Origin of the sequence: Ulvibacter antarcticus, from assembly GCF_003688405.1 — a bacterium.
Classification (GTDB): Bacteria; Bacteroidota; Bacteroidia; order Flavobacteriales; family Flavobacteriaceae; genus Ulvibacter; species Ulvibacter antarcticus.
Window position 1 is genome coordinate 115,343 of the sequence record NZ_REFC01000012.1, and the last position, 115,343, is coordinate 230,685.

Sequence of the window (115,343 nt, forward strand, 5' to 3'; positions counted from 1 at the left end):
GTTTCCGTAAAAATAAAAACATACCACTGGGAACTCTCATAAAGTTTTTACAATTTTGCTGTTATTATCAACTTAAAAACTAAATGTCCGTTTGGCTTAGTTTTTGAAACGTCAAAATTAAGCATATTTTTTGGGCTTAGTTTTTTAAAATCAAATTTTTAAAATATCAACTTTCAACTTACGTTAATTCTATATGAAAACGAGATCATTACTAATTCTATTGTTTGTTTTTTTAACTCTTCCATCTGTTATCCTTTATGGACACGACAATAATACCACAAAACCTTTTGTAGTCGTTTTGGATGCAGGACATGGAGGTCACGATCCAGGGAATAGGGGAAATGGTTATAAGGAGGCTGATATAGCATTGAATATAGTTTTAAAAGTTGGAGCAATCCTCGAAAAGACTCCGGGTATAAAGGTAATTTACACTCGTAAGACCGATGTATTTGTCGAATTATTTGAACGTGGCGCTATTGCTAATCGGGCAGATGCCGATCTTTTTGTGTCAGTTCATTGCGATTCTCATACTTCTCAGGCCTATGGAGCAGGTACTTTTGTTTTAGGTCTGCATGCGAATAAGCGTAATATGGAGGTGGCAAAGAAAGAAAATGAAGTGATTCTTCTTGAAGACAACTATATGGAAAATTATGCAGGATACGATCCCAATTCTCCGGAGTCGTTTATCGGACTTACTTTAATGCAGGAAGAATATCTTGACCAGAGTATCATGTTAGCAAGTTTGATTCAAAATAATTTTATCAATAAGCTGCACCGAAAGGATCGTAGCGTAAAACAAGCTGGTTTTATAGTGTTACACCAAAGTTATATGCCAAGCGTCCTTATTGAGACGGGATTTCTTACAAATAAAACTGAAGGTGCTTATTTAAATTCCTCAAAAGGACAGAATGAAATGGCAATCTCCATCGCCAATGCTATTGCGAGCTACAAAGAGAATATATTGTTAGCAACACACGCTACACAAAACCCTGAAATAACACAGGATGAATTGGATAATGCCATTGAAAAGGCAGAAACTAAAATTTATAAGGATGTGACGTTCAAGGTTCAACTAGCTGCAAGTAGTAAAAAGTTAAAGCCTGAAGCCAACAACTTCAAAGGACTTAAAGAAATAAGTAGGTCTGAGGAAAACGGGCTTTATAAATATTATTATGGCGAAACCTCCGATTACAATAAAATTCAATTAATGAAGACTTTCGCACAAGAAAAAGGTTATACCTCTTGTTATATAGTTGCCTTTAAAAATGGGCAGAAATTAAAACTGTCAGATGTCTTGAAATAGGGGGTAAATAAAGAAAGATTTTCTATATTTATTTCTAAATTTGTGATCATCTTAAAATATACCCTTTGAAGTTTTCAAAAGAAGTAAAAACCGGAATTCTTGCCATTGGCGCTATTCTCCTGTTTATTTTTGGTTATAGTTTTTTAAAAGGCACTAACCTTTTAACAGATAGCAGAGTTTTTTATGTAAAGTATCAGAATGTAGAAGGCTTGGCAAAATCTGCGCCAGTTACTATAAATGGTTACACCGTTGGAAAAGTAAACGACATTTCATTTGCCAATAAAGCTGGTGGATTGGTAGTGAAATTTACAATGGACGACGACTTTGTGTTTTCCAGAAACAGCATAGTAAGAATATATAGTAGTGGACTTATTGGTGGTAAATCTTTGGGAGTCTATCCAGAGTATGATTCTTCCGATATTGCTAAGTCGGGTGACACATTAAAAGGAACCATCGAAGGTGGAATGCTTGATGCAGTGACAAAGGCGCTAGGCCCGCTTGAAAAGAAGGTGAATAGGACTCTTGGTGTTATCGATACTTTATTACTAAGTGTTACCGATATCATTGATGAAGAGACGAGGATAAACTTGAGAGAATCTATCAAGAACTTCAATGCTACCATGAGCTCTTTTAAAGGTGCTTCTTCACAATTAAATACCTTACTCGCAACAAACACAGACAAGCTGGACAGAACTTTTACAAATTTGGATGATATGTCGGCAAATTTTGTAAAGCTTTCCGATTCGTTATCACAGTTGGAAACAGGAAGATTAGTGACCGATCTTCAAAATGTAGTTTCACGATTTGATGCCATAGTCGCCGGACTTGAAAATGGAAATGGAACTGTTGGTAAACTACTTAAAGACGATCAGCTTTATAATAATTTGGAAGGGGCTTCAAAACAGTTGGAAGAACTTCTCCAGGACCTGAAATTGAATCCTAAGCGATATGTACATATTTCTGTCTTCGGAAAAAAAGGCACAGAATACGTATCGCCCGAAGATCCCAATAAATAAAATATGCAATACATTCCTAATATACTGTTTCTAATACTATTAGCAGCCGGAATTGGCTATTTTACGATGAATATCCGTAAGGTTATTCGCAATATTAAACTCGGGACCGATTTCGACGCTTCCGATCGTAAGGGAGAACGTTGGGGAAATGTGGTTCGCATAGCTATGGGGCAGTCTAAAATGGTGAAACGCCCAATTTCCGGATTGCTACACATTATTGTATACGTTGGATTTATCATTATCAACATTGAAGTTCTGGAAATTATTATTGACGGGATTCTGGGTACTCACCGAATTTTCGCACCTCTTGGAGCCATGTATGATGTGCTAATTGCAACTTTTGAAATCCTGGCGTTTTTAGTATTAGTGGGTGTAATAGTATTCTGGACAAGAAGAAATATTCAAAAGATTAAACGTTTTTGGAACCCTGAAATGAAAGGCTGGCCAAAGAATGATGCCAACTACATCCTTTATTTTGAAATGGTACTTATGGTATTATTTCTCACCATGAACGGGGCAGATCTACAGCTTCAGAATTTGGGCTCAGCGCATTATACTAAAGCCGGGATGTTTCCTATTAGTGGATTGTTAGCTCCTATATTCGAAAATTTTTCCGAAGCAACACTTATTTTCATAGAGCGAACCGCCTGGTGGTTGCATATTATTGGGATTCTCATATTCCTTAACTATTTGTATTTCTCTAAGCATTTACATATAATGTTGGCTTTTCCGAATGTTTACTTCGGAAGAGTGGAGCCAAAAGGAAAATTTAAAAATAACGAAGCGGTTACCAATGAGGTAAAATTGATGATGGACCCATCTGCAGATCCTTATGCTGCTCCGGCTGAAGGCGCAGAAGCTCCCGCTAAGTTTGGTGCGAGTGATGTTATGGATTTGAATCAGATTCAATTACTAAATGCATATACCTGTACCGAATGTGGGCGTTGTACAAGTGAATGTCCTGCAAATATTACTGGAAAAAAATTGTCGCCACGTAAGATCATGATGGACACCAGAGACCGTCTTGAAGAAGTTGGTAAGAATATTGACACTAATGGCGAATTTAAACCCGATGGAAAACAATTATTAGACGATTATATTACCAGAGAAGAGTTATGGGCATGTACTTCTTGTAATGCCTGTGTAGAAGCTTGTCCGGTAAGCATAGACCCACTTTCAATTATTATGGAAATGCGTCAATATCTGGTGATGGAGCAGTCTGCCGCGCCTAATGAACTAAACGTCACTATGACAAATATAGAGAACAATGGAGCGCCTTGGCCATTTAATCAGATGGATCGTTTAAATTGGAAAAATGAGGTTTAGTTATACGACATAAAATTATCAGTACATTAAAGTTAAATATAGAATGGAAAAAGAAGAAGTGGAGAAATTTTTACACGAAAAAGTAGAAAAAGGAGAGCATGTAAGTCCGGTATTACCAAAGGGTGTAAAAAATTATCTAATCGATATTGACGGGACAATTACTGAAGACATTCCAAATGAGGAGCCTGAACGAATGGCAACTTGTAAACCGTTTCCGGATGCCTTAAAAACATTGAACAAATGGTATGATGAGGGTCATATTATCTGCTTTTTTACTTCGAGAACGGAAGCACATCGTGAAGTGACAGAGAATTGGTTAAACGAACACGGATTTAAATTCCATTCGATGTTAATGGGGAAACCAAGAGGTGGTAATTACCATTGGGTGGATAATCACTTGGTTAAAGCCACTCGTTATAAAGGGAAATTTACTGATCTAGTAGACAAAAAAGTAACCATTCAGGTGTTTAAAGATTAACAATAAGACTTATGAGTGAGACAATAAAAGTTCCCACAATGGCCGAGTATATGGCAGAAGGTAAACAACCTGAAGTGTTGTTCTGGGTTGGATGTGCGGGTAGTTTTGACGATAGGGCGAAAAAAATAACCAAGGCTTTTGTTAAATTATTGAATAATGCTAAGGTTGATTTTGCGGTTCTTGGTACCGAAGAAAGTTGTACTGGTGATCCGGCGAAGCGTGCAGGTAATGAGTTCTTATTTCAAATGCAAGCCATGGGGAATATAGAAGTCATGAATGCCTATGAAGTAAAAAAGATTGTTACGGCATGTCCTCATTGTTTTAACACCATCAAAAATGAATACCCGGAATTAGGTGGTAATTACGAAGTAATGCATCATACACAATTTTTAAAGTCTCTTCTTTCTGAAGGGCGTTTAAAAGTGGAAGGCGGAAAATTTAAAGGAAAACGCATTACGTTTCACGACCCATGTTATTTGGGTAGAGCTAATGGCGAATATGAAGCACCTCGCGAATTACTTCAAAAACTGGAAGTTGAATTGGTGGAGATGAAGCGATGTAAAACCCGCGGACTCTGTTGCGGAGCTGGAGGAGCTCAGATGTTTAAAGAACCGGAACCTGGAAATAAAGACATTAATATAGAACGTACTGAAGAAGCCTTAGAAACCAAACCTGAAATCATTGCTGCAGGTTGTCCGTTTTGCAATACCATGCTTACCGATGGCGTTAAAGGAAAAGACAAGGAGGCAGATGTTACGGTTATGGACATAGCCGAAATGATCGCAAATGCTTCTGATCTTTAACTTCTATAATAAGTTCTGCATAATTTAATTGAGGAAGTGAAAATTAGACACATTATGGTCTAATATTTGGTGCTCTTCATTGTATTGAAACCAATTTTCTGCAAAAACAAAAAAAAATGCTAATAGAGTTTGAAAAATTACCTGATGATTCCCGTATATGGGTGTATCAGTGCAATCGAAAATTATCTGATGAAGAAGTTGCTGCCATAACGCCAAAAACGGAAGTATTCCTCGAAAAATGGACTGCCCATGGTTCGGATCTTGAAGCTGGTTTCGAGATAAAATATAACCGATTCATCGTTTTAGGTCTTAATCAGGCTAATGCTTCGGCATCTGGCTGCAGCATAGACGCATCCGTGCGGTTTATTCAATCTTTAGAGAAGGAATTGGAAGTTGATTTGTTAGATAAAATGAACGTGACTTTTTATAATGGGGAGTTTATTGCGCACAAATCTCTATCAGATTTCCGTAAAATGGCTAAAGCTCGATCCGTATCACCCAATACCGTAGTTTTTAATAATCTGATCAATACAAAGTCAGAATATTTAGAAAATTGGGAAGTACCAGCTAAAGAAAGCTGGCATAATAGGTTTTTATCTTAGTTTAGATTTTTCATTGTATGTATAGAATTGTTGTAAGCTTGTGTTTTATGGTGGTATGCGCTACCTCTTTATCACAACAGTTAAATCCACTTATAGTAGAACATGATCTTGCCCGACAACAAAAATGGGTAGATAGTATCTACGGTAATATGTCGCTGCAGGAAAAGGTTGGACAATTATTCATGCCGGTAATTTTTTCGAGCGATTCCAAAAAGAAAACTGATCAAATAAAGGATCTTATTGCAAACCAATATATTGGCGGATTAATCTTTTCTAAAGGCGGTCCGAAACAACAGATCAAACTAAATAATGAATACCAAGAGCTTTCGAACATCCCAATGTTAATGGCAATGGATGCCGAATGGGGCTTGGCAATGCGATTAGATTCTACCTATGCTTACCCATGGAATATGACTCTGGGCGCCATCACCGATAATAAGATCGTGGAAAAAGTAGGGCGTCGCATTGGTGAGCAAACCCGAAGAATGGGTATGAACATCAACTTTGCACCTGTAGTCGATATAAATACGAATCCAGCAAATCCAATTATAGGAAATCGCTCCTTTGGGGAAGATAAATATAATGTAGCCGAAAAATCACTCGCCTTTATGAAAGGTCTACAAAGCGTTGGTGTTCTTGCGAATGCTAAGCATTTTCCGGGACACGGTGATACAGATCAGGATTCACATAAAACATTACCAACGATAAATTTTTCTAAAGCGCGAATTGACAGCATAGAGCTTTATCCCTATAAACGTCTAATTCGAGAAGGATTAAGCAGCGTTATGGTAGCACACCTCAATGTACCTTCATTAGAGGATCGCCATAACTTCCCTTCATCTCTTTCAGAAAATATAGTTACCAACTTATTAAAGGGAAAACTTGGTTTTAATGGTCTGGTTTTTACAGATGCACTGAATATGAAAGGCGCATCAGATTACAAAGAACCCGGCGGAATTGATCTCGCAGCTTTTCTTGCTGGTAACGATGTGTTATTGATTTCTGAAGACATTCCTAAAGCGCATGCACTTATGGTAAACGCATATCGTGAAGGTGTAATTACGGAGGAGCGTTTGCTTCATTCAGTCAAGAAAATACTCTTTGCCAAGTACAAAGTGGGCTTAAACAAATATATACCTGTGAATCCTGCCTTTGTGGTTCAGGACCTCAATAGTGTTTATGATGACGTTTTGTATGAAGAGGTGATGGAAAATGCGCTTACAGTAATTAAGAACGAGGAAGAGTTGCTTCCGCTTAGAGATTTAAAAGATAATAAGTTTGCCTATGTTAACTTCGGAAATGATTCCGGTGCCGATTTCCTGGATCAATTACAAAAATATACTAAGGTCGATTGGGTAAAAGCCAATAGTCTGGATGATTATATTCAGAAGCTGAAATTTTACGATTACGTCATTATTGGTTTTCATAAATCAAATGAAGGCCCATGGAAAGATTATGAATTTACAGAAAAAGAACTAGTATGGTTATATGAAATAGCCAGATTGAACAAGGTTATTCTTGATGTGTTTGCGAGACCATATGCGATGCTAGACCTAAAAACCACTACTAATTTTGAAGGGATTATTATATCGTATCAGAATAGTAAAGTTTCTCAGGAGCTTTCAGCACAACTTATTTTTGGAGCACGTAGCGCGAAAGGAAGGTTGCCGGTTTCTTTGGGAGAGGATTTTCCAGTAGGGACAGGAGTTGATACAGAAAACTTAAAACGATTGCAGTACGGATCGCCGGAAAGCGTCGGAATGAGTACGTATCGATTGAAAAAAATAGATTCGCTGGCGAGAGTTGGTTTATGGGGAAATATGATGCCCGGGGCTCAGATTCTCGTAGCCAGAAAAGGAAAAGTAATTTATAGCAAGAATTTTGGGTACCATACTCAAAATCGAAAAAATAGTGTAAAAGATAATGACCTATACGATGTCGCATCACTAACTAAGATTCTATCGACTACTCCATTAGTCATGGAATTATTTGATAGAGATATTATCACAATGGATTCGCAATTGGGTGAATTATTGCCAGAATATAAAAACTCGAATAAAGCACACATTACCTTAAGAGATATGTTATCTCATTACGCACGATTGAAGGCATGGATTCCGTTTTATTCAGCAACTATCGATTCGGTTACCAAAAGACCAGCTTCTAAGTATTACTCAGAGAAGTCCAACAGTGATTTCAATATTAAAGTAGCCGATGATTTATATTTAAGGAAGGATTACAAAGATAGTATCTACGAACAGATAAGAGTGAGTGAATTACGCAGCCGTTTGAGTTATAAATATTCTGACCTACCATATTATATTATGAAAAAATATCTTGAGGAATTCTACGGAACACCTCTTGATGAATTAATACAGACACACCTTTACCAATCCCTTGGAGCTAATTATACGACTTATTTGCCCTTATCGAAATTTTCGAAAGTGGATATTGTTCCAACTGAAGAAGACAATTATTTCAGAATGCAAAAGGTACACGGTTACGTCCACGATCAAGGTGCTGCCATGATGGGCGGAGTAGGAGGTCATGCAGGTATTTTCAGTAATGCAAATGACGTAGCTAAAATTATGCAGTTGTATTTATGGGACGGATTTTATGGTGGTACACGATATTTCAGTCCTGAAACCATGCAGGCATTCAATACATGTTATTATTGTGAAGATAATGTAAGGAGAGGCGTAGGATTCGACAAACCTCAATTAGGAGAATCGGGTCCGACTTGCGGTTGTGTCTCAATGACTAGCTTTGGGCACAGTGGTTTTACAGGAACTTTTACCTGGGCAGATCCGGAGCAGGAGTTAGTATATGTCTTTTTGTCGAACCGAACCTATCCTTCTGCCGATAACCGAAAAATTATTGGCAGTAATCTTAGATCGAATATACAAGAGGCGATCTATGAAGCAATTAATACTTTAAACTAATTAAAATAGATGAAAATAGCCATTGTTTGTTATCCTACATTTGGAGGAAGTGGTGTTGTAGCTACCGAACTAGGAATTGCTTTGTCAAATCGAGGTCATGAAGTTCACTTTATAACCTATAAACAGCCTGTTCGCTTAGACTTATTTTCGCATAATATCCACTTTCATGAAGTTTCGGTACCGGATTATCCGTTATTTCATTATCAGCCGTACGAATTAGCACTATCAAGTAAGTTGGTCGATATGGTGAAGCTTCATAAAATAGAATTGCTTCATGTTCATTACGCAATTCCTCATGCATATGCCGGTTATATGGCTAAACAAATGCTGGCTTCAGAAAACATTCACATTCCAATGGTAACTACCTTGCATGGTACAGATATCACCTTGGTAGGAAGTCATCCTTTTTACAAACCTGCGGTTACTTTCAGTATTAACAATAGCGATGTGGTTACTTCTGTTTCCCAAAGCTTAAAAGATGATACCCTACGTCTTTTCGATATTGAGAAGGAAATATTTGTAGTTCCAAATTTTATAGATATTGAGAAGCATGCAAATCCTTATACCGAGTGCCAAAGGGATCTAATGGCAACTAAGGAAGAACGTATAATTACTCATATTAGCAACTTGAGACCAGTTAAACGTATAATGGATGTGGTTGAGATTTTTGATCGCATCCAAAAAGAGATGCCTGCGAAATTGCTAATGGTAGGTGAAGGTCCGGAAAAAGAGAAAGCAGAAGCACTTTGTAGATCTAAAGGCATTGAAAACAAAGTACTGTTCCTTGGTAATAGCAACGAGATTGATAAGATTTTGTGTTTTAGTGATTTATTCCTTCTTCCTTCGGAAAAAGAGAGCTTCGGATTGGCAGCATTAGAAGCAATGGCATGTGGCGTTCCGGTTATATCAAGCAATGCAGGAGGTCTTTCCGAAGTAAATAAACAAGGAATAAGTGGTTTCTTAAGTAATGTAGGTGATGTCAACGATATGGCTGCAAATGCTTTAAAAATTCTGCAAAATCAGGAAACATTAGCGATGTTTAAAGAACAAGCTAAAGATGAATCCAGAAATTTCGACACAGACAAGATTGTACCAATGTATGAAGAAGTCTACGAACACGCGAGAAATAGCGTTCATTGCTAATTTCTTTATATTACTTTCTGCGTTTTAATCCAGAATAAAAGTATTGCATTAATAGAAAATGCCTCCTCATATATAACGAGAAGGCATTTTCTTTAATTGAGAATTAATATAGTGTTTTAAAACTGATAGCGCGCAGCAATACCAATATTCAGATTCACGTCGTCAACGTATCTTCCAAAATTAGCTTCCGGCCTTAGATCAAATGAAACAAGAAGAGGAAAGTCAAAATCATACTCCAATCCTACAGTTCCAGTGGCATATCCATATACTTCAGCAGAACGATCGTTAAAATGTTTGTCGTCATAAATAACCTGTCCAACACCTACACCCGGGCCAGCATACCAATTTAGACCCCCGTCAATATTCCAAACCCACTCATAAAGCCCTGTTAGTTTAATGGCATCTGTTTTCTTACCACTTCGAGTCGCCAACCCAAGTTCAATCCGATTGTTGTTAGTTCCTACAGCCCGTTGATAATTCGCTTCAACACCAAAACCTCTACTATCCCCAAATCTTACCCCAATCGCATTTTTTGAAATTTCCTGCGCATACATCTCTGACGCAAAAACTGAAATCACAAGCAATAATAAAAATCGATTTTTCATAGTTTGTTATTTGTTTATAAATTAGGAAACCAAAGATAGCTTACTACAGAATCCCTTGATGTTAATAGCCTGCCAAGATTCTTAATTTTGTAAGAATGTTTTGTTAACGTTTTGTACTTTTGTGGAGTTCAAATGAAAGAGAAACTACTTCAGTTTAAGGAAATTTTCGACGGTGATTTTCATATAGACAAGTTGCATAAAACATTATATGCGACCGATGCTTCTGTATATCGAAAAATTCCATTAGCGGTAGCATATCCGTTGTCAGAAATTGGAATTAAACAACTTATTAAATTTGCTTCAGAGCATGGTACTTCGCTTGTTCCCAGAACAGCAGGAACATCTCTAGCCGGACAATGTGTTGGCGCTGGTATTATTGTTGATGTTTCCAAATACTTAAATAAAATACTCTCTTTAGATCTAAATAATCGAACCGTTACGGTTCAGCCCGGAGTGATTAGAGATGAATTAAACGCATACTTGGAGCCCCACGGACTTTTTTTCGGTCCAAACACTTCGACATCCAATCGTTGTATGATTGGGGGAATGGTTGGTAACAACTCCAGTGGTACGACTTCAATCCAATACGGCGTAACGCGTGACAAGGTTTTAAAACTCAAAACATTACTGTCTGATGGGGAAGAGGTTATATTCGATTCACTTTCCGAAGAAGATTTTAAAAATAAAATGAAACTCAATTCTCTGGAAGGGAAGATTTATAAAACGCTTTTCGCTGAGTTATCTTCGGAAACCATACAACAGGCGATTGAAGATGAATTTCCAAAGCCCGAAATTCATCGTAGAAATACGGGCTATGCGGTGGATAGTTTACTTGATAATTCAGTTTTCGGTACTTCTGAAGCTTCTATCAATGTATGTTCTTTGCTCTGTGGAAGCGAAGGCACCCTGGCTTTTTCTACCGAAATCACCTTGCAACTTGATTTGCTACCGCCTCCGCTCACGGCAATGGTAGTGGCTCATTACAATACATTAGAATCCTGTCTGAATGACGTTAGTATTGCAATGCAACATAATTTGCACACCTGCGAAATGATAGACGATGTAATTCTAGATTGTACTAAAAAGAATAAGAAGTACGAATCGTATCGCTTTTTCGTAGAAGGAAGTCCGAAAGCACTGCTATTGTTAGAATTGAAGTCAGATTCGGCTGAAGATCTACAACAACAGACCACAGATTTACTTAAATCATTACAAAAGTCGGGACATAGCTACAGTCTTCCTGTTTTAAAAGATGCCGAAATTGACATGGCAATGGAACTACGTAAGGCGGGTTTAGGCTTATTGGGGAATATGATAGGCGATAAAAAAGCCGTTGCCTGCATTGAAGATACAGCAGTCGCGCTAAGTGACTTACCGAATTATATAGGTGAGTTTACAAAGCTTATGAGCGATTATAACCAAAGTGCGGTGTATTATGCCCATGCAGGCGCAGGAGAGCTTCATTTACGGCCTATCCTTAATCTAAAAGACAATGCAGGGGTAGAATATTTCAGGAAGATTACTACAGATGTAGCTCATTTGGTAAAAAAATATAGAGGATCTTTTTCCGGAGAACATGGCGACGGAATCGTAAGATCCGAGTTTATCCCAATCATGGTAGGGAATTCGCTGTATGAGCTGTTTGGTAGAATTAAGAATGCTTTCGACCCACTTCAGATTTTTAATCCCGGAAAGATCATCAATGCCAATAAAATGGACGAATCTCTGCGATATGAAGCAGGGAGAGAAGAACCGGAGATAGAAACGCTCATGAATTTTAGTGATAGTGAGGGAATCTTACGTTTGGCCGAAAGCTGCAATGGAAGTGGCGACTGTAGAAAAACTGAAAAAGCCGGTGGTGCTATGTGCCCAAGTTATCACGCTACTCGCAATGAGAAAGATACGACAAGAGCTCGAGCAAATATATTACGGGAGATACTAACGACCAACGATAGCGTCAATAAATTCAATTCTAAGGAGCTCAAAGAAGTTTTTGATCTATGTATTAGCTGTAAAGCATGTGCAAGCGAATGCCCAAGTAATGTGGATATGGCAACAGCAAAGGCAGAATTTCTTTATCAGTATAACAAAGTAAACGGAGTCTCTTTTTCAGACAAATTGTTCGGGAAAAGTAGTCAGTATACAAAAAAGTCAGCACGTTTTGCGCGGATTTCCAATGCACTCTTTTCGAATAAAATTAGCTCAAGATTTATAAAAAATATAGCAGGAGTGGCTTCGGAAAGAACGCTACCTCATAACTCAATCAAAACTTTCAGTAAACTACTTCAAAATAAACAAAATGAGGTAGTTAATAGTGATTTTAAATTGAAAAAAGTATTGCTTTTTGTCGATGAATTCAGTAATTATCTCGATGCAGATATTGCTTCAGATGCTTATGATCTTTTGACTGGTTTGGGGTATCAAATAGTGGTGATTGATCACCTGGATAGTGCAAGAGCATTAATCTCGAAAGGATTTTTAGAAGAGGCAAAGAAACATGCAAATGATAATATTGAATATTTGAAACAATTGGTTTCAAAAGAAGTTCCTTTAATTGGCATAGAGCCTTCAGCAATCTTGTCATTTAGAGACGAGTACCTTCGTTTGGCAGACGATATTGCTTCAGCCAAAGAAATTGCAAGTAATACAATGTTAGTCGAGGAGTTTCTGGCTTCAGAGGTGGTTAATGGCAATATTACCGCATCATCGTTCACTTCCGAAGAGAAAAAAATAAAAATTCATGTGCATTGTCACCAAAAATCATTGAGCAATCAAAAGGTGACCTTCGATATTCTAAACCTTCCGAAAAATTATAAACCTACTATTATTCCTTCTGGTTGTTGTGGAATGGCAGGCAGTTTTGGGTATGAAAAGAAGCATTATAAAGTGAGTATGCAAATAGGGGAGCTACGACTTTTTCCGGCTGTTCGCAAAGCAGAGTCGGAAACGATTATTGCAGCAAACGGTACTAGTTGCAGACATCAGATCATGGATGGAACGGGGACTAAAGCCCAACACCCAGTTACAATTTTAAAAAATGCCTTGATTTAATTTTCGATCATATAAGTATCAAGATCCTGAAAAGCTTCTTCCGACCCTTCTGAAGGAATAGGCAATTCGATGGGAAGTCCAGACAGGTCTTCCAACTGGTAATTGATAGAAACATCCGAACTTGTTAATCCGACCTCAGATTCGAATAGATTTTCAGATACAATCACGTCTTGGGCAGCAAGTATAGGAATATCAAGTGTCACTCCGCCGAATACAATCTGTGCAGAAATTGCAAGATTTACAACAATATTTGTCTTAGGATAATATATTGTACCATTCGCACCTTCGTCCGACACAGTTAAAATGTGATTTGAAGAAATAACGTAATCGATCACGATTGGAATATCACTCACAACTTCCTCTAATCGCCCGCCTTCACTACTCATTGTTTCAGGAGCACTGGCGCTTAGATCGTAAATTACCATATTTGTGATAGGGATAGTAACATCTGGAAATCCATCAATGGGAGCTGATAAGACACCGTTGAGTAATAATTTACTCCCCGAAGTCGTAAGTGTACCGCTAGATAATAAATTTGTCATGAATCCTTCTGCAGCTCCTCCAAGGCCCAAAGTTACTGTAGCTTCATCATTAATTATTGATGAACTAACTATATAAAGTGAGTCTCTTGAGGCACCTTGAGAACTGGTATTATTATAATTCCAAAAAGAATCTTCTATCGATGGGAAATGAGTTCCAAAATTCTGAACCGGAGCAGTTTCGTCATCACTTTTACAAGATGCTAGTAAAGTAACCGCAATAAATACGTAAACAAGAGTTTTCATAAAATTAAATTTTGGCAAATATATACAAAACTTACAGATTGATGTAGTCTTTAATAATTGACAGATTGAAAAATTCAGAAAGCGGCATATTCTTCAATACCTGAATACTTCGGAAAGGATTAACAAAGCAGAATGTTTTTAATATTCAACTGTAAGATTTACATTTGTTGAAAATGATGTTATGGCAGGTAATTCCTTCGGAAAAAATTTCACGCTTACCACCTTTGGAGAGTCTCATGGTGAGGCGATTGGAGGAATAATTGATGGCTGTCCGGCAGGTATTACTATAGATCTAGAAGCCGTTGAAGCAGAAATGAAACGTCGCAAACCCGGACAATCAGACATAGTTACACAGAGAAAAGAACCAGACAGCGTTAAGTTTCTCTCCGGTATTTTTGAAGGTGTCACTACAGGAACACCGATCGGTTTTATCATCGAGAATACCAATCAGAAGTCTAAAGACTACTCCCATATTGAAAAGATTTATCGACCTTCTCATGCCGATTTTACCTACGATAAAAAGTATGGCAATCGTGATTATCGTGGGGGAGGAAGATCTTCAGCGCGTGAGACAGCATGTCGTGTGGCTGGAGGTGCGATCGCCAAACAAATGTTGACAGATATTACAATAAATGCCTTTGTATCATCGGTAGGCGAAATTTTTATAGACAAGCCTTATCAGGATTTAGATTTTTCAAAGACTGAGGAAACTGCAGTTCGTTGTCCGGACCTCCCAACCGCAGCGAAAATGATTAAGCGTATAAAAGAAATAAAGAAATCTGGCGATACGGTTGGTGGTACTGTTACCTGTGTAATTAAGAATGTCCCAATAGGACTAGGTGAGCCTGTTTTCGATAAACTACATGCCGATCTTGGAAAAGCGATGCTGTCGATAAATGCCGTGAAAGGCTTTGAATTTGGAAGTGGATTTTGTGGTGCCAAAATGAAAGGGAGTGAACATAATGATCTTTTTAATGAAGATGGAAGCACGCAAACGAATCTTTCGGGAGGAATTCAAGGCGGGATTAGCAATGGAATGGACATCTATTTTCGGGTCGCTTTTAAACCTGTTGCGACAATAATGCAAAAACAACAAACCATAGATTCTGATGGAAATACCGTCGAAATGCAAGGTAAAGGGAGACATGATCCATGTGTAGTCCCAAGAGCAGTCCCCATCGTTGAGGCAATGGCTGCTTTGGTTTTAGCCGATTTTTGGCTTCGCCTTAGATTATCAAAACTTTAAACTTAGGATACATTTAGATATGAAGAAATTAGCACTACACTGGCAGATACTTTTAGGAATGGTTCTAGGGGTCGTTTTCGCACTTATTTTCACCAATTTGGACTGGGGTGCTAAGTTTATTGGTGATTGGATAAAGCCTTTCGGAACGATTTTTATCAATGCCTTAAAGCTAATAGCAATTCCATTAATTCTGGCTGCATTAATAAAAGGGATAGCAGATCTAAAAGACATTTCGAGTTTGTCGAAAATGGGAATACGCACAATTTTAACCTATATCGTAACTACTGTATTGGCAGTTTCGATTGGATTAATGGTTGTAAGTGTGGTGCAACCGGGAAAAGCGATCAATGAAGATACAAGAAATGAGTTAGTAGAGGCCTATGGCGGGGAAGCAGAAATGAAACGACAGGATGCCTTAAAACAAAAGGATGCCGGACCATTACAGGCACTTGTTGATCTTGTACCGGAGAACATTTTTAGTGCTGCCTCTAGTAACCGAAATATGTTACAGGTAATTTTCTTCGCGGTTTTCTTCGGAATTGGCCTGATTCTTATTCCTGAAGAAAAAAGTAAAACAGTAAAAGATTTTTTCGACGGTTTCAACGAGGTGATCCTGAAAATGGTCGATCTTATAATGTTAGCCGCTCCTTATGGAGTATTTGCACTTTTGGCTGCTCTGGTCGTAGAAGCGCCTAGTGCCGACTTATTCGCGGCCTTGGCGATGTACGCTTTTTGTGTCGTTCTCGGTCTGGCACTTATGATAGGAATATATATTCTATTGGTGAAAATATTTACCAAAAGATCACCGGGATTCTTTTTAAATGGAATAGCACCCGCTCAGCTTCTTGCGTTTTCAACCAGTTCAAGCGCTGCAACGCTGCCGGTAACTATGGAAAGAGTAACCGAACATCTAGGAGTAGAGGAGGAGGTTTCCAGTTTTGTGCTACCTATTGGAGCTACAATTAATATGGATGGTACTAGTCTTTATCAGGCTGTAGCCGCCGTTTTTATTGCTCAAGCCTTCGGAATGGATCTTTCCTTCGGAACACAGTTGGGAATTATCGCAACAGCAACCTTGGCTTCGATAGGCTCTGCCGCGGTGCCGGGTGCCGGAATGGTAATGCTGGTTGGAGTTTTGGGCTATGCAGGTATTCCTGAAGCCGGACTAGCACTAATATTTGCTGTGGATAGACCATTAGATATGTGTCGAACGGTTGTAAATGTTACCGGTGATGCTACTGTATCTATGTTGGTAGCGAAATCACAAGGTAAATTAGGAGAACCAAAGGTGAAGGACTGGGACGACAACTATAAAAAAGTGAGCTAAGTTTACTTGTTTTTAATACGAATTGCTTATTTTTATAGATTGCTAATCTCCCACAGTTAATTACAACCTGAATCTATTCTTATATAACCCACTTGCTATGTAAAAAAACATAGTATGAAAAAGTATGTCCTAACCTTATGTAGTTTGTTGTTTTTTACCGTGGTGTTCGCACAGGTTGGTATCAATACAATAACACCTAGTCCAGCTTCCTCCCTAGACGTTTCAAGTTCTTCCGATAATATCATTTTTGGTGGATTAATGCCACCTAAAGTCAACTTGGCTGAACGCGCTTTAATCGCAGTCACGCCGGCAGATGACGGTTTGTTAATCTATTTAATTGATGGTACTCAAAGGTGTCTGCAAATTTATGATGGAAGCATGGCACAATGGCGTAATATTTATTGCATGCCTTTTAATAACCCGCCTGTCGCTACTCATGTTACAGCCAATAGTCCGGTTTTTGAACCTGGGGCAATTGTAAATGGCGCCTATGTTTATGGCGATGCTGAAGGTGATTTGGAAGGAGCCTCAACTTTTCAATGGTATTTGGCCGATGATGCTGCAGGAACTTTAAATTTACAACCTATTCTAGGCGCTACATCTCAAACATACACTATTGTAGTTGGAGATCTAGGGAAGTACGTTTCTTTTGCAGTTACTCCCATCGCACTCACGGGTACCCTGATTGGTGTGGAAAAATTTAGCGCATTCAGAGGACCAATACAGACCAATACACCACCAGTAGCTTCGGCAGTGGCGATTTCAGGATGTTTTAGCAATGGTGAGCTACTCTCAGGATCTTATACCTATACCGATGCAGATGGTGATCTGGAAGGTGCAACCACATTTCAATGGTATCGCGCAACTGATAATGCAGGCACAGGCGCTGTTAGTATCGCAGGTGCTACTTCAATAAATTACACCGTTCAATTGGCAGATGTTGGATTTTATCTTGCTTTGGCAGTAACTCCGGTTGCGCTTACAGGTACTTCTCCAGGAACAGCGGCATATTCGTCGTATGGTGGTGCGGTCTTAGCTTCTGGAGGTTGTCTTCCCTGGATCAACGAATTACATTACGACAATACGGGAGCCGATATCAATGAAGGGGTCGAAATAGCAGGTCTGGCAGGTTTGGATCTAAGTGATTTCAGAATATATTTTTATAATGGAGCCGATGGAACGTTCTACGATAATATTTCACTTTTAGGCATTATCGATAATGAGAGTAATAATTTCGGTGCTTTGTGGTTTCCAAGACCTGGAATTGACGATGGTCCTGATGGTTTGGCTTTGTTTCAAATTTCAACGAACACTATAATTCAGTTTTTAAGTTACGAAGGATCATTTATTGCTACTAATGGTCCGGCAAGCGGAATGGGCTCTATCGATATTGGGGTTGAAGAACTTTCGAATCAACCTGTTGGAGAATCTCTTCAATTAACCGGCACAGGTAATCAATACAACGACTTTTTATGGAGTAATTTTGCTGCTTCATCGCCCGGTGATCTGAATGCGTCTCAAGTGATAAATTAAGAGCTGTTTTTCTTTTTATTCTTCGGAAGTGTTTGTGAACAAATCAAATTTTGATTACTACGCCGCTGATCTAATAAGGTCATTCATGAATTCCGACTATTAATAAACATACATTTGTGAATATGTTTTTGAGAATTATAACATTTTCATAACTTTACAATCAGCAAACTTTCCTAAGTTTGTAGCCCCTAGAATCTGCATACCTTACCGAAATTGCTATGATCAAAAAAAAAATCATAGTATGAAAAATGTATTACTCGCCGTAATAGGCCTTTTTATTTCTACAAGTTTATTTTCTCAGGTTGGAATTGGGACCTTAACTCCTTCAGATGCTTCAATGCTCGATGTAAGTAGTACTTCCGATAGCGGAGTTACCTACAAAGGATTTATGCCACCAAGAGTTCCTTCAAACACCGAAAGAGATATGATTGCCCCAACGGTTACTGATGTTGGACTCCTAGTTTTTGTAGAAAGCACTTCTTGTTTACAAATTTGGAGTGGAACAGCATGGGAAAATGTATTTTGTAACGCCACAGGAGTGGCTGCTTCCGACTTATTTATTTCTGAATACGTTGAAGGTTCTTCAAATAACAAAGCGATAGAAATTGCTAACTTTACAGGAGCTACAGTCAATCTTGATAATTATCAGTTATTTTTAAGTAGGAATGGTGGTACTACATCGGATGTAATTACGTTTAACACGGGTTTTATGTTAGCTGATGGTGCAGTTTATGTAATAAAACATGCTTCGGCATCTGGAGCTATCATAGCAAATCAAACTGATTCTAATTTAAATTTCAATGGTAATGATGCGTTGGTGTTGCAAACATCAGCTGGCGTCAATATTGATGCGATTGGAACCGTTGGTGACGCGACTGTGTATGCGCAAGATGTAACTTTGCAAAAACAACCAACATTTGGACCTTCTTCGACCTATACTCCAGCTAATTTTGATTCTTTTCCAGTAGATACTTTTACCGGTTTAGGATCTCATACATATTAAGAAACTTAAAATATTATCGATCACAAATCTTGATTGATAGGATAAAAATTTTAAGTGTTATTATTACTAAAAAGCCTTCAATATTAATTGGAGGCTTTTTTTATCTTACTTTTTTAACAAAAGCATTATATTTATTTCTTAAAACCAACCAAATGAATGTTTGCTTCATAATGTATCCCTGGGAACAGATGGATCCCGAAAATGATTCTACGCTCGCCCTGATACACGAATTTGTGAAACGTGGGCATGGTCTTGCGATCACAACCCCCGCCAATCTTACTATTAGAGACAGTGTTGCTATTGCCTTTTCTAAGGTGATAAAACGAAAAGAAAAAATTTCGGCAGCGTTAAAGTCTTTTCACACAAAATCTGAGTTTTACGATGAGATGTTGCCCTTGGCAGGATTTGATGTGATAATTCTTCGCTCTAATCCGCCATTGGACATGATAATGCTTAATTTTCTCGATTCGGTAAAGGATGATGTTTTTATCATGAATGATCTTGATGGCATCCGAAGAGCAAATAACAAGCTATATACTGCCGTTTTTGAAGATGAAAACAACGAGATACTTCCGCGAACACATGTTACTAAAAATAAGGAATACCTTAAAAAAACAATCAAAGAAGGCCCTGATAAAATGATATTAAAGCCGCTCAATGGTTATGGTGGCTCGGGAGTTATCCTCATTGAAAAAAGAGCCATGCTAAGTATCAATTCGTTATTAGATTTTTATATCGATAATGCCGATGGTACTTCAAACTATGTAATTCTTCAAGAATACATCGAGGGAGCAGAACAGGGAGACGTGCGTATTCTTATGCTAAATGGACGTCCTATAGGATCAATGAAAAGGGTTCCCGGAGATGAAGATCACCGTTCAAATGTGAGTGCTGGGGGGTCTGTACAGAGACATTCTTTAACTAATCAGGAAAAGGAATTATGTCGTCGTATTGGTCCGAAGTTGGTAAAAGATGGTTTGTATTTTGTTGGTATCGATGTAATCAATGGAATGTTGGTGGAAGTGAATGTGATGTCACCCGGAGGGATTACTTATATCAATAAAGTGTATAAAGTGAGGCTTCAGGAAAAAATAATCGACTTTGTAGAAGATAAGGTGCTCGAAAGAGTCGCCGCATTCGAAAGAAGAAAGAAGCTTCGAAAGCATGTGGATGACGCATAATACACAATTTAACTCTTTTTTATAATTCAATTTTAACCCAGATTCTATGGAACGATTAAGCGTTTCAGAAATAATTAATAAAATTACGACGGAAGAAACCTTCGAAGCAGTTGCCGAGGATTATTCGTTTACCTTGAAAATAGACGCTTACGTGCCTTATGTTTGCGCTGCTGTTCATGACGGACATCAATTCCGAAGTGAACTTTGGGAAAAATGTTTACACACTGAATACGATCGTTGGTTTGAAGAAGATCCGTGTACTAAGGAGTTTGTTAAATCTCACCCAATTGTAATTGCCGGTTGTGACAGCCGATTCGAGTACGATCTAAATCGGGATCCGGAGAATGCCATTTATGAGGATGCCTGGGGCAAAAAGTTATGGAAAACTCCGCTAAGCGACGAAGAACATTCCAAAAGTTTGGATAAGCATCACGCGTTTTACAGTGTGGTTCATGCTCTAATTTCGGTCCTTGAAGCAAAATTCGGTGCTTTAGTGGTGTATGATATGCATTCATATAATTGGAGACGGTGGGATAGAGAAGTTCCGGTAGTCAATTTGGGCACGTCTAATATCGACAATAATCGTTTTGGAAATTGGGCAGAATCCTGGAGGGAATCTCTTTCGCAATTGGTTTTACCAAATAGGGTAGAAGCGACATCAAAAATTAACGACACCTTTCAGGGAAATGGTTATTTTCTGAAATATATTACCAATAACTTTAAAAATACCTTAGTTTTGGCGACTGAGTTTAAGAAGATCTATTGTGATGAATTAAAAGAGCTTATTTTTCCTGAAGTAGTTGCTGCTATTGAGAAACAGCTTCAGAAAAAACTCCAATCACATGCCGAAGCCTTCTACCAGACGTTCAAAAAAGAGTAGCATGCAGTCCGAAATCCCTATTGAAACAAATCCAAATTTATTCAGAATAGATAATCATTTGAACAATTTAGTTCAGAAGATCGAACTGCTCAATTATGTGAATCCTATCAATATTGAACAGGAAAAACGAAACTTTTTCTCTTCCAAATACAATGTCAATCCTAATTTCAAGTACCGAAAAATAGATTTTAATCCGCATAAACTGCAGCAAGAACTATTTTCGCAGGATATAGATTCTATATTAGATGATGATTCCAGAGCCTTTTATCAGGATGTTATTTACGATTATTCAGGATTAATACAGTGTATTGAGGCGATAGGACAAGGACGTAAGTTTTATTATAATTCGTTGAAATCATTCGGAACGCCTACACAAAAGGATGTTGAAAATGCTCAGTTTATACTTCATTTTAAAGATGAAGAGTTTAACCAGGAAATGTTCCCGGTTTTTAATGTAGATGAAGCGGAAGCCTATTTTAGAGAGTTTGTGAAACGCTATGATTTTGAGCTTAAAATCAAGCCTTCAACCAAATTGGCGGCAGCCGCAATGGTTTTAAATAATTCGCAGACCTTATTACTCAAAAAGAATCATAGGTTTAGTGCAAATCAATTAAAAGTATTGGCCAATCACGAGATTGGAGTACACCTTGTAACTACCTTTAATGGTTTAAATCAGTCTTTAAAGATCTTTCATAATGGCTTTCCAAATAACGTTGAAACTCAGGAAGGTTTGGCGGTATTTAGCGAATATATGAGCGACTGCCTAACATTACATAGACTCAAAGAGCTTGCATACAGAGTAATTGCGGCCGATAGTTTACATAAAGGATTTAATTTTTGCGATACCTTCGATTTGTTGCATAATCAGTATAAATTGAATCGCGAAGAATCTTATAATATAAGTTTGAGGGCTCATCGTGGGGGAGGTTTTACCAAAGATTATATGTACCTCACTGGTTTAAAGAAAGTGTATGATTACTACCATGCCAACAATAATATGGACGTATTGCTCGCCGGAAAAGTATCCATTGAAAATGCACATATAGTTTCAAAGTGGCAAGAGAATGGTCTTGCACAGGATATTCGGTACAGAAATGATGCTTTCAACTCCAACAAAAACTCGAATGCGACCCTTAATTTTATTCTGCAGCATTTAAAATAATCTATGCTAAAAAAGACAGTATCGTTAGTTTTCATCCTTCTTACATTTAATGTTTTTTCTCAGAACATAAATGTCGACGATTTAAACAGTAATGAAGCTTTTGTAACATTATTATCAAATTCAAAAGATCTTAAATACGATGAAATTCTAGCTTCTTACGATGCTTTTCTCAAATCGAATCTCGATAATATTGAAGTTCAGGTTTACCGTTGTAAATTTATTGGATCGGCATATTATGACACTTACGAGGATTATGACCTTAATTATGAAAAAACAGAAGCTTGTCAGAATACACTATTTGATAATTATCCAAAGCATCCTGATGTCATTTTGTATAAGCTAGAAACACTTTGGGGTGACGAAAAAGGGGTGTATTTAGATGAAATATTAGACGAGTTTTACAAAGAAACTACTTCTTGGAATGATAAACAGGAAGCCGAATTATTCGAATCGGCAGCCTATCAATATGAGGAAAACGATGATAACAAGGCAATTTCTTATGCCGAAAAGGCATTATTGAAAAATGACAGTCTGGATCTTTCAGTAATGTTGGCACGAGCTTATATTAGAGAAGGAAAGAAGGAGGAGGCCAAAACGCAATTGTTGTCGACCCTCGAATTTGATAGCGAAGCCTGGGTTTTGAGTCAGAAGGGGGAATTATTGATTGAACTTGACGAAACCGATACTGCGCTTGAAATTTTTGACAGGGTTGAAAAAAAGGATTCTTCATATGTAAACAATGAAAGTCTGTATAAAATATTCCTAAAGAACGGTGACCCGGAATATGCGAGGTCATTTTTACTTAAGGATACGCTCAACGAGTATAATAAAAGCGCCAACCTTCAAGCTTTGTTGAAGCATGACATGGATCATTCAAATGGTGAGACGGCGCTGGCTGTATATAGAAAGTTGCAGGAGGAAAGCTATTTTGATGATTTCTTCGGAATAAAACGTTTTGAGATCTTCTTAAAAGCTCCATTTCAAGGCTGGAGTATTAATGAAATATCACATATCCCACTATTACTTTTACTTTTTCTAGTTCTTTTGGTATTGCCTTATATTTGGGTACTTCCCGTTTATGCGCTAGGAAAATTTTTCCGAAGCAAACGTTTTACTATCAAAACGGATCTTCCAAATCTTTGGGGACTAAAACACTTCTGGCTAATTAGTTTTGTGTATTTATTGGCTCAAGTACTGTTGGTGCTGGTTTATTACTATGCAGATTATATGAATTATTTCTTTGATGTGACCTATTCATATTTAGATGAAATAAGCAATGAGACAGATATCCTCACAGCCAACTCCATTATTTTCTTTACTTGTTCGACCTTCGTTTTAACATTGCTATTTTTAAATAAGAAGCGATTACATTATATTTTTAATTCGAAGATTAGCATTATTCGCATGCTCGTTTTGAGTTGGGGCTTCGTGATTCTAAATGGTATAATTCTTAGAATACTAGGCAGTTTTATCGACCTTACTGATGTTGTTTATTACATCACTTCTTTGGATATTGAAGAAGAAATAAGTGTCTTGATTGCACAGCGAGGTTTTATTCTCACGGCTATACTCGTCGCCGGTCTGGTTCCATTTTATGAAGAGATCATCTTTAGAGGAATCATACTTTCTTCTACCGAAAAACACATTGGCTTTGTCAAGGCGAACATCTTTCAGGCCGCGTTATTTGCAACAGTACATTTTAATTTGGGCCTTTTTATCTTCTATTTTATTTTCGGTCTTATTACCGGATATACCGCAAAGCGCACTAACGGACTACTTACCGGAATAATATTTCATGCCGTCAATAATTTCCTTGTGGTTTGGGCACTTTACAATGCATATAAGCTCGTTTCGGGTTAAATTGAGCTTCCATTTATTTTAATAAAATTGGTTTCATCGAACGCAAAATTGAAACTAATATTAAAAAAGAATCTGGATTCTAAAGGAATTTTTTCTTAAGCTCTGGAGTAGGGATCATACAACTTTCTTTTTTGCCAAACCATTTGTAACGATTCTTCGCAATAAAATTATAAACAGCATCTCGAATAAATTTTGGAAAAATCATAAACCCATAGAGTAGGGAATAGCCCCCGGAAAGTTTACGAGCAATTCTTAAAGCCGCAGTGGATTTTATATAAGCTTTCCCATTATCAATCAAGATAACCGAATCCGTATCGGAAGTGTCAATACCGTGTTCCGTAATCATCACCATGCCCACAGCACTTTGCAATGGAGTAAATCGGAATATATCCTTATTATCATTCTTGATAATCCGAACAATAGTGCTATTGCAGAGGTTACAAACCCCGTCGAATAGAATTATTTTATGTTTTGTTTCTTTTTTCAATTTATTATGTATTGGCCTAACAAAATTTGAAAGCAGTTCTTTCGTTCCTACTGCCGAAAGGCAGGATTCCTCTTACTTCTTACTTCTTACTACTCACTGCTTAAAACTACACCTTTTCCAATTCCTCCACACTCACATTAGTCGTAAAAATACCATAATTAACAAAAGCCTTGTTTTTCTCCAAACTGTCAATGGTTCCAATTGCCTTTCCATCGATCATACGTACTCGATCTCCAATTTTTAAGGTCACTTTTGGTTTAGGAGGAGGAGCTTTCTTAGCTTCTGCCTTCTCTTTCTTTTTTCTTGTTCTAATAACTTCGACCTTCTGTTCTACTTCTTTCTGGGTGATACGTTCTTTGGCTTTGACAACCTTTTTAGCTTTTGGAGCTAATTTTTTTCGCTTGCTATTTTCGACCATGACCATTTTCATGAGCTCATCCTGCAAATGTTTTTTCTGTTTATTGTTGAAATATTTTTCAGAAAGTACATCAAACTTCTTGCCCAAACTAATCATCTTCTGGTTCGTATCATATAACTCCTGATAGCTTTCCAATTTATCTTGCACCTTTAAGTTTATCTCTTCCAATTGTTTACTTTCCAGTCTCGCTTTCTTTTCTGAAGACTCTAAAGATTCGGAGGTTTTTCGAAGTTTTGATCGTTCTTTCTGAAGGTTAGCAATGGTTTTATCGAAACGAATCTTGCCCCTTTCAATTTTTTTCTTGGACCTGTTAATCAGACTATACGGAATTCCATTTTTCTGTGCTACTTCAAATGTGAAGGAACTTCCGGCTTCTCCTAAATGTAGTTTGTACAATGGCTCTAGTGTACGACTATCGAACTGCATATTCGCATTAATCGCATTTGGTAATTCATTAGCCAGCAGTTTCAAATTGGCATAGTGGGTGGTAATAATTCCGAAGGCTTCTCTTTCGTAGAAAACTTCCAAAAATGTTTCAGCCAGCGCTCCTCCTAACTCCGGATCGCTACCAGTTCCGAATTCATCAATAAGAAACAAGGTGTTTTTGTTACACTTTTTTAGAAAATGGTTCATCTTCTTTAAACGATAACTATAGGTGCTTAAATGATTTTCAATCGACTGATTATCGCCAATATCGGTAAGGATACGATCAAAAAAACAAAACTCACTTTGAGGCTCAACTGGAACCATCATCCCGCTTTGTAGCATAAGTTGTAAAAGTCCTACTGTCTTCAGAGTAATACTTTTTCCTCCTGCATTGGGTCCTGAAATCACTATAATTCGACCGTTAGGGTCTAATGCGATACTCTGCGGATACGTTTTCTCTTTTCGTTTATTGTTAGCTGCCAATAATAATGGATGGTAGGCGTCTATTAAAGATAAAATCCGATTCTCACTAATTATTGGAAGAGCTGCTGAAATTTTTACAGCGTATTTCGCCTTTGCAGACAGCATATCCATATCTATTAAATAAGCCTGATAGGAAGCTAGTAATTCCTTGTAGGGTCTAATGAATTCGGTGAGCTGTTTTAGGATTCTTTTTACCTCTTCAAGCTCTTCGTATATAAGATTGCTTAATTCGTTGGTGAATTCCAGCGTGTCTTGAGGCTCTATATATACAATGCTTCCGGTTTTAGAATTCCCGAGTACGGCACCTTTTATTTTTTTGCGATGCATTGCTTTTACTGCCAATACTCTACGATTGTCCACGATAGTTTCCCGAATATCATCCAGATAGTCCGCTTGGGCATAACGGGTTAATGCTTTTAAAAAGGAAGAATTAATTTGTCCTTTTACAACATTTAATCGTCTTCTAATAATTCCCAATTGAGGGGAGGCATCGTCGCTTATTTCGCCGTATTTGTCTATTATTTTCTGAATAGCTTCGGAAACATCCGAAGTATAGTCTACTGCTTCAGAAAGCTCGTTAAGATGGATGTAAAACTCTTCGTTTTTTTTGAAGAATTTGAGAAGGATTCTTGTCGTTTCAGAAACAGATAAAATTCTTCTGAAGCCAGATACTTCCAAAGTACTATTTTCAATATCCAATAACTGCAGTTCCTTGAATATAGGCTCAAAACCATGATTGGGAATCTGATTGTCACCATCTAATGATACCGAGAATTCTTTCACTCGTTGTAATTCCGGCTCAATTTCTTCCGAAGTTAAAAAAGGAGTAATTGATAAAACCTTTTCCTTTCCCGGATTGGTAATACAAAAGTCTGAGACCTGTTGCAAAACCGACGGAAATTCCAGGTCTTCTAAAGTTTTTTTATCGATGCGAATCTTTCCCAATTAATCATGTAATTTTGCACAAAAGTACTAATTATGGATGTAAAATTACCATCAGATTGGCAGACTGTTCTCAATGAAGAAATTAGTAAAGATTATTTTCAGAATCTTATAGAATATATAACAACAGAGTATGAAAATAATATATGTTATCCGCCTGTAAGTCAAGTATTTTCTAGCCTTAAGCATACAAAGTTTAAAGATGTAAAAGTCGTTATTTTAGGACAAGATCCTTATCACAACCCCAGCGAAGCGAATGGTTTGGCTTTTTCAGTGAATGACGGAATTCGAATTCCACCATCGCTGCGAAATATTTATAAAGAGCTAAATAATAATCTTCAAAAAGAAATTCCAAAAAGTGGAAATCTGGAAGATTGGGCAAATCAAGGAGTTTTACTTCTTAATTCTATCTTAACCGTTAGAGAAAATGATCCCGGAAGTCATCGAAAGAAAGGATGGGAAGAATTTACAGATGCAGTGATAGACAAACTTGCTGAAGACCGAAAGGATCTGGTTTTTTTACTCTGGGGCAATTACGCCAAAAACAAAGGAAAAAAAATAGACAAGAACCAACATCTGGTACTTGAAAGTAGTCACCCGTCACCCTTAAGTGCCAATAGAGGTGGGTGGTTTAATAAAAATGTCTTTAGTGAGACTAATAAATATCTAACTGAAAAAGGGAAGACACCAATTAAATGGTGATTAAATACAGTTAAAAATATGAAAGTCGGGTAGCTAACTACTCGTCTTCCGGTGCTTTTGGTTCTGTTGTATCGTTACAGCTAAATTCTAGTAAAAGATAATTAGTAACAAGCAAGCTCCCCAAGATGATTAAAAAAGTGATCATAATACTTACTGATTTATATAAGTAAGATGCAGGATATGTTTCGGGGTTGCGTGTGAGAAGAAAAAAAATTATAAATTCTTTAATATGGCATCTGCGGGCATTTTGGAAGTGATCAAATCTAGTTTTAATAGTTGGTCTTGGATATCTTTTAAAACTGATTTTGAGAGTTGTTCCTGACTCCATTCCGTTAAAGACAGCCATGTACGAACATCTTCCAGTTTTTGTCCGTAACGATGCGCAATCATAACATCGATCTCCGGAATCTCTTTAAAGTCTTCAGTTGTGATATTGATAATATCGAGAATTTTTCTTACACTATCTTCATCATTCTCTAAAACGTCATTTCGTACAGCAATAACAAAACAAGGCCAGGGGGTAGGGCATTCACCTATCAATCTGAATATACCATTATCAACATAGGGTTTCGTCATAAACTTCTCCCACATAAAATAATCACCATTTCCTGCGGGTAGATGCTCCAAAGCACCATCCAGATTTTTTATTACCGTAAAATTAAGATCCTCCTCAGTGTTCCACCCATGATTTTCGGCATTCACGTAGGCCATTAAGTGTGATCCGGAACCAAACCTACTTATCGCCGCCTGCGTTCCTTTTAGATCCTTTACTTTCTTGTAATTCGAGTTATCGGCAACATGAATCCCCCAAATAAGAGGTGATTTTACAAATACTTGTACAATCTTACATTGGTTACCGTTAATGATGTCGCGAACCATTCCTTCTGTTAGAATGACAGCCATATCAATTTGTTTTTCTCGCAAAGCCTTGCACATTTGCCCGGTACCTCCAGAGAAATCCTTCCATCGAAGATTTATACCCTCCTTCGTATATTCTTTGTCCCTCAAGGTTAAATACCATGGCAAGTTAAAGTGTTCAGGAACACCGCCAATTATAAAATCTTTCATTCTGTGAGTTTGTTTAGCGTATATTCAATTAAACGTTCTACTGTTTTTTGAGGTTGTTTACTAAATGTTCCATTCGCACGATTGGCCAGTATCGCATTTAATGATATAGCCTTATGCCCTAATAATTTCGCCATTCCATAAATACCAGAGGTCTCCATTTCCAGGTTGGTAATCCTATTTCCAGTATATACAAACGAACCAATTTTCTTATTAAGGTCATCATCTTCCAAGTCGAGACGTAGTTTCCTGCCTTGTGGACCATAAAATCCAACATTAGTCGCAGTGATTCCTTTTTTCATTTCAACGGAATTGAACAATGCTAATAAGGAGCTATCTGCCGAAACTACATAAGGATCAGATTTTTTAGGGTTCCAATGAGTGTGTTTTATAAATGCTTCGGAAAGGTCTGTCTCTAGAAAACCTGTGTTACCATAGAAATGTAGCAGGTTGTCAAATCCGATAGCTGCTTCACTTGCTAGAAAACTATCTACAGGAATGTCTTTTTGAATGGCTCCTGAAGTTCCAATTCTTATAATTGTAAGTTTCTGAAGTTTCTCTCGTATAGTTCTGCTTTCGAAGTCAATATTCGCCAAGGCATCTAATTCATTAAATACAATGTCGATATTATCGGTTCCTATTCCGGTAGAAATCACAGTAATTCTCTTACCTCTGAAGCGTCCCGTATGTGTTTTAAACTCCCTTTTGGAAACATTTACCTCTATAGAATCAAAGTGTTTAGACACTTGAGCAACGCGGTCCGGATCCCCAACAGTAATTACTGTTGATGCCAAATCATCGGGTTTTAAATTTAAATGATAAATACTACCATCTTCATTTAGAATCAGTTCACTTTCTCTTATTGGGGTCTTATTCAAAATTATATTTTCATATTTAAAAATCCATTGAAATCGTTGCACGCTCTAACCGCCAACACGTTTTGTCTTAAAGCCTTTATCTTGTAAAAACTTCATAATCTTATCCCGAAAGTCACCCTGAATAATGATTTGATTATTCTTAAAACTCCCACCTACACTTAGCATTTGTTTGATCTCCTTGGCGAGTTGTTTGTAATCAGAATCGGCGCCGGTATATCCTTCTATAATGGTAATGGGTTTCCCTTTGCGCTTTTCGTATTTACAGATCATGGGCTCTTCTTGTAACCACAATGTTGTTTCTTCCTGTTTTTCAGGTTCATTAACGGGTTCATGATCGGGAAATAAGTTCTTTAATTGATCTTTAAGGTCCATTTATTTAATATTCGCAATTTAAGTTTTTATTGAAACGGTCTTTAAAAAATTGACATCGTTGACTGGTCGAGCGCAGTCGAGACCTTCATAATAGTCTAAAACATTGAGTTCTCGACTGCGCTCGAACGGACAGAAACTACTTTTTTTAGTCCTATTTCTTAATCAATCCAATATCAACCAAGCGCTGATATAGAAAATCCCCTGCCGTAATATCATCAAAGGCTTTTGGGTGTTTTTCATCTACACATTCGTCAAGACAATCTAATTTCATATCTCCTCTTGGGTGCATAAAGAAAGGAATTGAATATCGGGGATTTCCCCATTCTTCTCTTGGAGGATTTACAACTCTATGAATAGTGGATCGCAACTTATTATTGGTATGTCTTTCAAGCATATCACCAACGTTTATTACCAATTCATCTTCTTCAGGAATGGCATCTATCCATTCGCCGTCTTTCCGAAGTACCTGTAATCCACCAGATGAAGCTCCCATTAATAAGGTAATAAGATTAATATCACCATGAGCTCCTGCTCTCACTGCCCCTTTTGGTTCTGCAGTAATAGGAGGGTAGTGGATGGGTCGCAATATGCTATTTCCATTGGCAGCCCAATGGTCGAAATAATGCTCATCCAATCCAATGTATATCGCTAAGGCTCGAAGTACATAAACGCCTGTCTTTTCAAGCATTCTATAAGCTTCCATTCCGGTTTTATTGAAATCAGGAAGTTCCTTAACAATGACATTATCTGGGTATTCTTCAGGAAGCTTAGCATCTGCCGCCGGCTCTTGTCCGAAATGCCAGAATTCTTTTAGATCACCTTCTTTTTTACCTTTAGCGTGTTCTTTTCCGAAGGAAACATAACCTCTCTGGCCACCTAGACCTTCAATTTCATATTCTTTTTTCTTTTCAACCGATAAAGCAAAAAATGCCTTAATTTCTTTATAAAGATCATCTACTAACCTATCACTAAGAAAATGATTTTTAAGCGATACAAAACCAATGTCTTCATATGCCTGCCCTATCTCATTCACAAACTTTTGCTTTCGTTTAGGGTCATTAGAGAGGAAATCGGCTAGATCTACACTTGGTATATTATTCATAACAATTATATTTATAGTACAAATATACCAAAATAGCTTTTGAAATTCCATTTAAAAAAGGAACAGAAAAACTTTGCGACACTGTGATTTTTTCTACATTTGATACTATCAAACTATGGCAATGAAATCCCAAACGACAAACACAATTTATTTCGATTATAATCGCGCTAAAATCGAAGATGAAACCTTAATCAATCTTTATAAATCCATGCTTAAACCTCGAATGATCGAGGAGAAGATGCTAATCCTTCTGCGGCAAGGAAAAGTCTCGAAATGGTTTAGCGGTATTGGACAGGAGGCTATCTCTGTAGGAGTGACTACTGTATTGGATAAAGACGAGTATATTTTACCAATGCACAGAAATTTGGCAGTATTTACCACACGTGAGATTCCGTTGTACAGACTGTTTTCACAGTGGCAAGGAAAGGCAAATGGTTTTACTAAAGGTAGAGATCGTAGTTTTCACTTCGGAACACAAGAGTTCAATATTATAGGAATGATTTCTCATTTAGGTCCACAATTTGGAGTGGCCGATGGTATTGCTTTGGCAAATAAACTGAGGGATAATAAAAAAGTATGTGCCGTATTTACAGGAGAAGGAGGAACCAGTGAAGGGGATATTCATGAGGCACTAAACGTGGCTTCGGTATGGCAATTACCTGTTTTATTTTGTATTGAAAACAATGGATATGGCCTATCAACACCAACGAACGAGCAATATAACTGCGAAAACTTAGCTGAAAGAGGAAAAGGTTATGGCATGGAATCTCATATTATCGATGGGAATAACATCCTTGAGGTGTATTCAACCTTAAAGAAATTGGTTGAAAGCATGCGGATCGATCCGAGACCTGTTTTATTGGAGTTTAAAACCTTCAGAATGAGAGGACATGAAGAGGCGAGTGGCACTAAATATGTTCCAGATGAATTATTAAATGAATGGGCAGAAAAGGATCCATTGATAAATTTTGAGCAATATCTGCTTGCCGAGGATTTACTTTCCGAAGAAAAAATAGAAGATTTTAAGACTGCAATTAAGGCAGAAATCGATGAAAATCTAGACATTGCTTTTGCCGAAGCCGAAATTACAGCTGATGAAACAATCGAATTAAATGATGTGTTTCAAAATTTTGTATATCAGGAAGTTAAAGCATCCAATAATACAGAAGAGCTACGTTTAATTGACGCGATCTCTTTAGGATTACGTCAATCAATGGAACGCCATGACAATCTCATTATTATGGGACAAGATGTAGCCGAATATGGTGGAGTCTTTAAAATTACAGAAGGATTTGTCGAGGCCTTCGGAAAAGAAAGAGTGCGCAATACCCCAATCTGTGAATCGGCCATTGTTTCGGCTGCCATGGGTTTATCAATCAATGGTTTTAAGTCGGTGGTAGAAATGCAATTTGCAGATTTCGTCACTTCAGGGTTTAATCCAGTTATAAATCATTTAGCTAAATCTCACTATCGTTGGAATGAAAACGCCGATGTTGTGATTCGTATGCCTTGTGGTGCAGGAGTGGGCGCAGGTCCATTTCATAGTCAGACGAACGAGGCCTGGTTTACTCATACCCCAGGATTAAAGGTAGTGTACCCAGCTTTCCCTTATGACGCCAAAGGATTATTAGCGACAGCAATTGAGGACCCGAATCCAGTTCTATTTTTTGAACATAAGGCCCTTTATAGAAGTATTCGTCAGGAAGTGCCAACCGATTACTTTACAATACCATTAGGGAAGGCAGCCTTGTTGAGAGAAGGCACTGATGTTACTATTGTTACTTATGGAGCCGGAGTTCATTGGGCGTTAGAAACCTTGAATGAAGAAACAGGCATAAAAGCAGATCTAATAGATTTAAGAACATTAATGCCGCTAGACACGGAAGCAATTTATGAATCTGTAAAGAAAACGGGGAGGGTGATTATCCTTCAGGAAGATTCTTTATTCGGTGGAATGGCTTCAGATATATCTGCGCTTATTTCTGAAAATTGTTTCGAATTTCTAGATGCACCTATTAAAAGAGTAGCAAGTATGGAAACACCAATTCCTTTTACGAAAAACTTGGAGGATCAATACCTTCCTAAGAATAAATTCAGAAAAGAACTAAAAAAATTATTGGATTATTAAAGATTTAACAATTGCTGTTAAACTTTAGACAAAGATTTTATATGATGTCTGGTAGTGTTGTATATTCGATGTATTACTAATCATTAAAAAACTTCACATGATACGTTGGATTATAATTTTTCTCGTAATTGCAATAATAGCCGCTCTGTTTGGATTCGGTGGAATCGCAGATGGCGCAACTGATATTGCAAGAATTATTTTTTACATTTTTATTGTTTTACTAGTTATTTCATTACTTTCAAGATTGCTTAAAAGATAATTTTAAACAAACACTTAACACTTAAAAAATCAACAACTAATATGAAAAAAATCATCCTATTATCAGTTTTGGTTGCCACATTTATGTCATGTGGCGTACCTAAAACTGTACAAGATTCGAAAAAAGTAATGAAAGGTTACTGGCAACTGGATAATATCTCCTACAGCGAATCTGGAACCTTTGATGTTACAATATTTAATGACACATCAAAAGAGTGCTTTGAAGGAAGTACCTGGCGATTTATCCCGAACAACAACTCAGGTCTTTACACGATAAACAATGGAGCTTGCCCTACAGGGGATAGAAATTTTATCTTTACAATTCAGGAAATTGATCAAGCTTCAGGGCTTTACGATTTCTTGTTAAAACCGACAGATGCAAAGCATAGGTCTGATGATAACAAAGGTATACGTCTAAGATTAGCACAATTAAACGAAAGCGCTATGCGATGGGAACAAACCGTAAATGTGGATGGGTCCCCTTTTAAAATAAGTATGAACTTTTCTAAAATTCAAGAATAATGAAACTAATAGTTAAACAATTATTTTCCGCTGTATTTGCTCTATCAATGATTATTTCATTGGGAAGTTGTGAAGCGACCAAGAATGCAAACAATAAACAAAAAGGAGCCGTAATTGGTGCCACTGGAGGTGCCGTTTTAGGGGCAATTTTAGGAAATAACATTGGAAAAGGTGGAAACGGAGAACTCGGAGCCGTGATTGGTGGAGTTGTTGGTGGAACTGCCGGCGTATTGATTGGAAACAAAATGGACAAGCAAGCGCAAAAAATCGAGGAAGAAATTCCAGGAGCTGAAGTGATACGTGTTGATGATGGAATTGTTATTACTTTCGATGAGAATAGTGGTGTGTTTTTCGACACTGCGAAGTATAATATTAATGCAGCATCTCAAGCGAATCTGGATAAACTAACAGGTATTCTTAAGGAATATCCAGACACCGATGTAGTAGTGGTTGGGCATACAGATAGCGTTGGTTCAGATGAATCGAACATGTTGTTGTCTGAACGTCGTGCCAAATCTGTTACTACTTATTTTACAGCAACGAAAGGCTTAAGCACATCACGTTTTACTACCAATTGGTATGGAGAACAAACTCCTGTAGCTGATAATGCTACTGCCGAGGGAAGAGCAAAGAATCGTAGAGTAAATATCGCAATTGTGCCTAATGAAAAAATGAAGGCAGACGCTAAAAAGGAATCTGGAGGCGGAAACTAAAACATTTTATAAGAACATAAAACCCATCTCATAAATTCTTGAGATGGGTTTTTTTTTAACTTTGTAGAATACTTTAGATTGAAAATTTATAAGTCATATCAAATTGTCATTATAGGAGGTGGATTGGCCGGTCTTTCGGCTGCCTTGCATCTTTCTCAGGCTAATTTAGACATCTTGTTAATTGAAAAACATCCTTATCCAAATCATAAGGTATGTGGAGAGTATGTTTCGAATGAAGTTCTGGAATATCTCGATTTTCTTGGCGTTTCACCGTTTGAAGTAGGTGCCAAAAAAATATCAAATTTTGAGGTCAGTAATACTAATGGATCTCTTATAAAAGCAGAGTTGCCATTAGGCGGTTTTGGAATTAGCAGATATGCGTTAGATAATTTACTCTATGAGGCACTTGATTCGAAGATTGATGTGGTTTTTGATACTGTGAAAAGCGTTACTTTTTCCAATGAACTGTTTACCATTGATACAAAAAACGAGATACAATTCACTTCAACTTATGTGGTTGGTGCCTTCGGAAAGCGTTCCAACATCGATACTTTTTTAGGACGGCAATTTATTCAGAATGCTTCTCCATGGTTGGCCGTGAAGGCTCATTATACATACGATTTTCCTGAAGACACCGTAGCTCTTCACAATTTTGTGGGTGGTTATTGTGGTTTATCTAAAACGGAAACCGACGTGGTCAATGCTTGCTATTTGACAACCTATAAATCTTTTAAACGCTTCGGAAAAATCCCGGAGTTTCAGGAAAATGTATTAGCACAGAATCCTTATCTTAAAGACTTCTTCGAAAATGCAATTCCTGAGTTCGAAAAACCTTTAACTATTAGTCAGATTTCGTTCGAAGTAAAACAACCTGTCGAGGACCATATTTTTATGTTGGGAGACAGTGCCGGCTTGATTCATCCCTTATGCGGCAATGGAATGGCTATGGCAATTCATAGTGCTAAATTATTTTCAGAAGTTTTTCTAGAGGCTTCTGCCAATGGGAATATAGATCGCAAGGAGATGGAGCACAATTATGAAACGCTGTGGAAAAAAACATTTTCAAAGCGTCTCAAATCCGGAAGAAAGATTCAAAGTCTATTGCTACATCCTACAGCAACAAGAGTAGGGTTTTCGATTGCTAAACTGTTTCCAAATATAGTTCCTGCAGTTATAAAAAGAACGCATGGAAGTACAATCTAAGGCAGTTAAATTCTCTTCGGCTCATCGATCAAGAGCCTCCGAAATTATGGATGATTTCGACTTGAAGGGAGATGAAATGAAAGAGCTGCTAACAGATCTTAAACTCGTAAATAAATGGTTGGGAGGCACTAAAGTTACAATAGAAGGCTTGCAGTTTCTGCTTAAGCAGCAACCAAAGCAAAGCACGATTACCATTTTGGATGTTGGTTGTGGTGATGGCGAAATGCTTCGGAATTGTGCCCGTTTCGGAAGAAAGAAGGGATACGACTTTAAACTTATTGGAATCGATGCAAATAACCATATTCTAACTGAGGCAAAAGTGAGGTCTGAAGCATTCGAAAATATTAGTTTTCAGACTTTAGATGTTATGGAGATTGATAAATCAACTATTGAATATGACATTGTGCTCTGCACCTTGTTTTTACATCATTTTCCGAAGGAACAAATAGTGGTTATTTTAAATAAACTTTTGAAAAATGCGAAAGTGGGTTGCGTGATTAACGACTTACATAGAAGCCGATTGGCTTTTGTGCTGTTCAAATTGTTTAGCAAAGTCGTATTAAAAACCAAAATTGCAAGACACGATGGCTTGGTTTCGGTTGCCAGAGGCTTCAAAAGGAACGAATTAAAAGAAATTTCCGAAGAGATAACAAATACTGTTTCGCTTGTAAAATGGAAATTCGCCTTTAGATATATGTGGATACTGAAAAAATAAAGAGGATTGAAAAAAATATTAATTAGTATCTTTTAATAATTAAATAGAATTAATGAGTGTAAAAATAATATCGGTTGCCAAGCAACTTCCATCATATACCCGTGAAACTTCAGAAATAATTCCCTTTGTGAAAGAATGGATGCAAGATCAAGAGCCTCGTTTTAAACGAAAGGTGGTAAAAATCTTTGAAGGGGCTGGGGTTGACAGAAGATACTCTATTATGGACCCGATTGAGGTTTTTACCAACCCAAGTTTTGAAGAAAGAAACGATATCTATAGTAGAGAAGTGCAAAAGTTAGGAAGACAGTGTCTTGAAAAGGCATTAAAAAAAGCCAACTGGAAACCTACAGATGTTGATTTTATAATCACTGTGAGCTGTACAGGAATTATGATTCCTTCGGTGGATGCATATTTAATCAACGACCTTAAAATGAGACAGGATATTATGCGGCTTCCTGTCACTGAAATGGGCTGTGCTGCCGGTGTTTCAGGAATTATTTACGCCAATAATTTTTTAAAGGCGAATCCGGGGAAACGCGCTGCAGTGATTGCAATCGAAGCACCAACGGCAACCTTTCAACTGGAGGATTTCTCCATGGTGAATGTAGTAAGTGCGGCTATTTTTGGCGATGGCGCTTCCTGCGTTCTATTGTCTTCGAACGAAGCGGACTCGGGTGTAAAAGTGTTGGGTGATGATATGTATCACTTTTATGACGCTACAGAAATGATGGGCTTCAAACTGGTTAATACTGGACTACAAATGATATTAGATAAAGAAGTGCCTCAGCAAATTTCAGATCATTTCCCGAAGATTGTCCATCCTTTTCTAAAGAAAAACAACAAAACTATAGACGATATAGATCATCTTATTTTTCATCCTGGCGGCAAAAAGATAGTACAAACAGTAGAAGCACTCTTCGGAAGTCTTGGAAAGAATATTGACAATACAAAAGAAGTGCTTAAATTGTATGGAAATATGAGTAGTGTTACGGTACTCTATGTTTTAGAACAATTTCTGGAACAAAAACCTAAAAAAGGAGAACTAGGCTTGATGCTTAGCTTCGGACCAGGATTTTCAGCACAAACTGTCTTAATTGAATTTTAAAAAGGACCAAATCATTTAATCTCAGTAATCAAATTATAAAATACAAATGCAGGAAGCTTCAGAAAACACTGATCAACAAACCAAAGAAAGCACCGAACATCTAAGTAATCTTTGGGCAATCATTTTGGGTGGTAGTAGTGGTCTGGGTTTAGCAACGGCTCAAAAATTAGCTTCACAAGACATGAATATTTGTATAGTCCATAGAGACAGAAAGTCAAATATGCCCGATCTGGAAAAAAGATTCAATGAAATGCGCAGTAATGGGGTGGAGGTATTAACATTTAATAGTGATGCACTTTCTTCGGAAACTATAGAAATGGTGCTCTCGAAGATCCCAGATAACAAAGTAAAGCTTCTCTTGCACTCAATCGCAAAAGGGAGTGTAAAACCAATGCTTTCTGAAGACAACAACATCTTATCCCGTGAAGATCTGGATATTACCATTCATGCCATGGGAACGAGTTGGTACCAATGGACACAGAAATTAATTCAGCATAAAAAATTCACTGTAAAGGCTCGTAATATGGCTTTTACAAGCGAAGGAAATACCAAAGTCTGGAAAGGTTATGGTGCGGTTTCAGCTGCTAAAGCCAGCCTTGAAGCCTTGATGCGTAATATGGCCGTGGAACTAGCGCCAATTGGAATCACATCAAATTGCATTCAAGCAGGGGCTACAATAACGCCTTCTTTTAATGTTATTCCTGGAAGCGAAAAACTTGCCGAATTCGCACGAAAAAGAAACCCATTTAAACGTTTAACCACTCCCAAGGATGTGGCAAATGTCGTGTATTTAATGTGCAGACCGGAATCCGATTGGATAAACGGCACTGTAATTAAAGTGGACGGTGGAGAAAGCATTCAATAAATGGACAAGTCCCTCAATCACATATTAAAGAAACTTCCATATTCAGAGCCGTTTTTGTTTGCCGATTCTTTAGTTTCTGTAGATGAGAATGGCATTCAGGGGAAGTATACTTTTAAAGCTGATTCCTATTTTTATAAAGGACATTTTGTTGGAAACCCAATCACACCAGGTGTTATTTTAACTGAATGCATGGCGCAGATTGGTTTGGTTTGCCTCGGAATTTATTTATTAGGAGATTCATTACAAGAAGAATTAAAAATTGCATTGAGTAATACGGATATAGATTTTTATCTAGCCGTTCTACCGGGAGAAACAGTTACCGTTATTTCTGAAAAAGAATATTTTAGATTCAACAAACTTAAGTGCAAGGTGAAAATGCTCAATGCCAAAGGAGAAGTTGTATGCAAAGGCTTTATTAGCGGGATGTTAATTGCTTAATATCGTATAGCTTCAATTAAAATTGAAACATAAAAAAGAAATGAAAAAACGAGTTGTCATTACAGGTTTAGGAGTAGTTGCGCCAAATGGTGTTGGCGTTCCTGAATTTCTGGAGGCCATTCGAAAAGGAACTTCGGGTATTACATTTCAACCGAAGCTTGAAGCACTTGGTTTTTCTTGTCAGGTGGGTGGTGTTCCAATCATTTCCGAAGATAAAAAAAGAGAATACTTCACAGAATTACAACTTCGAAATTTTAATAGCAATGGAATCCTTTATGGTGTAATGGCAGGAATGGAAGCATTGGCCGATGCCGGAATTTCAGCTGCGAAGAACGACGAGCAAGCTTTATGGGACTTAGGAATTGTGTTTGGAGTTGCCACAAGTGGTGTTGAAAAATTTAGAGAGTCTATTTATAAACTGGATGATAAAAAAGTAAGGCGATTGGGAAGTACCGCGGTTGTTCAAACTATGGCGAGTGGCGTGAGTGCATATCTCAGCGGAATGATTGGAGCCGGCAATAGCGTTACCACCAATTCTGCTGCATGTGCTACAGGAACAGAAGCAATCTTAATGGGTTATGATCGAATCGTTTCCGGAAAAGCAACTCAGATGCTCTGCGGAAGCACAGGGGAAGACGGTCCTTATATTTGGGGTGGTTTCGACGCCATGAAAGTGATTACCTACAAACACAATGATGAACCAACAAAAGCATCCAGACCTTTGAGTGCCACAGCATCTGGCTTTGTACCTGGAAGCGGGGCAGGAGCCATGATGTTAGAATCACTCGAAAGTGCAGAGAAAAGAGGGGCTACTATTTATGCTGAAGTATTGGGAGGTTCTGTAAATAGCGGCGGACAAAGAAATGATGGCTCTATGACAGCGCCAAATAGCCAAGCCGTTAAAAGATGTATTTCAGAAGCTTTAGCGGAAGCGAAAATTCAAGGTAGCGACGTCGATTATATTAATGGGCATCTCACTGCTACGGTAAAAGATCCGTTGGAAATTGAGAATTGGTGTGAAGCATTGGGGCGCCGTGGAACGAACTTTCCTTTCATCAACTCATTAAAAGCTATGACAGGGCACTGCCTGGCTGGAAGTGGGAGCGTGGAGGCGGTTTCAACGATTCTTCAAATGCGGCATTCTTTTGTTTTTCCCAATGTGAATTGTGAGGATCTTCATCCTGAAATCACGAAATTAATTGATACTGAATGCATTCCGTTGTCGTGCATAAAAGCAGACATCAATATTGCAGTAAAAGCCAGTTTTGGTTTTGGTGATGTCAATGCGTGTGTTATCTTTAAAAAAAATTAACCTCTATGACTTCGGAAGAAATTTTTACTCAATTATCACCAATTATCACCTTGTATTTACCTGAAGATGTTACGAAAGACCAAATAGAATTGCAAAGCGATCTTACGGCCCAATTGAATATTAATTCTGCCCATTTGGTCGATATTGTTCTCGATGTAGAAGATGCATTTGATATTGAATTTGCGAATGAAGACATGGAAAAGATGCGAACTGTCGCAGATGCGATACAAATTATTCAAAAGAAATTAGAAAGCAAATAGAGCAACATCTTATATAAATACCATTCATTCTATGGAATTATTTACAATCGAAAATTTTATTACACTTGGACTTCTAACACTATTACAAGGTGTCCTTGGACTTGACAATCTTCTTTATATTTCCCTCGAATCCAAACGCGCGCCGGCCGATAAACAGAAAATGGTTCGGCAGATTGGTATTGGAGGCGCTATTGTTTTAAGAATTGTGCTACTTTTTGTGTTGCTTCGGCTTATAGACCTTTTTCAGGACCCACTATTTGGTTTGCACGACAACGGGATATTTGAAGGATCTTTCAATTTACATAGTATCATTGTGCTTTTTGGTGGAATGTTCATTATGTGGACAGCCGTAAAGGAAATTATGCATATGATGAAACTTGAAGCCCATGATATGGAAAATGCCAAACCTAAATCGGTTAATATGGTTATTACATCGATTGTTATTATGAACCTGGTGTTTTCATTCGATTCTATATTAGGCGCAATGGCACTTACCGACGTATTTTGGGTAATGGCAACCGCAATTGTTATTGGTGGTTTGCTTATGATTTGGTTGGCCGGGAAGGTCACCGAGTTCTTAAAGAAAAATCGGATGTATGAGGTATTGGGTTTATTTATCCTTTTAATTGTAGGGGTTATGTTGCTTTCTGAAGGCGGGCATTTAGCGCATATGCATCTCTTCGGAAATGCCGTGACTCCAATGAGTAAGACGACTTTCTATTTTGTAATCGCCATTTTGGTAATTGTAGATGTAGTACAGGGTCGTTATCAGAAAAAACTAAGCAAGCATCTTTAATGTTCAATGTAATTCTTCCGAAGCTAACACCAAAAATACTAGCCGTAAAACTTACAGCGATTGGCGAACGCAGTGTAAGGACTAAACATCCATGGATATTTTCCGAGAGTATCGAGAAGATCAATAAAGAAGGAACTTCAGGTGATATTGCAATCATTTTTAGTCATTCCAAAAATAAAGCAATTGGTGTTGGTTTGTACGACCCGGATTCTCCAATTCGGATTAAAATGTTGCATCATGATGGTGGGGCAACTCTGAATTCTGACTTCTTTTTAGAAAAAATACAAGCTGCCTTTGCAGTACGAACCCAATTATTAGAAACGGCTACCAATAGCTACAGACTGTTATTTGGAGAAAATGATGGCTTTCCGGGATTTATTGCAGACGTTTACGCGAACGTATTAGTCGTTAAACTTTATTCAGCAATCTGGTTTCCGTTTTTAGAGATTATACTCGAGCAATTGATAGAAGTAAGCGGTTGCGATTGTGTAGTACTAAGGTTGAATAGAAAGTTACAAGGAGAAGCTAATTCAAATTTAAAGGACGGACAGGTACTTTATGGCTTCCTGGAAAATGAAGTTGTACAATTTGTTGAGCACGGCGTTCATTTTTCTGCCAATGTGATTAAGGGTCACAAAACAGGATATTTTTTAGATCACAGAGCAAATCGGAAGCGAGTGGGAGAGTTATCTAAAGGAAAAACAGTATTAGATGTCTTTTCATACGCAGGAGGATTTTCGGTTCATGCGCTTGCCCAAGGCGCAAAGGAAGTAACAAGTCTTGATATTAGTAAACAAGCTTTGGAAATTGCGCAACTAAATGGAAGATTGAATGACTATTCGGGAGAACATTTTACTGTGGCTGGCGATGCATTTAAAGAAATGGAGGAAATGATCCGGCAAAATCGACACTTCGATATTGTGGTAATCGATCCGCCTAGCTTTGCCAAGAGTGCTTCGGAAGTAGATCTTGCAAAGAAGAAATATGCCCAATTGGCAACTTTAGGCCATAAGCTTACTGCTAAAAATGGAATTCTAGTATTGGCTTCCTGTTCATCTCGCGTAACTGCAGATGAATTTTTCAGAATAAACACCAAGATATTAAGCGATCAGTCCAGATCTTATTCTGAAATCTCAAGAACAGCTCATGATATGGATCATCCGGTTACTTTTAAAGAAGGTTCCTACTTAAAATGCGGTTATTATAAGTTTAGCGATTGAGCTAGAAATTACCGATGCCTCCTTTATTGCACCCATATCATCCAGCTTAGATTTTGTAAAATCGTCTCTAATTGTTTGCAAAACAGGAGTTTCTTTCCTACATTTAGAAAAAATTTAGATCATGAAGTATTTTTATATCGCTATCATAGCATTGTTCTCTTTTTCAGTGACAGCTCAAAACGCTGTAGGAACGACAACTCCCGATGCTGAAACAATCACAAAGAGCTATAAATACAAGCTAATTCTTGATGTAAATCAGGAAGTTGCCTTTAAGCAGAAAGTGGAAACATATCTCACGCAGCGTTCAGCGATAGATAATCAATATTCTGGTGATGAAAGGTTAGACTTTTTACAGGCACTTAGTTTAGAAGAAACTACCGAAATGCAAGGTGTTTTATCTCCTTATCAATTCGAATTATACAAGAAATTAAAACCGGTTATCCAACCTATTTAAAATATAAAAAAAACATTTTTAAAGAAAAAGCTCGATGAATTTCGAGCTTTTTTTATGCATAGAAGTTCTCTTATCGGCATAAAAAATCCCGCCAAAGTAGGCAGGATTTATTCTTTTGTGGTCAATTTATTAACGTGATTGCATTTTGTCTTTTCGTTTCTGAAGCTGTCTTTGTAGATCAGACATAACTGAAGCTATAGAAACTTCGAAAGCTGTAGATGATGATTCTGCAAATAAAGTGGGACCTGGTGTATTAACTCGAACACTACATATTTTCCCAGTATTTTCACCGCTTCTATTTTCTTTTTTGAAGTAAACATCTGAACTTACCATAAAATCAAACTTCTCTTCCAGTTTAGACAGTTTCTCTGCTGCGAGTATCTCTAATCGATTACTTGCACTAACATTGTGATACTCAAAATTTACATTCATATAGATCTCGTTTTAATTGGAACTTAAATATACAAAGGGCAATTGGAGAAGACAAGAATTTAATAGTGTTTTATATTCCAATTCTATGCATCTTTCTAATTACTCTAAAAATACATATTTGAATTAGGCTGGTCATAGTGTCTTACGATAATTAAGTGCTAAATTCCAAGACATTAGTAACTTAAATAATAGTTAAATCTTAAGTATGATAATGATAATTCACATATTCTGTCTTATTTTTAAGGATAAGAATATGCCAATTGGGCACAAACTTTAAAACAAGTATTATGAGCAACCTCACAAAAAAACGGAAACATGCCGATTTTCAGGATTCATATCATCGGTCTTCTAACTTTAATAAAATCACAAAAAAAGAAGGGTTTACATTAAAGGGAAATGGAAAATTGAAGCTAGCCGATAGTGGCAATCTGGAAATGTCAAAAACATACAAAAAGAAGATTTCAAGTGCTATGGATTCAATGCGTCACAGAATGGACATGACATCAACAGGAGACGAAGAAGAATAGTAATAATTATTTTTATAGCTTACTTCTTTTGAATACGTATAAAGCCTTCCGTTAGAAGAATAAAAACCATCAATTTGATGGCTTTTATTTAGGTTTTTTTTAAAATTGACTACGCACGTGGGTTAATGTCCAAACCTGGTTTTGCTTTAGCCAACGAAGACTTTTCTGATTTACCTTCTTTGTCCTTCTGTTTTGATTTCTCCTTGTTTTTTGACTTCTTCTTGTCTTTTGACATTTTATTGGAATTTAGTTATTAGCATACTAAAAATACAATTTTATTTTAGGTATCAAGGAAATATTCGCAAGAATTGACCAAGGTTATATTTGAAATTGAGTAAATTACAGCGGAGCTAACTAACCAAAATGAAACTAAAAACATTTTTTAAACAATGCCATAAGAAGGAAGTGTTTAAAATGTTAACCATTTACGTGGTGTCTTCTTGGCTTATTTTGCAGGTGCTTGCAGTAATTTCCGAGCCGCTGAGTTTACCCTCAAAATCGGTGACTTATGCCATTATAACGCTTCTTGTCGTATTTCCGGTGTACGTCTTTTACATCTGGAAGATTAAAGTTGTACCCACTTATATTGTTCCAGAGGAAACTGATGAAGATGTCGATCAAAAGAAAAAAAAGGAATTTAAAAGGATGTACTTTTCTGTCCTAAGCGTAATTACTGTGATGTGCTTTATTTCTGTTAGCTTGATCGTAAATACTAACTTCAGACAAGCTTCTTCAGTAACTAAGGTCAACCAAAGCGATAAAATTGCGGTACTCAAATTCGGAAATAACACCGGAAATCCAGATTTTGATATAGTAAGTAAGATGGCCTCCGATTGGATAATGCATGGAATTACTCAAAATAATGCCGGACAAGTAATCTCTCAGGATGTGCTCAATGAATACAATGCAGCTCTCAATGTGGATAGTAGCACAGAAGATGTGAATGCATTGGTTAGAAAATATCTCAACCCGAGTAAGATTATTTCCGGAAATTTTTACTTAAAAAATGGTAAACTCCTCTTTCAAAGCATTCTAAAAGACGGTAAAAATGATACATCTCTCATCGCTTTTGAAGCCGACGAATGTTCTACCGATGATGCCTTGGCGTGTATTGACGACCTTAAAGAGTCTATAGTTGGATTTCTAGTCACCGAAGGACGCTCAAAAGAAATGCTGCAGGAAACTCCTCCCAAATACGATGCCTATAAGTATTTATTAGAAGCAAAAACTAGTGCAACTAATGATGAATATCTGACGCTATTAAACAAGGCAATTGCTGCCGATCCAAGCTATTTTGAACCCAAAGTACTGAGGGTTGCTCAATATTATAACATGGGGCGTTATGTTCAGGCAGATTCTCTGTTGAGAGCGATACAACCCGATTCACATAATAATAAAAGGCAACTAAATATTCTTTCAACCTACAGTGCCTTGCTAAAAGGGAATAACAAAAATGTCTACAATTCAATTTTAAAAGAATATACAATAGCCCCTTTCGACCTAAAATCAAATAAAAGTGCAATGGTCATAACTATGCAATTTGTGAATCGTCCCAAGGATGTGGCTTCTATTTTTAATGAAATAAAGATGGACAGTATTGATCTAAGGAATTGTAAGGATTGTGTCGATAGGGTGTATATCAATAGCTTGGCAGATATTGAATTAAAGAAGTATAACGATGTGATTTCGATGCTTGAACCGATTACCTCACCAACAGAAAACACCTTTCTTTTAAAACCGTATTTAATTGCATGTATTCGTGCTGGTCTGAATAGCAAAATAACAACTATGCTTAGTAAGATTGGTTTAATGAGTTCTTCGGAAATGCTAGCAGATATAAATTTGCTCTGCGGGAAAGAATATTTGTTATTAGGAAAAGATGAAGCTGCAAACGACTATTTTAAAAAGGCAGTTGTCGCTGCATCTGAAGCTTCAGATGAAAAAATAAAAGCAGATGCCTTGTTTTACCAACAAGATTTTTCCGAAGCAAAAAATATATATCAGAAACTCCTTGCAGACAACCCAAAGGACGCGGAGACACTTACTCAATTGGCTATTTGCCAATTCAAAATCGGAATGAAAAATCATGAAGAAGGGTATCTCGAAAACATTGAATCTTTAAGAGGACCCTATTCCTATGGACAAATTGATTACGCCCTGGCTTGTTATTTTGTGGTCAAAAACGATGAGGAAAAATTGATTCAGCATTTAATGAAATCGGTGGCTGATGGAAATATTTATACTCCGAGTACTTTCCAAAATGATCCCCGATTTGTGAACTACAAAAATTCTGAAGCATTTATAAGGATATTGAATTTTTGGCATTAAAATATTTCTAACACCATTGAGATGGCGATTAAGACAAACGAAGTTTAATTTATGAATAAACTAAAAAATGCATACGCAATTCTCATCGGAGTAGGTCATGACCTTCCTGAAAGTGTGGTGGATGCAACCGCTATTTATAAGATCCTTAGTGACAAAAAGATTTCAGGATATAAAAAGAAGAACATCACCCTTCTTACCGAAAAAAATGCAATTAGAGGAAATATATTAAAAGCCTTAGACAATCTCATTGAGAATGCCGATGAAGATGCTACTGTTTTTATTTTCTATAGTGGTCATGGGGGCACGTATACCGATAATGATCTTATTGCTAGTAGCGGAAAAGGTACCCCAAAACCGGAAGATGAAAACATTAGACGCTACTTTTTTCAACCCAATGATTGTACAATCGAAAATTTTCAACAGACTTGGGTAAAGGCAGAAGAAGTAAGAGATAAAATACAACAGCTTAGGTCCAAACGCCTCATTTTTTTTATGGATTGTTGCCATGCAGAAGGTATGACAAAGACGACTCCTGGAACAACTTCCAAAAAAGAAGGTGAAGATCCTGTTGGTTTGGCCCAACATGTAGATGAGGGTAGGGGAATATCGATCTTAACATCCTGCCGGGCAGATGAAAAGTCATATATCCTTCCAGATGATAAAAACAGTCTCTTTACAACCTGCCTAATCGAAGCCCTTAAAGGGAAAAATCGTTCCTATTTCGATGAGCCTTATGTGCGTATGACCGATGTGATCAATTATTTAATGAAGCATGTGCCCAATCGTAAGCCCGAACAACGACCTTTTGTTAATATTCAGATGTACGATAATTTCGTTTTAAGTCGGTTGCCTAAAAAAAAGCTTCATAAACTAAAAGCTTCTACTGAAAAGTTAAATAAAAGGGGTAAAGCTGTTAAAAAAGAGCTGGTTACCGTTTTTAGAAAACAAGAGAATAACAATAACGCCTTGCTTTTTGTTCATGGTTTTTCTGGCGAATCTACCAACACCTTCGATTCGATGCAGTCACTAATTCAAGAAGATGACAGTATGAAAGGATGGGATATGTATCCATTAGGCTATACCGGGAGTATTGATCCTAAATTTGGGAAGGGGATTTGGGCATCTGTAGCCGATATTGAAAAGACAGCCGATAACCTGGCTGCTGCAATGACTTATAAATACAGTACATATAAGCGGTTTGCTATAGTTGCACATAGTCTTGGTGGATTGGCCGTACAAACTGCTGTTTTGTCTCTTCCAAAAGAGGTGATTAATAAAATTAGCCATGTCATTCTCTTCGGAACTCCTAGCAATGGTATTCTTAATAAAGGAGTATCTAAAAAAATTGACACTCGCTGGAAAGAGCTTCGAAAATCAAAACCTTTCATAAAAAAACTCAGAATAGACTGGAATAAAGCATTTTCCGAAGCGCTACCCTTTAAAATGAAGGTGGTGTCCGGAACCAACGATAAAGATATATTAGCGGCTACTATTTTTAAACCCTTCAATAAAGAGCAACGAGTTACCGTATCAGGCGATCACTTTGATATGGTACAACCCGATTCGGTAGAAAATGACAGCTACCAATTGGTTATTACGACCTTGAACGACAATGCATTCTATAATAAATATACTAATCAGGAGGAAATCGGTAATTTATTAGGCAAACACAAAGAAGTGATAACCAAACTCTTGCCTGAAAAAAATACGCTCACTGAAAATGGATTAAAACAACTATTATTTGCTTTGGAAGGGATGGATCGAAACGACGAAGTAATGGAACTGTTGCTTCAGCATCCTCTTGCAAAGAACAAAAGTGATCTTCTTGGAATAATGGGAGGCAGGCTTAAACGTAAATTTTTACAGGCATTTCAAGAGTCTGATGGAAGAAAATCAAAAGAATATTACAGCAAAGGTCTTGAAATCGCTATAAAAAAGAACGATCTCGGACAAATTTATTATCTAGCTATCAACCTCGCTTTTTTAAGTTTGGTTTACGAAGGGGATAAGGCCACAATGAAGGAATATGCTTCAATGGCTTTGAAAGCAACAGAAAGTGACGTTTTTAATAGTTTATGGAAAAATGCAACCATCGCAGAGGCAAATATGTATTTAGGAAATTTTGAAAAGGCAAAAAAATACTACGAAATGACAGCTGCATCTGCGGGGGTTCGTGAAAAGATTTCGATACACACAAATGCGTATATGGCATATAGCTCCTTGATGCATACAGAAGATGATGAATTTATTTTATTTCTGAAGACAAAATTTCTATCTTAATAGAATGAAAAGAATTAGTCAAAAATCCAAATTAAATCTGGAATTCCAGAAGGCTGTTAAAAAGCCTATAGAAATAGAATGCTATCAGATGCAGGAAGCCTTTGAAGTAGAGAGCATGGAAGGTTTGGTGAAGGGAAAAAAAGGAGATTGGTTAATGAAGGGAATTAAAGGCGAATTGTATGTCTGTGACAGGGAGATTTTTGAAGCTACTTATAACTTAAAATCCTCATCGTAAAGAACTAACGCAAATAATTTGTAAATTACTACAGAATTCCCCAAGATAAACAACTAACTAATCTAGAGTTTATATGAGTTCGGAGACGATTTTTTTTAGTTATTCCAGAGACGATTCTGAATTTGTTCTCAATCTTGCAAAGAATCTGCGTAAAGCAGGCGCCGGTATATGGCTGGACCAATTAGACATTGAAGCAGGCACACGATGGGACAGTTCGATAGAGCGTGCGCTAAACAAGTCCAACACACTCTTGGTAATCTTAAGTGATACATCAGTGGTCTCTCATAATGTATTGGATGAAGTGTCATTTGCCCTTGAAGAGAATAAAAAGGTAGTTCCTGTACTATTGGAAGAATGTGATATTCCATTCCGACTAAGAAGGCTTCAGTACGCGGATTTTACAAAAGATCATAAAACAGGGATTGCAACTTTAATTAGGGCATTGAATCTGGATGAAAATGTAGCGTTAAAATTAGCAGACGTCGCTATTGATGACCCTTCCGAAGCTAAAAAAGTAAAACAAGAAACAAAAAAAGAGGAGAAGAAAAAACAGGCGCCCAAGATTGAAAAAGTGGAGGAAAAGCAACCTGTACAGCCACCGCAAAACATCCAACAACCACCGAAAACGCATTATAATCCACCGCCACAGAGAAAAAGTAGTAATTCTGTTTCATATCTAATAGGAGGAATAGTTCTTGGAGGCATAGGGCTTTTAGTATTAGTGATTATTGGCGTTGCTTATAATTATGATGACACCAAAGACCTGCCTTATGACCCCGACCCATATAATTATGTGATAGATGATGGTTCCGATCTGGACCCTAGTGGAAGCACAACCCTTTCACAACATGACAAGGATTGGAATACTGCGTTGAACACCAATAGCTTACAAGGGTATATGGATTTCCTCTATATCTATGGAAAAAACACAAGTCATTATAAGGAGGTCTATACAAATATCTACTCGTTTTTACCCAATCAGGCATACGCCATGTATGGACTAAACAACGTGGAACGGTATTATGACAAAGTACTGTATTATCTGCCGGCTACTTTGGAAACTATGCCAATGATAGACGATATTATCTCACCAAGTTTTGCTACTCAATTATCTTCTGATGTCTATTATAATTGGAATGGAGTGAGTATTCAACCCGGACATCGACTGGTAGTTCTAGATGTTTTTGTAGACGATTCTAATGTTGTATGGACAAAGGTGAGGTATTAACACCATTCAATTTCTGTATAGTAATATTTAAAAGCTCAACTAATTAAAACTAAAATAATGTCCAAACCGAAAATTTTTGTCAGCTATTCGAGAGCCGATACGGAATATGTTTCAAAGCTTGTAGTCGATCTTAGAGCTAAAGGCTTCGACGTTTGGTTCGACAAGAATATTGTTGGCGGAAATGAATGGGACAATACGCTTGAAGCGGAAATTCAAAAGTCAGATGTTATGGTCCTTATTCTTTCGGCTGCTTCGGTGGCATCCGAAAACGTCAAGGATGAGATGTCTTATGCGATGAGTTTAGACAAAAGTGTAAATCCCATTAAAATAGAAGAATGTACAATTCCCATGCGACTGGCTCGTAAACAGTATACCGATTTCACTGTAATGGGCTATGAACAGGGAATAACGCGTCTTGTAAATGACATTCGCCATAACTTAAATATGGATCCGGGACCGTCTTCTCCTATTAAGCCGGTAAAAACTGTACAATCAAAAGTGCCTCAGTCCTCCAAAGCTGCCAAATCGAGTAAAATGCCAATTTATATTGTCGGAGCTGTTGTTGTTATCGCCTTACTTCTTTATATTACAGGTGTTTTTGGTGGGGATGTTGATGGCGATCTTAACGACAGCCAGTTTGCGACAGAAAATTCTAATGCCAATTTTGAAAGTTGGGATGACGCAGTTAAATCAAGATCTATTGAAGGTTATGTAGATTATATTAAACAGCACGGATTAGACGACGTTCATTATGAAGATGCGCAGGACGCCATTAATAGTATTATGGGGAAAGAGGGCATAATTACGTATAAAGATCCTAATAATAAGGTTTACCTCAGTAAGGTGCTCTATTCCACTAACCAAAGTGAACTGGAATTTGGTAATGATGACGGTTTAGCTCCAAATGGAGATGATATTTTAATCGTCAATGAGGATCTGGAGGTCTTCGGAAAGGATTCCGGACAGTTAATACCAGGAGAAATACTGTATAGTGACCAGATGGTTCGAGTAATAGAAGTAACCAAAACAGAGGATAATTATATTTTTATCTACGTTGCTTATTCGAAATAAGATTATTAATAATTGCTTTTTCTTCGGAAGGATTTATGTTCTTTAAATGCTTCGGAAAAGCTTGTATCTTATCTGAAACATTGTCGTGCTAGTAAATTTTAGCGAACCAATATTCTGAAGAGATTCATTCGTTTCAAAATAAAAAAACAATTTAATATGAAGGGGCAACGAGGCGTCAATACCAAAGAAAAGTGATGTGACTACACCCATGTAAACTATAAAAAATCAAGGTGTTATACTAAATCGTTTCAATAATAAGCCACAGAAAAAGAAACTAACTAATTTTATAAAAAATGTCCAAACCAAAAATATTTGTAAGCTATTCAAGGGCAGATACAGATTATGTTTCCAGACTAGTAGAAGATTTAAGAACCAATGGATTTGATGTTTGGTTCGATGCCAATATTCGTACCGGAAATGAATGGGACAATACACTTGAAGCTGAAATTAAAAAGGCCGATGTCATGGTTCTTATTCTTTCAGCTACTTCGGTGGACTCAGAAAACGTAAAGGATGAAATGTCCTATGCTATGAACCTTGATAAATTTGTGAATCCCATTAAAATAGAAGAATGTGATATCCCCATGAGATTGGCAAGACGGCAATACGTCGACTTTAATACTATGGGATATGCAGATGGATTGGACCGACTTATTGTAGATATTAACTATCAGGTGAAAGGAAAGGAGCATTCAAAATCTAATCCGGCGGTTGGGGAGGTAAAAAATGATCCGGTCAAGAAAGAAACTAAAGCACCGGTAGCTGCTCCATCAAAGTTAGCTTCTGAAAGCAAAGTAAGTCCGGCCGGAACTACTAGTTCGTCGACTGCTTCCAAAACCCTCCCACAGAAGAAAAACAGTCTGCTTTATTATATCGCCGGCGGAATTGCATTAGTGTTAGTAGGTGTTTTTGTTGTTCCGAAGTTATTGCCCGACAATGATAAAAATGCCTTCGATATCGCCATGTCTCAAGATACCAAAGGAGCTTACGAAACGTATTTAAGCACCTATGCTCAAGGAAAATTCGCCTTGCAAGCTCGGGATAGTGTAGATAGTAAGGTAAATAAAGTACGCGCTGCCGAATCGATTCGATTGATTCAAGAAGAAGAAACACAATGGGTCAAGACAACGCAAGAAGGAGATAAAATAGCTTATGAGATCTATATTCGGGATTATCGGGAGGGACGTTATGTGAATCAGGCTTTAGACAGCATTCAGAAACTGGAAAAAGATGCTGCAAATATTGCCAAAGACAATGCTAATTGGGCGATTGTTAAGAATAAAAATAATGTATCAGATTACCTCGCATATTATATGGATCCCAATGTGATAGGACTTCATAAAGACGACGCCAAAGCAAAAGTTGCCGAGATAGGAAATACAGGATATTTGTACTATGGACGTAGAAATGGAGATAAAGCTTCAAATGATAGAATGTTTAACGTGATTTGCTGCGGTGGTTCTGAAGTAATGGATGACAAAATTCCTGCGACTGGTGATATTTTAATGACCTTGGAGAGTCGCTATACCTATAGAGATATAAAAACGAGAACTAAAACAGGAAAACTAGTGGAGAAGGGAAAAAGAGCATTTGTTACAGGTGTAAAAGCATCGGCAGATAATTCCATAATAGTGAAGGTACTTTACTGATTTAGCTTCGGAAGGATATATGTTTTTTTTGTACTTCGGAAGGATACGTATATCTTCTGAAGCATACTCGTGAATTTAAAATTCGGTAAATCAGTATACTGAGTACATTTTTTGCTTCAGAATTGAAAATAAATCTAATTCAATTTGTATCTTTAAGTTGGAGATATAGCTCCATCGGGAATGTTTGTGGTCCCAAACAATCCATTCCGAAGAATCATAAAAACTGAATACCAACGCTCCGTTCTAAGGAGTAGCGATGGATTCCGGAATGTTAACTAAAAACCATAGCATTATGAAGATCTATGACGACAAACACATTAAAAATGTAGATTTTGTAGGAGCACATGGCAGTGGGAAAACCACACTGGCAGAAACTATGCTCTTTGAAGCCGGACTAATCAATAGACGCGGGACTGTAGAACAGAAAAATACCGTTTCCGATCATCATGAAATAGAGCAGGAGCGAGGCACTTCGGTGTTCGCTACCCCTTTACATACCGAATGGCGCAATTATAAGATCAATATAATAGACACCCCGGGACTGGACGATTTTATAGGAGAGATTATTTCCTCAATTCGAGTAGCAGACTCTGTAGTGACCGTTCTCAATGGACAGTACGGCGTAGAAATCGGCACCGAAATTATTTGGGATTATATCGATAAATATAGAAAACCGACGCTTTTTGTAATTAATCAGATCGATCATATCAATCTAAATTTTGAAAAAAGTTACAACAGTATTAAAAACCTGGTTGGTAATAACGCTGTAATGATCCAATATCCGTTAAAGGTAGATGGTGCACAATGTATTGTGGATGTTTTGAAAATGAAAATGTACAAATTCGGTCCGGAAGGTGGAAAGCCCGAAAAGTTAGCGATACCAAAGGACCAGGAGGAACGAGCAAATGCATTACATAATGAGTTAGTTGAAAAAGCGGCCGAAAATGACGAGGCTTTACTTGAGTTATTTTTTGACAAAGGCAGCTTAAACGAAGACGAGATGCGACAAGGAATCCGGGCAGGGATGTTAAATCACGAATTGTTCCCTGTATTTTGTGTATCGGCATTAAACGATATGGGCTCAGGAAGGTTAATGGGTTTCATTGATAATGTGGTTCCTGCCGCCGCAGATCTAAAAGAAGAGCAGAGTGTAGAAGGAGATACTATTTCCAGAACCAAAGACGCCCCAACGGCGCTTTTTGTATTTAAGACCGTTTATCAACCCAATTTAGGACAGATTTCGTTTTTTAAAGTGAAATCTGGAGAGCTTAAAGTAAATGATAAACTAGAGAATTCCAGAAACGATAAGGTGGAAACTTTGAATCAGCTTTTTATCATGGATGGGAAGAACCGTGAACCTGTGAACAAGCTAACGGTAGGTGATATAGGAGCAACTCTAAAACTGAAATACACCGAAACCAATGATACCTTACATGCCATTGGGCATCCTATTACCATAAAACCCATACAATATCCACAGCCAAGGGTTCGAAGATCTATTGTTGCCGTGAACAAGAAAGATGAGGAAAAACTAAATGACGCACTAAAAAAGATCCAGAGTCAGGATCCAAGTGTGGTCGTAAATTACGCCAAGGAACTTAGACAAATGATTATTGGTTGTCAGGGGGAACTACATTTAGCTACTATCGATTGGACTTTAAAAAACATCTACGGAGTAGAAGCTGAATTTGTTAGACCGAAGATCGCCTACAGAGAAACGATTCAACGATCTACTTCTGCAAGTTATAAACACAAAAAACAATCGGGTGGATCGGGGCAATTTGGTGAAGTACATATGAAAATAGAGCCCTGGAACGAAGGAATGTCGGAGCCTGAAGGTTTTAATGTTCGCGGAAAAGAAGAAGTTGATCTTCCTTGGGGAGGTAAGCTTATATTCTACAACTGTATTGTTGGAGGTGTAATCGACCTACGCTATTTACCGTCTATTATGAAAGGTATTTTGGAAGTAATGGAAGAGGGGCCACTCACCAAATCCTATGTGCGTGATATTCGTGTGATGGTATACGATGGGAAAATGCATTCGGTAGATTCGAATGATATTTCCTTCAAGATAGCAGGAGCACACGCCTTTAAAGAAGCCTTTTTAAACTCTCAACCTAAATTACTGGAACCGGTGTTGGAATTAGTAGTAAAAGTGCCGGAGGAGATGGTAGGTAGTGTGATGACCGATCTTCAATCACGCCGTTCGATGATTAAGGGAATTGAAAGTCACGATCAGTATCAGATATTGAAGTGTTATACTCCTCAGGCAGAGTTATACCAATTTTCGAACGATCTAAGGTCACTAACGCAAGGACGTGCCTCATTTAGCTCGGAGTTCTCATCGTTTGAACCTGTGCCTTCTAATGTGCAGGAAAGGGTGATTAAAGAGAATCTCGCCTGATAAAGACACAAAACCGCTGGGCTTTACGAATCAAGAAGTAAGACTCAATTGAAATCTATCATCCTTTAATTGAGGAGAAGCCAAATTGGGCCACACTTTAAAGAGGGATTTAGGAGATGTTTTTAAAATGTAGTTTCGACTTTTAAATAATAAAATAATTTACAAACTGCATAAAACGAAGTCTCGTATTATAAATAAATAGATGTTCTGAATGTTTTACAAATGAAAATCTATCAATTAATTAATCAACAGGATCTTTTGGAGCTTCGCTTTTAGGAGGTATCGCTAAGGACGCGATTATTCCGCCTGCTAGTGCGGTAAATATCAATCCCAATGAAAGCCATTCGGGGATTTCTACATGGTGAGATATAATCATCTTCACTCCAACAAAGGCTAATATCACAACCAAACTATAGTTGATAAACCTAAATTTATCCAGCATACCGGAAATAAGGAAGTACATAGATCGCAGTCCAAGAATGGCAAGAATATTAGAACTAAAAACGATAAATGGATCGGCAGTAATAGCCAGAATCGCTGGAATACTGTCCATTGCAAATAGTATATCGGTGAGTTCAATCACAACCAAGGCAACAAATAGTGGTGTTGCCGCTTTAATCCCCATGCGGCGGATAAAGAATTTTTGTCCGTCGATCTTATAAGTAATAGGATATATTTTCTTTAGATATTTAAAAACAATTGAATTTTTCGGGTTGAAATCGGCACCCGAGTGAGTTGCCATTTTATAGGCGGTAAAGAGCAGAAACACTCCGAAAATATAAATAATCCAATCAAATTTATTGATCAGCGCTACGCCGAAAAAAATCATAATAGCACGGAATACGATAGCTCCAAGAATTCCCCAGAAAAGCACGCGATGCTGATATTTTTGCGGAATTGAAAAAGCCGAGAAAATCACGGCGATTACAAATACGTTATCGATACTTAGCGAAAGCTCAATTAAGTAGCCCGTAATATATTTTAATACTGCATTATGAGCTGTAAGTTGGGTAGGGTTTGCAATTAATTCATTGTCAAACATCCAATAGATCACTCCGGAGAATAACAAGGCAAGAGACACCCAAATAGAAGTCCATATTGCGGCTTCTTTTGGTTTAATTATATGTGGGTTTCGGTTAAATACACCGAGGTCAAGGGTTAGAAAAAAAACAATTGCGACAAGGAATAATCCCCAAACGATCATTTAACTAATTTTGAACGAATGTAGATACAAAAAAAATCATTTTTAGATAAGGATTTGTTAATTCTGTAGTTGGCTTTTTCAGTGGCAGTTTGCAGTTGCAGTCTCAGTCGCAGTCTCAGTTTGCAGTCGCAGTTTGCAGTCTCTGTGGCAGTCGCAGTCTCAGTCTCAGTGGCAGTTATTAAAACTATAAGATAACTGACCACTGTAAACTGACCACTGAACACTGACCACTGAACACTGTAAACTGAAAACTGACCACTGTAAACTGACCACTGAAAACTGATCACTGATTCAAAATTCTAAACTTCTGGTCGTCGTATAAACGTTCAAGTGGAATTGCAATATGTTTGCTTCGGAAAGGCTTTAGTTCCTGCATTAGATTAAACCCTCCTGCCGTGTAAATTTTCTCTGCCTGCCTAAAGTAGGGCGCTACTGGAAATATATCATTTCTGACTTCGATAAAAGGACTATCGATTTCAATTGCTACCTGTGTACAAACAATGATCTGCTTAGTATTCTCCTCGGAAAGATCTGATAGGGCAGCAGCAAGTACTTTTTGCACGTCTGCTACACCTCCTGAATGCACCACTAAAACGTAAGGTGATTCAGATAATTTTAAGTCGGTTAGAGGAGTATCAGCATCCAACCGAAGTTTTCGAATCCGATTTGGATGTTTTTCTATCCACCTTAGGTGTTCAGGATACAAGGTTTCGAGGAGGAGGGTAGCTTCAAATTCCGGATCGAAGTGCCTGGGCATCGCTGAGAGATATTTTTCCCATTTCAGAATTCTGGATACATAATAAAATGAAATTTGAGGAAAACTCTTGTAGACGGAAATCAGTTCTCCCTTCAATCCGAAGGGGAAAGTGTCTATATAACATTGTGTTATGGAATGCTCCAACAAGGTGTTGTGAACGATTTCAGTCCATCTTTCCGGCGTATCCTTCCATTCCAAGTGAACAAACTGATACTGTTTAAAATATCTTGTAAAGTCAGACGGCGAAATAATCACGACATTTGTCGCCTCGAGATGTAGCGTCTTTATTAGTTTTTCCGTTCTGGTTAGATGCCCAAGACCACCACCTTGTACATAAAAAGCTATCAATATCCCTTGTCTGTCAATTCGCTAATAATAATCTGCTGCTGATCTTTAGGTATTTCTGATATCGCCTCAACCAACAATGCAGGAGAGTAGGACATTTCTTTAGTAATCGCCGATTGAGAAGCATCTTCGAAGTTAATCGTTTGGGAACTTGTCGCACTTTCGTAAGTTGTTCTGGCAACGGTTTCATCATTTTTAGTAAGCTTGGCCTCCTGTGCTCCCATAATCTTGATTTCATATGGATTGAGGTTCTCCTCATTGTCACTTATTTTTACTTTGTCATCGTATAGTTTTACTTTCCAAATAAGCTGAGATGAAGCCGTTCTTAGCTTGAAGGCATCCGATTTATACTTTACTTCATAGACGACATTATCATTCTGGTCGTAGAATTTCTTCTTGTCTGACTTAGACATTTTTGAAGTGTACTGAGAGCCCGAATTGCTAGTGCTGGTGCTGCTACTATTGTTATTGTTTGTGTTGGTGTTTGTGTTATTGCAACCGATAAGCAATAAAGAGAATAGGAGTAGAGTGTATAGTTTCATGATTGTACGATTTTTATTTGATGCGTTATATTCTTAAAAATATCAAGATAATTCTTAGTTTCAATTTCGGGGCTAAATTCGGAAAGGACCTTTTCTTTCAAAAAGAAACTCTTTTCTAAGCGCTTTTCTGAAGGAGTTGATGCATATTCATCCAGTGTTTCGATAAGAGAAGCTTCAGACAAAACTTTAAACACAAAGGCATTCGTTTCATCCAAAATATCGGGAATCCCACCTGCATTTGAAGCAATTATAGGAATATTCAGAATGGCAGCTTCAAAAATTACATTGGGCATACCATCGTAAATAGACGGAATTGCCACTGCATCACAAAGCAGATAATTAGCAGTGAGTTGCGTATGCGCGCCAGGAACACAAATTGTATATGCAATGTCCTTTTGAATGAGAAGTGTCTCCAAATGTGGTTCTATTTCGCCCACAATACGCAGATGTACATTAGATGCTAGTCTCGATTTTTTGAGACAACTTATAAAAAAATCAACCCCTTTCTTTTGTTTTAAAAATCCAATTATCCCAATAACCGTAGTGTTTTTCAAGGCTAAGTCCTTTTTTAATTTTCCGGCAAGCTCCCGATCTGATTTAAGGACTTCCCATTGAGAAGCATCAATAGAATTTGGCGTATAAAACACATTTCTATTTAGGTTAAGACGTTTTATTCTTTCCACTTTTTCTCGACTTACACAGGCGATGGCATTAGAGTTTTCAATGGCAAACAATAGACTCTGTTTCTTTTGTGAGAAGATTGCAGTATCAAAATCATTGCCTCTAAAACAGCTTAATAAGGGTTTCTTGAGCCATGTCGCCATTAACGGAATTCCTTTGATACACAAATGACTTCCGAAGCCTACAAACACATCACTCTGTGCTATTTCAGCATTATCTTTTATAAACGCCCACAACAGATTTAAGCTATGCGAACTATCTTCGTACATAGGTATGGCGGTGTATAAGCCACCGATATTTGCTTCAGAAAAAAACGGTTCGAATTTGTTTGTGAAATGATAAATATCAACTGTATGATGTTTACGAAGATTGGCGATAATACGATCGCAGCTGCGGGACATACCACCTCGATTGGGGGGATAATTTTCGGTAAACCAGCTTATTTTCATTTAGTAGACCTTAGATATTTTGTATTTAACTATAGAAAAAAGTATCGTCCGTTTCGCTACCCATTAATCCTGCAGCTGCGGCACCTCCAGCTGTTTCAGTAAAGCTCCCTGCATCTGCTTCCGACCATTCTCCCGACGCACCACCGCCTCCAAATCCACCACCACCAAAGCCTCCTTCAAAGGAAGGTGTTTCCGAAGAATTAGAAGAAATAGGAGTGGAGCGGGTTGAATCCATTAATCTATGTTCGTTGTTATCGAAATATTCCTTTGCCTTCTTCTCCTTATCATAAATGAAACGCTCCCAATAACAATCTTCACACAGCATATTGGTGTCCAGGACGTGGCTGTGTGGTTTGCAAATCTGTTTCTCACAATTCGAGCAGGTCTCTTCTACAGAATTGATGCAATTCATATTTAAAAATACTCCGGATTTTTGTTCGCAATTCATAAAATGAGGTTAACCGGTTAATTTTTCCGAAGCTATGGATTCTATAATTCTTTTGTCCCAAAGGTATTCGATCATTTCGGTGAAAATAGAAGGTAGTAATTTTTGCTGTTCTGTAATTTCCTTCTCCATAGTAGTAAGCTTGTTTTTCTCTTTGATTTTCAATAAATAATAATCACCTTCAGAAATAACAGAAACCAGAAATCTATCGTTCAACCCAGACAATTCTGAAGCATCCATCACCCTAAAACGACCCGCGTTCACCTTCAGCATAAGCATATAATAATGCTTGTGTTTATACTTGGTCTTTGTCTTAGTTTTCCCGCTACTTCTACGTTTAGTAGATATAACACTAATACATAATTGATGCATTAAGATTTGACAAATACTACCATCTTTTAAATTAAAATTGGCTTTAAACCTTTCTAACTGATGCGCCTTATACTTTAGTCCTTTTCTATTTTGAAGTCCGAGATCTGCAATTGACATCAGGTTTTTCGGTTTCTGAATAACAGCATTGGTGAGACGAATATTCACAATATTTCTGTAGGTATCTCCTTTGATATAAATGATGAATTTTGCAAGATGATCAAAGGCATTATAAGGTACAAATGCCTTGGGTAACATAAGGTCCATTATTACAACTAAAAAGATAGAAAGGATCATACTCACTACCATTGCCCCTATGAAAATTGGGAATACATCATCTTCCGGCAAATCGGTTGCAAGTGTTATCGCTAGTCCGATAGCCAATATAAAAGGAACAGCAATAAGAAAATGTCGCCAATTAAACCGTCTACTTTTGACAGATAAAAACCTCTGTTTAAGAAAAACCAACCAATACTCGGACGGGCGTTTCCCGGCTAGCTGTTTGTTCTTGGACAATGCCTTTTCGTCTCTTTGAAGTGTGTGTTCGAACATAATTTACAAACTAAGGTACAAATTCTTCATTTTGTTCTCCTGATATTTCCAAAGATAATTTTTCTGAATGTGTTTTTCTGCTGCCATACCCATATCTTCTATTAGTTCAGGCTGTTGCAATAATTTACGAATGCTTCTACCCAAAATTTCAGGGCGGTCTGGAGGAATGAGAATACCCGTTACTTTATGTGTTATCAACTCGGTGGTAACAGGTAGGCGAGAGGCAATCACCGGAATTCCATAGCCCATAGATTCAAGAATTTTTAAAGGATTACAACCCTGAATAATATTACGATCGCAGGCGGTGAGTGGTGCGACGGTAAAAACGGCTTCTTTTATTCTTTTCGCTAACTCTTGTTTATCGAGTTCAAACTCCCAGTCGATCTTGTGAGCAACACCAATATTATCTGCAAGTTCTTGATATGGCATTGTTCTTTTCTCCGGAATGGAAGCACAGATTCGCAATCGGATGTCGAGATCTTCCAGTTCTTTCCAAGCTTTAAATAGCGTTTTAATTCCTTGCCACTTCTGAAGTGCCCCAAAGTATAGAATGTATGTTTTATTTTCTTCGGAAGTTATTGTATTGTATATAGTTACACCATTTGAAATAACTGTTACTTTAACTTCAGAAATAGCGAAGTTTTGTTGAATATATGTTTTGGTTACTTCCGAAGGGGTGATAATTGCATCACTATTTTGGATACAATAATCTTCTAATTTACTTAGTTTTTGTAGTACCGATTTACTAATACTAGGGTAGCGGTTAGGTAACTCAATGCTTGCAAACGAATTGACTTCAAACACTTTTTTGATAGCTTCGGAAGTGTTCAAAGCGGGGATTCCACCCCAAATGTCTCTAAAGTGAATTAAACTAAGCTCTGTATTTAAAGGAAGGGACAATATTTGCTGAATGGCTTGCTGAAACTTCTGGGTACGTTCGAGGAAGTTCACCACTTTCTCTTTCCAACGGTAGACATACAGTTTCCGTTCGGTATCGTACTGAAAAGTGGGCATATCATCATTTCCAAGGCAGATTAGCAGTCCGCAGGAAAAGGTTTCTTGAAGGGCCGATAAACAATGATCGATGTGTGTAGCTGCTCCTTTTTGAGAAGGAAACAAATCGAATGCGATATAGCAGTAGAGCGGTTTAGGCTGCATTAATGGTGCTTCAGAGGTGTAATTAAACATAAAGATAATAAGCTTAAAGTGGAATGATTGAATTTTAGAAGGAAAATGTTTGGCGGGGAGTTGGGTGTTGGGTGTGGGGTGTTGGGTGTGGGAAGCTGGGAGTTGGGTGTGGGAAGCTGGATTGTTGGATTGCTGGATTGCTGGATCGCTGGATTGTTGGATTGTTGGGTGTTGGGTGTTGGAAGCTGGGAGTTGGGAGTTGGGAGTTGGGTGTTGGGTGTTGGGAGCTGGGAGCTGGGTGTGGGGAGCTGGGAGCTGGGTGTGGGGTGTGGGGTGTTGGATTGTTGGATTGTTGGATCGCTGGATTGTTGGATTGCTGGATTGTTGGATTGTTGGATTGCTTGATTGTTGGATTGTTGGATTGTTGGATTGTTGGGAGTTGGGTGTGAGGTGTTGGGTGTGGGGTGTTGGGTGTTGGGTGTGGGAAGCTGGGAGTTGGGTGTGGGAAGCTGGATTGTAGGATTGCTGGATTGCTGGATTGTTGGATTGTTGGATTGTTGGATTGTTTGATTGTTGGATTGTTGGATTGTTGGATTGCTGGATTGTTGGATGTGGGATTGCTGGATTGTTGGATTGTTCGATTGCTGGATTGTTTGATTGTTGGATTGTTGGATTGTTGGATTGCTGGATTGCTGGATCGCTGGATTGTTGGATTGTTGGATTGTTGGATTGTTGGATTGCTGGATTGTTGGATTGTTGGATTGCTGGATTGTTGGGTGTTGGAAGCTGGGTGTTGGGTGTTGGGTGTGGGAAGCTGGGTGTGGGATGTTTGTTGTAAGATATTAGACCGTCCCGAAGTGTTGGGTCTGAAAAGAGAAAGAAGAAAGAAGAAAGACCGTCTTGAAGTGTTGGGACTGAAAGAAGAAAGAAGAAAGAAGAAAGACAGTCTCGAAGTGTTGGGACTGGATTGTTGGGAGTTGGAAGCTGGGAGTTGGAAGCTGGAAGCTGGGTGTGGGAAGTTGGGAGTTGGGAGCTGGATTGTTGGCTAGTGATTCCTGTATCTTGATTCTTAACTTATCGTAAGCTTCGCATTTTTAGATTGTTTTCATAGATTACAAGAAAAACTTAATCCTTGTATTGAACTTCGGGAGTTATTGTGTGAAACTTTCGCTTCAGAAAGAATAAGATCGCCAAAGAAAGGGCACCACAAACTGAGAATCCTATGAACAAAGGGAGGGTGCTTTCCATTACGAAGCGTCCTATGAAAGTACTGATAGGTACTGCCATTAAGGTGGAAATTAATCCTGTTATGGCGGCAGCGATCCCGGCGATATGACCTACAGGTTCCATCGCTAGTGCGCGAAGGTTTCCGAAGAGAAAGCCGATACAGAAAAACTGAAGGGCAAAAAAGAGCAGTAAAATATAAATATTAGGATGTGGGGCGTTGTGAAAAAGAATAATATACAACACAGAAACACCGAAGAATCCTAGTAGGGAAGTGGTCACCATTTTTTCCATTCCGAAGCGCACTACAAATGTTCCATTAAGAAAAATTGCAATTCCCATAGCAATCGCCAAACCGGCGAAGATGTAAGGAAACTCTTCTTTTAATCCGTATTGATTTTGAAAGATCTGTTGGGAAGTACTTAAATAAACCAGAAAAGACCCCACAACAAAGCCGGATATTATGGTATAACCCAGAGTTTTTGCTTGAGATAAGGTCTCGGTAAGACCTCTAATAATGCGGTTTACAGAAAAGGGGATTCTATTGGCTTCAGAAAGGGTTTCCTGTTGTCGCATCCAAAACCAGAGTGCCACCAATATACTTATCACTATCTGCACATAAAAAATTCCCTGCCAATTGTAATGGATTAGAATAAACTGTCCCATCGCGGGCGCTACGATAGGAATAAGTAAGAAAACCACCGTTACAAAAGACATGATTCGCGCCATGTGATCGCCATCGTACATATCGCGGATAATCGCAATAGAGACCGTGCGAGGCGCTGAAAGTCCGACCCCTTGCAAGATACGTCCTGCAACCATGAGTTCCAGGCTTTGAGCGTAAATACATATAAAGCTGGCGATAGTAAAAATTCCAAATCCCATGTACACAGATGGTTTTCTTCCAATAGAGTCGGATAAGGGACCAAATACCATAGGGCCGATTCCCAAGCCTAAAAAGATCATGGTAATTAGCAATTGGTTGTCGGCCGGATTCTCGCTTTGAACCGCCTCACCAATGATATCTAATGCAGGTAAAAGCGCATCGATAGACAAGGCAGTAACCGACATAAGGGCTGCCATTAGTGCGACAAATTCGAATTGTGACCGGGAGTTTTGTTTGGGCATGGTGCAAAATTATACTTTTATTGTAGAGCAACTAATTTCCTAATGTTAGAATTTTACTAATTAAAACCATTTTCCCTTTATCGTTAAAATTTAGCTAAATCACTTATAAAGAATATATAAAAGGAAGGTTTGTTCAACCATTCTAAGGTACTTTTAAACAAATGAGGAATTTCCTATACAATTCACAATCAATATATACTTTATGAATAAAGAACAAGCCGTATTACAGCCTTATACAATGGGCGATTTGGAATTACCTAATCGTGTGGTTATGGCGCCTATGACGCGTAGTAGAGCGAAGAACAATGACAATGCACCTACAGAGTATCTACATGCCGAATACTACACACAACGAGCAACGGCAGGACTTATCATTACCGAAGGGGCTCAGGTTTCAAAGCGAGCCGTTGGGTATATTCATACAGCAGGAATACATTCAAAAGAACAAGTAGAAGGTTGGAAAAAAGTAACGGAATCGGTTCATGAGGCAGGCGGTAGAATTTTTATTCAGTTGTGGCATGTAGGCCGTATTTCACATCCCGATTTCCACAATGGCGAATTACCCTGGGCACCTTCAGCGATTAATCCGGAAGCAAAGGTTTTTACGCCGGATGGTCAAAAAGATACTGTTACTCCTAAAGCCATGACTCAGGAGGATATCGATACTACGATTAAAGAATTTCAGCAAGCCACTAAAAACGCTGTTGAAGCAGGTTTCGATGGGGTTGAAATCCATTCTTCTAATGGCTATTTATTTCATCAATTTTTCAATAATTACAGTAATAAACGTACCGACACCTATGGGGGAAGTGACGAGAATAAGGCGCGTTTCTTTTTTGAAGTATTAGACGCAATTAAGGAGGTAATCCCGGAGAATAGGATAGGAGCGAGGTTCAATCCGTCGTTACATGGTGTCTTCGGAATGAAACTCGATAAAGAAACCATTCCCACTTTCGATTATGTTATTGAAAGACTGAGTAAGGAATACGATTTGGCATACATACATCTTTCAGAACCATTTACAGATGTAAGTGATGTTCCGCATGCAGAAACAGAAATCGCAAAGAGGTATCGACCTAAATATAAGGGCACATTAATGATCAATACAGGGTTTACACAAGAAAAGGCGAATAAAATCATTGAAGCCGGAAACGCAGATCTAGTAGCATTTGCAAAATTATTCGTTTCTAATCCTGATTTAGTAGGACGTTTCAGAGAAAACGTGGATACGACCGACTGGGATAAGGATACTTTTTACACCCAAGGGAAAGAAGGATATATAGATTATAAAGCAAAAACAAGAGATTTAATTCCGAAGTAATACATATGGAAAACAGAGAAATAAAAGGCGGGTTTAGAACAATAAATCCTGCCAACGAAAAAACAATTAAAGAGTATACTTATATGACCGATGCTGACGCTAACGAAGCGGTCGAAAAATGTCATAAAGCATATCTGAGTTGGCGTAAAAAGTCACTCAAGTCAAGGGGTGACGTATTAAAAGCGATTGGCAAAGGATTAATGGATAGACGTCCAGAATTTGCTGAGCTTATGACTCAAGAAATGGGAAAGGTGGTAAAACACGGCTTCCAAGAAATCAAGTTATGCGCCGGTTTATGTGAATACACAGCCAACGAAGGCGCTAAGGAATTGAAAGATGAAGAGCGGGAGTTGCCCGACGGAGGAAAGGGAATAGTAACGTATTCGCCTATGGGAGTTATCTACGGAATTCAGCCATGGAACTTTCCGTGTTACCAGGCAATTCGTTTTGCAATCGCCAATTTGATAGCCGGAAATGGAGTCCTTTTAAAGCATGCTGAGAATGTAACAGGTTCTGCTTTACTTCTGAAAGAAATATTCGAAGACGCAGGCCTTCCGAAGCATTTATTTACAGTATTAATTATAGATCACCAACAATCTGATACTATCATCGAAAATAATTTGGTACGCGGAGTTACCTTAACAGGAAGTGCAGCGGCAGGTAAGATCATCGCGAAAAAAGCCGGAGAGCAATTGAAGAAAACCGTTCTGGAGTTGGGAAGTAATGATGCTTATATCGTTTTGGCAGATGCAGATATCAAGCTAGCTGTAGAAACATGTGTTCGAGGGCGTATCTATAATAATGGAGAAACCTGTGTTGCCGCTAAGCGTTTCGTAGTTGTTGAAAGTGTTTATAACGAATTCGAAAAAGCGTTTGTAAATCAAATGAAAGCAATAAAAACAGGAGATCCTACAAAGAAAGAAACAGCCTTAGGGCCTATGGCTAGAGAGGATCTTAGAGAAAAAATACACCAACAGGTAGAAGAAAGCATTGCCAATGGTGCCAAAATATTAACAGGAGGGAAGTTGCCTTCAGGAAAAGGATTCTTTTATCCTGCGACTGTACTTGGAAATGTAAAACCAGGACAACCTGCTTACCACGATGAATTATTTGGACCTGTAGCTTCATTAATCAAAGCAAAAAATGATAAAGATGCAATGCGAATTGCAAACGACAGTCGCTTCGGATTAGGAGGTGGAATTTTCAGTAAAGACGAAAAGAAAGCTATTAAATTGGCACAAGAAGAGTTCGACACCGGAATGGTGTATATTAATTCCTTCGGACTCGCACAGCCCAATATGCCTTTCGGAGGTGTGAAAGACAGCGGTTACGGACGTGAACATGGCGGATTTGGGATGAAAGAATTCGTAAATGTGAAAGCGGTGATGGTGTTGTAGTTGATCGGTTAATTGGTTAACTAGTTAACTAGTCAACCAGTTACTCAGTTACCCAATTACCTAGTTACCTAAATAACTATCCCCAGCCTAATGCGCGAAGCACAAAGCCTACAGCCTAAATTAGGTACAATTTTTGCGAATTAAATTTAAAAAATAAGAGATGAAAGCAATACTAAAATTAAGCGTGGTTTTACTCATATTAGTCGGTTGCAAGGGCTCAGATGGTGTTGTAAATAGTGTCGAAGCGCAGCAAACACAAGCCATGCTGGATGCTGGTAATTTTGAAATCGATCTTAAAACGGCGAATCCATTGGCTTCGAATGAATTGAATCAGTTACAAAACAGCGGTCTGTTAGGTGTTGGTAACAGTGCAGGAAGAATTAATTTAATAGGAATCACAAGTTATTTGCAATTTAAGGGAGATAACTTAAAAGTGTATTTACCCTATTATGGAACGAGACGCATGGGAGTTACTATGGGGCGTGATAACGGAGCTATCGAATTTGATGGCGTTCCAACGGACTATAAGAGCACCTATAACGAACAGAAAGGTCGGACGCAGATAGATTTTAGTATGCGCGAAGGTTCTGAAAATTATGATGTAATTATAACAATATATCCTAATAGGAATGCTTTTGTTAATATTAATAGTTCCCAGAGAAATTCAATTTCATATGACGGGGTTGTTTCTGAGTTGAAAGAAGAATAGGCTATTATATTCGTACTTAATTGGCGGTAAACGGTAAGGTGATCATTACTTGCACCATATTACGGCTATCTTCCTTATTGATATTAATATCATAATGGGCTGCATTAATCATTGTTGTAGCGTAGAAGCTTGTTGGCTTTTGGTGAAAAGTAAAGGTGACAGGCTTACTAATTCCTTTTATCGTTAGAGTTCCTTTTACTAGAAATTCTTTCCCATTTCCCTGAATCTTTGTGCTTTTAAAGAAGAGCCGTGGGAATTCTTCGTATTTAAAGTATTTATTTCGTAGATGTCGATTACGAAACCAGTTATTGGTATCGATTGTTTCGGTTGCTACCGAGCCACTAAAATTGGAATTCTCAAGATCGTCAAGGTCTATAATACCGGTAAACTTAAAATCTGATAGCGTACCATCTACATCATCTTCTACAAAAACGAATTTGATGGTGGCTTCGGATTCATTGATTTTAATAGTCTGTGCGAATAATGGAAAACTAAAGACGCAGCTAATAAGAAGAAGGTATGTTTTCATAGTAGTATCAATTTACGAAATAAGTATTTAAAGGGGATACTAAGGTAAACGCTTAGAGGTGGTAAAATATTCTATTTTACATAATATAAATTATGATACAAATTGTAATCATAATAAGACATTATGTAAAATTGCTTTGCTAGTCGTTTTCTTTTATTGAATCCTTACAGTTCTAAATTCTAAAATATGTCCTGTAATTAGCCGTGACGCTTGTCCCGAACTTGCTTCGGGATAAAATAGCCGGGACCAAATGCGCTTCCCGATTTAACATCGGGACCAGCCGCTTTGCCTGAGCCTGTCCTGAGCTTTTCGTCGAAGGGCCAAAATAAAAGCTAACCTTTTTGCTCTTATTAAAAATCGCGTATTCGATAAAATGTACGTTATAAAAAATTTTACGTGATTCTCGTGGATTGCCACAAAAGCTTAAAATTTCTCTGCGAGTAAATTTCTAAGCACTTGTTATATGTAGAATTCCAATTATACTTTTTTAAATGATTCCTTATCTTTCTTTCTTGATAAAAAAAGAAACAAATAAATCAAGGCTGCACAAAACTTTGGAAACAATTACGGGTCGTTCACTACACTTTAGGAAAGATTGTAACTCATTAAGACTGTTTTAAACTAACTTGGAACCTTAGAAATGCAAATAGTATTTATTGGTAGGCCCCTAAAGCGCTTAACGCTCTCTCCCCTATTGTTTTGACCAAAGTTTTCTGAGGCCGTTTTTAAAACTTTTGAAAATAATAAATATTAAATCAGTAATTGTCAGCAATCTCGTCCCAATCTGGTTCAACGCCTTTTAACTTGTTTTCTAAAGAAACCTGGTCCCAATCTATTTCGGTTATTTTACTAATATCAAAACTAAAACTTCCTAGAATCTCTTGTTTAATTTTTATTTTTAAAAGATTTAAATCATTATGTTTTGCATTAGCCGTAGAAGAATTCGCAAAGCTTCGTTCTAATTCAAAAATTTCTTCTTCAACTAAACGGTCAAAGGATTCATCTAACCTTAATTCAAACATTTCTCTAAATTCTGTATTCACCAAAATACTATCATACGATAATTCATAATACTCCATTAGTTTTTTAACATCAAAATATGTGTAAATATCTATTAAGTTTAATAAAATAATTTTAAACATCTCATTTCCAGTAGATTTGAATGAATCATAGATTGGCTTAATGTATTTTGTTTCTTGTAAAAACTTAAGAATATAAATGTCGAAATTATTGCTGTGTGAAAAAAGATATGATTGGTAGGTATGCAGAACTGACCATTCGCTGATTTCTTTAATTAATTTAGCTATCAATAAATATGCTTTTTCAGTTTTTAAGTTGTTGAAAATAAAATAGCATAGATTTAATTTATCTTTATTATGCGTTTTGGAATAAATATAATTCTTGTATTCATTTAGAATTCTATCCTTCAATAATGGCGATGGTTGATACTTGTTTTTTTTGAATAGAGGATAAAAATATGTTAATTGTCTAATTGAGACACTTGAATTGGTGATCCTTTCTATTTCCCTATCATTATCAATAATGAAAAATTCTAGAAAATCCTGAAGCGAAGGATTGATGAAGGTTACATTTTCATTAAATCCATCAAAATCTAAAAAATCATTTTTTAGATTAATTTTAATAAATCCATCATTTAATTTCTTTAAAATTTGATTAAAAACATCAATTTTCCTTATGAAATTATTATGAGTAATTTCATATTGATACCTACTTTCAAAAGCTTTTTCTAGCTCGATTAAGGAAGATTCTCTTCCAATACTTAATAATGTATTTAGTAAGAATCTTTCTTCATCACCTATTTGCTTTAGATAGGCATGTCTCCAAATTTCAATCGGGTTATCTAAATTATTTTTTATAAATAATTTTAATTGTTTTTTATTAAAAGAGTTTATTCTATCTCTAGTCGTGAAAAATTCTATTATCCTTGGAGTGAAATTTGGATGCTCACATATTTGTATATCGTCATCTTTTAATATTTTAATGTGTTCATCTTTAATATTTGATTCAACAATATGATTATTTAATATTTGTAACTTCTCTTCTATTGAATAATCTGACAATTCAATTTTTGCCTCAGCATCTAATAGATTTAGTCTTCCAAGGTTTTCAGATTCGTCTATGGCTGAAGTTAAAATAAACTTGCGTGTATTTAAAATCAATAATTTATTTTCACTTCTTTTTATTCTATTTATTAATTTAATTAATACTGAATCGGCACTTCTTGCTCTTTGTATTTCAACTTGAGTGCTACCCAAAAAATCATCAAAGTAAAATATCTGTTTAGAAGAATCATCTTTAATAACATTCTCTACCTCTCTGATATCATTTTGAATAATATTTAATTCATAATTATTAGATGTGAAATAGTATAGTAATATTTCGGAAAGTGTTGTTTTTCCAACACCAGGTTCGCCAGTAATTATTAAAATTTTTTTCTTAAGTAATATTCTCTTTGAAATTTCTAAATTATTAGTTTCTACATATAATCTTAAATTTCTAAGAATAACCTCTCTATAAAATTCATCAGTTCTACTTTGGTATTTATACTTCAATAAGTTGTCTAAAACATTAGAACTTGAAAACCATAATTTTTGATGTCTACTTTCAACCTCTTTATTTTCAGCTAAAAGTCTGTTTAAATCATCTCTACCATATATATCTGATATATTCTTTATATATGGATTAAATATTTTTTTTATTTCTAAAACGTTAGCAACTGAAAGTTGCAATGACGTTACTAAAATATACCTGTCGGGATTTAGTTTATCTACTTTTGGTTTCTCTTTTATTCTTAAGTCACTTAAAAGTTTACTTATTCCTGAATTTAAATAGTGCTTTACTTGCACTACTTCAGAAAATGGATTTTCATCATTCGAATATAAGCAGTCTATTCCTTGGTCTTTTCCTTCTTTGAAAGTCCGATATTTTTTTAAACCACTTTTGTCTTGAGCAGTTAATAAATCACATGCCAACTTTTCAAGGTCAGTTGAGTTTAAGGAAGAAAAACTGTAGTCTGTCATTAATGCAATATTCTAAATATAATATTTTTTAAATATAGCAAATTGGTATATGGAATTAAGTAGTTGATTAAATAATAGTTCAATTAAGTTATATTTGGATGCATTAATTTAGATATGAGCCAAACTGTAAAAAATCAACACTATATTCCAAAATCTTATTTAAAGAACTTTGGTTATTTAGTAGCTGAATATACTCGTCCGAGTGGAAAAGTTGATAAAAAATATAGCATTTATAATATTGAAAAAGGAGGCGAAATAAAGCATAATAGTACCAAGAAAATTTGCAAAATGGATTATCTATATGATCTTCCATTTGCAGATGAAGAACATAAACAATTTATTGAAAAAGCATACGATCAAAAAATTGACAAACACTTTCCTGAAGTCACTAGTTTTATTGAGGATGACAAATCCTTAACCTTAAGTAATGAAATGCGTGAAATGGTTTTAAAATGTGGTTTAAGCTTATATTTTAGAACTCCAAAACATGTTACTTTAAGTGATAAAGAAAATTTAATAATATCTAGACTACCTAAGGATAAACAACAAAAATTATATAATGAATTCAAAACTAAAAGACTCGAATCGCATCTAGAAAATTTTGATAAGTTGTTTAATCAAAAAAGAGGTAATGGAATTTGCATTAATAAAGCAGTTGGTGATTGGGATTTTATTTCTGGAGATAATCCTGTTATCATAAGAGCTAAATCAGGGCAATTTGAAGGAGTTTTTGAAGCAAGTAATATTATACATATTCCTTTTACACCTAAATATTGTATTACTATAATGCCAGATAATGTATCAAAGGAGATTCCCATATTGGCTAGATATGATTATTCCAATGATCATATAATGACAATAAACCATGATATCGAAAAACATCATGAACAATATGTTTTTGGAACAGAGAGGGCGTTGAATGATTATCTTAATGAGTCACCAATTTATAAAGCGCCTGTTCTCGATAATGATCCAAGAGTATTGGATATGAAAAATAGAGCATTGGCATTTCAACATTTTGTCAATATTGCGGAAAAACATGGTGTAATTTCTAATCAAGCTAAAACAGTTTTCCTCTATTATTGGCATTCCTTACCTGGATTTAGAAAAGATCCTAATAATATTAAATTGAAAGTAGAGTTAGGCTATTAGAGGAGTTTCCATTCCACACATTCAACTGCCCTCCTATCGCTGCTTCACGCTAAGAGTATTTACTCGCTCTCTTGTTTTTGAGAAATTAGAGCTTGTGTTTGACCAACTTGAAAGTTGACAAACCCTAAATCAAATATTTTACATTCATTACGAGATGGTAGATTTTAGTTCCGTTCTTATGAGAAGATCGACAAACTTTAATTGCAGTATTTTCCATTTTAAAATATGAAGTTGCATCCCATATATCTTTTGTGTCAATTTCATATCCAAGGGGATACTTTAAATTTTTTAGAGTTTGCGTTTTATACCTTTTCCAACGAGTTTCGAATTGTTGTGTAGGTTTAAGATCATATGCAAGTATAAAAAATATGTTCCGCATATGAGTGTAGTTGAAGATTTTTGTAATGTGAGTTTGTACTACAGTTTTCGAGGTTAATTTAAAAGCTTCAATTACAGAAATCTCTCCAGTATCATCACAAATTATCAGGTCTCGTTCCCCTGGGTTCTTTCCGGTGGCAGAACTTCCTCCTTTAGATTGATCTTTGATATGATAATGAAAAGTTGATAATTTGTTTTCTAAAATCTCTTTAATTATGGCGCTGTAGTCATCTTCATTTGCATTTGGCTTCAATGATTTGATATTCGTCAAAAACCTTTTAGATGCAGTAATTAATTCGTTAGTCATTTGTTTACCAAAGTCATCACTATGCTTTAATGGTTTCACAGAACTCATTGAGTTTTTTGCCATCAAAGAGAACTCTTGAAATGAGTTTTTAATTTTATCCAATGGGTTTGAATCGGCAATTTTATCTTCGAGCACTTTTAAAAAATTGAGACTTCCCTTGTCTGAAATTTTATGAAACGAGACTGCCTTCTCTAAAAACACCCTTGCTTCGTTTATAAACTCATTATCTACAAGCATTTGTACTCTCAATTGTACCATATCAACAGCCATCTTTTGTGTTGTTGACAGCGTATTAAAAAGTGATTCGAAAGCCTTTTTATTTTTTAACTTCAAGTAGACTGTGAGTTTATTATAATTGACTTTCTCAACTATCGTATCTAAAAGAGAAGATGTACAGTCTTTTTCATATTCTAGCCATTCATTTAGAGCTTGGATGAAGTCATCAATATTATTTGTCTTTAGTCCAACATTAATCTTCGCTCCAAATCTGTTAAGAACAAATGTTGGGTATTGAGGGTATAATTGCACCAATTCATTAAAAATCAAGTAAGCACTTTCAGGATTATCTTTATACCTAATAAGAGCTATAAAAAACTGTTTATGATAATAAGGTTTAAGTTCTTTATAACTTGCGTATCCTTCCTCAGGGTTGTCAATAGCTTCAATTGCCGCTTCATCACCCTTGTAATAAGCCTGTATCAATTCGGCTTCAAAAATAGAATTACTTGTTTCTCGATCATTTTGATTAATCTTTAAATTCTTCCAATAGGCAAAGGCCACTTCACTTTGCTCAACTAGATCAGGATATTTAGGCAGTTCTGTAACAATGAACTTTGTTTCGATTGGCCACTTTTGATTTTCCAAGTAAAGATGTACATCCATTTTTTGAATTTTTTCTATCGTCTTATCAACAACACCCTTGGTTTCGGTGTGTGAAAGCAAATAAAGTAACTGTGTTAGATCATCAGTCTCCAACAAGATATCATAGATAGTTTTCTTATCTTCAAATACATCTGACATTTCTATCAAAAACGGCAACAACTCGTCCTCTAAACCTCTAAACTGAGAACGATCGAGATGCTTTCCTAAAATGTTTACACTATGATTAAGATCTGGTTTACCGTATTTTTTAACCAATTCAATTACTTTATTCTCTATTTCGATTTTGAGATTTTTGATCCTTATTTCATCTAGTATGTCGTGATTATTCTTAATTGATTTGAGTATAGTTAACAAAATAAATAAGTGGGTTCTTATTTTTTTGGCTGTAAATTCATTATCGTCATCATAGATATCTATTGTTTTCTTAAGTCGAAATCTCGGATTCAAAAATTCAGAAAGCGTACCGCAACCTGCCAATACAAGTGCAAGAGAAAACCAATCTACCTTATCAAGTCGCTCATTATTCTCTCCCCAGCTAGGTAATGTTTCAATAATTTCATCAAGTTTATAATCGTGACGTTTTACCTTGTTCTGTTCAATTTTTGTGATATAAATCTTTATAAAAGTTTCTGATATTAAAAATTGAAAAGAATCAAATTTTTCACCTTCACTAGCAAGCACATTTTTTAAGAGAATCTGCGATAACCAAGAAAGTATATCAAGTTGTATGAAAGGAAAGGATAAATACCCATTATCTCTTTTTGCTATATCTGGTTTACTTTCAATGATTGTTATCAATTCTTTAAAAATGGAAGGTAAGAGAAACCTCTTAACATTAGTATTTATCAACTCCCCAGAAGTAGGGATGTTTTCTAAAATCGAAAGTAATTTGTGTTCTCTTTCATTTCTATCACTAATTATTCTATCTCGTTCTTCAATGCTTCTGACTCTACTAACTGAGTCTTGTTTATATCTAGTAATATCTTGAAATAATTGAAAAACTAATAACGCAACTTGCTCGTTATCTTTAGTACTTATTCTAAGTAGTGAGTTCAGTATAAGTTTAAGACTTTTCGACAGAGTATTGATTTTTAAATAAGATTTTAAGTAATGATCCTCGCTATTAATTTTAACTGCTTCTAGTAAATGAAAACCCAATGAGGCAAAATCTTGTTCCATTAGTAGATAAGGAATTATTTTTGGATTATTGCTCACTATAAAGTGTGACGTTTCCCAAAGTAAATATGGTTTTTCTAGACCTGCTCGTAAAAGTTGCTTTACATTATAATAATGTACATGTATTGAAATATTATTTTCAATAACAGTATCGTTCTCTTTATCCAATTCTACAACCATCTTCACTAAAAATGCAAGGTCTGTTCTACACTCTTGAGAATAGAAAATATCGTGTTGATTCTTTTCAGAAATGTGCTGCAGTTGTCTATACCGTTCTAAAAGGTTATCGGTTTTTTGAAAAAATTCTTCAGGTAAGGGATTATTTGATTGAAATGCATATTGAGATGAAAGACGTTGATCGAGATAGCACTTTTCAAATTCATCTTCGGTTCCAATAATATCTGGTTCAGTGTTTACGAGTTCTATGACAGTTTCCAGTAGCACCTGTTGCGCATTTGTAGTCAATTGATTTTTAAATTCAGGCCACTGAGAACCTCCTAAAACTTTAACTAAAAAATGTTTAAGACGCTCGGTATCATTTTTAAAACTATTATCCTTCAATAAACTTTGCCAATAATGTCCACTTATTCTTCCATTCAAATCACTCCAGTAAGATACTTTACTATTAAATAACTCAAGAGTGTATCCAGTACTATCCTCTGTAAAAGTCTTTTCCTCTATAAAAGATTCAAGTTTAGGAGTATATTTAAAGTAAGTACTGTGATCTTTTATAATTGCTTTTAAATCACTGGTACTAATCTGCAATCTTCCTTCAGCGTGTCGGTCACGTTCAGATTTAAATGCATTTAAAAAGGCAAAAACTTCCCAGTTATCTAAAAGTTTAAAATGATAGTCTATATTCCCTATTTTATTTAAGTTTGTACCCTTTTCAAATTTTATCCAGTTTGTAGTTTCCATCCAATTACTATCAAGGTTACAACTATGCCTCGCATTGTATGATGAATATGCTTTTTGTAAGTCAGATGTACCTACAGTTTGACTGGGATGATTACCATGTAGCACTCTCAAAAACTGTAATTCTTCTTTTTTATCCTCATATTTTTCATAATCGTAAACTACGGATCTTATCGCTTGCGGAACGTAGACAAAACCTATAATCTCTCTTAGCCAGAATTTTTTAAATAATGAATCTGTATCAATCTTCGTTTTTAATTTGTTTTCATATTGAAATTTGAAAATATCAAAATCCGCCTTAGTAATTAAATGTTTTGAATCCTTAGACTTTAAAAATAGTTTGCAAAAAAAATGCGATGCACCCCATTCGTAATCAGAATCCTTTGCACTATCAGATCTGTATCTTTCTGCGACACCATAATTAGAAAATGCAGACCTAATCTGATTTAAGTACTCTTGTAATTGATAATCCATTATAGGTAAGTTTAAATAATCACAACTTCTTTAAGAAACAATATATAGTTCCTTAAAAAATTAATAGTTGTTGCTATCATATCAGTTTGTAAAAAAGCTCTGGTACATCTTTTTCATTCAATATTTCTTTTACTGATCCAGTTTATAGATATAGTTTAAATATATCCTTTTTTTGATAAGAATAAGTAAGAACAATAAGATTAGTGGGTTTTATCCATTCCATTCACATTTCCCTTCCCTCGCGCCGTCACTCCGGGTAAAGAGTATTCCATTACATTTTTAAAGAAGTTTTTTAGTTAGAAAAAAAACCAGTGAAGTATGGCAATTATATTGTTTTTTACCTAAGCAAAGTGTACATAACGCAGAACATTATGATACAAATTGTAATCATAATAAGACATTATGTAAAATTGCTTTGCTAGTCGTTTTCTTTTATTGAATCCATACAGTTCCAAATTCCAAAATATGTCCTGTAATTAGCCGTGACGCTTGTCCCGAACTTGCTTCGGGATAAAATAGCCGGGACGAAATGCGCTTCCCTATTTAACATCGGGACCAGCCGCTTTGCCTGAGCCTGTCCTGAGCTTTTCGTCGAAGGGCCAAAATAAAAGCTAACCTTTTTGCACAGTTTAAAAATCGCGTATTCGAAAATGTACGTAATAAAAAATTTTAGACAATTCTCGTGGATTGCCACAAGAGCATAAATTTTAAGAAATATAAAATTCTATGCACTTGTTATATTTAGAACTTTAATTAATCTTTCTTTTAATTCTTTCATTATTAGGTATTTTAAAAAATGATACTTAATCAATTCTTTAAAATAGTGTCTTGAAACAAAAGAAAAAAAAATTCAATGCTGTATATAATTTTGGAAACATTGTAACGTATTAATATTGCTTTGAAATCCCTCATGTAATTAAAACACTTAAGAAACGGTATTGCTAAACCCCTAAAATATACACGCTCACTTTACCTTATTGTTTTAACAAAATTTTATGAGGTCAGAAACATCTCAGTAAATAAATTATGCTAAAAAACCAAACTGTTTATTTTCAATCATTTCTTCCTCTTCTTCTATTTTTTTAATCGGAACATTATTTTGAATAGCCGTATATTTTCTTGCCAGTTTAAAATACTTTTTTGCTTGTATTGTATCCTCTTTCATTCTATAGACTTTACCCATTTCATATAATGCAAAGTCATAGTTTAAGCGAATGTTTTTGATTAAAAAATTAAATGTTTCTATGGATTTTTCGAATAATTGATTTGCAGTTTTCTTTTTTCCATATGTCTTATACAAAAGAGCTCTTCTCCATAAAGCTGATCCCATATTTGACCAATTAGCCCATTTTTTTGGTTTATATTTCTCGGCTCTAGTAAAATCTCTGTAGGATTTACATAAAATCCTGTTGTAGTTTTTAAAGTTTTTTGTATTCAAATCTGCTATGTACCTTTCATTATCATGCAAATACATTCTTGCAGCTCCCAGTGCAGAATACGCTGTCCAAATTACCTCATTTTTAATATCATTGTAGTCTTTTGAAGATTTCACCATTTTAATCGATTCTTTCGAAAATTGAACAGATTTATCAAAAAACGTTTTCAATTCCTCTTCGGTGTCATTGCCTCCAAGATGTTTATGCCCTAAAAGTATGCGTAAAGCATAAGATCTGCCTAATGAAGCTTTAGAGAGAATGTCTAACCCTATATTTTGGTTTAGACTTAATGCTTTTTCAAAATGCCAAATGGCTTTATCAATGCTTTTTAGGTCATAATGATGAAAATATGCAGCGCCAAGATTATAAAGTGTTTTTTGTTGAAGACTTTCAGGTATTTCCTTTAGAATGTCTTTGTATTCAATCACAATATTTTTGTGTAGGCCTAATAAGTCGTGGATAATGATATTCCACTCAATGGCTCTAAGATAGTTATTATCATTTTTTAAAGAACTATCTACATATTCTAGTGCAGTATTCAGGTGCTTTATTTGCTTACTTTTGTTATAACTATCAATGTTCGAGATAGCTTCATTTAAATCTTCAAAAGCCTTTCTGTTATCTGTTTCCAGTTGAATCATTTTTTCTCAATTAAATTTTCTCGTAAATAATTAAATACAATAAATGCAAAGTCTTTAAAATTTTCATCTTGAAATAAATTAGAATCAATCTTATAATTCCATTGCCTTATAGCACGCTTTTTATGCTTAAGTTCTCCATAAATTTCCGAAACTTTTTGGTCATTAACAATTAAATCAATAGTTAATATATAATCATCTTTATTGAAAAAATTAATTACCCAATGTATAAATTGGGCATATTTAGAATCTACAAATGTTTCGTACGGAAAGTTAACAATTGTTTTATTTAAATAAGGAATACTAGTAGTGCTTTCTACTATAGTTGTTCTGGTGTAAAATTGACCAAATAAAAAATGATAGTGTAATAAAATAGACTTTAACTTTTTGTCTAATTCATCAATTGTTGGGTTGTCAATTTTCTTCTTTAAAAATTCGATTTTTAAAGAAGGACCTTTTGTTTTATTGTGGTAATAAATCCAAATCGCAGATACTAATAAAAATAAAGCTATTAAAACAATAGGTATAGCTTTTATAAGTGTTAGAAGTGGCTCTAATAAATAAGTGTTGTACCACTTCACTTCTTTTTTCTTGTTAAGTTGGCTCAAACTGCTATAGGCAACATTTTTTAAATCTTCATCGGTAGAAGCAAGTGCCTCAATATATTTTTCTTCAGATTTCGCATAATTTCCCCATTTTGATAGTGAGTCTCCAAGTTTTAAAGAATGTATAGAGCTAATTGAATCTGTTTTTTTAGAATTTAATTTTATTGTTTTTAACTTTAAATAAATAGTATCTTTTACTCTATCACAATTACTTGCAATAAACATTTCAATGAGTTTTTCTTTATTTGCATTTTCAAAATAGACCTGGATTAGTTTCTGATCCTTATTTAGTTCTATCAAACATGAATCTTTTTCTTGAGAAAAAGTGTAGTTACTAAAAATTGTAAAGATTAGTAGTATTAAGAATCGCAAATTATTAATAAAAGGTTTTAAGTTTATCATGTCTTATGTGCTATACTTTTTTCATAACAATAATTTTTTCGTAATTATAACTTCCGTTATATTTATCAATGTATCGATATGGCCTTCTCTTGACTTCTTTTTTATAAATTTTTTTTAAAGTAAATTTTTTATTTGCTTCACTAATAAAATCTAGCACTAGATCGTGACCATTGACATTTTTTAAATGTACGATTAAGTATCCATTTTTTTTTAATATTCTGTAAGATTCATTGATAATTTTGATTAAAAAATTTGTTCTCCAATCTTCATAATTATTGTAATTAATATGCGATTGATTCTTGCAATCCTCATACCTCTCATGATCAAAATATGGTGGACTTGAAAACACTAAAGAGCAAAATTCATCTTCAAATTCCTCAAGCTTTTCTTCTGCTTTAGATTGAAATAATTGAATACTTGAACGTACTACATTTTTAAAATTTGTAGAACAATACTCGTATATTGATTTACAACCATTTATTTGAGCAAATGAAGGGTCAATCCCTATGTATTTTCTATTTAAAACTAGGCAACCTAAAAGTCTACCGCCAAAGCCAGAAGAGAAATCTACAACAGTATCGTTATCATTCGAGTAGCGTTTTATTATCGCTTTTGCAATGGCTGGATAAAAATTAGTAACTGCCCTAGTTTTGCTATAAAGTCGAATAGAGCTTCGAATACTTCCAGGCCTAAAGGAGTATCTGTCTGGCCACATTTTAGCAGAATTAATTAGTATTTTTGTCAGTGCTTTGTCATCATAGAAACGTTCAATAGGAGAATATGCATTTTTAACTTTTACATGCCATAATTGAGGGTTAAAGAAATTTGCAATTTTTAATCCGTTGACTTTATTTTTAATAGCAGATTTATCAAAGATATCTGAGTTTTTTATTCCTTTGAGAGACATTATTTCCTTCTCAAATTTAGCATCATCTTTATCGTAATAGGGAAATCCTTTGTCTCTCCAGTAACTGAGACAGCTTTTTAAAATTTCTTCTTTACTTTCACTACTAAAGGCATTGAACTCTTTCCCTTTTAGGTCGAAGTAATTATCTGAATTTTTTACCGCTTCTTTTTCTTCTTGGCCAATAATCATGTGCTTTTTTTAACTGGGCTTTATAAACAATTTCTTTATTCCCATTAGGCTCCATTAATTTGTTTTTCTTTAAGAAACTAAAATAGCGATTACTAGGTAAACTATTCATTGTTTCGGAGACTAAAACCCATAATTCCGGTCTTCCTTTTGCTATATCTGAAAGCGAATGCGTTTCTAATATCTTATTAATTTCAACTATTGAATAGTTATTCTTAGTAAGAAGCATTATATATTCATAATCGATAACAGATTTATTCTTAGCCTTTGTTATTAATTCATTATAAACTATGAGAGGATAATTAAACGCAATAGGTTTCTTTTTCATCTCAATACTAAATTATAGAAATTATTTTTTAATTTATTCGGAAGCCTTTGGTTTGAGGCCTGTAAAACCAAATTTTGCTATTAACCCAAATGTAAATCTATTACCTAATGCATTGGGAGTTCCTTTATTAGCTCCGAAAGTATCATTAGTCTGAACAAAAACTCCTCCCATAAGTTTATTGTCATTACTGTTAAAAGCATGTAATCCCAATCCAAGTATTGTGTTATTCTTTATTGTTTCTGAACGTTTATAGCCATGATGTCTTATGTATGGATTAAGACTTAGATAAAGATGACTTGTTCCAGTGCTGCTGTTAGGGTTTAAAGACTCTTTTAAACTAAAAAGATGAACATAATCAGCACTAAAACTAAATCTTAAAAAGCTATCATAAGTTCCAGTTAAAGCTGTAATCTCTTGGCTACTTGAAAATGTGCCATCCATAATTGTAGTATCTTCAGTTGTTAACTTAAAAGTTCTAGACTTTAATGCAAACGGATTATAAGCTCTGGATAAAGAAGCACTAAAACCTAAATAATTGTATACTCTATATTGATGTGTTACCCCAAGTTGAATGGTATAACCATCAAACTTTACATCTCTAAAGCGTTCATCGATTGTTGTTGCGTCGTTCATTCTATCTAATTTAAAACTAGCTCCATTATAACCACCACGAGCATACAAAATAGTTCTTGTGAAATATTTTATTTCATTTAAATTGTCTACTAAAACTTCATAATCGTTAATACCTTTTTCTAGAAGGTCTATTCTACCAGAGTATGCTGCAATTAGAGCATTAAAATTTGATGGATTTGTATTATCATCTGAATATTCAAGCAAGTCTAATTTTTTATTCAATAATTTAATAACACTATCCCATTTTTCGGTATTGTAATGATCGTTTGAAATAGTTGTATTAATATCTGTCATAATTGTATTACCAACGACGGGTACAAGCATTAATTTTTTATGTATTTCACCAGTTTTTGTTTCTATGTCTTTTTTATTCGATATATTATTTTTAGCATCTATTTTTAATTTTTTTAATGCGTTATCTGTCTTAGTTTTTGCATTGTTTTTATCTGTAATATTCTTTGTTTCTACTGTCGTTGGAGAACCTGGAATCTTAACATCATCTCTAGCTTTTTTTAGATCAGCGTTGGCTTTAGCCAACTCTGTTTCAGCCCCATCTAACTTATCTCTAAGTACAATTTTTGAAGAAGTTAATTTATTTTTTATTGCAATACTCTTAACTTTTTCTAGTGCAGCAATAAGAGTTTTTAAATCAACTACTTGAACTTGAGCTTGTTCTTCAGTTATGTCTTTTATAAAAACTTTTAATCCTTTAATATCTGAGGTCTTATCTCCTGTATTATAATTATTGTAATAGTCTTTTTTTTCTGGATTTAAAATACCTAAGCGTACTAATTTGTTAATTTCTGAAGATATAATTTTTTGGTTTGCCGATAACTTTAAAACATTTTTCTCATAATCTATATTAGATGTAATATAGCTATCAATTGAAGCATCATTCTCTTTATATTTTAATTTAGACCAGTTGTGTCCTATATATCCTGTGAGTGTATTTGATGTGGAGAATTCACCTCCTGAAAACAATGTTGATAAACCATTTGAAATACCCCCTGAAATTTCTCCACCTAGGATAAAGTATTTTGCTCTATTACTTGAGTTAAATTGCTTCTTATTATAATCCCAAATCGAAGTTTTCAAGAATGTTTTTACTTTATCAATTTTTGCTTGTGTAAGGCTTGTAGTAAATAAATTTTTATCATTGAATGCTAATTGATCAGCTTTAAGGTCATTAAAAGGTTTATCACCTTGCCATGTTTCTTTATAAAACGAAAAACTTGCTTTAGGATCTGTAACATCAAAATATAAATTTGATGAAGGCAAAATAATAGTACTAAAGCCTTCTGCATCTTGTCCAACAACTTGAGCATTAGCACAGAAATTTGCTGCAGAAATTGTTATTGCTAGAGTAATAAATAGTTTTTTCATGATTCTATTTAGGCTTTTGTAGTATTAATTATATCATTAGATTTATTACTTATCTTAGACGTACTTAGTTTTCTTTTTGCACCATCATTGACTAGTATTTTAGAGGTGTTAAAGGTCCAATTTCCACCAGAATGCACCACAGATATTTTAAAATCATATGATGAGCTCATTTCTACTCCATGAACTGTTCCTCCAGAAATGTTTCCACTTTTTCCAGCTAAAAACACACCAGTAATGCCATTTCCAGAAATTGTATAAGTTACAGAAGCCTTTAATGAAAGTAAGCTAATTGTGTTATTAGACTCACTTAATATTTTTGAATATGCGGCAATATGAAGTAAAGTTTCTAAACTCGCTTTATTTTTAAATTCCCCTTTGGTATATAACTCCTTGACATCTAAAGAAATTTCTGATTTTAAAATTGATTTAATTTTTGTTTCATACCTTTTCAATCTTGTTGATTGTTTAAAATGCGTTTTAGTAAATTTCATAATTAAAAGTTATTAGTTATTACTGTGCACTAAATTAACATAGTAGACAGTCAAACAAAATACCCAATAAAGGGTATTAATTAGATATTTAATATTAGATCTTAAAAGGGAGAGTTAATCATTGATTATTTAATGATTACTATAAATATAGTAAAATTATTTTAAATCCATTCCACACACATTACACTCCACTCCTATCCTCCTTCGCAAAAAGGCTACGGCGGACACGCGTCATCTCGACTACGCTCGATACAGACTAGTATAAAAAGTATTCCATTATAGTTTATTAAAATTTTCAGAAGAAAAAAACAGAAGATAAATTCTTTCGTAACGCCTTCACCTATGCAAAGAGACCCTTCGATTAGTACCTCACTCACACTCAGGACAAGCTCACCTACCTACGCTAAAAAGCTTTGGCAGGCAGGCGCAGAGCATTATCTTACAAATGTTTAATTATGCAATACTATTAATCACCCTATATTTACAAGCACCGTGGCAACTGTAGTGGCCTCCGAACAACGTCTAACCGGCCAATAACCTGTACATACATCTTGTCTTGTTTGAAAACTTGCAGATCGCAATTCTATATGAGGTTCTCTGTTAAGAAATAGTCTGAGGACATAGGTATAGGAAACCCCTTTTTGTAAATTACCAAATTCTGTAAGTCGAAGCGCATCTGTTAGATCTCTTCCGGGGGCTGTATCCGGTACTCGAGAGAGGATAGTGTATCTATTCAATCTTGAGTCGGTTCCATTAATTAGGGCTATATCAATGTGATGTATTTCTCCTCTCCGGTATGATGTTCTCATATCAACAATTAGACTGGCCATAATTATTTTGTATTTATTTGATTTTAGAACTTAAAAAAAGAAGGGAGTATTTAAATATAGAAAATAATTATTAAAAACTTATGTAAATCATTAGATATTAGGTTTTTAATGTTGTAAAAAGAAACTTATGAAAATATTAAAGGTACTCCGCTGAGCACCTTTAGATAGTAAAGAAGAAACTTTTTAGAATAAATTTTTTGATGAAACTGTAGAAATATTTTCGCTTTTGCCAAAGAAAAGTAACCCTTCGACTCCTACCTCACTCAGAACAGGCTCACGCAGAACATTATAATTCATTTTCAATAGTATAATTAGCCGTTACCCAAAAGTGCTTCCTGATTTAACATCGGGATCCAGCCGCGTTGCCTTAGCCTGTTCTGAGCTGTTTGTCGAAGGGCCAAAAAAAACTAATCTTTTAATTTTTAGTGCTCAAGGAAATGAGTTACGATTGACTTGACATTTAAATCTAATAACAGCTTATTGTATCGTATGATTTTTAATTGTAAAATATATATGGTAAATTTAGCTAAGAACCAGTTAGTTACAACACTTTTGTTTCATTATTGATATATTTATTATCATGCAAAAAAGTAATAAAAAACCATCCGTTTATATTTCTTATGCATGGAACGATGAAAGTAATAAGATTGTAGATTCTATTGAAAAAAAGTTTACCGGAAAGCGAGTTAATATCATTAGAGATAAAAAGGATTTACCATTTAAAGGGCGAATTAAAGAGTTTATGGAAGAGCTCGGTCGCGGTAAATATGTAATAGTAATAATAAGTAACAAGTTTTTAAGATCCGAGAATTGCATGTTCGAGCTTCTACAGATCTTTAAAAATGATGACTTTTATGAGCGAATATTTCCCCTGGTATTAGATGAAGTTAAAATAGCCAAAGCGGCTGATAGACTGGAACTAGTGAAATATTGGGAAAATGAAGCTACCGTTTTAGATACAAAAATTAGAGATTTAAAAGAACTCTCTAATATTCAAGGTGTAGCCGATGATCTTAACCTCTATTCGGAAATTAGAAATAATATAGCTAGGCTTACAAATATTCTAAAGGATATAAATAGCTTAAATATTGACAAGCATATCAGTTCAGATTTTCAACAACTGTATCTCAGTTTAGAAAATACTATTAAGTTGGATTCTGCCGGTGAAACCAATACTATACTAAATAGAAGTTTATATGCAGTTGTTGGCGTTATAGCTTTATTCATGGTTTACTATTTTTTTCCTTCTGAAAAATTAGAGCAACGTAGTCCTGTTAATGATATTTCTACTGAAACTTCTTCAGATGAAGAAGTTTATACCGTAATGCTAAAGGTTGCTCACAATATGAAGGACGGAGAAGTTTATGTTGACAATGAACCAGCAACGATTGTAAAAAGAGAAAATGAACATATTTTCGTTAGGCTTCAAAAAAAAAATACCCCCTATAGTTTTGAAGTTAAAAACAATAAAGGCAATTGCAAAGCAGCGCAAATAATAGAAAAAGATACGACAGAATTAGTAATGTCATGCAAGGAGAATATCGTTAGTGTTCAATATTATACAGTAAAACTAAAAATGGAAACATTTATGACAGATGGTGAAGTTTACGTTGACAATAAACCCGCTACTATTGTGAACAGAGGGGAAACATATGTTACTGTTAGGGTAAAGAAAAAAAATGGCAGCCATTATTTTGAAGTTAGAAACGAAATAGGGTTCTGTGAAGCACAAGAGACTATTGAAAAGGATGCTACAGAATTATTAATGAAATGCTAAACAATTGGGTAATCTATGGTGATATGAATGTATACAAGCACATATTTATAACTGCGACAACTATTTTGTTATTTGGCCTGTTAATTTCAACGGGAGAAGCTTTTGCGCAGGAAATGGATACTATTGAAGTTAAGCAAAGTGTTTTTGTCATGGATTTTAGTGCAAGTCATAAAAAGCATAAAAAAGCCGCTAAGTCATTTACAGACGATTTCGAAACCAAGATAATAGCTACCGAAAAATATGATGTGCTCCCTCGAAGAGGTTATGTAAATATTCTAAGAGCTATTAAAATTGAGGATGAAATTTTCGGAATTTCACGATTGCCAACCGATTTAAAAGACAGCCTAATAATAAAAAAGACCGATGCTGTGTTTTTCGGAAGATTAACATTAGATGAAGCTAGCGGTGAATTCGAATTAGAAGTGAAATTACAACCTTTGGACTTAAATAAACCCGTACTAAAAAAGGCGCAATTGACATTTAAATTAGGGATAATCGATGATAATGAGTCCCGTAAGTTGATTACCTCCGATATGATAAAATTGTTGTACAACAAAGAATATATATCTATTAAGGAAGAGCAATTGGATATTATTGAAGAAAAACTAAGTACGTATAGAGCACGTGTAAAGGAAGTTATAGATGTTTATGAGGAAAAAATTGATTATCTGTTGATGTTACCCGAAAATAAATTAAAACCGCATTTAGCTGAAATTGAGCAGAAAAGAGAAATATTTAATTCTATATGGAATGACTTAAATAATAATAGAAGAAAATATATTAAAAATTTTGGCATGCATTGGGGTGAAGCATCAAGAACGGCTCTAAAATATGTTTATTCGGAGACAATGGATGATTTTCATCCAAAATTTAAAAGTTATCTAAATTATCTACAAACTCGCATCAATAATCATAGGATGGAGAAGTTTAGGAGTAATAAAAAAAGAAAAGAAGCAAAGAATGCACTTGCCATTGAAATAAAACATGAACTGGTAAAAATACTAGATGAGGATTATTATACAGATGTCGATAAAAAAATCAATGCATTCCTTGATGCCCTTGGTGAAGAAATTATAGAAGATTTGAAAGAACATAATTAATTAAACTACATATTATGAAAACTCTAGCAATTGTATTTAAAAAATCAGTATTTGCAATAGTAATTGGACTACTATTCTTTGCTTGCAAATCTGATTCAGGAACAGAAGATATTGGCACAATATTTATTGGAATATTTGATAATACATGGGAAGTACAAGGTGTTGACAATTATAGTTTTGGTATTTTTAGAGACGGTTCTATTGGTACAACATCAGGTATATTGTTTGGGAATGAAGACCATCCAAACAGTGGATCAATTGATATGATTAACGGGACTTTTGATGGTCTAAATCTTGCGTTTACAATTCCTAGAACTAATGGAAATGTAGTATTCACAGGTGTAATGACTCCAACCAGTGAAACAGACCATACTATTATAAGAATAGATTTAAGCTCATCGGAAGGTGAAAATTTAGTTTTATTTACTAATTGATCGATAGAAATTAAAAGTACTTTGTTGAAAATTTTTATCTATGAATGATGTTCAATTGAAAACTTGATTTAACCGAATAAGTTTTAAGTCAATTAAAATATGATATCCATGTCTTTCCGAAGCACTTCCATAGGAGAGCTCTTATCCCTTCGACGAAAAGCTTAGGACAGGCTAGCTTCAGGCAAAGCGTATTCGACTGACATTTAAAAGAAATTTTAGGAAGAAAAAAATAAAGGAGATTAGTTTCTGTAAACCGCGTTCACCTGAGCAAAGTTACCCTACGACTCGTGCCTCACTCAGGACAGGCTCACGCAGGACATTATAGTACATTTATAGCAAATATGCGAATAGCGATTTTTCAGCGTTATTTTATATAATCGCGTTATGCACAAGGAAATTTGATGCATGCGATTCTAAGCAACTGGTATTAAAACTAGTTAATTTAATAATTAGCCGGAGAGCTTATACCGAGCTTTTGTCGAGGAACTGTCCACCATTTATGCTGATAGAATGACCACCCAATAACATTATCCTGCAAGATTTTTTTCTACGGCATCACTTAGCAATATTACTTTATTTGGAGTTAGTGAACACTATTGTGTATCTCACTAGCCGCCGCAAGATTGTGAAATTACGCTAAGAAATATCTTATTACTCTTTTTTAATTTCTCTTTCTTCTCACTATCCACAAAATGAAAAGGATAATTAATATAATGATCATCCAGCACCATATGGGGCAGTGCCAACCTTTATTTCCATCCGGCTCCGTTTGAAAACCAGCTACTTTACCATAAACAAACGTTTGCCCTCCTATTACAGTCTCGTTGTCATTATTAACTTTAGCAAGCTGCGTGAAATTGATCGCATAACCCTTACCTAATTCCTTTGAATTGTCAGGCACATAGCTAATATCCATAATTCCAAACTCATTTGGTTCTAGATTTACATTTTCTATAAATGCACCCTTTTTGCTTATGTTTATTGTTCCATCTTCGTTTATGCTAATTCCATACCCTCGAGGTGGATTCTCTTTAAAGGTTTCTGCAAGCTTTCCAATTGGTTTTAATTGAATATGACCATTTTCGAAAGACATAGCCACACCATTCTCGTCTATCAGATCAAAAGTAAATTTAGCATTCATACCTAGATTGGTCATATTCGAAATCACTGCCTGAGCTGGTGACATGGTTCCAGGGAGCAAGTCATACACACCAATGTTCTTCCATACTATATTATTATTGTTACGGACATTGCCGTTTAAGGAACCTGTTTCAGGGAAGGTCATCCCAAATGGAGCAGATCCACTTGTAGTAATCCTGCTTAAAAGGCAAAAATGATTAGTATTAGTCCCAAATGCAGTAGCATAAGAAGCAGGGTTTGGTGGATTCCAAGGAAACTCAAATATTTCACTTGAATTAGCAGGTATTGGAGGTATTGTTTGAGAAGAAACAACATCTCCCATTAACATAGTATTTGGTCCTGGGTCAAAATATATCCCTCCATTCCATGGATCCATCCAACCTAGTCCAGCACCTGGTTTTGCCCAATAAAGAGTAATCTGCTCTGTTCCAGAGCTCATTATTGATCCTCTATTATGAACTTCAACATATACGTAGTTGGGATTCGAAGTTCCTGTTCTATATTCCGCATTTTCATGGACATGGGCAAATGTGTATGGAGGTATATCTTGTGATTTCCTTACCCAAATATCTGGGCTTTGCCACATGTTACCTGTAAGTGGATTAGGTTCAGCACCAACATCACCTGCCAAATCTTTTGAATACAAGTCGGCAACTGGAGGCACCCATTTATTCCACTCTGTACCCCATCTATCACTTCCACCACTTGGGGATTCAGCGTATTGCTGAATTGTCCATAAAGAAAAATCGTCTGGGTCTATACAACTGCTAGAATAATCACCCCAGCGATTAGATGAACCACTAAATATTTTGAAATATTTGGCCAAACCTGCCTTAAATTGTATAGAACCTTGTGTTGTGCTTAAGGGATCACTATTTAATCTGATAGAGTAATTGGCGCTAGCAAATTGTGCTGCTGAAAAACTAGAATACCCTATTAACAAATCATCATAAGCGTTAATTGCCAATGTAGGGTAAGCAAAAAAATTGGTCCCAGTAGCATCTTGGATTTTTTCATTTTGGACGACTGTTCCTGTTACAGGGTCTATTTGCCACCATTGAACCCCAGATCGTGTTGGACTTCCTCCTGAAGGTAGAAAGATAGTCTGTGCACACCATAAAGAACCATTCCTAAATACTGCATTTTGTACTCGACTGTCCCCATTGCTAATTAAATTAGAAACAGTTGATTGCGGGGCAAAGTCAGCACCCCCAGCAGGTATATCGGACCAATTTGTCGCAGCAGCAGGAAATAATAGCGTTGCGGCATAATTGGGGGTTGAAGGTGTTCCCGTTATTGTATATAGACGAATAATTCCCGAGCTACCATTCCAACTACTCACTAAATGTTCTGTTTCTTCTGAGTTGTCAAGAGTGATAGAGGGGCAACTGGCTCCTCCTTCTGTAGAAGGTCTATTGGATACAGTTGGTGTTGCAGACCCTCCATATAATGCAAGTTTATCAAACATATATACTATAGAATTCCCAAAAGCGTTAGTGCTAACAGCAAACATATTTCCTGTCACTACAATCCAATTCTTGTTAAAGCCAATGCTTGGATAATCAAACCAATTTGTATTCGAAGAATCTGGATCGAATTGATATAGACTCCAAATACCAGTGGGGTCATTCGTGTCTGAAACACCAACCATCAAAGCAGAGTTGGCAGATTGGCCATTAGCAACAGCAGTTATCATCCATCGTGAATTAAAAGGATCATAAAGCACTTTAGGATCAAACATATTTGGAGACCCACCTAAAGAGGAGAAAAAAGCATCTAATCCTACAGTAGACATGGTAAGACCATTCTTGTCTTGAATCCTTACTTGGGTATTGAGTGCAACCATAAGATGGTTTGGTCCAACGGCACCCCCAATATCTGGAGGTATAGATGTGTTATTATCTCCAAGCCCAGGAAAATTTGGATTAATATCATCATTACCTACTTTCTCTTTCTTTTTGATCTTTAGAGTTAGACTATCTCTTGGGGGTGCATCGTGGCGCTTTATATCTGCACCTGGTGGTAATCTAAGGTTTTCTGGAATACGCACCTCGTTTTGGGGTTTCTTTTTCTTTATGGAGTCTGTTAAGGATTTAGGGTCTTTAGCCAGTTCCTTGAAGTTTAATTTTGCAGTTTTAACGGGGCCTACCTTTGTGTCTTTTTGTTGCTGTCCGTAGCTAATTGAAAAAATTAGGAAGCAAATAATCATTAATGACAATGATCTGAATTGTCTAGAAGTTGCTTTATCCATGATCTTCATTATTTAAATGGTTTAAAATACAAATATCAACTATATATACATGATAATCAATGGTATAATAAACCTTTCTGTAGGGGTAAATCACCCTTTTCACAGAGGTAAATCACCCTTTATAAGTATCCTTTCTTTGTTCTTTTCTGGTCTTTCTGAAGCTTTCTAATATCATCTAAAAGGTTTAATCACCTATTTTGATTCACACTATTCTCAGCAACTGGTATTAAAACTAGTTGAAATTTTAATTAACCCTGAGTTCGTGCCGAGCTTTTCGTTGAAGTATGAAATTGCCTCCTATTAACTTTCGATTGCTTTGTATGAATAAAATGCTCAAGCTTTTTTTTCTACATACAATAATGTAGTAATTCTTTTCAGCGTTTAATGTTCTTTAATTAATTCAAATCTTTTTGATTGGTTTGAATATTCCAGATTATGAATATCCCACTTGCTATGAGCCGATTGGACTTCCAGTTTACTGGCCATGATCATTCTTTTGCCATCGGTACGTAAATTTATCATTCCGTATTTGGTTAAGAAACTGTTGATTTTTTTATTGGCTGCAGTAATCTTTTTACGCACTCCAGCGGCTTCAACAAGGTCTGTGATTGTTTTTAATCCTTTGGTGAGTTCTTCTACCTTATTAAAAAGTTTGTTGAGTTCCTTAGCTTTGCTTAGTGTGATCTCAACATTGGATCTTGAAAGTTCAGTTGAAAAAATTAATGGTCGTTTACCATAGCCACATTTCCCAAAAGCACCTATAGCATCCGGACGTGGATGACCATAACTTTCTTCATCTCCCGACGAAATTACCGTAACACCAGAATTGATGGATTCTAAAAATTCATAATTAAAATGATTACTTCCATGATGACATGCTTTAGCAGCATCGACAACAAGCTCATTTAATTCTCCTTTATCTTTATAATACTTATGGATTATTTCACCGAATTCTGAATTAACATCACCTCCCAGTAGAATACGTACCTTATCATATATGAGTTTTAAGATTAAGGAATGTCCATTTTTATCCTTTCCGGTATTTTTGATTGATCTTAGAAACTTACGTCCACTTTTTTCCTCATGAATAGGACCTAATACGCGCATCGAGAATTGTTTATTCCTAATTTTGTTCTCTTTTTCATATTGATCGACATATTTGTTTTCCTCCATTAGACCTTTAAATTCAACATTTTCACTATGTTTAAGACAAGTATTCAATGTTTTACAGTAGGTAGAACGCGTTCCAGATCTATTGGCACCATTGGTGATTAAAGCTTTCATTTCATCCGAAGTACGGACTAATTCAAATATAGAGTTGTCCTTCTGTTCTCCAAAGGGTAAATTACCTGGTCGTTCGACTAAACAGTTGTGATATATTTTATCAAAATGCAGTAGCTTGTTTTTAAAAATATCTCGAAATCCGCCGTAATGATCCAGGTCAGAATGGCTTATAACAGCATTTAGTGGAAACGACATTGGTTTCTTCTTATTATAGAGGTAGAATCTCCATGTTAGGTAGCGATTCATATTATTCCCCTTGCCTGCATCTATTATGAAATGCTGGTCGTCCGGTGTTACCATATGACAGCCATCACCTTGACCGATATCAACGAAGTTAACTTCTAATATGCGATCTTTTCGGATCTCAGCAACCTTCATCCAGCCTGTATTTCCACGCCCTCTTACTCTAACTCGTTTATTCTTAATATCGGTATTTAGAATTTTAACGTAGTCGCCAAAAAGGAGATGATTAAACCACGATTTCCCTGTATGTTTCTTGAATATTTTTGCCGAAGGGTATTCAGCAAAACAATAGTTTACTGATCCCTCATTGTAAAGTTCCTTAGATAATTGAGTCATGATTTTTTAAGTTAAATTAAGTCACAAATGTTGAATAAGTAGATACCCGTTATTGGGTATATCAAACTTATAGTGTGCTTAATTGTAATCTTTAAGGAGAGTTTAATCACTAATATTCAAGTGATTAAGTAAATATATAAAAAATAATAAGAAATTAAGAGTACAGCTTAAATAATAGTAAAATAAGAAGATTAGACATTCCGTACTATGTGCTATTGCAAATATTTGCTGCTGCCGAATACGTCTTTTTAATAGGTGATTTAATAGATCGATTCATCTTACAACTCCCACCCTGTTCTGAGGTTGTTTAATTCAGTCGATGGAAATATACCGCAGTAATCCATGAAGTTTAGTACTATGACACATTAAGTAAGCTACACGCTACTACGGGTGAACTACGGGTGAACTTTGGCTTCGTATACATTATATAGTAAAGAAACTGTGCTAAACCAATGAGGGTTTTGTTAGAGCGATTTGTAATTTAGATAACGGCGATAATCTGTGCCGACTGTCCGGTTTTGAGTGCTGTAATGGCATTATTTTCTTCTCTGCCAAATTGCACACTTAAACCAATTACTAATGCCACATCTGCAGTAGGGATTTGTGATTGTGGAATGTCTAATTGCAAGACCATTGGATCTCGCCATTGGGTTATGGCTATAAAGCCCGTTGTTTGGGTAGCGCCCATGCTATTTTGTACAGGGTTGGTGGGTTGGTATTTTAGGGTGGCCTCAGTCCAATGATGGTTTGCTACCCAGGCAATGGCTGCAGTGATCTCAATGTGTGTGGCGGTTGCTGCTTTTGCTTTTGGCAGTTTAATGCTGCTGTTAGTATTGGATATAGTGATTTGTCCACGGTCCGGGCTATGTGTGATTTGCCAATTAGGTGTGACATATTTAGATGCCGGCTGTGCCCTATTTAAAGGAAATCCTATGAGTATATTGCCATTAATGCGCAGATTACCTTCTCGTTGCCCCAAGGTGCCCTTACCCGCTGCAATAAGGTGACGGCACTCTCCAGTTAAATAGCTTGCCACATAGGTTTCCTGAAACTGTTTGCCCCAGGCTCCCCAAGCTCGACGGATCGATTTACTAATATAGGTCGCTCCGGCGAATTCGTGGTTGTTCTTTTTTACGTTGGCGAAGGCCGGGTCGTATTTTATACGTGACGCAGAAGGCCCTGTAGCCTTGCGAACAATATCTTTACCATTGAGTTTGTAAAAACACAGATCGCCAACAGTACCTTTAAATTTTAAAAAACTTTTGTTTTCTGCCATAGCGCTCCCCTATTTGGCTCTAATAAATATACAAATATTTGGGGAATGCTTTTGGTTGAGGGTTTTTTGAGCTGTATTTAAGATTGAAATTCTATTTTATATAATGCCTATTAGTAAGAGCCCATCTCGAAACCATTTTATACAGACTAACACTCAAAGTGTTCCATCAGCCTTTTTAAGAAAGAAAAAGTTAAGTTGAAAATCAAAATGATAGAAATTAGTAAATATGTAATTTTCGTAATGAGAGTTTCGGGCGTGGGTAAAAGCACTATTGGATCCCTGCTTTCCGAAGAATTAAATATTCCGTTTTTTGATGGAGATGATTACCATGCGTAATCTAATGTAGTTAAAATGGCAAGTGGGGAAGCCTTAAATGATGAAGATCGTTATGAGTCCCCTACTCCTGTACTATTAGCTTCGGAAAAAATTGTCATCGCAATGGAACCTATACTAAGCGAGTGGCAGTGTTAAGGACTGGTGCCGAATGATAAAATAATGTGATTTGAAAACGTTATTTTTTAATAATTTTCTTAGTTATACTGTTATCTGAAACAGAAATATTTAAAAAATAGACTCCAGTATTTAGCCCACTAAGATCTAATTTATTTGAATCAGTACTTTGACCGGATATATCCCCATTCAATACCTCCTGCCCCATTATATTAACTATGGTGTACGGTAATTTTTCGTTAGTTGATGTATAATCTAACTTGACATTGATCTCATTAGTGGCCGGGTTCGGATAGATAACTACTTGTTCATGATTCGTTAAGTCATGATTGGTTACAGGAAGAATTACAGAAGTATCAATGGAAAAAAGTGTATTCCCCATAGCGATATACCATTGGTCGTTATAATAATAAGGACTTCCTAATGTATTATTATTTGATATTTGAAAAAGGTCTCCGTCTCCAGTATATAAATATCGATTATTATCGGTAGCGAAAATAATCTCTCCTAATTCATTTAACGCTTCAATATAACTGTTAGTACCAAAAGGAGCTGCTATCACTGTCTCTCCCGTTGGCTTTCTTAACATTATTAATTCCTGGCCTAAGTTTCCTTTTTTATTAAAAGCGATATAACCATTATTGATCTTATAATAAGCATCATAGAGATAATCCTCCCCAACTTCTCTAAGTTCAATCTCTTCAGTCCCATCAAATAACACCGTTGAAAAATAATCTCCATCAAGATCCTTAACATAAACATAAGAAGTACCGTCTGACATTACATCCCTGTTTTTAAGCTCATCTGTAATACCATCGGTAGTAATGTATTCCTTGATTCCATTGTTTAGTAAAACAATATTTCCTTCATCATCATAATACAGTATATTATTATTATCTACTCTTTTTTCTATACTATCATAATCCTCTTCCCCGTGAAAACCATCTAAGAAAGAGACATTCAACGGGTCAGCTACTTCTTGAAGGAAATAATGAGGTTGACAAACCTGAAGGTATGTGCCAGGTGAGATTTCAATGTATTCGCATACATAGAGGCTAAACATTAAATCATCTCCAACAATTGGATTTGTAGGTAGTTGCACGATATGGTTTTCATCATCATAATCTGGAATACCTGTGTACCCAATTTGTGTTGTACTATTAGTGTTCCATATAAAACGATGTCCCCTACTAAGATATTCAAAATCATTTCCGCTAAAAATAACTGCTTGATCTAATAATTTAAAAGCTCCATTGCCTTGTAATGGAATAATTGTGGAGAGTGGAATATCAGTAACCAGATTTGTATTCATATCAACTTTGGATACAGCTTTAAGACCATATTTTAATTGACTGTTATGAAAGACATCATTTCTTTCAACAAAAAGTAAATTATTTCCGTCAAAATCCATTATCTCATTTTCAACTGTATATTCTTCTATTAGAGTTTCACTAGTATCAACATAAACCTGTCTGGTAACGGACGTTGTTTGACCTCTTGCATCAGTAACACTCAAAAACATTCTCATCTCTCTATTTAAAAAGAACGAAAAATCTACAACTTGTAAAATTGCTGAGCCGGAACTTAAACTATAAATAAGATTCCCATTATCGTCATATATTTCAACCTTGTATGATAAGCTAACCGGAAGATCGTTCTCAATATCCGTCCCGTCAAAATCGAATACTAATTCTGGTCTCGCAACACTATGATCCAATGGTAATACAACATTTATCTCCGGCTTTGTATCAAAAATAATGATTATATTTTGTGTGCCTGTATTATCAAAAACATCTGTAGCAGTTATTTGCAGGGTTTGCACTCCTTGAGGCACACCTATAAGACTTAATGTACCTTCAAATGCACTATTTCCTACTGAAGTAAGTTGTATTGTGTTACCATTAACAACAGCTTCCACATCTGAAATTTCGTAGGTGGAGGTTATTATTACTCCTACGTACATATCTTCTCCAACGATTGTATTATCATAAGGATTAAAACTTTCGACAGTAATACCTTGTCCATAACCATTAAAAGCACTAATAATCAATAATATAAGTAATACTGAAGCTCTTTTTATTAGGTTTTTTGGACAAAGCATATGGGTGTTGATTAATTAATTTGTATCAATATATAAAAATTATATGACTCCATTATTTGACTCCATGGAATAACTCCAGACACCATTATTCGTTGGATTGTTGGATCGTTTCAAAGTATCAAACTTGCAGAGTCGCAGAGTTGAAAAGTCGCAGAGTTTTTATTATAATTAATTTCCAGCATCCAGCATCCAGCATCCACCTTCGAGCATCCAGCATCCAACTTCCAGCTTCCTTCTTCATTTCTTCTTTCCTCTTTCTTCTTTCTTCTTTTCTCTTTTTCACTGTTCACTGCTCACCATTCACTGCTCACTACTCACTATTCACTATTCACTACTATCCCATAAATTCGTAACTTTCAAACATGAAAAAACTTCTTCTTATTCTAGCACTAGCCATGCTCACTTCTGCCTGTAAGCACCAATCCAATGGCATAAAAACTGAAGTCTCTAACAATCCGGCGCAAGATGCGCTCACTCTAAAACTAGATAGTATTTCCAAACAAGGACCTATAATTGGTTTTTCGGTTGCTGTGGTCAATCTAGATGGGGTTATTTACAATGAAGGGTTTGGCTATGCAGATATTGTAAATAATAAAAAATACACGCCTCAAACGCTTCAGAATATAGGATCCATTTCAAAAACTTTAATTGGGATCTCACTACTGAAAGCTCAGGAATTGGGGAAGCTAGAACTTGACGACGCTGTAAACACATTTTTACCTTTTAAAGTAATTAATAAAAAGCATCCTGAAACACCAATAACGCTTCGGCAGCTGGCAACACACACCTCCTCTATTTTAGATTCAGATTATTATGGAATGTCTTATGTGCTTATCGACAACGAACTAGCTCCAAATGAGCGAAGTATGGAATACTTTCAAGCAGCCGAAACCAAAACCTCGATGGAGGAATATTTAGAAAAAGTAGTGGGTGAACATGGGGTTTGGAATACAGACGAAAGTTTTGCCGATTATGCACCAGGTACGATGTATGAGTATTCAAATATTGCAGCTACCTTGGCAACATTGGCAATTGAAAAAGCAACCGGCTCGTCTTTTAAAGAGTTTACTAAAAAACATATACTTGATCCTTTAGAAATGAATTCCTCCGGCTGGTCGAACTCTGATATTGATATTTCACAACGCTCAAGATTATTTATTAATAAGGATACCCTAATTGCAAAATACGAGCTTATTACCTATCCGGATGGCGGATTTATTAGCTCCACTGCCGACTTAAGCCGATATCTCATCGAATTAATGAAAGGGAAGGCAGGAAAAGGCACGATATTAAATCAAGTTAGCTATAAAGAACTTTTTGCAAAGCAATTAACAAAAACTCAGCTTCCTGAAAGAGCTCAAGACGCTAATTCGGGGATATTCATGGATTTCTCAAAGCGCGGACTAGGACATTCGGGTGGAGACCCGGGAATTGTTACATATATGTATTTTAATCCTGAAACTAATATTGGAAAAATAGTATTTGAAAACACCGACTTTGAAGAAGACAGAGCGGTTATTAACAGTTTTAAAGAGATCTGGAAAACCTTAGATTTGTTTGAAAGTACACTTTAGCAAGAAATTCTTGGATCATTTCAAAGTTTCAAAGTTGAAAAGTCGCAGAGTTTTTATTATAATTAATTTCCAGCATCCAGCATCCAACTTCCAACTTCCAACTTCCAACTTCCAACTTCCAGCATCCAACATCCAACATCCAGCATCCAACTTCCAACCCATTAAACCTCCTTCCGAAGCACTTCTAAGGGAGAACTTCTTAATACGCTGCGGATATTGCTTAATCCAATTCCCAGAACCAATAATGAAATCCCTGGTAAGAACACCAAAAATGGAATTGCCGAGGGTATAAAAGGTTCCTTAAAAACAAGGATGGCCAACAGCAAACTGCCTAGCAATGCTAACAGAATCCCGACTAAACTACCCAAAATGCCTAAAAACAAATATTCCAATGCTGCGATATTTAGTATTTGAGAATTTTTAGCCCCCAAAGTTCTCAGCAATACACTTTCCTTAATGCGTTGATATTTACTATTTCGCACAGAACCTATCAAAACAATAATCCCAGTAAGAATACTAAAAAATGCCATAAAATTGATAATCCATGAAACCTTGTCTAATATGTCTTCCACGATTGTATAAACCTGCCGTAGATCCAGGATAGTCACATTTGGGAATTTCGCCACTAAATCACGTTGCAAAGCAGCCGAACTTTCGTCATCAGGTACGTAGGTCGTTAACACATTAAACTGTGGCGCATCTTCTAACACTCCCTTGGAAAATAATATAGAAAAATTGAGTTGTAAACGTCCCCAATCTACTTTCCGAATACTACCAATTGTTGTTTCCATGAGCACCCCTTGCACATTGAAAACAATAGGATCGCCCACAGTTACTTTAGCATCCGCAGCCAGATTATCGGAAATTGAAATTATAATAGGATCTTCCGGGTTTTGAACGGGAGTCCACTCCCCTTCAATTATTTCTTCAGATTCGATAAGTGACTCACGATAGGTCGTCCTGAATTCGTGATTTAGGAGCCAACCTCTTATTTGACTTGTACTATCTTGCCTAATTGCATTCACAAGTTTTCCTTTAATGCTGTGCATCCTCATTGTAACCAAGGGAATATTATCAATTAGTTTTAAATCGTTGGCATCAAATGTTTTTACAATTGCATCAAGCTGATCACTTTGAACATCTAAAGTGATAAGATTCGCGTTTTCCGAAGCCGATCCAACCTCTGTTTTGGCCAATAAAATGTCTTTGGTAAAATATAGGGTACTGATTAAAAATGTTCCCAAACCTATAGCCACAATCAGCACTAAGGTCTGATTATTAGGACGAAATAAGTTCAACAAACTTTGTCTAACCGTAAAACCTGCACGCTTCGGAAAATAGGTTTTAACGACTTTCATGGACAAGATTGCAATACCCGCTAAAATGGCAAAGGTCACCAAAGTCCCCGCTACAAATGCAAGTGCAAATTTCCAATCATTGAGGAGCCAAAGTGAGAATCCGAAGAGAAATAAAAGAATCACCGTAAAAATTACAAGCCTTGCTCTCTTTGGTTTTTCTGAAGGAGTTGCCCCAATGCGTAAGACTTCTAATGGAGAGACATACCAAGTACGTATCAAGGGTAATAATGCAAACAATACCGACATGAAAAATCCGAGTAACACACCCATAATCAGAGGTTGAAGGCTAATACTGACTTCAACATCAAAGGGTAAAAACTCCTTTAAAATAAAAGGAAATAGTTCCTGAAGCACGGCGCCGATACCGGTACCGATGAGACCCCCAATGATACCTATTCCGGAGATTTGTATGAGAAAAATCAAGAAACTTTGTCTTCTTGTTGCACCCATACATTTTAAAACGGCTACCGCAGTTAGTTTTTCTTTGATATAGATATTTACAGAACTTGCAATCCCAATACAACCTAATAACAAGGCGATGAAAGCCGCCAGATTGAGAAATTTACCCACATTATCATAGCGTTGCCCTAAACGTTGGCTCGTGCTTGTATGCGTGTCTAAATCGACGTTTTCTGCATCCAACATAGGATCTAGTTGTTTTTCTAAGAGCACTAAATCTAAGTTTGGTGCTTTATAAAAGAACTGATACTCCTTCCGACTTCCAAATTGTAAGAGTTCGGTTTCAGCAATAAAACGATTCGGAATCACAATAGTTGGCGCTACAGACGTTGAGATAGCAGTACTTCCGGGAATAGCTTTTAGCGCTCCGGAAATTGGTAGGATGACCTCCCCTATTTTTATAGAATCCCCGGGGTTTATATCAAACTGAAGCATCAGGGTAGCATCCACTAAAGCTCCTCCATCTTTTTGGTAGTTTAAAGCTGCGGAAGCCGGTTCAGTCGTCATCTCACCATAAAATGGAAAGTCACCTTCCAGGGCTCGAACTCGTACCAATTTGGTGCCTTCATTCTTCGGAAAAGCAATCATTGAAACAAAGTTTACTTCCGAAGCATCAGGTTTTAAAGAATCAATAATTGCCTGTGCACGTTCATTTGGAAGCTGATTACTATCGATGATAAAATCGGCACCCATTAATTGTTTTGATTGTCCTTGGATATTGTCCTTGAGATTCTGGCTAAACAACTGGATGGATACTACCGCGGCAATCCCCAAAATAATTGACGCCATAAAAAGTAATAAGCGTCCTTTACTTGCTTTTGCATCTCGCCAAGCCATTTTAAAAAGCCAGGCGGTGCTGCCTTTTGATGTGAAGATTGGTTTACTCAAAATACAGCCGTAGGTTCATTCGTTAAAATTTGCCCACCTTTTAATTTCAATATTTGTTGCGTTCTATTGGCTAAGTCTAAATCGTGCGAGATAATCACTAAAGTTGTACCGGCATCTTTGTTAAGATCGAACAGTAATTGAATGACTTTTTCTCCGGTTTCCTCATCTAGATTCCCTGTAGGTTCATCTGCAAATAAAATGGAAGGAGAATTGGAAAAGGCTCTTGCCAAAGCCACTCGTTGTTGTTCACCTCCTGATAACTGGGACGGATAGTGATGCAAACGATCAATAAGGCCCACTTTTTCCATTAATATTTTCGCTCTTTTAGTAGCATCTTTTGCGCCTTGTAATTCCAATGGTACACTAACGTTTTCAAGTGCCGTAAGCGTAGGCAATAACTGGAAATTCTGAAAAATAAATCCAACTTCCTTGTTACGCAATTGCGCTCGTTCATCTTCGTTTAAAGTGCTTAAATCATAACCACATAATTCAACGCTACCAGAATCGGGTTTATCCAAACCAGCACAAAGGCCTAGTAAGGTTGTTTTTCCGCTTCCTGAAGGTCCGACAATGGAAAAAGTCTGTCCTTTCTTAACATCGAAAGTCACATTTTGCAAGACCGTTAATTGTTTGGAACCGCTGGTGTAGGTTTTTTCTAGCCCGTTAATCTTTAATATCTTTGGCATCTAATTTTTAATTTATTCGGCAAATCATGCATAAGCTCACAATTATACAAAGGTTCTTAAATACGGCGCATGATATGCAAGTAAACGTCTTAAAGTTTTGTTATTTTCCAATGGTTTTGGTGTTGCTGTCGTGTGGTAACGACGTTAAAACCAAACAGCAGGAACAAACAGTTACACCCACCACTTCCGAAACTACGATAACCAAATCAAATTCAAAAAAGACGATACTGTGTTTTGGCGATAGTATCACCGCAGGCTATGGTCTGGATGATAGTAATGATGCCTTTCCTGGGATACTTCAAACTAAAATAGACTCTTTGGGCTTAGATTATGTAGTTGTAAATTCCGGATTAAGTGGTGAAACATCGGCTGGCGGAAGCAGTAGAATAAAGTGGGTGCTCAATGAGGAGATCGATGTTTTTCTTTTAGAACTGGGTGCTAATGATGGATTGCGTGGTGTTCCTTTATCTGAAACCCGTGCCAACCTACAAGCTATTATCGATGCTGTTCGTGCTAAAAATCCGAATACTACTATTATTCTCGCGGGTATGGAATTACCTCCCAATATGGGACAGGTTTATACGTCTGAATTCAGATCACTTTTCGCTGACCTGGCAAAGAAGAATGATTTAAAATTTATTCCGTTTATTTTAGAAAACGTTGGTGGTATTGCTGAATTGAATCAGAATGATGGTATTCATCCTACGATCGAAGGTCACAAAATTGTAGCAAATAATGTTTGGGAAGTTTTGGAAACGGTGATTGGTGTGCGGTGAATGGTGAGCAGTGAACAGTGAACAGTTAGTGGTTAGTGGTTAGTGGTTAGTGGTTAGTAATAATAAAAACTTGGAATTTTGGTATAATGAATCTTTAAGCGTTCCTTCAATCCAACTATCTAATTATCCAGGAATCCATCATTATTTATCCTCGCCTTTGAGACTTTGCGCACCACTAACGATCCAAAAATCTAAGAATCCTAGAATCTAAAAATCCATCATTGAAACTTGAACGCTTCCTTGAGCGAACCATTAGTATGGGTGTGATTGGATATGAGCTTCTTCCCTATTGAAGTAATAGCAAAACTTAGCATTTTAAACTTTTGTTAAAAAAGAATGAACATTCATTTTTGTGTTTACCTTTGTGCTTCAAATTAGAAAAGCATGGCCATACTTCAAAAAAGCATCGATAAGCGAAACGCCTTAATTAAGGCAACTATAGAGCTGGTTAACAATGCAGGTTTCCACGCAACTCCGATGAGTAAAATCGCTAAAATGGCTAATGTTTCACCAGCGACAATCTATTTATATTTTGAAAACAAACAGGATTTAGTAAACAAAACATATATAGAAGTTAAAGCTGAATACACAAAATATGCCTTCGAATCCTATGACGAAAACATGTCGGTTGAACAAGGCTTTGAAATTATCTGGAAGCGTATTGCAGATTTTAAACTGAACGATTCCGAAAACGCCATGTTTTTAGCACAATGTGATAATACTCCAATGATTGATGAACTTAGCAGACAAGAAGGTATCAAGCATTTACAACCACTACTTGACCTCTGGGCTCGTGGGAAGAAAGAAGGAATTATAAAACCAATTTCAGATTATCTATTGTATGCTTATGCTATCAATCCATTGTCATTTTTAATGATGTCTCAAAAACGTGGCGCAATTATTTTAGATAGAAAACATATTGAAGAAGCGTATCAATCGGCTTGGAACAGTATAAAAACCTGTGACCAATAAAATATAAAACATAAAGAATTATGATACAGACCATTTTATTAAAAAGTCGACCTGAAGGAAAACCTTCCATTTCAGATTTCGAATTTGTAAGTGAGGAATCTAGTTTAACAATTTACCAAGGCCAAATACTTTTAGAAACAGCATACGTTTCTGTAGATCCTTATTTAAGAGGAAGAATGAACGACGCTAAATCGTATATTCCACCTTTTGAGTTAAACAAACCAATACAGTCTGGGGTTATTGCTAAAGTAATCGAATCTAAAAACGAAAAGTTTAAAGAAGGTGATTTTGTATCGGGAATGTTACCTTGGAAAACAAAACAAGTAGCTAACGGGGAAGGACTTTTAAAAGTTGATCCTTCCAAAGCTCCCTTAAGCGCATACTTAGGGATTTTAGGAATGACAGGTCTAACAGCCTACACAGGTCTAACTCAAATAGGAAAACCTATTTCTGGAGAAACACTAATTGTTTCCGGAGCGGCTGGTGCCGTTGGAAGTGTTGTTGGACAAATAGGAAAAATCCTCGGACTTACTGTCATTGGAATTGCCGGTACAGATGAAAAGATTGATATGTTAAAAAGTAAATTTGGCTTTGACGCTGGTATCAATTACAATACAAGTAAGGATATTAGAGCAGAAATTGCCAAAGCTGCACCTAATGGTGTTGACATCTATTTTGATAACGTTGGTGGCCCTATATCTGATGCTGTGTTATACAATATCAACCGATTTGCAAGAATCGTGATCTGTGGCGCCATCTCTGTTTATAATAGTAAAGAAGTCCCAAAAAGTATTAGTGTCCAGCCTTTTCTAGTGAAAAATAGTGCATTAATGCAAGGATTTATTGTTTCTAATTATGCTGAAAAGTTTCCTGAAGCAATGAAGCATTTATCAGGGTGGTTAGCTGAAGGTAAACTCACATACACTGAAACTATCGTAGATGGTTTTAAAAATATTCCGAAGGCTTTTATCGATTTATTTGAAGGTAAAAACAAGGGAAAAATGATTGTTAAAATTTAATACCAAGAAAAGAAGATGAACAATTTTGAATTTAAAAATCCGACCAAAATTATCTTTGGAAAGGACACTATTAAAAATTTAGAGAACGAAATTCCTAAAGACGCCAAAGTATTACTACTATATGGTGGAGGAAGTATCAAGAAAAACGGCATTTACGACCAAGTAAAGACGGCTTTGGCTAAGATAGATGTCATTGAGTTTGGAGGAATTCCTGCTAATCCGGAGTATACTGTATTAATGGAAGCTTTAAAAGTAATCAAGGCCGAAAATATTACATATTTATTAGCTGTTGGTGGTGGTTCTGTAATTGATGGAACTAAGTTTTTATCGGCTGCAGCACTTTTTAAAGGCGATACTCCATGGGATATCTTAGCAAACAACATTAGAACCGAGAAAGGGATGCCTTTCGGTACCGTTTTAACTTTACCGGCAACGGGTTCTGAAATGAATTCGGGTTCAGTGATTACAAGAGCGGAAACAAAAGAAAAACTAGCCATGGGTGGTCCAGGTTTATTTCCTCAGTTCTCAATATTAGATCCACAAGTGATAACTTCCATTCCGGAACGCCAATTAGCAAATGGATTGGCAGATGCTTTTACGCATGTTTTAGAGCAATATATGACCTATCCAATTGGTGCCTTGCTACAAGATCGTTTCGCTGAAAGTATTTTACAAACGCTTATTGAAGTTGCACCAAAAGTATTAAAAGATCCGACAGACTATAAGGCAGCCTCAAACTTTATGTGGAGCTGCACCATGGCTTTGAACGGATTAATACAAAAAGGTGTTCCAACAGATTGGGCGGTACATGCCATGGGACATGAGTTAACAGCATTATTCGGTATTGACCACGCTCGTACTTTAGCAGTTATTGCACCAAGCCATTATAAATTTAATTTTGAAGCTAAAAAAGAAAAATTAGCTCAATATAGTGAACGTGTATGGAACATTACTCAAGGAAGCACAGATGATAAAGCCTATGCCGCTATAGAAAAAACGGAAGCGTTTTTCCATCAATTAGGAATTGAAACTAAACTATCTGATTACGCAAAAGACTACGAAGGAACTGCCGAGAAAATCTCAAAACGTTTTACGGATCGTGGTTGGACAGGATTAGGAGAACATCAAACACTATCACCAGATAAGGTTGAAAAAATTGTAAAAATGGCTTACTAATTTTAAATATGAAAATGCTTAGATCAATGGCACTAGTTCTTACAATCATTACAGCATCAGCTTGTAATGAGACTAAAAAGGAAACACTTTCTGAAACAGTTTCCGAAGAAAAAATAGAATTTAAAAAAGAAAAAGAAATGAACATATTATTTGTATTAACATCTCACGATCAATTAGGAGATACAGGAAAAAAAACGGGCTTTTGGGTTGAAGAGTTTGCCAATCCATACTACACTTTATTAGATAAAGGAGCGAACATTACAATTGCAACACCAAAAGGAGGCGCTGCACCCATAGATCCAAGTAGTGACTCTCCAGATGCTGCGACTGATGCTACAGATCGTTTTAATAATGATGCTGTAGCTAAAGAAAGAATTGCAAATACCACAAAATTATCTGGTATAAATCCAGATGATTTTGATGCTGTCTTTTATCCAGGTGGACATGGTCCATTGTGGGATTTAGCAAACGATAAAACTTCAATTGCTCTAATTGAAAAGTTTAATAGCCAAGAAAAACCTATTGCTTTAGTATGTCACGCGCCAGCTGCTTTAAAAAGTGTTAAAGATTCTAACGGAAATCCAATAGTAAAAGGAAAAAAAGTTACAGGATTTACAAATACTGAAGAAGCTGCTGTACAATTAACAGATATTGTTCCTTTTTTAGTTGAAGATATGCTTAGAGAAAATGGTGCTATCTACTCTAAAAAAGAAGATTGGGCCGCTTACGCAATTCAAGATGGTAATTTAATTACGGGACAAAACCCAGCTTCCTCTGCATTAGTTGCTGATAAACTATTAGAAAGTTTAAAATAATCAAATTTATAATTATGAAAAAGGTTGTCTATAATGGACAACCTTTTTTTGTTATTAACCGATTTTGAAACAGTGGTCAGTCATCAGTATTTAGTTAGTATAAAAAGAATTGAGTTGTCACTTCGAGTGATTTCTTGAAGTGAAGCGTAAAGAAATAGTATCGAGAAGAAGCAGTAGTGAAAATAGAATCTTTGGAGTTTCTACATTTTATTTTGTCCAACATATCAATTATTCCGAAGCCATAAACCAAAAATCAATTGTCGCCATAGAGGATTGTCTATTTTGACTTTCAGGTCTTTCACTATTATTTGGCCTACCTCCTCCTCTACCTCCCGATGGACGGCCTCCGCCTCGTTTTTTCGATTCGGGTCTTCTTGAACTATCATCCTCTTTCGGTTTATGATCTGGTAGTTTCCCGGTTTTTACACCTATTGCTAATTTTGAAAAATCTTCTTTTGAATTCGCACTAATTCTTCGCTTTGGGATCTTTAAACGATACTCTAACAGTCCTTTTTGTGGATCGTATATATAAGACAAAGAAGTATCCAATGAGTTTAAAAGAATGTGAAACTGCTCTTGTGAATCGAAGTAATTATATGCTGCCTCTTGTGGTAAGTCGTTTTCAATAAGTTTAGCTATTTGCTGTCTTCTCTTGGTTTCTTCTTCCGAAGTCTGAAAACCATCCAATGGAACTTGCCCCTTATTAAAATTTGTCTTAACAGGTTCAAGGGGGTATTTTATATATACATTTTCTTTTTCCTTCCCTTTTACATCAAAAAACACGGTAACTCCCAAGCTAAGCATAGACATGATGATGTCATTATCTTTTGTACTTATACTTAGTTGCAGATATTCATTATCCTGAACAACTTTATAGGTTAGGCTTTCATTAAAAACTTCAGTTGTATCTACTACAACTGAAGTTTTTGGGTTTTTTGCACTTACTGAATAGATGGTGCATACTAATAGTAATAAAACTGTTTTTTTCATATTTAATTCATATCAATTATACCTACTACTTCATACGCTCTAGTTCCGTCTACTTGTACTTTTTCGTATAAAATATTTGCGTATTCGTAATAACTTTGACCGTCTATAGTCACTTTTTCGTAATCCTCCGGAAGTTCATAAACAATGGTACCTACTTCTGGATCTACAACCTCATATTCGTTATTTATATACACGTAAAATATTCCTTGCGCATTGTAATAATCGAAGGTATTGTATTGCACCCTTTTATAATTTATAGGTAATGTTTTAACTCTAAATCCAACTTTTGGAGCAATCACTATATATCTCCCTCTAGACTGGGTATAATATTTGTTATTTGCATAATAGTAGTTCTGATTATTATGAGTAATAACAGTCTTATTTGGAACAGTTCGTACTGAAACTACTTTCTTTTTAGGTGTTTTGTACGTTACTTGATTACTAGGTACTCTTCTACTCTTGGAATTAATTTTAGTCGTTGATTTAGGGGTCGTTTTTACTGTTTTACTTGTTGTTGTCGTTGTAGTTTGACGTGTTTGTGCTGAAACTTGTGTTGTGAAAGCCACTAAAAGGACTACCGGGACGATGTATATTTTTATAAATGCTTTCATAATTTGTAAGATTTAGGTTCTACATTATTTAAAACTTTGACACAATATTGTATCGATAGTTTAAAGGTACCAGAATAGCCATTCCTATAAAAAGCAAATAGACGAGTGCCTGTATTGTATCTACGAATAGTGATAATGTATGGAAGGGTTTGAAATATGACGCTTAAGAATTAAGCGAATTATTAGTTACAAACTCCAGGAATTTAGGTTTGTATTGTTCTGAAACCGTGATACGTTGCTTATTGATAATAATCTGACTCCGCTCAATAACTTCAATGTTTTTTAAGGACACAATAAAAGAGCGATGTACTCGCATAAAATGTGTTTCTGGGAGTTCTTCTTGTAATGATTTTAAACTCATTAGCGTTAATATAGGCTTCGGGTTATCTTTCAGCCATATCTTAATATAATCTTTAAGCCCTTCAAAATACAAGACATCTGCTAGCTTAATGCGTAGTTGTTTGTATTCAGATTTTACAAAAAGGAATTCCTTTTCTGCGGAAAGGATTGTTTGCCGATTCCGATTTACCAATTCAAACCAAGTGTTTGCCTTGTTGGCTGCCACCAGGAATTCGGCATAATCGAAGGGTTTTAATAAGTAATCAAGGGCTTCCACTTTGAAGCCTTCTAAGGCATATTGATCAAAGGCAGTGGTAAATATAACGCGTGTTTCTTTTGGTAGCATCTTTGAAAACTCAATGCCCGTTAAATCCGGCATCTGGATATCCAGAAACAGTAAATCAACTGGTTCGGATTTAAAAAACTCCATCGCATCAATAGCGCTGCTACACTTCTTTTTTAATTCTAAAAAAGGTGTTTTTTTAACATAACTTTCAACCAAATTTAGCGCCATAGGCTCATCATCTACAATGACACAAGAAATTTTTATGTTGCTCATAATTTAGTTGGTTTCAATTTCTAATTTTGCAATATAACGATTATCTATTACTGAAGTTTTAAAACTACTTTTATTTGGATATAATAACTCCAATCGCTTTTCAATATTTGGAAGTCCGATTCCGGAACCACTTTTATCGTCGGTTTTCTTCGGAAAGTTATCATTTTCAGTAGTAAATGAAACTACCTTATCTTGTAGCGTCATGTTTATTTGAATTGTACTTTCTTTACTTGCCGAAACCCCATGTTTGAAGGCATTTTCAATTAAAGAGATAAACAACAAAGGGGCTATTTTAATACCCGTTTCTTCTGAAGGAAAACTATAATTCACCATAGTTTTATCTGAAACGCGCAACTTCATTAAATCGATATATTTTTTCATGAAATCAATTTCCTTAGCTAAAGGCACCAATTCCATATTCGTTTCATACAACATATACCGCATTAACTTGCTTAAACTATGTATAGAGGTTTTGGCTTGCTCAGGTGATATATCGACTAATGCATAAATGTTATTTAAGGAATTAAAAAAGAAATGTGGTTGTAATTGGTAATGTAAATGTTGTAACTCAGATTGAAGTTTAAAATTAATAGCTTCCTTCCGTTCAGCCTCCGTTCTAATCCATCGCTTTGTTGACTTTAAAGCAATAGAAAAGAACAATGGCGCCATATAAGACAATAATTGTATATAAATAGCTATTTTAAACGATGGTCCTCCTCCTTCATCCTTTTGAACACGCCTTTTACCGATATCCTTAAAAAAATTGTCTTCAATATTTTCTTTCAAAAATAAAAACAATGCAATAATTAATATATTGATAACGATAAACTGAATTATTTTTTTCGGAAATAAAAACCGATCTATCAATACAAAATAATTAAAATAGAAGATGATTGCCGAAAATGCTAACGGGATCCAAAAATGAGCTACAACCCTATTAACATCTTGATCTTGTCCGTACGACAATAAATAAGGTAAGCAGAATAGCATAAGCCACACTAACACATGTGATAAATTCGTTATTTTTTTATTCTGATACATAATTTATTATTCGTAACGCAAAGCGGTTATTGGATCTAGTGCAGAAGCTTTTCTGGCAGGATACCATCCAAAGAAAATCCCTGTTACAGCACAAACTAAAAACGAAATTACAATTGAATACAGAGCAACACTTGTAGGCCAATTTAAGAATTTTTCAATAAACACAGTAGAACCGAGTCCTAATAATACACCTAAGGCACCACCTGTGACGCTTATTAAAATAGCTTCTATTAAAAATTGCATTAAAATATCAGCTCCTTTTGCTCCAACAGCCATTCTTAATCCAATTTCTTTGGTACGTTCTTTTACAGACACATACATAATATTCATAATACCTATACCACCAATTAAAAGTGAGATACTTGCTACAGCTACTAATAATAAAGTTAACATCTCACTTGTAGAACTAAAAGTAGAAATAAGCTCTTCCATAGACTGTACACTAAAATCGTCCTTACTTGGATGAGATATTTGATGTTGAATTCTCATAATTTCTGAGACTTCAGTAACAGCATTTGGCGCATCGTCTTCACTTATTGCCGAAGCCATAATTTGACTGATATAATCAATAGCCAAAATACGTTTTTGTACGGTTGTATATGGTGCAATAACCACATCATCTTGGTCTTGACCAAAGGTGTTTTCTCCTTTTACTTCTAATACACCAATCACTGTAAATGGAATATTATTAAAACGAATCATCTGTCCAATAGGATCTTGCCCATCAGGAAACACATTGTCCACGACCGTTTGCCCAATAAGTGCCACTTTAGAAGCCGTTTTTACTTCGGAATCTGTAAACATACTACCGCTTTGCAAATCAACTACTTTAATTTTGAGATAATCTGGATTTACGCCATATATATTTGATGGCCAGTTGTTAGAACCATTTATAACTTGTCCTTTACCAGTAACCAATGGTGTTGCATAACTTAAAAAGGTGGCTTGTTCTTTAACGGCTTCATAATCTTTAAGGGTAAGTGTTTGCATCTCATCTGCACTTGCGCGAACACCACTACTTGAAGCAGAAGCAGGTCTAATAGTAATAATATTAGAGCCCATACTTGAAATGTTTTCGCGAATACTTTCTTTAGAGCCTTCACCAATAGCGAGCATTGCAATTACCGATGCCACACCTATAATGATGCCTAACATAGTTAGTAAAGTTCTCATTTTATTAAGAACGATGGCTTTAAAAGCGATTTTAAATAAATTTAATAGTCTCATAATTAATGATTTTCTTTAGGTAATTTTGCTAACTGTTCTTCTGCCGATTGTATGTTGTGATTTTTATAATCTTGAATTATATTTCCATCTTTTAATACAATGGTTCTGTTGCTAAATGTTGCAATATCCTGTTCGTGCGTTACAAAAGCGATAGTAATACCTTGTTCGTTTAACTCTTGAAAAATAGACATAATTTCATAGGCAGTTCGTGTGTCCAAGTTTCCTGTTGCTTCATCGGCAAGTAACATAACAGGATTATTAACTAATGACCGTGCAATGGCAACACGTTGTTGTTGCCCTCCAGAAAGTTGTGAAGGTGTATGGTCTAATCTTTCGCCCAAGCCTACTTTTTGCAACGCTTCAATAGCACGTTTTCTGCGTTCTTCTGTGGAAACTTTACTATTATATAATAGCGGTAATTCTACATTTTCGATAGCAGATGTTCTTGCCAATAAATTATAGGATTGAAAAATAAATCCGATTTTTTCATTACGTATGGTTGCTAACTGATTTTTAGTAAGGTCTTTAATCTTAACACCATCAATTTCATAGTTGCCAGATGTAGGTTGGTCTAAACAACCCAAAATATTCAACATCGTACTTTTTCCAGAACCAGATGAACCCATAATGGTTACAAACTCGCCTTCTTTTATATCAAACGAAATACCTTTTAACGCGCGTACCGTTTCGGATCCCATGGTAAATTCGCGTTTTAAATCTTCTATTTTTATAATTGCTTTGCTCATAGTATTATCTTTTTCCTCCACCTCTTGTGGTTGATGGCATAAATGGACTTTCACTTTTTTCTGCTGTTGTCGCTTCTTTTGTACTAACGCCTTCTAAACTATATACTAATTTGTCACCTTCAGAAATTCCTTCTAAAATTTGAACGTTAACGCCATCACTTGCTCCTAAAGTGACTTTTTGAGATTTTATTTCTCCTGTACTACTATAAACCCACACAACGCTACCTTTGTCTTCATATGTTGGTCTTTCTGTTGATCTTTCTGTTGATCTTTCATTTGTTTGTTGTGCCGTAAGATTTTGTTGTTCATTATAAGCTGTTAACTCTAGACGTGTTGGTTTAAAGTTAATGGCTTTGGCTTCAGCTGTTAATACATCTTTTAATTCTAAAGTGTAAATAGAAATGATAGCTGTTAAACCTGGTTTTAATTTTAAATCAGGGTTATCTGCTTTAATCACTACCGTATAGGTTACCACATTTGAGGTTACCGTTGGGTTTAATCGTACTTGTGTAACAACGCCTTCAAATTCTTCTCCTAAATAAGCATCAACAGTAAAACTAACACGTTGCCCTTCTTTCACCTCTCCTATGTCTGCTTCATCAACATCAGCTTCTACCTGCATTTCTTTTAAGTCTTGAGCAATTGTAAACAAGGTTGGTGTACTTAAACTTGCGGCTACAGTTTGACCTTCGTCAATGGCTCTCGATAATACCACACCATCAATTGGCGAAAATATATCGGCATAACTTAAATTGGTTCTCGCTTTTTGTAAATCAGACAAACGTTGAGTCACTGTGCTTTTTGCAGTTTCATAATTGAAGTTTGCATCATCAAAATCAGACCTACTTATTACCTGACTGTCGTATAATGTTTTTTGACGGTCATAAATAGTTTTGGCGTAGTTTTTTTGATTTACAGCATTATCATAAACAGCTTGTGCCTGCGATAATGTAGCTAACAGATTAGTTTTGTCTAATTCGGCAATTAATTGTCCTTCTTTAACTTCACTGTTATAATCAACAAATATTTTTTCGACCACACCAGAAACTTGTGTACCAACCTGTACTTGCGTAATAGGCTCAATGGTTCCAGTTGCTGTAACCATGGTGGTTACATTTGCTTTTTTAGCAGTAATCGTTTTTGCTTCGATTACAACACTAGTATCTACTTTTAAAAAGCTATAGGCTACAAAAGCTAGTATTAAAACTACAATACTGCCGATTATGATGTTTCTTTTATTTTTCATGATGCTTAAATTTGAATATCGTTTCCTTGATAAAACTGTAATAATTGATGGTATAAAATGGTGAGGTATTTAGCCTGTAAATAATTTTGTTGTGTATTGGTGTAAGTATTCTGGCTAATCACTAAATCTGTAGTGCTTAACCCTCCTAATTCATATTTTTTCTGTGCCAATTTATACGATTGTGCTGCTGCTTCTTGTGATGCTTCTGCCGCTATAAGCTGTTCTTGCGAAGAGATTGCATTTTGATACGCAGTTTCTACCTTTAAATAGACCTCTTTTTCTGTATTTTGCTTCTGAAGCTGAGCTTTTTCAATAGTAATAGAAGCCGTTTTTACAGCAGATTTGGTCTGATTTCTATTGAAAATTGGGATGCTTAACGAAAGTCCTATTTTCTGATTGAAGTTAAAATCAAACTGATCTGTAAAAGTAGTAGGGTTTATACTCGTATACCCGGAACCTAAACTCCCATTTAAAGACAAGGTTGGTAAATAGCCTCCTTTTACAATGTCTAGCTCTTTTTCTTTGGAAGCAATATCTAAATTACTAACCTCAATTTCTGGCAAGTAACTAAGTGCTTTCGCATAAATGTCGCTTTTATTACCTTCTAGCATTATCAAATCCATAGTTTCATCTATAGTTTCAACCTGAATGTCTTCAGTAGGCGGTAACTCTAATAATTGTTTTAAAGTGATGATATATTGTTAATAGTTGTTTTTAGCTGAAATAACATTGTACTTATTGGTAGCTGCCTGACTCTGAGCTTCTGTATAGTCACTTAACGCAATAGAACCTGCGTCCAATCGCGCTTTTGCTCGTAATACTTCTTTTTCGGAAGCTATTAAGTTGTTTTCAGCAATTGTAATTCCTTCCTTACTATATAAAGTTTGTAAATAGGTTTCTAACAAACTCACTACAATATTGTTTTTTGCTTCTTCTTCTAAAAATTCACTTTGTTGTAGCAAGATTTTGTTCTGCTGAATCTGATTGTTTAATTGATTTCCTTTAAACAAGGTTACCGAACTTGTAATCCCAACATTTGTACTGTTAATTTGATCAGTTACAAAATCACTCGTAATAGGATCTATGGCGTTTCCGCTAGAAAAATTTTGAGAAGCATTCCCAAACAAATTTGGAAGCCGTGCAGATTTTGCTCTGTTATAATCTACTTCTGCGATAGTAGTATTTAAAGCAGCCTCTTTAGCCGTGATATTATTTTCTAGTGCGTACTCAATACAATCTTCCAAAGTCCATACTTTCGAGCTTGGATTCGTTAAAGCTTCTTGTGCAAAAGAAAACTGCATAATTAAGAAACTTGATATGATTATAAATAATTTCATTTTTTTGAATGTTTTACAATAACAATTCAAAGGTGAAACTATATGCCATCTTATTAAACCGAAATAGATGTTTGCAGTAATTACCTATATGAAAGGCATAATTTTGTCGATGAGATTATTTCATATGGAAGACATCTTGATAACATTTTCATGAAAACGATAAAAAGCTCCAGGTATTAACTGGAGCCTTTTTATGCAATAGAGGACTACTGCATGGGTTATTTTACTGTTTTTCGCTAAAGAGACTGGTGTTAAATTAGCTAGTGATAAATCTATCAATATCAGATTTCTTAATCTCAGGATTCGCGCCTTCGCTACTGGCTACAATTGCACCCACAACACATGCAAAATCTATGGCTTTTTGTGGTGAAGACTTTTTCAATAATTCATTAATCAAAGAGGCTAAAAATGAATCCCCGGCGCCGACTGTATCTACTACCTTAATTTGATATCCGCTATTATAATAAAAGTTACCATTATCATATAGGATAGCACCATGACGACCTTTTGTAACACATATCGAATTGGTGTTAGTTTGTTCTGCGATAAATTTAACAGTTTGTTCTAAAGATCGTCCGGAAGCTCCATACTGCTTGGATATTTCGAAAATTTCATCGTCGTTAAACTTAATAAAATCAGCTTGGCCCATTAAATGATTTAAAACCTCATTGGTATAGTATGGTTCTCTAAGGTTAACGTCAAAAATTTTATAGCTTGCCAGCTTTAAAAGCTCATAGAGCGTATTTCTTGAAACATCATTTCTTGCAATTAAACTTCCAAAAATAAAAGCATCCGCATTTTTTGCTAAATTCTTAACGTCTTCAGTTAATTGAATATTATCCCAAGCTCTTGGAAATTTAATATCATAAGAGGCTGAACCTTTTCTATTCAGCATAACGTTGACTTTTCCAGTTTTTAGTTTCC

The 115,343-nt window shown here is 36.0% G+C and carries 101 protein-coding genes (1 of these 101 cut by a window edge); 56 read left to right on the top strand and 45 right to left on the bottom strand.

The annotated features are described in order from the left end of the window. The first annotated feature begins 193 nt into the window (after window positions 1-193). From BXY75_RS05405 to bshA, 8 genes are all read left to right on the top strand, one after another. Window positions 194-1,303 (top strand): N-acetylmuramoyl-L-alanine amidase family protein, encoded by a 1,110-nt coding sequence (locus tag BXY75_RS05405; RefSeq protein WP_121906703.1) that lies wholly within the window; start codon window positions 194-196, stop codon window positions 1,301-1,303. A 65-nt stretch (window positions 1,304-1,368) separates the two neighbouring features. Next, window positions 1,369-2,319 (top strand): MlaD family protein, encoded by a 951-nt coding sequence (locus BXY75_RS05410; protein WP_121906704.1) that lies wholly within the window; start codon window positions 1,369-1,371, stop codon window positions 2,317-2,319. 3 nt (window positions 2,320-2,322) lie between these two features. After that, entirely contained in the window at window positions 2,323-3,645 is a 1,323-nt protein-coding gene (locus BXY75_RS05415) for a (Fe-S)-binding protein (protein ID WP_121906705.1), read from the top strand. Window positions 3,646-3,688: 43 nt separating this feature from the next. Continuing rightward, window positions 3,689-4,123 carry an LNS2 domain-containing protein gene (locus BXY75_RS05420; protein WP_121906706.1) on the top strand — a complete coding sequence of 145 codons (435 nt, stop codon included), beginning with the start codon at window positions 3,689-3,691 and terminating at the stop codon, window positions 4,121-4,123. 11 nt (window positions 4,124-4,134) lie between these two features. Next, on the top strand, window positions 4,135-4,926 hold the full coding sequence (locus BXY75_RS05425) for a (Fe-S)-binding protein (RefSeq protein WP_121906707.1): 792 nt from the start codon (window positions 4,135-4,137) through the stop codon (window positions 4,924-4,926). A gap of 116 nt (window positions 4,927-5,042) precedes the next feature. Then, window positions 5,043-5,528 carry an ABC transporter ATPase gene (locus BXY75_RS05430; protein ID WP_121906708.1) on the top strand — a complete coding sequence of 162 codons (486 nt, stop codon included), beginning with the start codon at window positions 5,043-5,045 and terminating at the stop codon, window positions 5,526-5,528. 17 nt (window positions 5,529-5,545) lie between these two features. Continuing rightward, complete coding sequence (locus tag BXY75_RS05435) at window positions 5,546-8,470, top strand: glycoside hydrolase family 3 N-terminal domain-containing protein (RefSeq protein WP_121906709.1); 2,925 nt, start codon at window positions 5,546-5,548, stop codon at window positions 8,468-8,470. Between the two features lie 9 nt (window positions 8,471-8,479). Beyond that, a complete protein-coding gene (gene bshA / locus BXY75_RS05440) occupies window positions 8,480-9,613 on the top strand; it encodes an N-acetyl-alpha-D-glucosaminyl L-malate synthase BshA (RefSeq protein WP_121906710.1) in 1,134 nt (377 codons plus the stop codon). A gap of 116 nt (window positions 9,614-9,729) precedes the next feature. Here the strand turns inward: bshA and BXY75_RS05445 are convergent, their stop codons facing one another. Continuing rightward, complete coding sequence (locus BXY75_RS05445; protein WP_121906711.1) at window positions 9,730-10,218, bottom strand: hypothetical protein; 489 nt, start codon at window positions 10,216-10,218, stop codon at window positions 9,730-9,732. A 132-nt stretch (window positions 10,219-10,350) separates the two neighbouring features. Between BXY75_RS05445 and BXY75_RS05450 the strand changes: the two genes are divergently transcribed. Beyond that, window positions 10,351-13,269, top strand: coding sequence for an FAD-binding and (Fe-S)-binding domain-containing protein (locus BXY75_RS05450; RefSeq protein WP_121906712.1), 2,919 nt, complete (start codon window positions 10,351-10,353; stop codon window positions 13,267-13,269). Here the strand turns inward: BXY75_RS05450 and BXY75_RS05455 are convergent. After that, window positions 13,266-14,054, bottom strand: coding sequence for a hypothetical protein (locus tag BXY75_RS05455; RefSeq protein ID WP_121906713.1), 789 nt, complete (start codon window positions 14,052-14,054; stop codon window positions 13,266-13,268). The two genes, BXY75_RS05450 and BXY75_RS05455, sit on opposite strands and share 4 nt — an antisense overlap. A gap of 181 nt (window positions 14,055-14,235) precedes the next feature. On the opposite strand from BXY75_RS05455, the gene aroC reads away from it, so the two are divergent. The 8 genes from aroC to BXY75_RS05495 all read left to right on the top strand — a co-directional run bounded on the left by aroC (window position 14,236) and on the right by BXY75_RS05495 (window position 24,246). After that, complete coding sequence (aroC, locus tag BXY75_RS05460) at window positions 14,236-15,300, top strand: chorismate synthase (protein ID WP_121906714.1); 1,065 nt, start codon at window positions 14,236-14,238, stop codon at window positions 15,298-15,300. 19 nt (window positions 15,301-15,319) lie between these two features. Continuing rightward, window positions 15,320-16,627 (top strand): dicarboxylate/amino acid:cation symporter, encoded by a 1,308-nt coding sequence (locus BXY75_RS05465; RefSeq protein ID WP_121906715.1) that lies wholly within the window; start codon window positions 15,320-15,322, stop codon window positions 16,625-16,627. Window positions 16,628-16,741: 114 nt separating this feature from the next. Next, window positions 16,742-18,160, top strand: a complete 1,419-nt coding sequence (locus BXY75_RS05470) for a hypothetical protein (protein WP_121906716.1) — start codon at window positions 16,742-16,744, stop codon at window positions 18,158-18,160. A 241-nt stretch (window positions 18,161-18,401) separates the two neighbouring features. Next, window positions 18,402-19,163, top strand: coding sequence for a lamin tail domain-containing protein (locus BXY75_RS05475; protein WP_121906717.1), 762 nt, complete (start codon window positions 18,402-18,404; stop codon window positions 19,161-19,163). A 152-nt stretch (window positions 19,164-19,315) separates the two neighbouring features. Next, a complete protein-coding gene (gene gshB, locus BXY75_RS05480; protein ID WP_121907359.1) occupies window positions 19,316-20,344 on the top strand; it encodes a glutathione synthase in 1,029 nt (342 codons plus the stop codon). Window positions 20,345-20,390: 46 nt separating this feature from the next. After that, window positions 20,391-21,224 carry an N-formylglutamate amidohydrolase gene (locus BXY75_RS05485; protein WP_121906718.1) on the top strand — a complete coding sequence of 278 codons (834 nt, stop codon included), beginning with the start codon at window positions 20,391-20,393 and terminating at the stop codon, window positions 21,222-21,224. Between the two features lies 1 nt (window position 21,225). Further along, window positions 21,226-22,386, top strand: a complete 1,161-nt coding sequence (locus BXY75_RS05490; RefSeq protein WP_121906719.1) for a flavohemoglobin expression-modulating QEGLA motif protein — start codon at window positions 21,226-21,228, stop codon at window positions 22,384-22,386. Between the two features lie 3 nt (window positions 22,387-22,389). Next, the gene (locus BXY75_RS05495) at window positions 22,390-24,246 is read left to right on the top strand and encodes a CPBP family glutamic-type intramembrane protease (RefSeq protein ID WP_121906720.1); all 1,857 of its coding nucleotides are present in this window, start codon (window positions 22,390-22,392) and stop codon (window positions 24,244-24,246) included. Window positions 24,247-24,325: 79 nt separating this feature from the next. Here the strand turns inward: BXY75_RS05495 and BXY75_RS05500 are convergent, their stop codons facing one another. After that, a complete protein-coding gene (locus tag BXY75_RS05500; protein WP_245962921.1) occupies window positions 24,326-24,733 on the bottom strand; it encodes a thiol-disulfide oxidoreductase DCC family protein in 408 nt (135 codons plus the stop codon). Between the two features lie 106 nt (window positions 24,734-24,839). Continuing rightward, window positions 24,840-27,005: an endonuclease MutS2 gene (locus BXY75_RS05505; protein WP_245962922.1), complete on the bottom strand. Its 2,166-nt coding sequence runs from the start codon at window positions 27,003-27,005 to the stop codon at window positions 24,840-24,842. Between the two features lie 33 nt (window positions 27,006-27,038). Here BXY75_RS05505 and BXY75_RS05510 point away from each other — a divergent pair, with 33 nt between their 5' ends. Further along, window positions 27,039-27,704 carry a uracil-DNA glycosylase gene (locus tag BXY75_RS05510; RefSeq protein ID WP_121906722.1) on the top strand — a complete coding sequence of 222 codons (666 nt, stop codon included), beginning with the start codon at window positions 27,039-27,041 and terminating at the stop codon, window positions 27,702-27,704. 213 nt (window positions 27,705-27,917) lie between these two features. On the opposite strand, the gene BXY75_RS05515 is transcribed toward BXY75_RS05510, so the two are convergent. The 4 genes from BXY75_RS05515 to BXY75_RS05530 form a co-directional block, all read right to left on the bottom strand. Then, the gene (locus BXY75_RS05515) at window positions 27,918-28,772 is read right to left on the bottom strand and encodes a substrate-binding domain-containing protein (protein WP_121906723.1); all 855 of its coding nucleotides are present in this window, start codon (window positions 28,770-28,772) and stop codon (window positions 27,918-27,920) included. Then, a complete protein-coding gene (locus tag BXY75_RS05520) occupies window positions 28,769-29,647 on the bottom strand; it encodes a nucleoside phosphorylase (protein WP_121907361.1) in 879 nt (292 codons plus the stop codon). Before BXY75_RS05520 ends, BXY75_RS05515 begins: the two co-directional genes overlap by 4 nt. A gap of 45 nt (window positions 29,648-29,692) precedes the next feature. Beyond that, complete coding sequence (locus BXY75_RS05525; RefSeq protein WP_121906724.1) at window positions 29,693-30,019, bottom strand: translation initiation factor; 327 nt, start codon at window positions 30,017-30,019, stop codon at window positions 29,693-29,695. Between the two features lie 151 nt (window positions 30,020-30,170). Further along, a complete protein-coding gene (locus BXY75_RS05530; protein ID WP_121906725.1) occupies window positions 30,171-31,121 on the bottom strand; it encodes an isopenicillin N synthase family dioxygenase in 951 nt (316 codons plus the stop codon). Window positions 31,122-31,242: 121 nt separating this feature from the next. Between BXY75_RS05530 and BXY75_RS05535 the strand changes: the two genes are divergently transcribed. From BXY75_RS05535 to BXY75_RS05600, 14 genes are all read left to right on the top strand, one after another. Beyond that, window positions 31,243-33,249: an alpha-ketoacid dehydrogenase subunit alpha/beta gene (locus BXY75_RS05535; RefSeq protein WP_121907362.1), complete on the top strand. Its 2,007-nt coding sequence runs from the start codon at window positions 31,243-31,245 to the stop codon at window positions 33,247-33,249. 97 nt (window positions 33,250-33,346) lie between these two features. After that, window positions 33,347-33,508 (top strand): DUF1328 domain-containing protein, encoded by a 162-nt coding sequence (locus BXY75_RS05540; RefSeq protein WP_121906726.1) that lies wholly within the window; start codon window positions 33,347-33,349, stop codon window positions 33,506-33,508. Window positions 33,509-33,549: 41 nt separating this feature from the next. Next, window positions 33,550-34,029 (top strand): lipocalin family protein, encoded by a 480-nt coding sequence (locus BXY75_RS05545; RefSeq protein WP_121906727.1) that lies wholly within the window; start codon window positions 33,550-33,552, stop codon window positions 34,027-34,029. Continuing rightward, a complete protein-coding gene (locus BXY75_RS05550) occupies window positions 34,029-34,742 on the top strand; it encodes an OmpA family protein (protein ID WP_121906728.1) in 714 nt (237 codons plus the stop codon). The genes BXY75_RS05545 and BXY75_RS05550 overlap by 1 nt, the downstream gene beginning before the upstream one ends. Window positions 34,743-34,820: 78 nt before the next feature. Further along, window positions 34,821-35,945, top strand: a complete 1,125-nt coding sequence (locus BXY75_RS05555; protein WP_121906729.1) for an NAD(P)/FAD-dependent oxidoreductase — start codon at window positions 34,821-34,823, stop codon at window positions 35,943-35,945. Continuing rightward, the gene (locus BXY75_RS05560) at window positions 35,929-36,660 is read left to right on the top strand and encodes a methyltransferase domain-containing protein (RefSeq protein ID WP_121906730.1); all 732 of its coding nucleotides are present in this window, start codon (window positions 35,929-35,931) and stop codon (window positions 36,658-36,660) included. Before BXY75_RS05555 ends, BXY75_RS05560 begins: the two co-directional genes overlap by 17 nt. Before the next feature lie 52 nt (window positions 36,661-36,712). Continuing rightward, complete coding sequence (locus BXY75_RS05565) at window positions 36,713-37,765, top strand: type III polyketide synthase (protein WP_121906731.1); 1,053 nt, start codon at window positions 36,713-36,715, stop codon at window positions 37,763-37,765. A 46-nt stretch (window positions 37,766-37,811) separates the two neighbouring features. Beyond that, complete coding sequence (locus tag BXY75_RS05570) at window positions 37,812-38,630, top strand: SDR family NAD(P)-dependent oxidoreductase (RefSeq protein WP_121906732.1); 819 nt, start codon at window positions 37,812-37,814, stop codon at window positions 38,628-38,630. After that, on the top strand, window positions 38,631-39,068 hold the full coding sequence (locus tag BXY75_RS05575; RefSeq protein ID WP_121906733.1) for a 3-hydroxyacyl-ACP dehydratase FabZ family protein: 438 nt from the start codon (window positions 38,631-38,633) through the stop codon (window positions 39,066-39,068). It abuts the gene before it with no gap. 40 nt (window positions 39,069-39,108) lie between these two features. Beyond that, window positions 39,109-40,380: a beta-ketoacyl-[acyl-carrier-protein] synthase family protein gene (locus tag BXY75_RS05580; protein WP_121907363.1), complete on the top strand. Its 1,272-nt coding sequence runs from the start codon at window positions 39,109-39,111 to the stop codon at window positions 40,378-40,380. A 5-nt stretch (window positions 40,381-40,385) separates the two neighbouring features. Then, entirely contained in the window at window positions 40,386-40,640 is a 255-nt protein-coding gene (locus BXY75_RS05585; protein ID WP_121906734.1) for an acyl carrier protein, read from the top strand. Between the two features lie 31 nt (window positions 40,641-40,671). Further along, window positions 40,672-41,436: a TerC family protein gene (locus BXY75_RS05590; protein ID WP_121906735.1), complete on the top strand. Its 765-nt coding sequence runs from the start codon at window positions 40,672-40,674 to the stop codon at window positions 41,434-41,436. Next, window positions 41,436-42,656 carry a class I SAM-dependent rRNA methyltransferase gene (locus tag BXY75_RS05595; RefSeq protein ID WP_121906736.1) on the top strand — a complete coding sequence of 407 codons (1,221 nt, stop codon included), beginning with the start codon at window positions 41,436-41,438 and terminating at the stop codon, window positions 42,654-42,656. Before BXY75_RS05590 ends, BXY75_RS05595 begins: the two co-directional genes overlap by 1 nt. A 121-nt stretch (window positions 42,657-42,777) precedes the next feature. Then, a complete protein-coding gene (locus tag BXY75_RS05600) occupies window positions 42,778-43,110 on the top strand; it encodes a hypothetical protein (RefSeq protein ID WP_121906737.1) in 333 nt (110 codons plus the stop codon). Window positions 43,111-43,239: 129 nt separating this feature from the next. Here BXY75_RS05600 and hpf read toward each other — a convergent pair whose 3' ends face one another. After that, window positions 43,240-43,542: a ribosome hibernation-promoting factor, HPF/YfiA family gene (gene hpf / locus BXY75_RS05605; RefSeq protein WP_121906738.1), complete on the bottom strand. Its 303-nt coding sequence runs from the start codon at window positions 43,540-43,542 to the stop codon at window positions 43,240-43,242. A gap of 287 nt (window positions 43,543-43,829) precedes the next feature. Here hpf and BXY75_RS05610 point away from each other — a divergent pair, with 287 nt between their 5' ends. After that, window positions 43,830-44,069, top strand: a complete 240-nt coding sequence (locus tag BXY75_RS05610; protein ID WP_121906739.1) for a hypothetical protein — start codon at window positions 43,830-43,832, stop codon at window positions 44,067-44,069. A 109-nt stretch (window positions 44,070-44,178) separates the two neighbouring features. Here the strand turns inward: BXY75_RS05610 and BXY75_RS17310 are convergent, their stop codons facing one another. Further along, the gene (locus BXY75_RS17310; protein WP_262697275.1) at window positions 44,179-44,304 is read right to left on the bottom strand and encodes a hypothetical protein; all 126 of its coding nucleotides are present in this window, start codon (window positions 44,302-44,304) and stop codon (window positions 44,179-44,181) included. Window positions 44,305-44,432: 128 nt separating this feature from the next. Between BXY75_RS17310 and BXY75_RS05615 the strand changes: the two genes are divergently transcribed. The 7 genes from BXY75_RS05615 to BXY75_RS05645 all read left to right on the top strand — a co-directional run bounded on the left by BXY75_RS05615 (window position 44,433) and on the right by BXY75_RS05645 (window position 55,264). Then, window positions 44,433-46,397, top strand: coding sequence for a tetratricopeptide repeat protein (locus tag BXY75_RS05615; protein WP_121906740.1), 1,965 nt, complete (start codon window positions 44,433-44,435; stop codon window positions 46,395-46,397). Window positions 46,398-46,448: 51 nt separating this feature from the next. Beyond that, on the top strand, window positions 46,449-48,677 hold the full coding sequence (locus BXY75_RS05620) for a caspase family protein (RefSeq protein ID WP_121906741.1): 2,229 nt from the start codon (window positions 46,449-46,451) through the stop codon (window positions 48,675-48,677). 4 nt (window positions 48,678-48,681) lie between these two features. Then, window positions 48,682-48,912 carry a PGDYG domain-containing protein gene (locus BXY75_RS05625; RefSeq protein ID WP_121906742.1) on the top strand — a complete coding sequence of 77 codons (231 nt, stop codon included), beginning with the start codon at window positions 48,682-48,684 and terminating at the stop codon, window positions 48,910-48,912. A 73-nt stretch (window positions 48,913-48,985) separates the two neighbouring features. Next, on the top strand, window positions 48,986-50,140 hold the full coding sequence (locus tag BXY75_RS05630; RefSeq protein ID WP_121906743.1) for a toll/interleukin-1 receptor domain-containing protein: 1,155 nt from the start codon (window positions 48,986-48,988) through the stop codon (window positions 50,138-50,140). A gap of 57 nt (window positions 50,141-50,197) precedes the next feature. After that, window positions 50,198-51,211, top strand: coding sequence for a toll/interleukin-1 receptor domain-containing protein (locus BXY75_RS05635; RefSeq protein WP_121906744.1), 1,014 nt, complete (start codon window positions 50,198-50,200; stop codon window positions 51,209-51,211). 293 nt (window positions 51,212-51,504) lie between these two features. Continuing rightward, complete coding sequence (locus tag BXY75_RS05640) at window positions 51,505-52,860, top strand: toll/interleukin-1 receptor domain-containing protein (protein ID WP_121906745.1); 1,356 nt, start codon at window positions 51,505-51,507, stop codon at window positions 52,858-52,860. A gap of 292 nt (window positions 52,861-53,152) precedes the next feature. Continuing rightward, complete coding sequence (locus tag BXY75_RS05645) at window positions 53,153-55,264, top strand: elongation factor G (RefSeq protein ID WP_121907364.1); 2,112 nt, start codon at window positions 53,153-53,155, stop codon at window positions 55,262-55,264. Window positions 55,265-55,505: 241 nt separating this feature from the next. Here the strand turns inward: BXY75_RS05645 and BXY75_RS05650 are convergent, their stop codons facing one another. The 7 genes from BXY75_RS05650 to BXY75_RS05685 form a co-directional block, all read right to left on the bottom strand. Beyond that, window positions 55,506-56,468: a TerC family protein gene (locus BXY75_RS05650; RefSeq protein ID WP_121906746.1), complete on the bottom strand. Its 963-nt coding sequence runs from the start codon at window positions 56,466-56,468 to the stop codon at window positions 55,506-55,508. 283 nt (window positions 56,469-56,751) lie between these two features. Further along, the gene (locus BXY75_RS05660) at window positions 56,752-57,573 is read right to left on the bottom strand and encodes a hypothetical protein (RefSeq protein ID WP_121906748.1); all 822 of its coding nucleotides are present in this window, start codon (window positions 57,571-57,573) and stop codon (window positions 56,752-56,754) included. Further along, a complete protein-coding gene (locus BXY75_RS05665; protein WP_121906749.1) occupies window positions 57,570-58,112 on the bottom strand; it encodes a hypothetical protein in 543 nt (180 codons plus the stop codon). The genes BXY75_RS05660 and BXY75_RS05665 overlap by 4 nt, the downstream gene beginning before the upstream one ends. Next, complete coding sequence (locus tag BXY75_RS05670) at window positions 58,109-59,242, bottom strand: glycosyltransferase family 4 protein (RefSeq protein WP_121906750.1); 1,134 nt, start codon at window positions 59,240-59,242, stop codon at window positions 58,109-58,111. Before BXY75_RS05670 ends, BXY75_RS05665 begins: the two co-directional genes overlap by 4 nt. Before the next feature lie 25 nt (window positions 59,243-59,267). Next, window positions 59,268-59,690 carry a hypothetical protein gene (locus BXY75_RS05675; protein WP_147437231.1) on the bottom strand — a complete coding sequence of 141 codons (423 nt, stop codon included), beginning with the start codon at window positions 59,688-59,690 and terminating at the stop codon, window positions 59,268-59,270. 9 nt (window positions 59,691-59,699) lie between these two features. Then, window positions 59,700-60,608: a hypothetical protein gene (locus BXY75_RS05680; RefSeq protein ID WP_121906752.1), complete on the bottom strand. Its 909-nt coding sequence runs from the start codon at window positions 60,606-60,608 to the stop codon at window positions 59,700-59,702. 3 nt (window positions 60,609-60,611) lie between these two features. Continuing rightward, complete coding sequence (locus BXY75_RS05685; RefSeq protein ID WP_121906753.1) at window positions 60,612-61,796, bottom strand: glycosyltransferase family 4 protein; 1,185 nt, start codon at window positions 61,794-61,796, stop codon at window positions 60,612-60,614. A gap of 27 nt (window positions 61,797-61,823) precedes the next feature. Here BXY75_RS05685 and BXY75_RS05690 point away from each other — a divergent pair, with 27 nt between their 5' ends. Both BXY75_RS05690 and BXY75_RS17115 read left to right on the top strand, forming a co-directional pair. Then, window positions 61,824-62,141: a hypothetical protein gene (locus BXY75_RS05690; protein WP_147437232.1), complete on the top strand. Its 318-nt coding sequence runs from the start codon at window positions 61,824-61,826 to the stop codon at window positions 62,139-62,141. Between the two features lie 125 nt (window positions 62,142-62,266). Then, entirely contained in the window at window positions 62,267-62,785 is a 519-nt protein-coding gene (locus BXY75_RS17115) for a hypothetical protein (protein ID WP_170152854.1), read from the top strand. Window positions 62,786-62,861: 76 nt separating this feature from the next. Here the strand turns inward: BXY75_RS17115 and BXY75_RS05700 are convergent, their stop codons facing one another. Next, on the bottom strand, window positions 62,862-64,088 hold the full coding sequence (locus BXY75_RS05700) for a multidrug effflux MFS transporter (protein WP_121906756.1): 1,227 nt from the start codon (window positions 64,086-64,088) through the stop codon (window positions 62,862-62,864). A 202-nt stretch (window positions 64,089-64,290) separates the two neighbouring features. Here BXY75_RS05700 and BXY75_RS05705 point away from each other — a divergent pair, with 202 nt between their 5' ends. The 3 genes from BXY75_RS05705 to BXY75_RS05715 all read left to right on the top strand — a co-directional run bounded on the left by BXY75_RS05705 (window position 64,291) and on the right by BXY75_RS05715 (window position 67,515). Next, window positions 64,291-65,409 carry an alkene reductase gene (locus BXY75_RS05705; RefSeq protein WP_121906757.1) on the top strand — a complete coding sequence of 373 codons (1,119 nt, stop codon included), beginning with the start codon at window positions 64,291-64,293 and terminating at the stop codon, window positions 65,407-65,409. A gap of 5 nt (window positions 65,410-65,414) precedes the next feature. Next, window positions 65,415-66,806 carry an NAD-dependent succinate-semialdehyde dehydrogenase gene (locus tag BXY75_RS05710; protein WP_121906758.1) on the top strand — a complete coding sequence of 464 codons (1,392 nt, stop codon included), beginning with the start codon at window positions 65,415-65,417 and terminating at the stop codon, window positions 66,804-66,806. 160 nt (window positions 66,807-66,966) lie between these two features. After that, window positions 66,967-67,515 carry a DUF4251 domain-containing protein gene (locus BXY75_RS05715; protein WP_121906759.1) on the top strand — a complete coding sequence of 183 codons (549 nt, stop codon included), beginning with the start codon at window positions 66,967-66,969 and terminating at the stop codon, window positions 67,513-67,515. 16 nt (window positions 67,516-67,531) lie between these two features. Here BXY75_RS05715 and BXY75_RS05720 read toward each other — a convergent pair whose 3' ends face one another. Further along, window positions 67,532-68,044: a YceI family protein gene (locus tag BXY75_RS05720; protein ID WP_121906760.1), complete on the bottom strand. Its 513-nt coding sequence runs from the start codon at window positions 68,042-68,044 to the stop codon at window positions 67,532-67,534. A 755-nt stretch (window positions 68,045-68,799) separates the two neighbouring features. Then, complete coding sequence (locus tag BXY75_RS05725) at window positions 68,800-71,085, bottom strand: nSTAND3 domain-containing NTPase (RefSeq protein ID WP_121906761.1); 2,286 nt, start codon at window positions 71,083-71,085, stop codon at window positions 68,800-68,802. A 114-nt stretch (window positions 71,086-71,199) separates the two neighbouring features. On the opposite strand from BXY75_RS05725, the gene BXY75_RS05730 reads away from it, so the two are divergent. Then, on the top strand, window positions 71,200-72,237 hold the full coding sequence (locus BXY75_RS05730) for a DUF4238 domain-containing protein (RefSeq protein WP_121906762.1): 1,038 nt from the start codon (window positions 71,200-71,202) through the stop codon (window positions 72,235-72,237). A 124-nt stretch (window positions 72,238-72,361) separates the two neighbouring features. Here BXY75_RS05730 and BXY75_RS05735 read toward each other — a convergent pair whose 3' ends face one another. From BXY75_RS05735 to BXY75_RS05770, 8 genes are all read right to left on the bottom strand, one after another. Next, window positions 72,362-76,369 (bottom strand): hypothetical protein, encoded by a 4,008-nt coding sequence (locus BXY75_RS05735; protein ID WP_121906763.1) that lies wholly within the window; start codon window positions 76,367-76,369, stop codon window positions 72,362-72,364. Between the two features lie 1,024 nt (window positions 76,370-77,393). Beyond that, on the bottom strand, window positions 77,394-78,446 hold the full coding sequence (locus tag BXY75_RS05740; protein WP_121906764.1) for a tetratricopeptide repeat protein: 1,053 nt from the start codon (window positions 78,444-78,446) through the stop codon (window positions 77,394-77,396). Further along, the gene (locus tag BXY75_RS05745) at window positions 78,443-79,348 is read right to left on the bottom strand and encodes a hypothetical protein (RefSeq protein ID WP_147437234.1); all 906 of its coding nucleotides are present in this window, start codon (window positions 79,346-79,348) and stop codon (window positions 78,443-78,445) included. Before BXY75_RS05745 ends, BXY75_RS05740 begins: the two co-directional genes overlap by 4 nt. A 112-nt stretch (window positions 79,349-79,460) precedes the next feature. Beyond that, the gene (locus tag BXY75_RS05750) at window positions 79,461-80,546 is read right to left on the bottom strand and encodes a DNA methyltransferase (protein ID WP_121906766.1); all 1,086 of its coding nucleotides are present in this window, start codon (window positions 80,544-80,546) and stop codon (window positions 79,461-79,463) included. Next, window positions 80,500-80,871, bottom strand: coding sequence for a hypothetical protein (locus tag BXY75_RS05755; RefSeq protein WP_121906767.1), 372 nt, complete (start codon window positions 80,869-80,871; stop codon window positions 80,500-80,502). Before BXY75_RS05755 ends, BXY75_RS05750 begins: the two co-directional genes overlap by 47 nt. Before the next feature lie 33 nt (window positions 80,872-80,904). Next, the gene (locus BXY75_RS05760; protein WP_121906768.1) at window positions 80,905-82,887 is read right to left on the bottom strand and encodes a hypothetical protein; all 1,983 of its coding nucleotides are present in this window, start codon (window positions 82,885-82,887) and stop codon (window positions 80,905-80,907) included. 8 nt (window positions 82,888-82,895) lie between these two features. Next, window positions 82,896-83,378 carry a hypothetical protein gene (locus BXY75_RS05765; RefSeq protein WP_121906769.1) on the bottom strand — a complete coding sequence of 161 codons (483 nt, stop codon included), beginning with the start codon at window positions 83,376-83,378 and terminating at the stop codon, window positions 82,896-82,898. A 470-nt stretch (window positions 83,379-83,848) separates the two neighbouring features. Further along, the gene (locus BXY75_RS05770) at window positions 83,849-84,187 is read right to left on the bottom strand and encodes a hypothetical protein (RefSeq protein ID WP_147437235.1); all 339 of its coding nucleotides are present in this window, start codon (window positions 84,185-84,187) and stop codon (window positions 83,849-83,851) included. Window positions 84,188-84,788: 601 nt separating this feature from the next. Here BXY75_RS05770 and BXY75_RS05775 point away from each other — a divergent pair. Genes BXY75_RS05775 through BXY75_RS05785 form a run of 3 tightly spaced genes read left to right on the top strand, consistent with a single transcriptional unit; the run spans window position 84,789 to window position 87,519 of the window. Then, entirely contained in the window at window positions 84,789-85,985 is a 1,197-nt protein-coding gene (locus BXY75_RS05775; RefSeq protein WP_121906771.1) for a toll/interleukin-1 receptor domain-containing protein, read from the top strand. Then, window positions 85,979-87,085, top strand: a complete 1,107-nt coding sequence (locus BXY75_RS05780) for a hypothetical protein (protein ID WP_121906772.1) — start codon at window positions 85,979-85,981, stop codon at window positions 87,083-87,085. The genes BXY75_RS05775 and BXY75_RS05780 overlap by 7 nt, the downstream gene beginning before the upstream one ends. A gap of 14 nt (window positions 87,086-87,099) precedes the next feature. Then, complete coding sequence (locus tag BXY75_RS05785) at window positions 87,100-87,519, top strand: hypothetical protein (RefSeq protein ID WP_121906773.1); 420 nt, start codon at window positions 87,100-87,102, stop codon at window positions 87,517-87,519. A 661-nt stretch (window positions 87,520-88,180) separates the two neighbouring features. Here the strand turns inward: BXY75_RS05785 and BXY75_RS05790 are convergent. The 3 genes from BXY75_RS05790 to BXY75_RS05800 all read right to left on the bottom strand — a co-directional run bounded on the left by BXY75_RS05790 (window position 88,181) and on the right by BXY75_RS05800 (window position 94,049). Next, entirely contained in the window at window positions 88,181-90,910 is a 2,730-nt protein-coding gene (locus tag BXY75_RS05790; RefSeq protein ID WP_147437236.1) for a hypothetical protein, read from the bottom strand. Window positions 90,911-91,291: 381 nt separating this feature from the next. Then, window positions 91,292-92,773, bottom strand: a complete 1,482-nt coding sequence (locus tag BXY75_RS05795) for a ComEC/Rec2 family competence protein (RefSeq protein WP_121906775.1) — start codon at window positions 92,771-92,773, stop codon at window positions 91,292-91,294. 481 nt (window positions 92,774-93,254) lie between these two features. Beyond that, a complete protein-coding gene (locus BXY75_RS05800) occupies window positions 93,255-94,049 on the bottom strand; it encodes a hypothetical protein (protein WP_121906776.1) in 795 nt (264 codons plus the stop codon). Window positions 94,050-94,256: 207 nt separating this feature from the next. Between BXY75_RS05800 and BXY75_RS05805 the strand changes: the two genes are divergently transcribed. Next, a complete protein-coding gene (locus BXY75_RS05805) occupies window positions 94,257-94,385 on the top strand; it encodes a shikimate kinase (protein ID WP_245962923.1) in 129 nt (42 codons plus the stop codon). 175 nt (window positions 94,386-94,560) lie between these two features. On the opposite strand, the gene BXY75_RS05810 is transcribed toward BXY75_RS05805, so the two are convergent. Further along, the gene (locus BXY75_RS05810; protein ID WP_121906777.1) at window positions 94,561-96,600 is read right to left on the bottom strand and encodes a T9SS type A sorting domain-containing protein; all 2,040 of its coding nucleotides are present in this window, start codon (window positions 96,598-96,600) and stop codon (window positions 94,561-94,563) included. 110 nt (window positions 96,601-96,710) lie between these two features. Then, on the bottom strand, window positions 96,711-96,890 hold the full coding sequence (locus tag BXY75_RS17120; RefSeq protein ID WP_170152855.1) for a hypothetical protein: 180 nt from the start codon (window positions 96,888-96,890) through the stop codon (window positions 96,711-96,713). A 72-nt stretch (window positions 96,891-96,962) separates the two neighbouring features. Here BXY75_RS17120 and BXY75_RS05815 point away from each other — a divergent pair, with 72 nt between their 5' ends. Then, on the top strand, window positions 96,963-98,174 hold the full coding sequence (locus tag BXY75_RS05815; protein WP_121906778.1) for a serine hydrolase domain-containing protein: 1,212 nt from the start codon (window positions 96,963-96,965) through the stop codon (window positions 98,172-98,174). A 161-nt stretch (window positions 98,175-98,335) separates the two neighbouring features. On the opposite strand, the gene BXY75_RS05820 is transcribed toward BXY75_RS05815, so the two are convergent. Next, a complete protein-coding gene (locus BXY75_RS05820; RefSeq protein ID WP_121907366.1) occupies window positions 98,336-100,828 on the bottom strand; it encodes an ABC transporter permease in 2,493 nt (830 codons plus the stop codon). A 47-nt stretch (window positions 100,829-100,875) separates the two neighbouring features. Beyond that, window positions 100,876-101,565 carry an ABC transporter ATP-binding protein gene (locus BXY75_RS05825; protein WP_121906779.1) on the bottom strand — a complete coding sequence of 230 codons (690 nt, stop codon included), beginning with the start codon at window positions 101,563-101,565 and terminating at the stop codon, window positions 100,876-100,878. 26 nt (window positions 101,566-101,591) lie between these two features. Between BXY75_RS05825 and BXY75_RS05830 the strand changes: the two genes are divergently transcribed. From BXY75_RS05830 to BXY75_RS05850, 5 genes are all read left to right on the top strand, one after another. Then, window positions 101,592-102,341, top strand: a complete 750-nt coding sequence (locus BXY75_RS05830) for an arylesterase (protein ID WP_245962924.1) — start codon at window positions 101,592-101,594, stop codon at window positions 102,339-102,341. Window positions 102,342-102,725: 384 nt separating this feature from the next. Next, the gene (locus tag BXY75_RS05835) at window positions 102,726-103,313 is read left to right on the top strand and encodes a TetR/AcrR family transcriptional regulator (protein ID WP_121906781.1); all 588 of its coding nucleotides are present in this window, start codon (window positions 102,726-102,728) and stop codon (window positions 103,311-103,313) included. Window positions 103,314-103,333: 20 nt separating this feature from the next. Next, on the top strand, window positions 103,334-104,332 hold the full coding sequence (locus BXY75_RS05840) for an NADP-dependent oxidoreductase (protein WP_121906782.1): 999 nt from the start codon (window positions 103,334-103,336) through the stop codon (window positions 104,330-104,332). Between the two features lie 15 nt (window positions 104,333-104,347). After that, window positions 104,348-105,508 (top strand): iron-containing alcohol dehydrogenase, encoded by a 1,161-nt coding sequence (locus BXY75_RS05845; protein WP_121906783.1) that lies wholly within the window; start codon window positions 104,348-104,350, stop codon window positions 105,506-105,508. Window positions 105,509-105,516: 8 nt separating this feature from the next. Continuing rightward, entirely contained in the window at window positions 105,517-106,323 is an 807-nt protein-coding gene (locus tag BXY75_RS05850) for a type 1 glutamine amidotransferase domain-containing protein (protein ID WP_211331810.1), read from the top strand. Window positions 106,324-106,551: 228 nt separating this feature from the next. On the opposite strand, the gene BXY75_RS05855 is transcribed toward BXY75_RS05850, so the two are convergent. The 10 genes from BXY75_RS05855 to BXY75_RS05895 all read right to left on the bottom strand — a co-directional run. Continuing rightward, window positions 106,552-107,313: a hypothetical protein gene (locus tag BXY75_RS05855; RefSeq protein ID WP_121906784.1), complete on the bottom strand. Its 762-nt coding sequence runs from the start codon at window positions 107,311-107,313 to the stop codon at window positions 106,552-106,554. Between the two features lie 2 nt (window positions 107,314-107,315). Further along, window positions 107,316-107,924 carry a DUF6515 family protein gene (locus BXY75_RS05860; RefSeq protein ID WP_121906785.1) on the bottom strand — a complete coding sequence of 203 codons (609 nt, stop codon included), beginning with the start codon at window positions 107,922-107,924 and terminating at the stop codon, window positions 107,316-107,318. Window positions 107,925-108,087: 163 nt separating this feature from the next. Next, window positions 108,088-108,822 (bottom strand): LytR/AlgR family response regulator transcription factor, encoded by a 735-nt coding sequence (locus tag BXY75_RS05865; protein ID WP_211331811.1) that lies wholly within the window; start codon window positions 108,820-108,822, stop codon window positions 108,088-108,090. Window positions 108,823-108,825: 3 nt separating this feature from the next. Continuing rightward, the gene (locus BXY75_RS05870) at window positions 108,826-109,863 is read right to left on the bottom strand and encodes a sensor histidine kinase (protein ID WP_121906786.1); all 1,038 of its coding nucleotides are present in this window, start codon (window positions 109,861-109,863) and stop codon (window positions 108,826-108,828) included. A 6-nt stretch (window positions 109,864-109,869) separates the two neighbouring features. Next, a complete protein-coding gene (locus BXY75_RS05875; RefSeq protein WP_121906787.1) occupies window positions 109,870-111,090 on the bottom strand; it encodes an ABC transporter permease in 1,221 nt (406 codons plus the stop codon). A gap of 2 nt (window positions 111,091-111,092) precedes the next feature. After that, a complete protein-coding gene (locus tag BXY75_RS05880) occupies window positions 111,093-111,836 on the bottom strand; it encodes an ABC transporter ATP-binding protein (RefSeq protein ID WP_121907369.1) in 744 nt (247 codons plus the stop codon). A gap of 4 nt (window positions 111,837-111,840) precedes the next feature. Then, window positions 111,841-113,082 (bottom strand): efflux RND transporter periplasmic adaptor subunit, encoded by a 1,242-nt coding sequence (locus BXY75_RS05885; protein WP_121906788.1) that lies wholly within the window; start codon window positions 113,080-113,082, stop codon window positions 111,841-111,843. Window positions 113,083-113,087: 5 nt separating this feature from the next. After that, window positions 113,088-113,705, bottom strand: a complete 618-nt coding sequence (locus tag BXY75_RS17265) for a TolC family protein (RefSeq protein ID WP_245962925.1) — start codon at window positions 113,703-113,705, stop codon at window positions 113,088-113,090. Between the two features lie 78 nt (window positions 113,706-113,783). After that, window positions 113,784-114,419 carry a TolC family protein gene (locus BXY75_RS17270; RefSeq protein WP_245962926.1) on the bottom strand — a complete coding sequence of 212 codons (636 nt, stop codon included), beginning with the start codon at window positions 114,417-114,419 and terminating at the stop codon, window positions 113,784-113,786. Window positions 114,420-114,675: 256 nt separating this feature from the next. Continuing rightward, window positions 114,676-115,343 carry the 3' portion of a carbohydrate kinase family protein gene (locus BXY75_RS05895; RefSeq protein ID WP_121906789.1) on the bottom strand. Its footprint extends 214 nt past the window's final position, so 668 of the gene's 882 nt are visible here — the last part of the coding sequence; the start codon falls outside the window, past its right edge — the gene reads right to left on this strand; its stop codon occupies window positions 114,676-114,678.

Bases quoted from the DNA above. Each gene is read 5' to 3' on its own strand.
- BXY75_RS05705 (WP_121906757.1), top strand. From the start codon at position 64,291: ATGAATAAAGAACAAGCCGTATTACAGCCTTATACAATGGGCGATTTG.
- BXY75_RS05750 (WP_121906766.1), bottom strand. From the start codon at position 80,546: ATGATTATTGGCCAAGAAGAAAAAGAAGCGGTAAAAAATTCAGATAAT.
- BXY75_RS05740 (WP_121906764.1), bottom strand. From the start codon at position 78,446: ATGATTCAACTGGAAACAGATAACAGAAAGGCTTTTGAAGATTTAAAT.
- BXY75_RS05515 (WP_121906723.1), bottom strand. From the start codon at position 28,772: ATGAAAGATTTTATAATTGGCGGTGTTCCTGAACACTTTAACTTGCCA.
- BXY75_RS05710 (WP_121906758.1), top strand. From the start codon at position 65,415: ATGGAAAACAGAGAAATAAAAGGCGGGTTTAGAACAATAAATCCTGCC.
- BXY75_RS05540 (WP_121906726.1), top strand. From the start codon at position 33,347: ATGATACGTTGGATTATAATTTTTCTCGTAATTGCAATAATAGCCGCT.
- BXY75_RS05845 (WP_121906783.1), top strand. From the start codon at position 104,348: ATGAACAATTTTGAATTTAAAAATCCGACCAAAATTATCTTTGGAAAG.
- BXY75_RS05780 (WP_121906772.1), top strand. From the start codon at position 85,979: ATGCTAAACAATTGGGTAATCTATGGTGATATGAATGTATACAAGCAC.
- BXY75_RS05545 (WP_121906727.1), top strand. From the start codon at position 33,550: ATGAAAAAAATCATCCTATTATCAGTTTTGGTTGCCACATTTATGTCA.
- BXY75_RS05795 (WP_121906775.1), bottom strand. From the start codon at position 92,773: ATGACTCAATTATCTAAGGAACTTTACAATGAGGGATCAGTAAACTAT.
- BXY75_RS05600 (WP_121906737.1), top strand. From the start codon at position 42,778: ATGAAGTATTTTTATATCGCTATCATAGCATTGTTCTCTTTTTCAGTG.
- BXY75_RS05675 (WP_147437231.1), bottom strand. From the start codon at position 59,690: ATGAATTGCGAACAAAAATCCGGAGTATTTTTAAATATGAATTGCATC.
- BXY75_RS05805 (WP_245962923.1), top strand. From the start codon at position 94,257: ATGATAGAAATTAGTAAATATGTAATTTTCGTAATGAGAGTTTCGGGC.
- BXY75_RS05810 (WP_121906777.1), bottom strand. From the start codon at position 96,600: ATGCTTTGTCCAAAAAACCTAATAAAAAGAGCTTCAGTATTACTTATA.
- BXY75_RS17310 (WP_262697275.1), bottom strand. From the start codon at position 44,304: ATGTCAAAAGACAAGAAGAAGTCAAAAAACAAGGAGAAATCAAAACAG.
- BXY75_RS05580 (WP_121907363.1), top strand. From the start codon at position 39,109: ATGAAAAAACGAGTTGTCATTACAGGTTTAGGAGTAGTTGCGCCAAAT.
- BXY75_RS05700 (WP_121906756.1), bottom strand. From the start codon at position 64,088: ATGCCCAAACAAAACTCCCGGTCACAATTCGAATTTGTCGCACTAATG.
- BXY75_RS05510 (WP_121906722.1), top strand. From the start codon at position 27,039: ATGGATGTAAAATTACCATCAGATTGGCAGACTGTTCTCAATGAAGAA.
- BXY75_RS05475 (WP_121906717.1), top strand. From the start codon at position 18,402: ATGAAAAATGTATTACTCGCCGTAATAGGCCTTTTTATTTCTACAAGT.
- BXY75_RS05825 (WP_121906779.1), bottom strand. From the start codon at position 101,565: ATGCCAAAGATATTAAAGATTAACGGGCTAGAAAAAACCTACACCAGC.
- BXY75_RS05680 (WP_121906752.1), bottom strand. From the start codon at position 60,608: ATGTTCGAACACACACTTCAAAGAGACGAAAAGGCATTGTCCAAGAAC.
- BXY75_RS05880 (WP_121907369.1), bottom strand. From the start codon at position 111,836: ATGAGCAAAGCAATTATAAAAATAGAAGATTTAAAACGCGAATTTACC.
- BXY75_RS05615 (WP_121906740.1), top strand. From the start codon at position 44,433: ATGAAACTAAAAACATTTTTTAAACAATGCCATAAGAAGGAAGTGTTT.
- BXY75_RS05625 (WP_121906742.1), top strand. From the start codon at position 48,682: ATGAAAAGAATTAGTCAAAAATCCAAATTAAATCTGGAATTCCAGAAG.
- BXY75_RS05850 (WP_211331810.1), top strand. From the start codon at position 105,517: ATGAAAATGCTTAGATCAATGGCACTAGTTCTTACAATCATTACAGCA.
- BXY75_RS05560 (WP_121906730.1), top strand. From the start codon at position 35,929: ATGGAAGTACAATCTAAGGCAGTTAAATTCTCTTCGGCTCATCGATCA.
- BXY75_RS05870 (WP_121906786.1), bottom strand. From the start codon at position 109,863: ATGTATCAGAATAAAAAAATAACGAATTTATCACATGTGTTAGTGTGG.
- BXY75_RS05455 (WP_121906713.1), bottom strand. From the start codon at position 14,054: ATGAAAACTCTTGTTTACGTATTTATTGCGGTTACTTTACTAGCATCT.
- gshB (WP_121907359.1), top strand. From the start codon at position 19,316: ATGAATGTTTGCTTCATAATGTATCCCTGGGAACAGATGGATCCCGAA.
- BXY75_RS05720 (WP_121906760.1), bottom strand. From the start codon at position 68,044: ATGAAAACATACCTTCTTCTTATTAGCTGCGTCTTTAGTTTTCCATTA.
- BXY75_RS05800 (WP_121906776.1), bottom strand. From the start codon at position 94,049: ATGGCAGAAAACAAAAGTTTTTTAAAATTTAAAGGTACTGTTGGCGAT.
- BXY75_RS05770 (WP_147437235.1), bottom strand. From the start codon at position 84,187: ATGAGAACATCATACCGGAGAGGAGAAATACATCACATTGATATAGCC.
- BXY75_RS05665 (WP_121906749.1), bottom strand. From the start codon at position 58,112: ATGAAACTATACACTCTACTCCTATTCTCTTTATTGCTTATCGGTTGC.
- BXY75_RS05715 (WP_121906759.1), top strand. From the start codon at position 66,967: ATGAAAGCAATACTAAAATTAAGCGTGGTTTTACTCATATTAGTCGGT.
- BXY75_RS05415 (WP_121906705.1), top strand. From the start codon at position 2,323: ATGCAATACATTCCTAATATACTGTTTCTAATACTATTAGCAGCCGGA.
- BXY75_RS05630 (WP_121906743.1), top strand. From the start codon at position 48,986: ATGAGTTCGGAGACGATTTTTTTTAGTTATTCCAGAGACGATTCTGAA.
- BXY75_RS05725 (WP_121906761.1), bottom strand. From the start codon at position 71,085: ATGACAGACTACAGTTTTTCTTCCTTAAACTCAACTGACCTTGAAAAG.
- BXY75_RS05855 (WP_121906784.1), bottom strand. From the start codon at position 107,313: ATGAAAAAAACAGTTTTATTACTATTAGTATGCACCATCTATTCAGTA.
- BXY75_RS05490 (WP_121906719.1), top strand. From the start codon at position 21,226: ATGCAGTCCGAAATCCCTATTGAAACAAATCCAAATTTATTCAGAATA.
- BXY75_RS05790 (WP_147437236.1), bottom strand. From the start codon at position 90,910: ATGGATAAAGCAACTTCTAGACAATTCAGATCATTGTCATTAATGATT.
- BXY75_RS05550 (WP_121906728.1), top strand. From the start codon at position 34,029: ATGAAACTAATAGTTAAACAATTATTTTCCGCTGTATTTGCTCTATCA.
- BXY75_RS17265 (WP_245962925.1), bottom strand. From the start codon at position 113,705: ATGGATTTGATAATGCTAGAAGGTAATAAAAGCGACATTTATGCGAAA.
- BXY75_RS05445 (WP_121906711.1), bottom strand. From the start codon at position 10,218: ATGAAAAATCGATTTTTATTATTGCTTGTGATTTCAGTTTTTGCGTCA.
- BXY75_RS05685 (WP_121906753.1), bottom strand. From the start codon at position 61,796: ATGTTTAATTACACCTCTGAAGCACCATTAATGCAGCCTAAACCGCTC.
- aroC (WP_121906714.1), top strand. From the start codon at position 14,236: ATGGCAGGTAATTCCTTCGGAAAAAATTTCACGCTTACCACCTTTGGA.
- BXY75_RS05525 (WP_121906724.1), bottom strand. From the start codon at position 30,019: ATGGACCTTAAAGATCAATTAAAGAACTTATTTCCCGATCATGAACCC.
- BXY75_RS05860 (WP_121906785.1), bottom strand. From the start codon at position 107,924: ATGAAAGCATTTATAAAAATATACATCGTCCCGGTAGTCCTTTTAGTG.
- BXY75_RS05650 (WP_121906746.1), bottom strand. From the start codon at position 56,468: ATGATCGTTTGGGGATTATTCCTTGTCGCAATTGTTTTTTTTCTAACC.
- BXY75_RS05610 (WP_121906739.1), top strand. From the start codon at position 43,830: ATGAGCAACCTCACAAAAAAACGGAAACATGCCGATTTTCAGGATTCA.
- BXY75_RS05530 (WP_121906725.1), bottom strand. From the start codon at position 31,121: ATGAATAATATACCAAGTGTAGATCTAGCCGATTTCCTCTCTAATGAC.
- BXY75_RS05485 (WP_121906718.1), top strand. From the start codon at position 20,391: ATGGAACGATTAAGCGTTTCAGAAATAATTAATAAAATTACGACGGAA.
- BXY75_RS05735 (WP_121906763.1), bottom strand. From the start codon at position 76,369: ATGGATTATCAATTACAAGAGTACTTAAATCAGATTAGGTCTGCATTT.
- BXY75_RS05835 (WP_121906781.1), top strand. From the start codon at position 102,726: ATGGCCATACTTCAAAAAAGCATCGATAAGCGAAACGCCTTAATTAAG.
- BXY75_RS05435 (WP_121906709.1), top strand. From the start codon at position 5,546: ATGTATAGAATTGTTGTAAGCTTGTGTTTTATGGTGGTATGCGCTACC.
- BXY75_RS05875 (WP_121906787.1), bottom strand. From the start codon at position 111,090: ATGAGACTATTAAATTTATTTAAAATCGCTTTTAAAGCCATCGTTCTT.
- BXY75_RS05640 (WP_121906745.1), top strand. From the start codon at position 51,505: ATGTCCAAACCAAAAATATTTGTAAGCTATTCAAGGGCAGATACAGAT.
- BXY75_RS05840 (WP_121906782.1), top strand. From the start codon at position 103,334: ATGATACAGACCATTTTATTAAAAAGTCGACCTGAAGGAAAACCTTCC.
- BXY75_RS05575 (WP_121906733.1), top strand. From the start codon at position 38,631: ATGGACAAGTCCCTCAATCACATATTAAAGAAACTTCCATATTCAGAG.
- bshA (WP_121906710.1), top strand. From the start codon at position 8,480: ATGAAAATAGCCATTGTTTGTTATCCTACATTTGGAGGAAGTGGTGTT.
- BXY75_RS05760 (WP_121906768.1), bottom strand. From the start codon at position 82,887: ATGAAAAAACTATTTATTACTCTAGCAATAACAATTTCTGCAGCAAAT.
- BXY75_RS05635 (WP_121906744.1), top strand. From the start codon at position 50,198: ATGTCCAAACCGAAAATTTTTGTCAGCTATTCGAGAGCCGATACGGAA.
- BXY75_RS05595 (WP_121906736.1), top strand. From the start codon at position 41,436: ATGTTCAATGTAATTCTTCCGAAGCTAACACCAAAAATACTAGCCGTA.
- BXY75_RS05775 (WP_121906771.1), top strand. From the start codon at position 84,789: ATGCAAAAAAGTAATAAAAAACCATCCGTTTATATTTCTTATGCATGG.
- BXY75_RS17270 (WP_245962926.1), bottom strand. From the start codon at position 114,419: ATGAAATTATTTATAATCATATCAAGTTTCTTAATTATGCAGTTTTCT.
- BXY75_RS05420 (WP_121906706.1), top strand. From the start codon at position 3,689: ATGGAAAAAGAAGAAGTGGAGAAATTTTTACACGAAAAAGTAGAAAAA.
- BXY75_RS05470 (WP_121906716.1), top strand. From the start codon at position 16,742: ATGAAAAAGTATGTCCTAACCTTATGTAGTTTGTTGTTTTTTACCGTG.
- BXY75_RS05590 (WP_121906735.1), top strand. From the start codon at position 40,672: ATGGAATTATTTACAATCGAAAATTTTATTACACTTGGACTTCTAACA.
- BXY75_RS05585 (WP_121906734.1), top strand. From the start codon at position 40,386: ATGACTTCGGAAGAAATTTTTACTCAATTATCACCAATTATCACCTTG.
- BXY75_RS05425 (WP_121906707.1), top strand. From the start codon at position 4,135: ATGAGTGAGACAATAAAAGTTCCCACAATGGCCGAGTATATGGCAGAA.
- BXY75_RS05755 (WP_121906767.1), bottom strand. From the start codon at position 80,871: ATGAAAAAGAAACCTATTGCGTTTAATTATCCTCTCATAGTTTATAAT.
- BXY75_RS05465 (WP_121906715.1), top strand. From the start codon at position 15,320: ATGAAGAAATTAGCACTACACTGGCAGATACTTTTAGGAATGGTTCTA.
- BXY75_RS05885 (WP_121906788.1), bottom strand. From the start codon at position 113,082: ATGAAAAATAAAAGAAACATCATAATCGGCAGTATTGTAGTTTTAATA.
- BXY75_RS05865 (WP_211331811.1), bottom strand. From the start codon at position 108,822: ATGAGCAACATAAAAATTTCTTGTGTCATTGTAGATGATGAGCCTATG.
- BXY75_RS05495 (WP_121906720.1), top strand. From the start codon at position 22,390: ATGCTAAAAAAGACAGTATCGTTAGTTTTCATCCTTCTTACATTTAAT.
- BXY75_RS05645 (WP_121907364.1), top strand. From the start codon at position 53,153: ATGAAGATCTATGACGACAAACACATTAAAAATGTAGATTTTGTAGGA.
- BXY75_RS05570 (WP_121906732.1), top strand. From the start codon at position 37,812: ATGCAGGAAGCTTCAGAAAACACTGATCAACAAACCAAAGAAAGCACC.
- BXY75_RS05535 (WP_121907362.1), top strand. From the start codon at position 31,243: ATGAAATCCCAAACGACAAACACAATTTATTTCGATTATAATCGCGCT.
- BXY75_RS05765 (WP_121906769.1), bottom strand. From the start codon at position 83,378: ATGAAATTTACTAAAACGCATTTTAAACAATCAACAAGATTGAAAAGG.
- BXY75_RS05730 (WP_121906762.1), top strand. From the start codon at position 71,200: ATGAGCCAAACTGTAAAAAATCAACACTATATTCCAAAATCTTATTTA.
- BXY75_RS05565 (WP_121906731.1), top strand. From the start codon at position 36,713: ATGAGTGTAAAAATAATATCGGTTGCCAAGCAACTTCCATCATATACC.
- BXY75_RS05430 (WP_121906708.1), top strand. From the start codon at position 5,043: ATGCTAATAGAGTTTGAAAAATTACCTGATGATTCCCGTATATGGGTG.
- BXY75_RS05405 (WP_121906703.1), top strand. From the start codon at position 194: ATGAAAACGAGATCATTACTAATTCTATTGTTTGTTTTTTTAACTCTT.
- BXY75_RS05620 (WP_121906741.1), top strand. From the start codon at position 46,449: ATGAATAAACTAAAAAATGCATACGCAATTCTCATCGGAGTAGGTCAT.
- BXY75_RS05820 (WP_121907366.1), bottom strand. From the start codon at position 100,828: ATGGCTTGGCGAGATGCAAAAGCAAGTAAAGGACGCTTATTACTTTTT.
- BXY75_RS05785 (WP_121906773.1), top strand. From the start codon at position 87,100: ATGAAAACTCTAGCAATTGTATTTAAAAAATCAGTATTTGCAATAGTA.
- BXY75_RS05450 (WP_121906712.1), top strand. From the start codon at position 10,351: ATGAAAGAGAAACTACTTCAGTTTAAGGAAATTTTCGACGGTGATTTT.
- hpf (WP_121906738.1), bottom strand. From the start codon at position 43,542: ATGAATGTAAATTTTGAGTATCACAATGTTAGTGCAAGTAATCGATTA.
- BXY75_RS05670 (WP_121906750.1), bottom strand. From the start codon at position 59,242: ATGAAAATAAGCTGGTTTACCGAAAATTATCCCCCCAATCGAGGTGGT.
- BXY75_RS05815 (WP_121906778.1), top strand. From the start codon at position 96,963: ATGAAAAAACTTCTTCTTATTCTAGCACTAGCCATGCTCACTTCTGCC.
- BXY75_RS05830 (WP_245962924.1), top strand. From the start codon at position 101,592: ATGCATAAGCTCACAATTATACAAAGGTTCTTAAATACGGCGCATGAT.